Source organism: Pseudomonas serbica (assembly GCF_028823535.1).
Lineage (GTDB): Bacteria > Pseudomonadota > Gammaproteobacteria > Pseudomonadales > Pseudomonadaceae > Aquipseudomonas > Aquipseudomonas serbica.
Genome location: NZ_JAQIYM010000005.1, coordinates 1 through 115,343, shown reverse-complemented (window position 1 = coordinate 115,343; position 115,343 = coordinate 1). Strand labels below are relative to the sequence as shown.

At 60.2% G+C, this 115,343-nt stretch carries 97 protein-coding genes and 3 pseudogenes (1 of these 100 running past the window's edge); 59 read left to right on the top strand and 41 right to left on the bottom strand.

Annotated features, from left to right (window positions below):
• The 10 genes from kdsB to acnA form a co-directional block, all read right to left on the bottom strand.
• Nucleotides 1-628, bottom strand: partial view of a 3-deoxy-manno-octulosonate cytidylyltransferase gene (gene kdsB, locus NQL71_RS09560; RefSeq protein ID WP_274642565.1) — the beginning only. Its footprint begins 659 nt before the window's first position; 628 of the gene's 1,287 nt are visible here — the first part of the coding sequence; its start codon is at nt 626-628; the stop codon falls past the left edge of the window.
• A gap of 31 nt (nt 629-659) precedes the next feature.
• A complete protein-coding gene (gene kdsA, locus NQL71_RS09555) occupies nt 660-1,502 on the bottom strand; it encodes a 3-deoxy-8-phosphooctulonate synthase (protein WP_248686283.1) in 843 nt (280 codons plus the stop codon).
• A gap of 65 nt (nt 1,503-1,567) precedes the next feature.
• Nucleotides 1,568-2,797: a tetratricopeptide repeat protein gene (locus NQL71_RS09550; protein WP_248686282.1), complete on the bottom strand. Its 1,230-nt coding sequence runs from the start codon at nt 2,795-2,797 to the stop codon at nt 1,568-1,570.
• Nucleotides 2,798-2,903: 106 nt separating this feature from the next.
• Nucleotides 2,904-6,665 carry an HAD-IA family hydrolase gene (locus NQL71_RS09545; RefSeq protein WP_248686281.1) on the bottom strand — a complete coding sequence of 1,254 codons (3,762 nt, stop codon included), beginning with the start codon at nt 6,663-6,665 and terminating at the stop codon, nt 2,904-2,906.
• Nucleotides 6,666-6,854: 189 nt separating this feature from the next.
• The gene (locus tag NQL71_RS09540) at nt 6,855-7,946 is read right to left on the bottom strand and encodes a polysaccharide biosynthesis/export family protein (RefSeq protein WP_248686280.1); all 1,092 of its coding nucleotides are present in this window, start codon (nt 7,944-7,946) and stop codon (nt 6,855-6,857) included.
• The gene (locus NQL71_RS09535; RefSeq protein ID WP_248686279.1) at nt 7,939-9,045 is read right to left on the bottom strand and encodes a KpsE/RkpR family capsule polysaccharide export protein; all 1,107 of its coding nucleotides are present in this window, start codon (nt 9,043-9,045) and stop codon (nt 7,939-7,941) included. Before NQL71_RS09535 ends, NQL71_RS09540 begins: the two co-directional genes overlap by 8 nt.
• Nucleotides 9,046-9,096: 51 nt before the next feature.
• A complete protein-coding gene (locus NQL71_RS09530) occupies nt 9,097-9,750 on the bottom strand; it encodes an ABC transporter ATP-binding protein (protein ID WP_248686278.1) in 654 nt (217 codons plus the stop codon).
• A 13-nt stretch (nt 9,751-9,763) separates the two neighbouring features.
• The gene (locus NQL71_RS09525) at nt 9,764-10,558 is read right to left on the bottom strand and encodes an ABC transporter permease (protein ID WP_248686277.1); all 795 of its coding nucleotides are present in this window, start codon (nt 10,556-10,558) and stop codon (nt 9,764-9,766) included.
• A 240-nt stretch (nt 10,559-10,798) separates the two neighbouring features.
• Complete coding sequence (locus tag NQL71_RS09520) at nt 10,799-11,590, bottom strand: CPBP family intramembrane glutamic endopeptidase (RefSeq protein ID WP_248686276.1); 792 nt, start codon at nt 11,588-11,590, stop codon at nt 10,799-10,801.
• 1,329 nt (nt 11,591-12,919) lie between these two features.
• Nucleotides 12,920-15,661 carry an aconitate hydratase AcnA gene (gene acnA / locus NQL71_RS09515; protein WP_274642564.1) on the bottom strand — a complete coding sequence of 914 codons (2,742 nt, stop codon included), beginning with the start codon at nt 15,659-15,661 and terminating at the stop codon, nt 12,920-12,922.
• 222 nt (nt 15,662-15,883) lie between these two features.
• Between acnA and rlmM the strand changes: the two genes are divergently transcribed.
• Together rlmM and tusA are read left to right on the top strand one after the other, a co-directional pair.
• Nucleotides 15,884-16,957, top strand: a complete 1,074-nt coding sequence (gene rlmM, locus NQL71_RS09510) for a 23S rRNA (cytidine(2498)-2'-O)-methyltransferase RlmM (protein ID WP_274642563.1) — start codon at nt 15,884-15,886, stop codon at nt 16,955-16,957.
• Nucleotides 16,958-17,166: 209 nt separating this feature from the next.
• Complete coding sequence (tusA, locus tag NQL71_RS09505; protein WP_046819502.1) at nt 17,167-17,418, top strand: sulfurtransferase TusA; 252 nt, start codon at nt 17,167-17,169, stop codon at nt 17,416-17,418.
• 173 nt (nt 17,419-17,591) lie between these two features.
• On the opposite strand, the gene NQL71_RS09500 is transcribed toward tusA, so the two are convergent.
• Nucleotides 17,592-18,995, bottom strand: a complete 1,404-nt coding sequence (locus tag NQL71_RS09500; RefSeq protein ID WP_046819569.1) for an MATE family efflux transporter — start codon at nt 18,993-18,995, stop codon at nt 17,592-17,594.
• Nucleotides 18,996-19,264: 269 nt separating this feature from the next.
• Here NQL71_RS09500 and pdxB point away from each other — a divergent pair, with 269 nt between their 5' ends.
• Nucleotides 19,265-20,407 (top strand): 4-phosphoerythronate dehydrogenase PdxB, encoded by a 1,143-nt coding sequence (gene pdxB, locus NQL71_RS09495; RefSeq protein WP_274642562.1) that lies wholly within the window; start codon nt 19,265-19,267, stop codon nt 20,405-20,407.
• Nucleotides 20,408-20,465: 58 nt separating this feature from the next.
• Here the strand turns inward: pdxB and NQL71_RS09490 are convergent, their stop codons facing one another.
• Entirely contained in the window at nt 20,466-20,645 is a 180-nt protein-coding gene (locus NQL71_RS09490; protein WP_046819504.1) for a PA1571 family protein, read from the bottom strand.
• A gap of 259 nt (nt 20,646-20,904) precedes the next feature.
• On the opposite strand from NQL71_RS09490, the gene NQL71_RS09485 reads away from it, so the two are divergent.
• Nucleotides 20,905-22,677, top strand: coding sequence for an ABC transporter transmembrane domain-containing protein (locus NQL71_RS09485; protein ID WP_077183936.1), 1,773 nt, complete (start codon nt 20,905-20,907; stop codon nt 22,675-22,677).
• Between the two features lie 168 nt (nt 22,678-22,845).
• Here NQL71_RS09485 and NQL71_RS09480 read toward each other — a convergent pair whose 3' ends face one another.
• Nucleotides 22,846-24,774, bottom strand: a complete 1,929-nt coding sequence (locus NQL71_RS09480; protein ID WP_046819506.1) for a transglycosylase SLT domain-containing protein — start codon at nt 24,772-24,774, stop codon at nt 22,846-22,848.
• Nucleotides 24,775-24,986: 212 nt separating this feature from the next.
• On the opposite strand from NQL71_RS09480, the gene NQL71_RS09475 reads away from it, so the two are divergent.
• Nucleotides 24,987-26,903 (top strand): ATP-binding cassette domain-containing protein, encoded by a 1,917-nt coding sequence (locus NQL71_RS09475; protein WP_046819507.1) that lies wholly within the window; start codon nt 24,987-24,989, stop codon nt 26,901-26,903.
• A gap of 191 nt (nt 26,904-27,094) precedes the next feature.
• Here the strand turns inward: NQL71_RS09475 and NQL71_RS09470 are convergent, their stop codons facing one another.
• Nucleotides 27,095-27,535, bottom strand: coding sequence for a universal stress protein (locus tag NQL71_RS09470; protein ID WP_046819508.1), 441 nt, complete (start codon nt 27,533-27,535; stop codon nt 27,095-27,097).
• A 104-nt stretch (nt 27,536-27,639) separates the two neighbouring features.
• Here NQL71_RS09470 and NQL71_RS09465 point away from each other — a divergent pair, with 104 nt between their 5' ends.
• The 8 genes from NQL71_RS09465 (at nt 27,640) to NQL71_RS09430 (ending at nt 36,573) form a co-directional block, all read left to right on the top strand.
• Nucleotides 27,640-28,077, top strand: a complete 438-nt coding sequence (locus NQL71_RS09465) for a hypothetical protein (RefSeq protein ID WP_046819509.1) — start codon at nt 27,640-27,642, stop codon at nt 28,075-28,077.
• 60 nt (nt 28,078-28,137) lie between these two features.
• Nucleotides 28,138-28,347: a hypothetical protein gene (locus tag NQL71_RS09460; RefSeq protein WP_274642561.1), complete on the top strand. Its 210-nt coding sequence runs from the start codon at nt 28,138-28,140 to the stop codon at nt 28,345-28,347.
• A gap of 353 nt (nt 28,348-28,700) precedes the next feature.
• Entirely contained in the window at nt 28,701-30,848 is a 2,148-nt protein-coding gene (gene fadB, locus NQL71_RS09455; protein ID WP_077183934.1) for a fatty acid oxidation complex subunit alpha FadB, read from the top strand.
• A gap of 29 nt (nt 30,849-30,877) precedes the next feature.
• On the top strand, nt 30,878-32,053 hold the full coding sequence (gene fadA, locus NQL71_RS09450; RefSeq protein WP_046819511.1) for an acetyl-CoA C-acyltransferase FadA: 1,176 nt from the start codon (nt 30,878-30,880) through the stop codon (nt 32,051-32,053).
• A gap of 97 nt (nt 32,054-32,150) precedes the next feature.
• A complete protein-coding gene (locus tag NQL71_RS09445) occupies nt 32,151-32,387 on the top strand; it encodes a DUF1653 domain-containing protein (protein ID WP_046819512.1) in 237 nt (78 codons plus the stop codon).
• A 114-nt stretch (nt 32,388-32,501) separates the two neighbouring features.
• Nucleotides 32,502-35,129, top strand: coding sequence for a type I DNA topoisomerase (gene topA, locus NQL71_RS09440; protein WP_046819513.1), 2,628 nt, complete (start codon nt 32,502-32,504; stop codon nt 35,127-35,129).
• Between the two features lie 542 nt (nt 35,130-35,671).
• Complete coding sequence (locus NQL71_RS09435) at nt 35,672-36,196, top strand: DUF6586 family protein (RefSeq protein WP_046819514.1); 525 nt, start codon at nt 35,672-35,674, stop codon at nt 36,194-36,196.
• A 143-nt stretch (nt 36,197-36,339) separates the two neighbouring features.
• Nucleotides 36,340-36,573 (top strand): hypothetical protein, encoded by a 234-nt coding sequence (locus tag NQL71_RS09430; RefSeq protein WP_046819570.1) that lies wholly within the window; start codon nt 36,340-36,342, stop codon nt 36,571-36,573.
• A gap of 82 nt (nt 36,574-36,655) precedes the next feature.
• Here the strand turns inward: NQL71_RS09430 and sulA are convergent, their stop codons facing one another.
• Nucleotides 36,656-37,132, bottom strand: coding sequence for an SOS-induced cell division inhibitor SulA (gene sulA / locus NQL71_RS09425; protein WP_077183933.1), 477 nt, complete (start codon nt 37,130-37,132; stop codon nt 36,656-36,658).
• Between the two features lie 10 nt (nt 37,133-37,142).
• Complete coding sequence (gene lexA, locus NQL71_RS09420) at nt 37,143-37,751, bottom strand: transcriptional repressor LexA (protein WP_046819516.1); 609 nt, start codon at nt 37,749-37,751, stop codon at nt 37,143-37,145.
• A gap of 229 nt (nt 37,752-37,980) precedes the next feature.
• Here lexA and NQL71_RS09415 point away from each other — a divergent pair, with 229 nt between their 5' ends.
• From NQL71_RS09415 to NQL71_RS09405, 3 genes are all read left to right on the top strand, one after another.
• A complete protein-coding gene (locus NQL71_RS09415) occupies nt 37,981-38,688 on the top strand; it encodes a TetR/AcrR family transcriptional regulator (RefSeq protein ID WP_008064449.1) in 708 nt (235 codons plus the stop codon).
• Nucleotides 38,689-38,846: 158 nt separating this feature from the next.
• Nucleotides 38,847-39,857, top strand: coding sequence for a beta-N-acetylhexosaminidase (gene nagZ, locus NQL71_RS09410; protein WP_046819517.1), 1,011 nt, complete (start codon nt 38,847-38,849; stop codon nt 39,855-39,857).
• Between the two features lie 12 nt (nt 39,858-39,869).
• Nucleotides 39,870-40,607: an S-methyl-5'-thioinosine phosphorylase gene (locus NQL71_RS09405; RefSeq protein ID WP_274642560.1), complete on the top strand. Its 738-nt coding sequence runs from the start codon at nt 39,870-39,872 to the stop codon at nt 40,605-40,607.
• A 145-nt stretch (nt 40,608-40,752) separates the two neighbouring features.
• On the opposite strand, the gene NQL71_RS09400 is transcribed toward NQL71_RS09405, so the two are convergent.
• From NQL71_RS09400 to mfd, 3 genes are read right to left on the bottom strand one after another with little or no spacing between them, the layout of a single operon-like run.
• Nucleotides 40,753-43,446 (bottom strand): DEAD/DEAH box helicase, encoded by a 2,694-nt coding sequence (locus NQL71_RS09400; protein ID WP_274642559.1) that lies wholly within the window; start codon nt 43,444-43,446, stop codon nt 40,753-40,755.
• Nucleotides 43,447-43,457: 11 nt separating this feature from the next.
• Nucleotides 43,458-44,036, bottom strand: a complete 579-nt coding sequence (locus NQL71_RS09395; RefSeq protein WP_274642558.1) for a CsiV family protein — start codon at nt 44,034-44,036, stop codon at nt 43,458-43,460.
• Nucleotides 44,037-44,046: 10 nt separating this feature from the next.
• On the bottom strand, nt 44,047-47,496 hold the full coding sequence (gene mfd / locus NQL71_RS09390; protein WP_274642557.1) for a transcription-repair coupling factor: 3,450 nt from the start codon (nt 47,494-47,496) through the stop codon (nt 44,047-44,049).
• A 363-nt stretch (nt 47,497-47,859) separates the two neighbouring features.
• Between mfd and NQL71_RS09385 the strand changes: the two genes are divergently transcribed.
• The 9 genes from NQL71_RS09385 (at nt 47,860) to sthA (ending at nt 60,089) form a co-directional block, all read left to right on the top strand.
• Nucleotides 47,860-49,323 carry a glyceraldehyde-3-phosphate dehydrogenase gene (locus NQL71_RS09385; protein ID WP_046819522.1) on the top strand — a complete coding sequence of 488 codons (1,464 nt, stop codon included), beginning with the start codon at nt 47,860-47,862 and terminating at the stop codon, nt 49,321-49,323.
• A 357-nt stretch (nt 49,324-49,680) separates the two neighbouring features.
• The gene (locus NQL71_RS09380) at nt 49,681-50,091 is read left to right on the top strand and encodes a PAAR domain-containing protein (protein WP_166618968.1); all 411 of its coding nucleotides are present in this window, start codon (nt 49,681-49,683) and stop codon (nt 50,089-50,091) included.
• A gap of 199 nt (nt 50,092-50,290) precedes the next feature.
• Nucleotides 50,291-50,728 (top strand): hypothetical protein, encoded by a 438-nt coding sequence (locus NQL71_RS09375; protein ID WP_235431882.1) that lies wholly within the window; start codon nt 50,291-50,293, stop codon nt 50,726-50,728.
• A gap of 512 nt (nt 50,729-51,240) precedes the next feature.
• The gene (locus NQL71_RS09370; RefSeq protein ID WP_166618967.1) at nt 51,241-52,446 is read left to right on the top strand and encodes an HlyD family secretion protein; all 1,206 of its coding nucleotides are present in this window, start codon (nt 51,241-51,243) and stop codon (nt 52,444-52,446) included.
• Nucleotides 52,443-53,687 (top strand): hypothetical protein, encoded by a 1,245-nt coding sequence (locus NQL71_RS09365; RefSeq protein WP_274642556.1) that lies wholly within the window; start codon nt 52,443-52,445, stop codon nt 53,685-53,687. The genes NQL71_RS09370 and NQL71_RS09365 overlap by 4 nt, the downstream gene beginning before the upstream one ends.
• A gap of 1 nt (nt 53,688) precedes the next feature.
• A complete protein-coding gene (locus NQL71_RS09360) occupies nt 53,689-55,839 on the top strand; it encodes a glycosyltransferase family 2 protein (protein ID WP_077183919.1) in 2,151 nt (716 codons plus the stop codon).
• 9 nt (nt 55,840-55,848) lie between these two features.
• Nucleotides 55,849-57,288: an efflux transporter outer membrane subunit gene (locus NQL71_RS09355; RefSeq protein WP_274642555.1), complete on the top strand. Its 1,440-nt coding sequence runs from the start codon at nt 55,849-55,851 to the stop codon at nt 57,286-57,288.
• Nucleotides 57,289-57,449: 161 nt separating this feature from the next.
• A complete protein-coding gene (locus NQL71_RS09350) occupies nt 57,450-58,487 on the top strand; it encodes an FAD:protein FMN transferase (protein WP_425520681.1) in 1,038 nt (345 codons plus the stop codon).
• Nucleotides 58,488-58,694: 207 nt separating this feature from the next.
• Complete coding sequence (sthA, locus tag NQL71_RS09345; RefSeq protein WP_008064424.1) at nt 58,695-60,089, top strand: Si-specific NAD(P)(+) transhydrogenase; 1,395 nt, start codon at nt 58,695-58,697, stop codon at nt 60,087-60,089.
• A gap of 42 nt (nt 60,090-60,131) precedes the next feature.
• Here the strand turns inward: sthA and NQL71_RS09340 are convergent, their stop codons facing one another.
• Both NQL71_RS09340 and NQL71_RS09335 read right to left on the bottom strand, forming a co-directional pair.
• Nucleotides 60,132-60,854 carry a glycerophosphodiester phosphodiesterase gene (locus tag NQL71_RS09340; protein WP_046819529.1) on the bottom strand — a complete coding sequence of 241 codons (723 nt, stop codon included), beginning with the start codon at nt 60,852-60,854 and terminating at the stop codon, nt 60,132-60,134.
• A 14-nt stretch (nt 60,855-60,868) separates the two neighbouring features.
• Complete coding sequence (locus NQL71_RS09335) at nt 60,869-61,450, bottom strand: PilZ domain-containing protein (protein ID WP_046819530.1); 582 nt, start codon at nt 61,448-61,450, stop codon at nt 60,869-60,871.
• Between the two features lie 94 nt (nt 61,451-61,544).
• Between NQL71_RS09335 and NQL71_RS09330 the strand changes: the two genes are divergently transcribed.
• The 3 genes from NQL71_RS09330 (at nt 61,545) to NQL71_RS09320 (ending at nt 64,797) form a co-directional block, all read left to right on the top strand.
• The gene (locus tag NQL71_RS09330) at nt 61,545-62,795 is read left to right on the top strand and encodes a lipoprotein-releasing ABC transporter permease subunit (protein WP_046819531.1); all 1,251 of its coding nucleotides are present in this window, start codon (nt 61,545-61,547) and stop codon (nt 62,793-62,795) included.
• Between the two features lie 7 nt (nt 62,796-62,802).
• The gene (gene lolD, locus NQL71_RS09325; RefSeq protein WP_162837844.1) at nt 62,803-63,486 is read left to right on the top strand and encodes a lipoprotein-releasing ABC transporter ATP-binding protein LolD; all 684 of its coding nucleotides are present in this window, start codon (nt 62,803-62,805) and stop codon (nt 63,484-63,486) included.
• 66 nt (nt 63,487-63,552) lie between these two features.
• On the top strand, nt 63,553-64,797 hold the full coding sequence (locus tag NQL71_RS09320; protein ID WP_274642554.1) for a lipoprotein-releasing ABC transporter permease subunit: 1,245 nt from the start codon (nt 63,553-63,555) through the stop codon (nt 64,795-64,797).
• 101 nt (nt 64,798-64,898) lie between these two features.
• On the opposite strand, the gene NQL71_RS09315 is transcribed toward NQL71_RS09320, so the two are convergent.
• Together NQL71_RS09315 and NQL71_RS09310 are read right to left on the bottom strand one after the other, a co-directional pair.
• The gene (locus tag NQL71_RS09315; RefSeq protein ID WP_274642553.1) at nt 64,899-66,248 is read right to left on the bottom strand and encodes a heavy metal sensor histidine kinase; all 1,350 of its coding nucleotides are present in this window, start codon (nt 66,246-66,248) and stop codon (nt 64,899-64,901) included.
• A complete protein-coding gene (locus NQL71_RS09310) occupies nt 66,248-66,928 on the bottom strand; it encodes a heavy metal response regulator transcription factor (RefSeq protein ID WP_166618960.1) in 681 nt (226 codons plus the stop codon). The genes NQL71_RS09315 and NQL71_RS09310 overlap by 1 nt, the downstream gene beginning before the upstream one ends.
• Nucleotides 66,929-67,084: 156 nt before the next feature.
• Here NQL71_RS09310 and copI point away from each other — a divergent pair, with 156 nt between their 5' ends.
• Nucleotides 67,085-67,606 (top strand): copper-resistant cuproprotein CopI, encoded by a 522-nt coding sequence (gene copI / locus NQL71_RS09305; protein WP_077183915.1) that lies wholly within the window; start codon nt 67,085-67,087, stop codon nt 67,604-67,606.
• Between the two features lie 61 nt (nt 67,607-67,667).
• The gene (queF, locus tag NQL71_RS09300) at nt 67,668-68,498 is read left to right on the top strand and encodes an NADPH-dependent 7-cyano-7-deazaguanine reductase QueF (RefSeq protein ID WP_274642552.1); all 831 of its coding nucleotides are present in this window, start codon (nt 67,668-67,670) and stop codon (nt 68,496-68,498) included.
• Between the two features lie 190 nt (nt 68,499-68,688).
• Here the strand turns inward: queF and NQL71_RS09290 are convergent, their stop codons facing one another.
• Together NQL71_RS09290 and pcrP are read right to left on the bottom strand one after the other, a co-directional pair.
• Entirely contained in the window at nt 68,689-68,952 is a 264-nt protein-coding gene (locus NQL71_RS09290) for a DUF4404 family protein (RefSeq protein ID WP_046819538.1), read from the bottom strand.
• Between the two features lie 109 nt (nt 68,953-69,061).
• Complete coding sequence (gene pcrP, locus NQL71_RS09285; RefSeq protein WP_274642551.1) at nt 69,062-69,700, bottom strand: HAD superfamily inactivated hydrolase PcrP; 639 nt, start codon at nt 69,698-69,700, stop codon at nt 69,062-69,064.
• 185 nt (nt 69,701-69,885) lie between these two features.
• Between pcrP and NQL71_RS09280 the strand changes: the two genes are divergently transcribed.
• From NQL71_RS09280 to rssC, 3 genes are all read left to right on the top strand, one after another.
• Nucleotides 69,886-70,575, top strand: a complete 690-nt coding sequence (locus tag NQL71_RS09280; RefSeq protein WP_046819540.1) for an MlaA family lipoprotein — start codon at nt 69,886-69,888, stop codon at nt 70,573-70,575.
• Between the two features lie 329 nt (nt 70,576-70,904).
• Nucleotides 70,905-72,086, top strand: a complete 1,182-nt coding sequence (gene rssB / locus NQL71_RS09275) for a two-component system response regulator RssB (RefSeq protein WP_046819541.1) — start codon at nt 70,905-70,907, stop codon at nt 72,084-72,086.
• The gene (rssC, locus tag NQL71_RS09270) at nt 72,086-72,568 is read left to right on the top strand and encodes an anti-sigma factor antagonist RssC (RefSeq protein WP_020798473.1); all 483 of its coding nucleotides are present in this window, start codon (nt 72,086-72,088) and stop codon (nt 72,566-72,568) included. Before rssB ends, rssC begins: the two co-directional genes overlap by 1 nt.
• A gap of 142 nt (nt 72,569-72,710) precedes the next feature.
• Here rssC and tal read toward each other — a convergent pair whose 3' ends face one another.
• From tal to NQL71_RS36760, 3 genes and pseudogenes are all read right to left on the bottom strand, one after another.
• Entirely contained in the window at nt 72,711-73,637 is a 927-nt protein-coding gene (tal, locus tag NQL71_RS09265) for a transaldolase (protein ID WP_046819542.1), read from the bottom strand.
• Between the two features lie 316 nt (nt 73,638-73,953).
• Nucleotides 73,954-74,466 (bottom strand): annotated as a pseudogene (locus tag NQL71_RS36765) (methyl-accepting chemotaxis protein); the annotation flags it as partial.
• A 345-nt stretch (nt 74,467-74,811) separates the two neighbouring features.
• A pseudogene (locus NQL71_RS36760) lies at nt 74,812-75,882 on the bottom strand (methyl-accepting chemotaxis protein); the annotation flags it as partial.
• 443 nt (nt 75,883-76,325) lie between these two features.
• Here NQL71_RS36760 and NQL71_RS09255 point away from each other — a divergent pair.
• Nucleotides 76,326-77,642, top strand: coding sequence for a Na+/H+ antiporter family protein (locus NQL71_RS09255; protein WP_046819544.1), 1,317 nt, complete (start codon nt 76,326-76,328; stop codon nt 77,640-77,642).
• Between the two features lie 61 nt (nt 77,643-77,703).
• Here NQL71_RS09255 and NQL71_RS09250 read toward each other — a convergent pair whose 3' ends face one another.
• On the bottom strand, nt 77,704-78,636 hold the full coding sequence (locus NQL71_RS09250) for a LysR family transcriptional regulator (RefSeq protein ID WP_046819545.1): 933 nt from the start codon (nt 78,634-78,636) through the stop codon (nt 77,704-77,706).
• Between the two features lie 111 nt (nt 78,637-78,747).
• Between NQL71_RS09250 and NQL71_RS09245 the strand changes: the two genes are divergently transcribed.
• The 3 genes from NQL71_RS09245 (at nt 78,748) to NQL71_RS09235 (ending at nt 79,953) form a co-directional block, all read left to right on the top strand.
• Complete coding sequence (locus NQL71_RS09245; protein WP_274642549.1) at nt 78,748-79,242, top strand: DMT family transporter; 495 nt, start codon at nt 78,748-78,750, stop codon at nt 79,240-79,242.
• Nucleotides 79,242-79,700, top strand: coding sequence for a DMT family transporter (locus NQL71_RS09240; RefSeq protein WP_178134279.1), 459 nt, complete (start codon nt 79,242-79,244; stop codon nt 79,698-79,700). Before NQL71_RS09245 ends, NQL71_RS09240 begins: the two co-directional genes overlap by 1 nt.
• Nucleotides 79,701-79,791: 91 nt before the next feature.
• Nucleotides 79,792-79,953 carry a metallothionein gene (locus tag NQL71_RS09235; protein ID WP_046819548.1) on the top strand — a complete coding sequence of 54 codons (162 nt, stop codon included), beginning with the start codon at nt 79,792-79,794 and terminating at the stop codon, nt 79,951-79,953.
• A 25-nt stretch (nt 79,954-79,978) separates the two neighbouring features.
• Here the strand turns inward: NQL71_RS09235 and NQL71_RS09230 are convergent, their stop codons facing one another.
• Nucleotides 79,979-80,251, bottom strand: a complete 273-nt coding sequence (locus tag NQL71_RS09230; RefSeq protein ID WP_046819549.1) for a hypothetical protein — start codon at nt 80,249-80,251, stop codon at nt 79,979-79,981.
• A gap of 32 nt (nt 80,252-80,283) precedes the next feature.
• Entirely contained in the window at nt 80,284-80,511 is a 228-nt protein-coding gene (locus NQL71_RS09225; RefSeq protein WP_020799440.1) for a DUF6555 family protein, read from the bottom strand.
• A 167-nt stretch (nt 80,512-80,678) separates the two neighbouring features.
• Between NQL71_RS09225 and selD the strand changes: the two genes are divergently transcribed.
• Nucleotides 80,679-81,713, top strand: coding sequence for a selenide, water dikinase SelD (gene selD / locus NQL71_RS09220; RefSeq protein WP_248687928.1), 1,035 nt, complete (start codon nt 80,679-80,681; stop codon nt 81,711-81,713).
• Complete coding sequence (mnmH, locus tag NQL71_RS09215; protein WP_274642548.1) at nt 81,713-82,816, top strand: tRNA 2-selenouridine(34) synthase MnmH; 1,104 nt, start codon at nt 81,713-81,715, stop codon at nt 82,814-82,816. Before selD ends, mnmH begins: the two co-directional genes overlap by 1 nt.
• Nucleotides 82,817-82,964: 148 nt before the next feature.
• Here mnmH and NQL71_RS09210 read toward each other — a convergent pair whose 3' ends face one another.
• A complete protein-coding gene (locus NQL71_RS09210) occupies nt 82,965-83,639 on the bottom strand; it encodes a hypothetical protein (protein ID WP_046819552.1) in 675 nt (224 codons plus the stop codon).
• Nucleotides 83,640-84,006: 367 nt separating this feature from the next.
• On the opposite strand from NQL71_RS09210, the gene NQL71_RS09205 reads away from it, so the two are divergent.
• A complete protein-coding gene (locus NQL71_RS09205) occupies nt 84,007-84,717 on the top strand; it encodes a glutathione binding-like protein (protein ID WP_248687929.1) in 711 nt (236 codons plus the stop codon).
• A gap of 22 nt (nt 84,718-84,739) precedes the next feature.
• Nucleotides 84,740-85,714: a porphobilinogen synthase gene (gene hemB, locus NQL71_RS09200; RefSeq protein WP_046819554.1), complete on the top strand. Its 975-nt coding sequence runs from the start codon at nt 84,740-84,742 to the stop codon at nt 85,712-85,714.
• A 9-nt stretch (nt 85,715-85,723) separates the two neighbouring features.
• Here the strand turns inward: hemB and NQL71_RS09195 are convergent, their stop codons facing one another.
• Entirely contained in the window at nt 85,724-87,259 is a 1,536-nt protein-coding gene (locus NQL71_RS09195) for an FAD-dependent oxidoreductase (protein ID WP_274642547.1), read from the bottom strand.
• A gap of 194 nt (nt 87,260-87,453) precedes the next feature.
• Between NQL71_RS09195 and NQL71_RS09190 the strand changes: the two genes are divergently transcribed.
• Nucleotides 87,454-88,539: a DUF1615 domain-containing protein gene (locus tag NQL71_RS09190; protein ID WP_046819556.1), complete on the top strand. Its 1,086-nt coding sequence runs from the start codon at nt 87,454-87,456 to the stop codon at nt 88,537-88,539.
• 75 nt (nt 88,540-88,614) lie between these two features.
• Here the strand turns inward: NQL71_RS09190 and NQL71_RS09185 are convergent, their stop codons facing one another.
• On the bottom strand, nt 88,615-89,055 hold the full coding sequence (locus NQL71_RS09185) for a hypothetical protein (RefSeq protein ID WP_274642546.1): 441 nt from the start codon (nt 89,053-89,055) through the stop codon (nt 88,615-88,617).
• Nucleotides 89,056-89,279: 224 nt separating this feature from the next.
• On the opposite strand from NQL71_RS09185, the gene NQL71_RS09180 reads away from it, so the two are divergent.
• Nucleotides 89,280-89,903 carry a glutathione S-transferase N-terminal domain-containing protein gene (locus NQL71_RS09180; RefSeq protein WP_046819579.1) on the top strand — a complete coding sequence of 208 codons (624 nt, stop codon included), beginning with the start codon at nt 89,280-89,282 and terminating at the stop codon, nt 89,901-89,903.
• A gap of 53 nt (nt 89,904-89,956) precedes the next feature.
• Here NQL71_RS09180 and NQL71_RS09175 read toward each other — a convergent pair whose 3' ends face one another.
• Nucleotides 89,957-90,397 carry a CBS domain-containing protein gene (locus NQL71_RS09175; RefSeq protein ID WP_008021710.1) on the bottom strand — a complete coding sequence of 147 codons (441 nt, stop codon included), beginning with the start codon at nt 90,395-90,397 and terminating at the stop codon, nt 89,957-89,959.
• Between the two features lie 205 nt (nt 90,398-90,602).
• Here NQL71_RS09175 and NQL71_RS09170 point away from each other — a divergent pair, with 205 nt between their 5' ends.
• The gene (locus NQL71_RS09170; RefSeq protein WP_274642634.1) at nt 90,603-92,963 is read left to right on the top strand and encodes a DNA polymerase II; all 2,361 of its coding nucleotides are present in this window, start codon (nt 90,603-90,605) and stop codon (nt 92,961-92,963) included.
• Here NQL71_RS09170 and NQL71_RS09165 read toward each other — a convergent pair.
• On the bottom strand, nt 92,928-93,398 hold the full coding sequence (locus NQL71_RS09165; protein ID WP_077183903.1) for a DUF1810 domain-containing protein: 471 nt from the start codon (nt 93,396-93,398) through the stop codon (nt 92,928-92,930). The genes NQL71_RS09170 and NQL71_RS09165 overlap by 36 nt on opposite strands.
• A gap of 27 nt (nt 93,399-93,425) precedes the next feature.
• Nucleotides 93,426-94,247, bottom strand: a complete 822-nt coding sequence (locus NQL71_RS09160; RefSeq protein WP_166622830.1) for an aldo/keto reductase — start codon at nt 94,245-94,247, stop codon at nt 93,426-93,428.
• 441 nt (nt 94,248-94,688) lie between these two features.
• On the opposite strand from NQL71_RS09160, the gene NQL71_RS09155 reads away from it, so the two are divergent.
• The gene (locus NQL71_RS09155) at nt 94,689-95,438 is read left to right on the top strand and encodes a hypothetical protein (RefSeq protein WP_166622829.1); all 750 of its coding nucleotides are present in this window, start codon (nt 94,689-94,691) and stop codon (nt 95,436-95,438) included.
• Nucleotides 95,439-95,560: 122 nt separating this feature from the next.
• Nucleotides 95,561-96,346, top strand: coding sequence for a sulfite exporter TauE/SafE family protein (locus NQL71_RS09150; protein ID WP_046819577.1), 786 nt, complete (start codon nt 95,561-95,563; stop codon nt 96,344-96,346).
• A 6-nt stretch (nt 96,347-96,352) separates the two neighbouring features.
• On the opposite strand, the gene NQL71_RS09145 is transcribed toward NQL71_RS09150, so the two are convergent.
• Genes NQL71_RS09145 through speF form a run of 3 tightly spaced genes read right to left on the bottom strand, consistent with a single transcriptional unit; the run spans nt 96,353 to nt 100,887 of the window.
• A complete protein-coding gene (locus tag NQL71_RS09145; RefSeq protein ID WP_274642545.1) occupies nt 96,353-97,258 on the bottom strand; it encodes an amino acid ABC transporter substrate-binding protein in 906 nt (301 codons plus the stop codon).
• A 46-nt stretch (nt 97,259-97,304) separates the two neighbouring features.
• Nucleotides 97,305-98,645: a putrescine-ornithine antiporter gene (gene potE / locus NQL71_RS09140; protein WP_077183899.1), complete on the bottom strand. Its 1,341-nt coding sequence runs from the start codon at nt 98,643-98,645 to the stop codon at nt 97,305-97,307.
• A 55-nt stretch (nt 98,646-98,700) separates the two neighbouring features.
• On the bottom strand, nt 98,701-100,887 hold the full coding sequence (speF, locus tag NQL71_RS09135) for an ornithine decarboxylase SpeF (RefSeq protein ID WP_077183898.1): 2,187 nt from the start codon (nt 100,885-100,887) through the stop codon (nt 98,701-98,703).
• Between the two features lie 315 nt (nt 100,888-101,202).
• On the opposite strand from speF, the gene NQL71_RS09130 reads away from it, so the two are divergent.
• The 3 genes from NQL71_RS09130 to map all read left to right on the top strand — a co-directional run bounded on the left by NQL71_RS09130 (nt 101,203) and on the right by map (nt 103,088).
• Nucleotides 101,203-101,928 carry a tetratricopeptide repeat protein gene (locus tag NQL71_RS09130; RefSeq protein ID WP_046817016.1) on the top strand — a complete coding sequence of 242 codons (726 nt, stop codon included), beginning with the start codon at nt 101,203-101,205 and terminating at the stop codon, nt 101,926-101,928.
• Nucleotides 101,929-102,030: 102 nt separating this feature from the next.
• On the top strand, nt 102,031-102,297 hold the full coding sequence (locus NQL71_RS09125; RefSeq protein WP_046817015.1) for a ParD-like family protein: 267 nt from the start codon (nt 102,031-102,033) through the stop codon (nt 102,295-102,297).
• Nucleotides 102,294-103,088 carry a type I methionyl aminopeptidase gene (map, locus tag NQL71_RS09120; protein WP_274642544.1) on the top strand — a complete coding sequence of 265 codons (795 nt, stop codon included), beginning with the start codon at nt 102,294-102,296 and terminating at the stop codon, nt 103,086-103,088. The genes NQL71_RS09125 and map overlap by 4 nt, the downstream gene beginning before the upstream one ends.
• Here map and NQL71_RS09115 read toward each other — a convergent pair.
• On the bottom strand, nt 103,075-103,443 hold the full coding sequence (locus NQL71_RS09115) for a VOC family protein (RefSeq protein WP_077183897.1): 369 nt from the start codon (nt 103,441-103,443) through the stop codon (nt 103,075-103,077). The two genes, map and NQL71_RS09115, sit on opposite strands and share 14 nt — an antisense overlap.
• Before the next feature lie 169 nt (nt 103,444-103,612).
• Here NQL71_RS09115 and NQL71_RS09110 point away from each other — a divergent pair, with 169 nt between their 5' ends.
• The 10 genes and pseudogenes from NQL71_RS09110 to NQL71_RS09065 form a co-directional block, all read left to right on the top strand.
• Nucleotides 103,613-104,176: a DUF4174 domain-containing protein gene (locus NQL71_RS09110; protein ID WP_046816975.1), complete on the top strand. Its 564-nt coding sequence runs from the start codon at nt 103,613-103,615 to the stop codon at nt 104,174-104,176.
• Between the two features lie 391 nt (nt 104,177-104,567).
• Entirely contained in the window at nt 104,568-104,909 is a 342-nt protein-coding gene (locus tag NQL71_RS09105) for a DUF6124 family protein (protein WP_274642543.1), read from the top strand.
• Between the two features lie 357 nt (nt 104,910-105,266).
• A pseudogene (locus NQL71_RS09100) lies at nt 105,267-107,581 on the top strand (type VI secretion system Vgr family protein); the annotation flags it as partial.
• Between the two features lie 542 nt (nt 107,582-108,123).
• Entirely contained in the window at nt 108,124-108,549 is a 426-nt protein-coding gene (locus tag NQL71_RS09095) for a hypothetical protein (RefSeq protein WP_274642542.1), read from the top strand.
• 108 nt (nt 108,550-108,657) lie between these two features.
• Nucleotides 108,658-110,694: a lipase family protein gene (locus tag NQL71_RS09090; protein WP_343228873.1), complete on the top strand. Its 2,037-nt coding sequence runs from the start codon at nt 108,658-108,660 to the stop codon at nt 110,692-110,694.
• A 27-nt stretch (nt 110,695-110,721) separates the two neighbouring features.
• Nucleotides 110,722-111,498 (top strand): hypothetical protein, encoded by a 777-nt coding sequence (locus NQL71_RS09085; protein ID WP_248688011.1) that lies wholly within the window; start codon nt 110,722-110,724, stop codon nt 111,496-111,498.
• A gap of 88 nt (nt 111,499-111,586) precedes the next feature.
• Nucleotides 111,587-112,285: a hypothetical protein gene (locus NQL71_RS09080; RefSeq protein WP_274642540.1), complete on the top strand. Its 699-nt coding sequence runs from the start codon at nt 111,587-111,589 to the stop codon at nt 112,283-112,285.
• Between the two features lie 228 nt (nt 112,286-112,513).
• On the top strand, nt 112,514-112,774 hold the full coding sequence (locus NQL71_RS09075) for a PAAR domain-containing protein (protein ID WP_274642539.1): 261 nt from the start codon (nt 112,514-112,516) through the stop codon (nt 112,772-112,774).
• A 3-nt stretch (nt 112,775-112,777) separates the two neighbouring features.
• Nucleotides 112,778-113,941, top strand: a complete 1,164-nt coding sequence (locus NQL71_RS09070) for a KPHS_23130 family T6SS system protein (protein ID WP_507189790.1) — start codon at nt 112,778-112,780, stop codon at nt 113,939-113,941.
• A partial coding sequence (locus tag NQL71_RS09065; protein WP_274642537.1) for an ImcF-related family protein occupies nt 113,938-115,343 on the top strand: 1,406 nt, incomplete at its 3' end. The genes NQL71_RS09070 and NQL71_RS09065, both read left to right, overlap by 4 nt.

The window sequence follows — 115,343 nt, the reverse complement described above, 5'->3', positions numbered from 1 at the left end:
GCCTCAGTTGCTCGAGTTTCTCCGCATGCTCCAGCATCGGCTGTGGCAGGCTGCTGTAGTCGGCCAGCACATCGCGACGATAACCATAGACACCGACATGCTTGAGGTAGTGCGCGACTTCGCCGTCTCGTGGGTACGGAATCGGCGAACGGCTGAAGTACAACGCGTTCCCGTTATTGGCCAACACCACTTTTACGGTGTTGGGGTTGCCGGCTTCGTGCGCTTCGATCGGGTGGCACAAAGTACCGACCTTCACGTTCGCATCAGCGAGCATGCCCGCAGCCAGCGCCTCGATGTCCGCTGGACGCACCAGCGGCTCATCGCCTTGCAGGTTGATGTAGATATCCGCGTCGATCAGCGCCATGACTTCGGCCAGGCGGTCGGTACCGGACGGGTGATCCGGCGAGGTCATCACGCATTCCCCACCGAACGCTCGCACCGCTTTTGCAACGCGCTCGTCGTCGGTGGCGATCACCACCACATGAGCATTGCCGACTTGCAGGGCGCGTTCGTAAACGTGTTGCACCATCGGCTTGCCGGCAATATCAGCCAGCGGCTTGCCCGGCAGGCGGGTCGAACCGTAGCGGGCCGGAATGACAATCGCGACCCGTTGTTCTGTACTTGCCATCTTCACAATCCTTGTTTCAACAGACTTGGCTTCAGGCAATGTTCAGTGGCGGGAACGATTTGACCAGGTCATCCAGTGCCTTGATCTGCGCCAGGAACGGCTCCAGTTGATCCAGCGGCAGGGCGCTTGGACCGTCGCACTTGGCTTGGTCCGGGTTCGGGTGAGCTTCCAGGAACAGCCCGGCCAGGCCAACACCCATACCGGCACGTGCCAGTTCAACGACCTGCTCACGGCGACCACCCGATGCTGCGCCCGACGGATCACGCTGTTGCAGTGCGTGGGTAACGTCGAAAATGATCGGCAGGTTCGCGCAGGTACGCTTCATCACGCCGAAACCCAGCATGTCCACAACCAGGTTGTCATAACCCAGGCAGGTGCCGCGATCGCACAGAATCAACTGGTCGTTACCGGCTTCCTTGAACTTGTGCACGATGTTCTGCACTTGCGAAGGGCTCAGGAACTGAGGTTTCTTGATGTTCACGGGCTTGCCGGTTTTGGCCAGAGCCACTACCAGATCGGTCTGACGGGCCAGGAATGCAGGCAGTTGCAGCACATCGACCACTTCAGCGACAGGTGCGCACTGTTCAATTTCGTGCACGTCGGTAATCACCGGCACACCGAACTCAGCTTTAACCGCTTCGAAAATACGCAGGCCTTCTTCCATGCCAGGGCCACGATAGGAGTGGATGGACGAACGATTGGCTTTATCGAAGCTGGCCTTGAAGACATAAGGAATGCCCAGTTTATCGGTGACACGCACGTACTCGGCGCAGGCGGTCAGGGCTAGGTCCAGGGATTCAAGGACGTTGATGCCGCCAAAAAGGACGAAGGGAGAGGTATTAGAGCATTCTATCGTTGGAGTGATTTTGATCATTTTTAAACCTAATATGCTTCCATAGCAAAAATCGAGCGGAGGTTAACGAAAAGGAGGAGTCAACCTCATGAAAACTTCAACTCGTAATCAGAGAACTTCTCTTGAGCGGCCTTAACATTTTTATCATAATTTAACTCTAGAATGTTTTTCTCGGGAACTGGACGTTTTACGATGTCCGCAATTTTCGCTAGATTGTCGAAATATTCAGGCCTGGAATAGTTTAGCTTGCATGCCCATTCAGCGTGATCAAACGCCTGCTCGTTCATACCTACTTTCGTATAAACGTGTGAAAGCTGAACATGGGCGATAGATCGATGAGGGCGTAACTTAACCGCGTTCCAGCAAGATTTTATCGCCTTGTCGAAATTCCCGAGCTTCAGGTTCACGGCGCCGAGATTCATCCACGCTTCCCAGAATCCTGGAGTATGTGATGTCATCTGCTCGAGTGTTTCAAGTGCACCATTCATATCGTTGTTTCGGAAATTAGCGATGCCCTGAAGGTACTGAATTAAAGGGCTGTCTAGTGCAATCAGAGGTTGCGATTTTATGCGCTTTCCAATTTCCTGCCAGTTTTTTTCAACAAGTAGATTGTTTAACTCCCACAGGAAATGAACGATTTTGTCATCCCCTGCGTCGCCTGCAGCATACTCGAAGTTACTGATTTTGTTACCTTGAACCAAGTCATTAAAAACGATGTTCAAGCGTTGCTTTCGACTAAGAAAGTCTGGACTATCATGTTGCGACTCTTTGATGCAGATGATATCAGCGCGCTTTCGCTTGTGGAGTAACCATGCGCCGAGAATATCGTTGATGTCCATTCCGCCATAGTAGACGGTGGTGGGGGGGAGGTGAAGACTTGTTAAGTCTGGGTAGACGTATTGCAAATGGTTCCGAGTGATATCGGTCTTTCCGCCAGGTACACCGAGGATAGGTTCAACGCCGAAGGCTAGAACTTGGTCGGCTTTAGCCATAGAACCGTATAACAAGGCCCCGTATGCGCCCATGCTGCTACCAGTCATTACGAGTCGCTTGGCACCTACTTCATTCTTGAAATCTTGGATGGATTTAACGGCGCCTCTAATTCCGCCTGAAATACCAGGTACTCCAGCTCGATACCACTGAGGTACGTCGCTATTGAGGAAAATAACATGAGAGTCGAGCGCGTTTCCGGCTTTCCAGAAAGTAAACTTTGGTGGGCGATCATTTCTGGCGGCAAAAATAACAGTTACTGTATCCGCCCCTTTGCATTCGATAAACTGAAAATGACTTGAAGATTTAATTATAGATTTATTCATTTTTTATCATGGTTGGAGGCGAGTTGCTCTCGGCTCTGACAGAAGTATTCGCGTAACTTCTATCAGCCGAGTATGCGCAACTCGTGCTGCGCATACCCGATTTTAGTTATTTACTGCCGAAGGCTGATAGATAGACTTTGTCTTTCAATGAGAGTTTTGAACTCCAAATTCCACCATTTGCCTTCAAGAATTTTATTGCAACATGGTTTTTGCCTTCTGACGTAACTAGGCTAATCAACTCTTGATCAATCGTACAGCTTCTATCGGGGAACGCGATTGAAGAAAGAGCGTGCAAGAATTGTGATCGATGCAGCGATTTTACTGATTTATAGCTTTTTTCGCCAGTGTACGCAGGAGGCGCAGCAGGTTTGGGTTGGGCCTGCGTTGGTTTCGGGTTCGATGGGGTCTGGTTCGCCGCTGGCGCTGGAGCCTTCGGAGCCGCTGATTTTGCGGGAGCTTCCGCCTTAGGGGTCGAGGTAGCGGCCTTAACAATAGGGGCGGTTGCTTTGACTATTGCAGTTGTGATGTTTTTTACGTTAGTCGCAGCGGCAGACACAGCGTTTGTCGGTTTTGCGTTTTTCTTAACGAGCGTCAAGCCTTCTTTCCAGATGTCTTTTTCATTCGCTCCGCGTGGAGAAAGGATGTACGTGTTGTCAGCTCCTGCGAATGCGTTGTCGAAAACAAGTCCTCTCAAAATCTCAAGGTCAATGTTCTCTGGGTATGAGAAGAACTGGGTCATTAAGTAAGTGGCCGAGTTACTTTCCAGTTTTATAGTGGCGTCAAGGGGTTCGATTTTCTGAATCCACAGGTCACTAAAGTTCAGTACGCCGTTATGAATGGCTCTGATTTTCGCCTTGTGCATGTCACTTTCAAATTCTTCGCGCTCAAGATATACCTGGCCGTCAATCAATTTGTACGCACTAAGACTGCCTAATGGCTCATTAATTATCGTTTCGATTATCAAGTTGTGAGAAATAAGCGGGGTGCAGGTCTTATGCCTCACATTCATGTTATTGAATAGGTAGGCTTTCGCGTCTGGATAAGGATCATTGCCCATCTCTCCATTGTAAGTCATGAAGAACAGTGGAATGAACTTGTTTGAGAAGTATTCGGACACGACGGAGTGTGCCGAACCTTTATAGCCAAAGTCGACGGCAACAACATCGTCAGCGCCATTTACGTCGTTTTCTTCGAGGTAAGCTCTGAATGCATCTTTAGAAACGCCGTTTACATCGTCCCATGCTTTCCAGTCATCTTTAAGATATTCATGAACCAACCCGTAGATTGCGCCAAGGGTGGTGTCTTTGATCAAAGTCTGTACGCCGTCAATATTCCACTTCTTAAGATGCTTTTCACCGACGCGACTGGCATCAATTCGGAATCGACTGCTGAGAAGCTCCGCCAGCGTCTGATGGCGAGAGAAATCGTCAATTCGTACCTTGAAGCAATCATCGGGCTGATGAAGGTTCAGGCATGTCAGTGCCTTTCTCGAAACCGCCAGATAGACTGGTTGCAGGTCGCGATACTTTTCGATGCTTTGTACGAGCCTTTTAGCAACTTCATATGGCAGGAAGCAGTCACGGGCAAAAAATAGTACTTTTTTACATTTTTTCTCAAGTGCGTTGTCGAGAATCCACTTCGTAAATTCATAGATAACAGGACCTATCGCCAAGAAACCAAACTCTCCAGGCGTCGAAAACAGATCACGTTTTTCCTTTGCGCTGTCTACGGGCTTGTCGCCGGCCACCAATAGCGCATCGTAGTATTCTTCTGCGTACAAGTTGGCCGCAGTGCGCAAGTAAAAGCTTTGATCGAAGACAGTAAGGTCAATTTTGCGATTTTTAAACACCTGATTGATGCGCTCTCGGGTTGAGAGTATTTTGGTTGGGAATATGGAGTTATTAATGGCGCGCAGAAAATCGCCTGTAGAGTTGTCGCCAATGTGGAGAATAGACTCAGGTTTTATGTCGAGGTCGGCGATAACATGCTTGAATAGATTCCCTGAGTGTTTCTTCAAGCCTATCTCAGAAGATACGTACAACTTCTCATGTTCGACGTATCCGGCTTGGGTGATTGCCTCGTTCACAAAAGATTCGGTATGAGTGAAGTCGGAAATGAGAAGGACGCGCTTTCCTTTCGCGATAGCGACGTCGTAAAGAGCTTTACCGAGCGAACGAGCTTCAAGAACGGAAAATTCAACCTCCTGCTCAATATTTAGCAACCGATCGGCGAGGTCTGCGTGCAGTCCGAATGCTGCCAGCATGCGTTGGTAAATTTCAAAGCTATAAAATTCTTCATTTTTTTCAGCGTAAACGTCTGTTGAGTGATGAAGCTGGTCATATTCCTTGCGTAGTTGGCGCTCGAAGCCGACACGCAATTCTGGGAACCGCTTAACAATGACTGTCGGAAGTAAGTCTTTGTGTTCGTTTTCCAGTTTTTTCTGGATGAGTACAAATACGTCTTCCGGCTTGAATACGGTTCTTCTCAGCAGGGTGTCAAAAATATCGAACGAAACAACATCGTATTTTTCGATGCGATCAATCAGGCTGCGAAGCGAATTCTTCTTGCTGCTGATGATTCCACCCATTTTTTTGATTTGGTTATCCGCTCCGCTGAACGGAGAGTAAGACAGATAATCTTTGTATAGGTTTGCAGGTCGTGGAAGTGCGGATAGTACGTCAATAGCGGAGTCACTTTTACGTTCGTCCAAGCCGACAAGGATGGCTTTAAAGTAATCCACATCGTTAAGTAATTTTTCGACGAGAATATTTTGACGGCAAAACAGTGAAGCGATAAGGCTTTCGTCCGGTTTGCGTGCGTCGTCCTCATATCCGGAGGAAATGTAAGAAAGATGAGACGTGGAAGGAGAAATTAACTTCTTTTCGTGCAAAAGTGCTTGGAAGCCAAGAGTGCTGGATACGGTGATGACGCTATCTGCCCATGGAGCAATGTATTGAGAGATATTATCCAGTTTCTCAAATTCAGTGCTGTATAGGAAATTCTGGTACAGGTTTCGGATGTATCCAAGATTTCGGTTGTTCAGGGTCTTTTCAGATACAAGACTCCCGATATATTGGGTGGCAATCACCCCAACGTTTTTTGGTGCTTTTTCTAATACGTCGGTCAAGAATTCAAACTGATCTTTGTACTTGCAATTCTCATAAAAACCAAAATAGCCTGAGATTTGCATTGGGACCAGCCAATACTTTTCAAATTTGCGGGCAGGATCAACCAGGTCCAGAATTACGTCTTTCACATCGGTGTCGTAATTAAAGTAATGGCTGTACAGATCGCGAATTTTCAGGAATTCGTTGGTGTCGCCCAATGCGTCGAAGTTTTGCGAATCATCGTAATTCTTAAGGAATGAACTGGCATACAAGCCCACCGGGTCCACGCTAATGGTTTTCGGATAAGGTGGGCGCATGTATGCCCCGGGCATGATGTCCAACACCAATGCCTTCGGAAATATTCTTCTGAATAGGGTTGTTGGGAATTCCCAGCAAAAAATTACGTCTGGCTGCCAGTCTCCAAACAACTTTTTGAAATACTGGACGTACCGCTCTTCTTTCTCGCCATATGCATCATTGTAGCTTTCAAGCAGGAAATCGTCCCCTAGGCCGAACAGGCTCGCGTACTCCTTGCCTCTTACAACAAAACTATTCTTTGCATTGATTTCAGTAATCTTGCTTTTTCGGTTGAGCAGGTCGAGCGTGTGAGAACCAAGCAAAAACTTGCATTCGCCTCCAGTGGCTTTTTCAAAAACCTTGCTGAATGGCAAAAGATAGGTCGCATACGAGCCTACCCGGAACTCGGGCAAGCCCATGTCGATACCAAAGTTTGACATGAATAAAGCTTTCTGGAAGCGCATCTTTCATCCTGAAGAGTATCGGTCCGTGAACGTAGTAGCTTATTGAGCGTTCGTGAGGTCAGCGGGCGCTCAATGGTTCGGACATGGGTTAATAAAGGTTCTACATTTCGTTAGCTTGCTTGCGAAAGCCTGTTAACAGGCGAGCGTAAGTCAAGCTAACTGGGTCGCACGTTTTTCTTGCTCAAAGCATTACTTGTAGGCGCCCGTGGCGCGTCCCAACAGCATTGTCTGTACGACTGGCGAGATAACCTTTTGCCACTCGTAGATCGCTGCGTTGGTCACATAGATGGTGTCATCCGGCTTGATCATGATCTGGCGGGCGTAGAAAACCGCTGCCGGATCACGCATGTCCAGTCGTAGTACTGTCGGTTTCGGGTTGGTACCCTCTCCCATGCGGAACACGAAAACACCTTCGGGGTTTGCGTTGGCTTCTCGCAGGCCGCCGACACTACCCAGCGCGTCCAAGAGGCTGGTGTTTTGGCTCGGTAGGTCTTTCAGTCCTGGCTCGCCAACTGCACCCATTGCGACGAAGCGCTGACGAGCACGGTCCAGCACCACTTCCGAGTTTGGGCGTAGCACCATGTTGTTGCCAGCCAGTACATCTTCATAGTTGAACTGTTGAACCTGGCTGCCAGTGCGCACGGTAACGTTGACCAAGTGCGGCTCCATCACGGGGCCGCCGGCCTGATTTACGGCGTCGAGCAGTGTCAGAGGGCCTTGCAGCGTACTGAAGCGGCCTGGAGATTTGACCGCACCTGCGACCAGAACAGAGCCCGACAAATCGCCAACCAGTTCGACATGGGTCTGCACGTCGGTGGTCACGCCTTTCAGCTGTTTGCGGATCATGTTCTCAACTTCGTTGAGCGTCATGCCGGCGACGAACTGGCGCCCGACGTAGGGCAGGGAGATCATGCCCTGGTCGTCGATACGGGTCTTGAGCTGAGTGCCGCCAGTGGACAGCGGGGCGAACAGTGCCGAGCCTTCGGGGGCGTTGTCGGTAATCAGTACGTTGAGAATGTCACCGGCCATCAGTCGCGCAGAGGGAGCGACTGGCTTAGCGATGCTCGATTGAATCGGGCGTACTGCACCACGCATGTATGGGGCGATGGTGTTGGCGTTGATTTCGACCAAGTTGTACGGCTGGTTTTTGCTTTCGATATCGCCCTTGTACGGGCCGGCGCCCGACAAGGTGCCACCGCATCCGGCCAGACCCAGGGTTGCCAGGGCTATTGCTGCCAGTGTCAGGTTGAACTTGTGGGAGACTACAAGGGATTTAATCACGGTGATCCTCGATCGAAGCCAGGATGAAGCGGGTTATGCCGTACAGCATGAGCAGGGCAAGCAAAATGGTTGCCAGGTTGTAAAGGCGCTCTGGGTACAGGGCCAGTTGGGGGCTGTTCGGGCTCACCACGGTGACCAGGGTGCGGATTTTCTTGCTGGCCTCGATGCGGGCATTGTCGAGGGCGGCGACTGCGGTCTTGTAGCTTTCTTCAGCGATGCCGGCGTCCAGGGTCAACTGCTGGAAGCGCGAGGCGACAACGTTCAGCTGGGAGCCGTCGGGCGACGAGACCAACAGGCGTTTTTCCTTGGCCAGTTGCTGGGTGATGGCGCTGACCTTCTGCTTTTGCTGTTTGACCTGCGGCGAATCAGGCAGCAACTTGTAAAGCATTTCGGTGAGCACGGCCTGTTCTTTGGTGTACTGGCCTTCGAGGTCGGCAATGATGGTGGCGCGGCTTTGAGCAGTGTTGCCGCCATCCAGGACCTTGTTGTCATTCTGGAAGTCGATCAGTTCGGTTTTGCGCTCGGCATAGTTTGTACGTGCCGTTTGCAGCTCGCCCGTGGCGAAATTCATTTGCTCGCGGGCAATGCTGTGGCTGACTTCGTTGACGAAATGTTCGCTGGCTTCAAGGATGGCGCGCAGCATCTGCTCCGACAATTCCGGAGTAAAGGCTTGTACCTCGACCCGTAGCAGGCCGGTGGTTTCGTCGTAGTGGGCGGAAACCATGCGCTGGTAGTACTCGAGCAGGTCCTCACGCTCGGCGTCCTTGTCCAACCAGAAGAAAATATCGTTGCGTTGGGCGGCGTACTGCTCGATCCAGTGCAGGCGTTCTTCCAGCAGCAACATCATGTCCATCGACACAATGTATTCGCGCAGGTAGAGGGTTTCCTCTCGGGAGGCTGGGTTGGTGCCGGTCAGCAAGGTGGCCAGCCCAGGCATCGCGGCGTTCTGGTTGCCGCCATCCTGGCGGACCACCACCTGGGCGGAGCTGACATAACGGTCGATGGCGAACATGCCGTAGTAGATGGCCGCCAAGGCCAGTGGCAGAACCACCAAGCCAATTGCCAGGCGCCAGCCCTTGAGTTTACCCATACTGCTCATATGTGATGCATCCTTGAAGTGGAACGGTGCTGCGATATAAGGGGGGATTGATTAGGTGTTGTAGGCCTTGATGCCTTCGGCGACGTCGTCGTAAATCTGGACACCGCCATCGCGCACCAGTAGCACGACGTCACAGAGCTTTTGGATTTCTGGCATGCTGTGGGAAACCAGCACTACCTTGGATTTCTTCAGGCGCTCTTCGAATACTTCAGCGCATTTGCGCTTGAACTGGGCATCACCCACCGACATCACTTCGTCGATCAGGTAGTAATCGAAATCGAAGGCCATGCTCAGGCCGAACGCCAGGCGCGAACGCATGCCGGAGGAGTAGGTCTTTACCGGTTCATCAATCCAGCTGCCGATCTCGGCAAAGTCTTCGACGTAGGCGACCTTTGCACGCATGGCTTCGCCGACCGCACCGTATACGCGGCTGACGAACTTGATGTTTTCGCGACCGGTCATGCTGCCCTGGAAACCGCCGGACAAACCGACGGGCCAAGAGATGCTCTTGTTGGTGGCAATGGTGCCGGAGTCCGGCACATCGGCACCGCCCAACAGGCGAACCAGGGTCGATTTACCCGCGCCATTACGCCCGATCAGGCCGATGTTTTTATCGGCGGGGATCTTCAGTGACAGGTCACGGAAAACATGGCGACGCCCTTTGGGGGTCAGGTACGACTTGGTGATATTTCTGAGCTCGAACACGGTAAGCCTGCGGTTAGCCGTTCTTGGTGGAGATCAAATGCAGCCGACGAACCCGGTACGTGCCGAGCGATACGAACAGCAAAACCAGGGTGACAGCGACTACGTACTCAATAGAGACGCCATCGACGGGCACGTAGTAGGGGAAGATCTCGGCGCGGATCAGTTCCAGCAAGTGCAGGAATGGGTTGAGCAATAACAGAGGCAGCATCGCGTGAGGCAGATAGGCCGCGGGTATCAGCACGCCGGAAATGAAATACAGCGGGAAGAACATCATGCGGATGAATATCTTGGCGCCCGGAATCGCATGGGCAATCAAGGCCAGCAGCATGCCCAGCCCGAAGGCAAACAGTAGGCCCAGCAGGATAGTCAGTACCCATTGGATAGGTGCCTTGACCGACATGTCGAAACCATACCAGGCAAAGCCAAATACCAGGATGGCGTAGACCAGGGCGGAAATGCTGAATTCCACCAGGACGCGGGCGATGAAGGTGTCGAGGGGTTTGATCTGCTTGTAGGCAAACAGCGAGCGGTTTTCCTTGGGGCTGTCCATCAAGCGCAATGCTGTGTTGCGAAAGAGTAGGAACGGAGCAAGTCCAACCAGTACGAAGACTGGAAATTCGAGGCCGGCTACCGTTCTGCCGCGAACCAGCGCAAACAGGACGCTCAAGACTAGAAGGTGAGCAATCGGTTCTAGCAGTGTCCACACCGCGCCCAATCGGCTCGCGCCTATACGCGCGCGCGCTTCGCGCAATACCAAGGCGAAAATGACGGACTTTTTGATTTGCAGGGAGGAGCGGGGCTTCAGCATGATTTACCGCACAGCACAACACCGCGATAAACGCGTTGCTTGAATTCATATTCAGAGGACTATCTGCCAATGTGGGGCAGATCGCTTCCATTCGTGGGGCGGGAGGTTAAACGCTCGGCCTGACAGGAGTCAAGCCGCATAGTTCCCTACCGATAATCGGCTGTATTTGCCATCGGGGAGGGCATTTTGTCGGGGTTTGACCGGTCGATCAGGACTGGGGTTTTTTCGATGAATGATGGCTCAGGTGGCCATCATTGGGTAAGTGAACAGGCTGAAGTGCAGCAGATTCAAACCGAAGTGGGTGGCGATGGCAGTGGCCAGTCCGCCGAATCGATAGGCCAGTCCGTAGCCAGCACCTGCCGAGGTCGCCAGTAATACCCATTCCCAGCCGGCACCCCAATGGGCCAGGCCGAATAATAAAGAAGCGATCAGCAGGGCGAGGTGTTCGCCGTAGGGAAGGTGTTCGAGGCGTCGGCTCAGGCCTCCTTGCAGGTAACCCCGAAACAGCGCTTCTTCAACTAATGTCACCAGCAGCAGATTATTGTTTATCCACAGCCACGCTTGCGGCGGCCATTTCGGTGACCACTCGACGATTCCCAGCAGGCATGCTCCCCCCAGCGTGAGAATTGCCGTCAGGCTCAGGGACAGTGCGCCTGCCTTTAAGGCTTGCAACAACGAGTGGCGGCCGATGATCCATGGGCATATGAGCAGCAGCCAGAAGCCTATCAACGGTTTATCCAGATTGAGGTTCATCGAGAAGGGCGCGGCGTTTTCGGTAAAGCGTTCCTGGTCGATCATCCTGGCGTTCTGGAAACCCGGCCACCAATGTAAAGCCAGGGTGAGGGCCAGGAGGATGAATAGGGCATGGCCTAGATAGCGGCCATAGCGCACGTGTTGTTGCTGGGCGGCAAGTCCGGCGAGCAGCAGCAGGATGATGGGAATGCTCGCCAGGGCGGTGATTTGCCCGTAGGTGAGCGCCAGGACATAGCCGGCAGAGAGGAGTGTCAGGTAGGGCCAGGGCATTACGAGCATGAACATTTCCTTGTTTCAGGTGAGCTCGCTTTAATGTTGGGCATTTAGGCAGATATGGCCGTGGGTCTGCAATTGTGGTGCTGTGTATTAGTGCGTAAAACAGAGTGTGTGACTATGTTTAAAGGTACCTGACCTTCGTTGGAAGGGTGCTCTGCTGAATCCTGCTGTGAAAAGGGGAAGCATATGACAAGTTGGTCCGTGATCACTGTGACATTGTTGATGTTGATGCCTCTTATGACCCTGGTTACTTCGATTAGGGGCTGGATCCTGCATTTCAAAATCGAAGGGGATACCGAGTACTAGTTGCGGTTTGACGATGCACCCGTCCTTTCAATAGCGCGAACACTGAGCACAGGGATGTGGTCCTCCCGCAAATATGGAATTGTGTGGGTAGTGCTGTTTTCTTCGAATTATTGCCTGGCAGGCGGTGTTGGCTGTCGGGCCGCCTTCGCCAGCAGGCTGGCTCCCACAGTGGATTGAGTACATCTGCGAGTAGCTGGGGGGGCAAGGCCGCTTTCGCTGGCAAGCCAGCCCCTACAGTAGATCGGGTACAGCCGCGAGAGATGGGTTGGCTGACGGGCCGCCTTCGCCAGCAGGCTGGCCCCCACAGTGGATTGAGTACATCTGCGAGTGGCTGGGGGGCAAGGCCGCTTTCGCTGGCAAGCCAGCTCCTACAGTAGATCGGGTGCAGCCGAGAGAGATGGGTTGGCTGTCGGGCCGCCTTCGCCAGCAGGCTGGCTCCCACAGTGGATTGAGTACATCTGCGAGTAGCTGGGGGGGCAAGGCCGCTTTCGCTGGCAAGCCAGCTCCTACAGTAGATCGGGTACAGCCGCGAGAGATGGGTTGGCTTTCGGTCCGCCTTCGCCAGCAGGCTGGCTCCCACAGTGGATTGAGTACATCCGTGAGCGATTGGTTGGCTATAAGGCCGCCATCGCCAGCACGCCGGCTCCTACAGGGGGTAACGCGTACGGGTCCAGATCAGGCCGGCCGGTTGGCCGCCTCGCTTTTGCTTTGGCTTTTGATTTTCTTGCCCCGTCGAGAGGCCGGAGCGAATACCAGCCGGATTTAAGGCTGCAGGGTTCCCCTGCAACATAGAATCTCCCACAGTTGATCGGGTACATTCGTAAGTGATGGGTTGGCTGTCAGGCCGCCTTCGCGAGCAAGCTCGCTCCTACAGTGGATTGGGTACATTCGTGAGTGATGGGTTGGCTGTGAGGATGCCTTCGTCAGCAAACCTGGCTCCTACAAGTTGGGCTGGTTGTAAGGAGGGCTTTAGGCGCCGTCACCGAAGCAACGGCACCTGAAGCACCAACACTTACAGCCACGCACTTACGACGCAATCAATTGCCGCAACACGTAATGCAAAATCCCTCCCGCCTTGAAGTACTCCACCTCATTAAGCGTATCGATCCGGCACAACACTTCGATTTTTTCCCGGCTGCCGTTTTCGCGGGTGATCACCAGGGTGAGGTTCATCCGTGGGGTTAGTTCCACGCCGGTCAGGCCGAGGATGTCCAGGGTTTCGCGGCCGGTCAGGTTGAGGCTCTTGCGGTTCTGGTCGAGCTTGAACTGCAGTGGCAGTACGCCCATGCCTACCAGGTTGGAGCGGTGGATGCGTTCGAAACTTTCGGCGATGACGGCCTTGATGCCCAGCAGGTTGGTGCCCTTGGCGGCCCAGTCGCGGCTGGAGCCGGTGCCGTATTCCTGGCCGGCGATGACCACCAGTGGGGTTCCGGTGGTTTGGTAGCGCATGGCGGCGTCGTAGATCGGCAGTTTTTCGCCGGTGGGGATGTAGTAGGTGTTGCCGCCTTCTTCGCCGTGGAGCATTTCGTTGCGAATGCGGATGTTGGCGAAGGTGCCGCGCATCATCACCTGGTGGTTGCCGCGGCGTGAGCCGTAGGAGTTGAAGTCGCGCGGTTCCACGCCTTTTTCCCGCAAGTACTGGCCTGCCGGGCTGTCGGCCTTGATGTTGCCGGCGGGGGAGATGTGGTCGGTGGTTACCGAGTCGCCGAGCAGGGCGAGGATGCGCGCGCCGCTGATGTCCTTGACCACCGGTGGCGGGCCGCCGATGTCGTCGAAGAACGGCGGGTGCTGGATGTAGGTCGAGTCGTCCTGCCAGATGTAGGTGGCGGCTTGCGGCACTTCGATGGCTTGCCATTGCTCGTCGCCGGCGAACACTTCGGCGTATTCCTTGTGGAACATGGCGGTGTTGACCCGTTCCACCGCTTCGGCGATTTCCTGGCTGCTGGGCCAGATGTCGCGCAGGTACACCGGCTGGCCGTTCTGGTCTTCGCCCAGGGGCTCGCGGCTGAGGTCGATGCGTACGGTGCCGGCCAGGGCATAGGCGACCACCAGCGGCGGCGAGGCCAGCCAGTTGGTTTTCACCAGCGGATGGACCCGGCCTTCGAAGTTGCGGTTGCCCGACAGCACCGAGGCCACGGTCAGGTCGGCCTTCTGGATGGCTTTTTCGATGGGCTCCGGCAGGGGGCCGGAGTTGCCGATGCAGGTGGTGCAGCCATAGCCGACCAGGGCAAAACCCAGGGTGTCGAGGTACTGCGTCAGGTCGGCCGCCTTGTAGTAGTCGGTGACCACCTTGGAGCCTGGGGCCAGCGAGCTTTTCACCCAGGGTTTGCGCCGCAGGCCTTTTTCCACGGCTTTTTTCGCCAGCAGCCCGGCCGCCATCATCACGCTCGGGTTGGAGGTGTTGGTGCAGGAAGTGATGGCGGCGATCACCACCGCGCCGTTTTTCAGGCGAACCGTCTGGCCTTCGAATTCGTAGTCCACTTCGCCGGCCATGTCTGCGTTGCCCACGGCTACGCCGCCACCGCCTTCGCTTTCCAGGCGACCTTCTTCCTTGCTGGTGGGCTTGAGTTGCAGGCCGATGAAGTCGCTGAACGCTTGCGCGACGTTCGGCAGTGAGACGCGGTCCTGCGGGCGCTTGGGCCCGGCGAGGCTGGCTTCGACGCTGGCCAGGTCCAGGGCCAGGCTGTCGGTGAATTGCGGTTCCTTGCCCGGCAGGCGCCACAGGCCCTGGGCCTTGCTGTAGGCCTCGACCAGCTTGACCGTGGCGTCGGGGCGGCCGGACAGACGCAGGTAGTTCAGGGTCACGTCGTCCACCGGGAAGAAGCCGCACGTGGCGCCGTACTCCGGCGCCATGTTGGCGATGGTCGCGCGGTCGGCCAGGGGCAGGTCGGCCAGGCCGTCGCCATAGAATTCGACGAATTTGCCGACCACGCCTTTCTTGCGCAGCATCTGGGTGACGGTCAGCACCAGGTCGGTGGCGGTGATGCCTTCCCTGAGTTTGCCGGTGAGCTTGAAGCCGATCACTTCGGGAATCAGCATCGACACCGGTTGGCCGAGCATCGCCGCTTCGGCTTCGATGCCGCCGACGCCCCAGCCGAGTACGCCAAGGCCGTTGATCATGGTGGTGTGGGAGTCGGTGCCCACCAGGGTGTCAGGGAAGGCGTAGGTGCGGCCGTCCTCGTCCTTGGTCCAGACGGTGCGGCCCAGGTATTCCAGGTTGACCTGGTGGCAGATGCCGGTGCCCGGCGGCACCACGCTGAAGTTGTCGAAGGCGCTCTGGCCCCAGCGCAGGAAGGCGTAACGCTCGCCGTTGCGCTGCATTTCGATGTCGACGTTCTGTTCGAAGGCGCTGCTGGTGGCGAACTTGTCGACCATCACCGAGTGGTCGATCACCAGGTCCACCGGCGACAGCGGGTTGATCCGCTGTGGGTCGCCGCCGGCCTTGGCCATGGCCGCGCGCATGGCGGCCAGGTCGACCACGGCGGGCACGCCGGTGAAGTCCTGCATCAGCACCCGCGCCGGGCGGTACTGGATTTCGCGGTCGGAGCGGCGCTCCTTGAGCCAGGCGGCGATGGCCTTGAGGTCGGCACCGGTAACGGTCTTGGCGTCTTCCCAGCGCAGCAGGTTTTCCAGCAGCACCTTGAGCGACATGGGCAGCGCGTCCAGGTCGCCCAGGCTCCTGGCGGCCTCCGGCAGGCTGTAATAGTGGTAGGTCTTGTCGTCGACTTGCAGGGTTTTAAGGGTCTTCAAGCTATCGAGGGACGGCATTACGGTCACTCCTTTGAGTCCGCACGGGTACGGACTGAGGGAACGGGCAGAGCACTAAACCTAGCCCTGTTTTAAGTAGCTGGCTAATAACTGGACTCTATGGGCAAGTCCGAGGTTCCGAAGTCGGCTATCATGCGCCGGTTTTCGTGACAGGCTTTGCGTTAGCGCAAGCCTGGGCATCGCGCAGTGGTTGAATGTCTCGCCATCTGCCCAGGAGTAAGAATGAACACCCTTTTCATGCATTGCCGGCCGGGCTTCGAAGGTGAAGTCTGTTCCGAGATTTCCGACCTCGCCGCACAATTGAACGTGGCCGGTTATGCCAAGGCCAAGGCGGCCACCGCCTGCGCCGAGTTTGTCTGCACCGAGGAAGACGGCGCCGAGCGTTTGATGCGCGGGCAGCGTTTTGCCAACCTGATCTTCCCGCGCCAGTGGGCCCGGGGGATTTTCATCGACCTGCCGGAAAGCGACCGCATCAGCGTGATCCTCGCGCATTTGGCGGATTTTCCGACCTGCGGCAGCCTGTGGCTGGAAGTGGTCGACACCAATGATGGCAAGGAGCTGTCGAATTTCTGCAAGAAGTTCGAAGGCCCGCTGCGCAAGGCGCTGACCGGCGCCGGCAAGCTGGTGGACGATGCGTCCAAGCCGCGCTTGTTGCTGACGTTCAAGAGTGGCCGTGAAGTGTTTGTCGGCCTGGCGGAGTCGAACAATTCGGCGATGTGGCCGATGGGCATTCCGCGCCTGAAGTTCCCCCGCGAGGCGCCGAGCCGGTCGACCCTGAAGCTGGAGGAGGCCTGGCACCACTTCATCCCGCGGGACCAGTGGGACGAGCGCCTGCACAGCGACATGACCGGTGTCGACCTGGGCGCGGCGCCCGGCGGCTGGACCTGGCAGTTAGTCAACCGCGGCATGCTGGTGACCGCCATCGACAACGGGCCGATGGCTGAAAGCCTGATGGACACCGGCTTGGTGCAGCACCTGATGGCCGACGGTTTCACCTTCAAGCCCAAGCAGCCGGTGGACTGGATGGTCTGCGACATCGTCGAGAAACCCGCCCGCAACGCGGCGATGCTCGAGGAGTGGATCGGTGAGGGGCATTGCCGCGAGGCGGTGGTCAACCTCAAGTTGCCGATGAAGCAGCGTTATGTCGAGGTGAAGCGCCTGCTGGAGCGTATTGCCGACGGTTTCAAGGCACGGGGCATCAAGGTCGAGATCGGTTGCAAGCAGCTGTACCACGACCGTGAGGAAGTGACCTGCCACCTGCGCCGGCTGGACGTGAAGAAACCGAAATCCCGCTAACAACCCCGGCCCTCTGCCGATCGTTCCCACGCTCCGCGTGTGAATGCCTCAACGGACGCTCCGCGTTCGGCTTTGGAAGGGACGCGGAGCGTCCCGGGCTGCATTCCCACGCAGAGCGTGGGAACGATCGGCGGGGGGGCGGTAAAAGGCCACAGATGACCGAACACCCGGCAATGGGCGACAATGCCAGCAAGTTTCAGGAGTGAATCATGAGTGAATTGCTTGATACGCCGGTAGACGGCACCCTCGACGCCACGGGCCTCAATTGCCCGGAGCCGGTGATGATGCTGCACCAGCACATCCGTGACCTGGTGCCCGGCGGCCTGCTCAAGGTGATCGCCACCGACCCGTCGACCCGCCGCGACATCCCCAAGTTCTGCGTGTTTCTCGACCACGAGCTGGTGGGGCAGCATGAAGACGCCGGCACTTATCTGTATTGGATTCGCAAAAAATCCGGCTGACCCATAAACCTTGTAGGAGCTGGCTTGCCAGCGAAGACGGCCTATCAGCCACCATCAATGTGGACTGACCCACAATACCCTGTAGGAGCGAGCTTGCTCGCGAAGGCGGCGTGTCAGTCACCATCAATGTTGACTGACATGCCGCCTTCGCTGGCAAGCCAGCTCCTACAAGGTCATTTCAGGGCGTTGCGAATCCGCTTGCGCGCACTGCGCGTCAAACGGATCGACAGCATCAGCGCCGCGCAGCTCAAGCCCACGATCAAACCCTGCCACAGCCCGCTCGGGCCGCTTGGCGTGCCGAACCAGTCGGTCAGGCCGAGGGCGTAGCCCACCGGCAGGCCGATGCCCCAGTAGGCGAACAGCGTCAGGATCATCGTCACCCGGGTGTCCTGGTAGCCGCGCAACGCACCGGCTGCGGTGACCTGGATCGCATCGGAAAACTGGAACAGCGCCGAATACACGATCAACATCGCCGCCACCCTGATCACCGTCGGGTCTGCCGTGTAGATGGTCGCGATGTGCTCGCGCAGCAACAGCATCATGCTCGCCGAGAGGCAGGCGTACGCCAGCGCCGTGCCCATGCCGACGCCCGCGGCGAAACGCGCTTCCCGGGGTTGCTCGCGCCCCAGCGCCTGGCCGACCCGCACGGTCACGGCCATGCCCAGGGAGTAGGGGATCATGAACACCAGCGAGCTGAAGTTCAGGGCGATCTGGTGGCCGGCGACCACGGTGGCGCCGAGGCTGCCGATCAACAGGGCGATCACCGCGAAGATGCTCGACTCGGCGAACACGGCAATGCCGATGGGCAGGCCGATGCCCAGCAGGCGCTTGATCACCGACCATTGCGGCCAGTCGAAACGGCTGAACAGCTGGCTCGACTGATACGCTGGCGCCCAGCGCTCCCAGCCGGCCATGCCCAGGGCCATCACCCACATCACGATGGCCGTGGCCCAGCCGCAACCGACGCCGCCCATGGCCGGCACGCCGAAGTGCCCGTAGATGAACACGTAGTTCAGCGGGATGTTCAGCGCCAGGCCGCACAGGCCGAGCACCATCGCCGGGCGAGTGCGCCCCAGGCCATCGCTGAAGCAGCGCAGCACATGGTAGAGCGCAACCGCCGGCAAGCCGCTGGCGATGCCGTGCAGGTACTGCATGCAGGGGCCGATCAGTTCGGGATCAACTTTCATCACGCGCAAGACCGGTTCGGCGCACAGCAGCAGGCCGGTCGCGATCAGGCCCACCACCAGGGCCAGCCACAGCGCCTGGCGCACGATCGGACCGATCTCGCTGTGGGTGCCGGCGCCGAAGCGCTGGGCGACTTTCGGCGTGGTGGCCAGCAAGGTGCCGGTCATCAGCAGGAACACCGGCACCCAGATCGAGTTGCCCAGCGCCACCGCCGCCAGGTCGCGCGGCCCGACCCGGCCGGCCATCACCGCATCGACGAAGCCCATCGCCGTGGTGGCCAGCTGCGCGATCATGATCGGCAAGGCCAGGCCGAGCAGGTTTTTCAGCTCCAGGCGGACCCGGGCGGGGCGGGAGAGGGAAGGGTTGGTGATGGGGGTGGTCACGGAATTCAAGGGTAAAAACGTCCAGATATGTTTGCTGCGCGGATGCATATTCTACGCGTTGACGCAGCGGTCAGGAAAACACTGTGTTGAGGATTTGTAATTCCTGCCCCCCCTTGCAGGAGCGAGCCTGCTCGCGATGGACGTCAACGATGACGAGGACTATCTGAATAAGGGCGGCGCCTTCACGTTCTTCGCGAGCAGGCTCGCTCCTGCACGATGTGTGCTAGGCGGCAGCTACCCTCTACGCCTACACTGCCGATCCGCCAAAGGAGCCTGACATGCTGATCGTTGCCGACGAAAATATCCCCCTGCTCGACGCCTTCTTCGAACATTTCGGTGAAATCCGCCGGGTGCCGGGGCGTTCCATCGACCGCGCCACGGTCGAGCAGGCCGATGTGCTGCTGGTGCGCTCGGTCACCCGCGTCGACCGTGAGTTGCTGGAAGGCAGCAAGGTGCGCTTCGTCGGTACCTGCACCATCGGCACCGATCACCTGGACCTCGACTACTTCCAACAGGCCGGCATCACCTGGTCCAGCGCGCCGGGCTGCAACGCCCGGGGCGTGGTCGACTACGTGCTCGGCAGCCTGTTGACCCTGGCTGAAATCGAAGGCGCCGACCTGACCCAGCGCACCTACGGGGTGGTGGGTGCCGGTGAGGTGGGTGGACGGCTGGTCAAGGTCCTGCAGGGCCTGGGCTGGAAGGTGCTGGTCTGCGATCCGCCACGCCAGGCCGCTGAAGGGGGCGATTACGTCAGCCTTGAGCAGATCATCGAACAGTGCGACGTGATCAGCCTGCACACCCCGCTGACCCGCCGGGGTGCCCAGCCGACCTGGCACCTGTTCGATGAAAAACGCCTGAATCAGCTCAAGCCCGGCACCTGGCTGATCAACGCCAGCCGTGGTCCGGTGGTGGACAACCGCGCCCTGCGCCAGGTGCTGCTGCAGCGCGAAGACCTGCAGGCGGTACTCGATGTCTGGGAGGCCGAGCCCGAAGTCGACGTGGCCCTGGCCGAACTCTGCGTGCTGGCTACCCCGCACATTGCCGGGTACAGCCTCGATGGCAAGCAGCGCGGCACGGCGCAGATCTATCAGGCGTACTGCGCGTTCCTCGGGCAAGTGCCCCAGGTCAGCCTGAACGACTTGTTGCCAGCCCCCTGGCTGGCGCAGGTGACCTTGAGCGGGGACACCGATCCGGCTTGGGCCCTGGCGATGTTGTGCCGTGGTGTGTACGACCCGCGCCGTGATGACGCGGATTTTCGTCGCAGCCTTGTAGGCAGTGTGAGTGAGCAGCGTGCGGCGTTCGATGGGCTGCGCAAGAACTATCCCTCGCGGCGCGAGATCGACGGGTTGCAGGTGCGCATCGACGGGCAGGCGCCGGCGTTGCAGCAGATCGTGGCGGCGCTGGGCGCGACGGTTGTCTGAATTTCAGGCAATAAAAACCCGGCCCTGATGGGCCGGGTCAATGAAGACGGTGGCTACATCACTTTTCTTCGGCAGGCTTGACCAATCGTTTCTCCAGTTCGCTGCACGCTTTCTGGATCATTTTTTCAGTGATCGGCACTTCGCGGCCTTGTTCATCGATTATCGAGCACCCCAGAGACTGGTCTGGCTGCGTGCGGATCACTTCAATCTTGTCGTCGCTGCGTTGTTGCAAGGACATGGCCTGTCTCCTCATCAGGTTGTGTGCCTAGATTAGAACCGTCAGGTGACCAGGCTGTGACAACTCCCTGCGATCGCTCCTGAACGGCATCGCCAGTCGACCAGAAATATCCCGACATGGCTACCGCAACTTTAGACCAATAGTGTCTAGGGACTAGACGGCACGGTCATAATTAACCTGACTCATTCTGATTCAACCGGTTCCACCCGCTGGTCGGTGTACGCTGCACCTATCAATTATTCCGTTATGGATGATGCAAATGCTCACAGTTCGTCACCGTCGTGCGATTCGCCTGGCCAGTCGATTCATTGCGCCTTATCGCTGGCAAGCGCTGGGTGCCCTGTTCGCGCTGGTCGTTACGGCGGGCATTACCTTGTCCATGGGGCAGGGCATTCGCCTGCTGGTGGATCAAGGGTTCATGACCCAGTCGCCGCATTTGCTCAACCAGTCCATCGGTCTGTTCATGCTGCTGGTGGTCGGCCTGGCGGTCGGTACCTTTGCCAGGTTTTACCTGGTGTCGTGGATCGGCGAGCGCTGCGTCGCCGACATCCGCCGCCGGGTGTTCAATCACTTGGTCTACCTGCACCCGGGGTTCTACGAGGACAACCGCAGCTCCGAGATCCAGTCACGGCTGACCGCCGATACCACGCTGCTGCAATCGGTGATTGGCTCCTCCCTGTCGCTGTTCCTGCGCAACTTGCTGATGGTGATCGGCGGGATCGTCCTGCTGTTCGTCACCAATCCAAAACTCACCAGCATCGTGGTGATTGCCTTGCCGTTGGTGATCGCGCCGATCCTGATTTTCGGACGGCGGGTGCGCAGCCTGTCGCGCCTGAGCCAGGACCGCATTGCCGATATCGGCAGCTATGTGTCCGAGACCCTGGGCCAGATCAAGACCGTGCAGGCCTATAACCACCAGGCCCAGGATGAACAGCGTTTCGCCGTCACTGTGGAGGAAGCGTTCGACACGGCGCGCAAGCGCATCTTCCAGCGGGCCTGGTTGATTACCCTGGTGATCGTGCTGGTGCTGGGCGCCGTGGGCGTCATGCTCTGGGTCGGCGGCATGGACGTGATTGCCGGGCGGATTTCCGCGGGTGAGCTGGCGGCGTTCGTGTTCTACAGCCTGATCGTCGGCAGTGCGTTTGGTACCTTGAGTGAGGTGATCGGCGAGTTGCAGCGTGCGGCGGGCGCGGCGGAGCGGATCGCCGAGTTGCTGCGGGCGCAGAACATCATCCAGCCGCCGACGTCCGGTCTGGTGACCTTGCCCGAGCGGGTGAAAGGCGATCTGGTGTTGCAGGACGTGCGCTTTTGCTACCCCTCGCGCCCTGAAAGCTACGCCGTCGATGGCCTCAGCCTGACCATCCAGGCCGGGGAAACCCTGGCATTGGTCGGGCCCTCCGGGGCCGGCAAATCCACGGTGTATGACCTGTTGCTGCGCTTTTACGACCCCGCCGAAGGGCGGATCCTGCTCGATGGCGTGCCCCTGACCCAGCTCGATCCGCTGGATCTGCGGCGCTGCTTCGCCCTGGTCTCGCAAACCCCGGCGCTGTTTTTCGGCAGCATCGAGGACAACCTGCGCTACGGCAACCCGACGGCGACCTCGGCCGAGGTCCGCGAAGCGGCAAAAATCGCCTACGCCCACGACTTCATCGAAGCCATGCCCAACGGCTACCAGACCCACCTGGGCGACGGCGGCCTCGGCTTGTCCGGCGGCCAGCGCCAGCGCCTGGCCATCGCTCGCGCGCTGTTGGTGGATGCGCCCATCCTGCTGCTGGACGAAGCCACCAGCGCCCTCGACGCCCAGAGCGAACACCTGATCCAGCAAGCGCTGCCGAGCCTGATGAAAAACCGCACCACCCTGGTCATCGCCCACCGCCTGGCCACGGTCAAGAACGCCGATCGTATTGCGGTGATGGATCAGGGCAAGCTGGTAGCGGTGGGAACGCACCAGTCGCTGATCGCGAACAATGCGTTATATGCGCGGCTGGCGGCGTTGCAGTTCAGTGATGGCCAGACCGTCCCCGAACTTTAGGCGCCGGGCGCCTACCGAACATTCGCCGCCCAAATAATTTGTAGGAGCTGGCTTGCCAGCGAAGAGGCCCGAAAGACCAGCGCAACGCTCAAGGACGCCTTCGCCGGCAAGCCGGGCGCCTACGAGTGAAGGCGCCCGCGAGACCAGCGCAATGCTCAGAGACGCCTGTCACTGATCGTCAAAATACCGCTCATGCCAATCCACCAGCGGCTGCGGTGAGTTGAGTTTCTGGCCGTAGATCACCGAATAAGACAGCACGTTCTGCACGTACTGGCGGGTTTCGTCGAACGGGATGCTTTCCACCCAGACGTCGAAGCTCAGGTGGTCCGCACCGCGCAGCCACTGGCGTACGCGGCCCGGGCCGGCGTTGTAGGCGGCGGAGGCGAGGACGCGGTTGCCGTTGAACTGGCTGTGGACCTGGCTCAGGTAGGCGGCGCCAAGCTGAATGTTCTTGTCCGGGTTGAACACTTGCTGCGGCGAGGCCAGCGGAATGCTGAACTTGCGTGCGGTTTCCTTGGCGGTTCCCGGCATCAATTGCATCAGGCCGCTGGCGCCGACGCTGGAACGGGCGTCGTCCATGAAGGCGCTTTCCTGGCGAGTAATCGCAAATACCCAGCTGGAATGCAGGCCACGGACCTTGGCTTCACGGACCAGGGTGTCGCGGTGGGCCATCGGGAAGCGGATGTCCAGGTCGTCCCAGTACTGCGCCTGACTGATGGTGCGAATCGCCGGGAAATACCACTTCAGGTCATAGGCCAGTTTTGCCTGGGCGACCATTTCGTCGCGATTGAAGTGGCGGCTGACGTGGTACCACTCGCGGCGACCGTCGACGATTTGCCCGCGGGCATGAAATTCCAGGGCGCGACGTATACCGGGGGTGTTGCGCACCTTGTTCATCAGCGCCTGGCTGAGCACCAGCGGTTTGTTGTTCAGCGAATAGGGCGACTGCGAACGGTCGGCGGCGAGGAAACCATAGAAATCGCGCTCGCGAGCAAGGTTCTTGTAGAGGGTTTGCGCTTCGGGGTTCTGCGGTTGCGCCAGTTCCAGGCTGCGGGCCTGCCAGTAGCGCCAGCGGTTGGTGGTGGCGAGGTCCTGGGGCAGGCGACGCGTCAACTGGTAGGCATCGTCCCAGCGCGCCAGGCGCAGCAACAAGCGCATGCGCCATTCAGACACGGTGTTGTCGCGCAGTTCCGGGTCGTACTTGGTCATCATTTCCAGTGCACGGCTGTCGAAGCGTCGTGCCAGGGTCAGCCCGATTTCCCGAGCGATGGCCACTTTTTCATCACGAGAGAAGTGCATGCTGCTGGCATAACCGTCGAGCAGGGCCATCGCCCTGTCCGGGTCCTGGCGGGCGAGACGGCGCAGGCCGAGGCTGACCACGTCAGACATCGGTTCGTCGGCCGGGGTGAAGCGCGACGGCGAATTGAGCAGCTCCGGTTTCTGCGCCACATCGATCAGCAGGCGGCCACGCGGGGCGAGCGTGGTCAAGCCATTGACCAGGCTGTTGGCCAGTGGGTAGTTGCGCGCCTGGGCGGCGAGCTTGGCGCGCTCCCAGCGTTTCTGCTCGGTCAACTGGCCTTCGGCGGCCCACATGCCAAACAAAGCGTCACAGGCCGCCGGTTGCGTCTTGCCGGTCAGCCAGAGCTTGTTGGCGTTGGCGTAGCCTTCGGTCTTTTGGTTGTGGCTGATCTGGTACTGCGCGTTCAGGCAATCCAGTTCGGTGAAATTCATCTTGGGGTCGTAATACTTGACGAACGTTGCCCAGTCGCCACGTTCGGCCAGCCAGCGCAACCAGCGCAGCTTCATCCAGTTGGCCTGGGGCAGGTCGCCGTGTTCGGCGAGGAATTTCTCGATCTCGGCATTGCTCGCGGTCTTCAGGCGCGCGGTCAGCTCGTCGTAGGCCAGGTACGGTTCCAGCGGATAGTCGGCCAGGGCCTGGCTGTAACGGAAATACGGACCGGTGTCGCCCTTGGCCAGGGCACGCTTGGCTTCGTCGTAGTATTGGCGTTGGGTGGACAGGTCCACCGCCTGTGCGGATTGAACGGCAGCGGCAGAAAGTAGAAAACAGGACAAGAGTTTGAAAAGGCGACTGCGCATGAGACGTCCGGACAGAAAAAACATGACAAGTGCTGGCGATCCCCGCACTGATTATCTGTAGCTTAGCCTTTTGCCAGCAACGGGCGAAAGCTTTGCCGAGCTGTCTGCATCAGTTCGCAACATTTGTCGTGCAGAGTGCTGCCACAGTGAAAATGCCGGCCTGCTGGAGCCCCGTTTCAGGTAGAATGCGCGCCCGGTTTTTGGAGAAGCTCATGACCCTGCTCAAATTCAGCGATGTGTCCCTTGCTTTCGGCGCTATGCCGTTGTTGGACAAGGTGTCCTGGCAGATCGCCCGTGGAGAGCGGGTGTGCATCATCGGCCGCAACGGCACTGGCAAGTCCAGCATGATGAAGCTCGTCAAGGGCGACCAGAAGCCCGATGACGGCTCGGTTTGGCGCGCACCCGGGCTCAAGATTGGCGAATTGCCGCAAGAATTGCCGGTAGCCGACGAGCGGACTGTGTTCGACGTGGTTGCCGAAGGCCTGGACGGTGTCGGTGCGTTGCTCGCCGAATATCACCACCTGAGCCAGAACATCGTCACCGACGCCGACCTGGACAAGCTGATGCACGTCCAGCACGACCTCGAAGCCCGTGACGGCTGGCGTTTGCAAACCCTGGTCGACAGCACCCTGAGCCGCCTGCAGTTGCCGGCCGACAAGACCCTCGCCGAATTGTCCGGTGGCTGGCGTCGTCGTGTGCTGCTGGCCCAGGCCCTGGTGTCCGAGCCAGACCTGCTGCTGCTCGACGAACCGACCAACCACCTGGACATCGGTGCAATCGCCTGGCTGGAAGAAGCGCTGAAGGATTTTCAGGGCGCCGTGCTGTTCATCACGCACGACCGTTCCTTCCTGCAGAACCTGGCGACCCGCATCCTCGAACTGGACCGCGGTGGCCTGATCGACTGGAACGGCGACTACGCCAGTTTCCTGGTGCACAAAGAAGCCGAGCTGGCCGCCGAGGCGACAGCCAACGCCTTGTTCGACAAGCGCCTGGCCCAGGAAGAAGTGTGGATTCGCCAGGGCATCAAGGCCCGTCGTACCCGCAACGAAGGCCGCGTACGCGCCCTGAAAGCCCTGCGCGTCGAGCGTAGCGAGCGTCGCGAGCGCACCGGCAAGGCCAACATCCAGCTGGAAACCGCCGACAAGTCCGGCAAGCAGGTGATGGTGCTCGATAACGTGAGCTTCGCTCACCCGGGTGGTCCGTTCCTGATCAAGGATTTCTCGATGGTGTTGCAGCGCGGCGACCGCATCGGTCTGCTCGGCGCCAACGGCACCGGCAAGACCACGTTGCTCAAGCTGATGCTCAGTGGCCTGCAGCCCACCAGCGGCAAGGTGGAAGAGGGCACCCGGATCGACGTTGCCTACTTCGACCAGTTGCGCCACCAGCTGGATCTGGAAAAGACCGTGATCGACAACGTCGCCGAAGGTCGCGACTTCATCGACATCGATGGCCAGAGCCGCCACGTGCTGAGCTACCTCGGCGACTTCCTGTTCAGCCCGCAGCGTGCCCGCACGCCGGTCAAGGCGCTGTCCGGTGGTGAGCGTGCCCGCCTGTTGCTGGCCAAGCTGTTCAGCAAGCCGGCCAACCTGCTGGTGCTCGACGAACCGACCAACGACCTCGATGTGGAAACCCTCGAGCTGCTCGAAGAGGTCCTGCTGACCTTCAACGGCACCGTGCTGATGGTCAGCCACGACCGGGCATTCCTCGACAACGTGGTCACCAGCACCCTGGTCTTCGAAGGCGAAGGCAAGGTTCGCGAGTACGTCGGTGGTTATCAGGACTGGCTGCGCCAGGGCGGCTCGCCGCGCTTGCTGGGCGTGACCGAGAGCAAGTCGGGCAAGGCCGACCTGAACTCCGCTGTCGTGACGGCCGCACCTGCGCCCGTCGCCGCCGCCGAAGCGCCGGTGGCGAAGAAGAAGCTCAGCTACAAGTTGCAGCGTGAGCTGGAGGCGTTGCCGGGGCAGATCGAAGCCATGGAGCAGCAGATCGCCGCCGTTGAGGCACAGATGGCCGATGCGGGTTTCTATCTGCGTCCGGCTGCGGAAACTGCGGCAGTGATCGATCAGTTGGCGCAGTTGCAGGCTGAACTCGACGTGATGGTCGAGCGTTGGGCCGAACTGGATGCCTGATTGATCCGGTAATAAAAAAGCCCGGCTTCACACAGGTGAACGCCGGGCTTTTCATATGGAGACCTGAAGGTTGTTGCAATCCCAATGTGGGAGCGGGCTTGCTCGCGAAGGCGGTTTAACATTCAACGAATGGGTCGTCTGTCACACCGCTTTCGCGAGCAAGCCCGCTCCCACAGGGGGTACCTGAAACTTCAGGATTTGTTTTGCAGGCGCACCGCCAGCACATCGCAAGGCGCGCCGTGCAGCACGTCGTTGGCCGTGGAGCCCAGCAGCAGGGCCAGGCCATGGCGGCCGTGACTGCCGACCACGATCAGGTCGCACCCTTGCTCCTTGGCCAGGTGATGAATCTCCTGGCGTGGCTGGCCGTAGGTCAGGTGGCTGAATTCCCTGGAAAGCTCAGGGTATTTGAGGATCAAGCGATCGAGACGCTCCTTGGCCTGGTCGAACTGCTGTTGTTGCAGTTGTGACAGGTCCATTGGCACGTCACCACCAAAGGCCATGGCCATTGGCTCGACGATATGCACCAGGGACAATTTCGCCTCGTTGCTCACCGACAGCTCGCGAGCACGGTGGATGACAGGGTCGCACTCTTCGGTCAGGTCTACAGCGACCAGGATGTGGGTGTAGGGCATGAGGTGCTCCTCCTGAGGATTGCAATATTGGTAAGTATGGCTGGTTTCAAGCGCATTGGTTCTAAAGTGGCTCAATGTGCTCATCAAGAATCGGGAGTACAGATATGACGGTCTGGATAGTGGTGTCAATCCTGTTGGTGGTGCTCAGCCCGCTGGCATGGCTGCGCCCCTCGCGTCATCAGAGCGGTCGCATGGCCCTGCGCATGGAGGCGCGACGCATTGGCCTGTCCATGCAACTGGCGCCTCAGGAGTGGCCGCACTGGCTCGCCCAGGAGCCGCCAAACCCTTGTGCGCAGTACCATCGGCCGCGCCGGGGCAATCAGCCGGCCTGCTGGAGTTACTGGCAAAAATCACCGGGTTTGTGGGTCAACCAATGGCAGGAACCCTGCGAAGATCCCGCGCTGCTCAATCATTTCGAAAAATTGCCGGGCAACGTCTTCAAGGTCGAGGCCGACAAGCAAATGATCACCCTGTATTGGGGTGAGAAGGGCGAGGCCGAAGTCTTGCAGCACATCGACGCCACCCTCAAAGCCCTCGCCTGAACCCCCGAGCTTCCTCGCCTGCCCGATCTCTGTAGGCGCTGGCTTGCCAGCGGAGGCGGCGTGCCAGACAGCATCCTGGCTGCTGCTGAAATGGCTTTCTCTGGCAAGCCAGCTCCTACAGGTTGTTTTGCAGGCAATAAAAAGCCCGACAACTTCATCGGGCGGGGGTTGGCCAGGCAGGCCGGTAATTCGCTGTGGGCTGATCTTACGCTGGGCATTCGCCAAAAGCGTTCACTTTTTTCCCCAGGTTCCGCCAGCGTAGCCGGTTAAACACCGGCTGCCGTGAATTAGGGCGAATTTTCTAATGATTGATCCTATGAATGATTGCGCATACCTGTGTCTGTTGCAGGTACTGGCAATACGGATATGACCGCAACGTCGCATTTCAACCCGCATTTTGGGCGATTGACAATTGTCGGAAATTCCGTGAAGGTGACGTACCCAAATCAAACGGGCGTATGAATTGAGCGTTTGTCCGACAAACCGCTCCTACAGAATCCCGACTATCGCGTTGGCGGGTGTGCCGGGTTGAGAGGCGTAGCATTGACGTTTAACGTCCCTGCCGAACCATTCACCTGCGTCCGACGTGTACTGTTCAGCTTCCATATCGTGGAGATCAGTTGATGATTTACGAAGGTAAAGCCATCACGGTTAAGGCTCTTGAAAGTGGCATCGTCGAACTGAAGTTCGACCTCAAGGGTGAGTCCGTCAACAAGTTCAACCGTCTAACCCTGAACGAACTGCGTCAGGCCGTGGACGCCATCAAGGCAGATGCTTCGATCAAGGGTGTGATCGTCAGCAGTGGCAAGGACGTGTTCATCGTCGGTGCCGACATCACCGAATTCGTCGACAACTTCAAGCTGCCGGATGCAGAGCTTGTGGCTGGCAACCTCGAAGCCAACAAGATTTTCAGCGATTTCGAAGACCTCAATGTCCCGACTGTCGTCGCAATCAATGGCATCGCATTGGGTGGCGGTCTGGAAATGTGCCTGGCGGCGGACTACCGCGTCATGTCGACCAAGGCCAAGATCGGTCTGCCGGAAGTCAAGCTGGGTATCTACCCGGGCTTCGGCGGTACCGTGCGTCTGCCGCGCCTGATCGGTACCGACAACGCCATCGAGTGGATCGCTTCCGGCAAGGAAAACCGTGCCGAAGACGCGCTGAAAGTGAGCGCCGTCGATGCCGTGGTTGCTCCTGAAAAACTGCAGGATGCCGCCCTTGAACTGATCAAGCGCGCCATTTCCGGCGAGTTCGATTACAAGGCCAAGCGCCAGCCGAAGCTTGAAAAACTCAAGCTGAACGCTATCGAGCAAATGATGGCTTTCGAAACCGCCAAGGGTTTCGTGGCCGGCCAGGCTGGCCCAAACTACCCGGCCCCGGTCGAAGCGATCAAGACCATCCAGAAAGCCGCGAACTTCGGTCGTGACAAGGCCCTGGAAGTCGAAGCCGCCGGTTTCGTCAAGCTGGCCAAGACTTCGGCAGCCCAGTGCCTGATCGGCCTGTTCCTGAACGATCAGGAACTGAAGAAAAAGGCCAAGGCCTACGACGAAATCGCCAGGGACGTGAAGCAGGCCGCCGTACTGGGCGCCGGTATCATGGGTGGCGGTATCGCCTATCAGTCGGCCTCCAAAGGCACGCCGATCCTGATGAAGGACATCAACGAGCACGGTATCGAGCAGGGCCTGGCCGAAGCCGCCAAGCTGCTGGTAGGCCGCGTTGACAAGGGGCGCATGACCGCCGCGAAAATGGCTGAAGTGCTCAACGGCATTCGTCCGACCCTGTCCTACGGTGACTTCGGTCACGTGGACCTGGTGGTTGAAGCCGTCGTCGAGAACCCCAAGGTCAAGCAAGCTGTTCTGGCCGAAGTCGAAGACAAGGTCAAGGAGGACACCATCCTGGCGTCCAACACCTCGACCATTTCCATCACCTTGCTGGCCAAGGCCCTCAAGCGTCCGGAAAACTTCGTCGGCATGCACTTCTTCAATCCGGTGCACATGATGCCGTTGGTGGAAGTGATCCGTGGCGAGAAGTCCAGCGAGCTGGCGGTTGCCACCACCGTTGCCTACGCCAAGAAAATGGGCAAGAACCCGATCGTGGTCAACGACTGCCCGGGCTTCCTGGTCAACCGCGTGCTGTTCCCGTACTTCGGCGGTTTTGCCAAGCTGGTCAGTGCTGGTGTGGACTTCGTCCGTATCGACAAGGTCATGGAGAAGTTCGGCTGGCCCATGGGCCCGGCGTACCTGATGGACGTGGTCGGCATCGACACCGGCCACCACGGTCGCGACGTGATGGCTGAAGGCTTCCCGGACCGCATGAAGGATGACCGTCGTTCGGCCGTTGACGTGCTCTACGAAGCCAAGCGCCTGGGCCAGAAGAACGGCAAGGGCTTCTACGCCTACGAGACCGACAAGCGCGGCAAGCAGAAGAAAGTCGCCGATCCGTCGGTGCTGGAAGTGCTCAAGCCAATCGTCTTTGAACAGCGCGAAGTCACCGACGAAGACATCATCAACTGGATGATGATCCCGCTGTGCCTGGAAACCGTGCGTTGCCTGGAAGACGGCATCGTCGAAACCGCCGCCGAAGCCGACATGGGTCTGGTCTACGGTATTGGTTTCCCTCCATTCCGTGGCGGTGCGCTGCGTTACATCGACTCGATCGGTGTGGCCCAGTTCGTTGCCCTGGCTGACCAGTACGCTGATTTGGGCGCGCTGTACCACCCGACCGCGAAGCTGCGCGAAATGGCCAAGAACGGCCAGAGCTTCTTCGGTTAAGCGCCCCCAACTAGAGTGAGAGTGAACTTATGAGCTTGAATCCTAGAGACGTCGTGATTGTCGACTTCGGTCGTACTCCGATGGGCCGCTCCAAGGGCGGCATGCACCGCAACACCCGCGCCGAAGACATGTCGGCGCACCTGATCAGCAAATTGCTGGAACGCAACGTCAAGGTCGACCCGAGCGAAGTCGAGGACGTGATCTGGGGCTGTGTGAACCAGACCCTGGAGCAGGGCTGGAACATCGCGCGCATGGCGTCGCTGATGACCCAGATCCCGCACACCTCGGCCGGCCAGACCGTCAGCCGCCTGTGCGGCTCGTCGATGAGTGCCCTGCACACCGCCGCGCAAGCGATCATGACCGGCAACGGTGACGTTTTCGTGGTTGGCGGCGTCGAGCATATGGGTCACGTGAGCATGATGCACGGTGTCGATCCGAACCCGCACATGTCGCTGTACGCGGCAAAGGCTTCGGGCATGATGGGCCTGACCGCGGAAATGCTGGGCAAGATGCACGGCATCACTCGCGAGCAGCAGGACGCCTTTGGCGTGCGCTCCCACCAACTCGCCCACAAGGCGACCGTGGAAGGCAAGTTCAAGGACGAAATCATCCCGATGCAGGGCTACGACGAGAACGGTTTCCTGAAAACCTTCGACTTCGACGAAACCATTCGTCCGGAAACCACCCTGGAAAGCCTGGCGGCATTGAAGCCTGCTTTCAATCCGAAGGGCGGCACCGTGACAGCGGGTACTTCGTCGCAGATCACCGATGGTGCCTCGTGCATGATCGTGATGTCGGCGCAGCGCGCACAGGACCTGGGCATCCAGCCTATGGCGGTGATTCGCTCGATGGCAGTGGCAGGTGTGGATCCGGCGATCATGGGCTATGGTCCAGTACCGGCCACACAGAAAGCACTGAAGCGTGCGGGTCTTGGCATCTCCGACATCGACTTCTTCGAGCTCAACGAAGCTTTCGCCGCACAGGCCCTGCCAGTGCTGAAAGATCTGAAAGTGCTCGACAAGATGAATGAGAAGGTTAACCTGCACGGCGGCGCAATCGCCCTGGGTCACCCGTTCGGTTGCTCCGGTGCGCGTATCTCCGGCACTTTGCTCAATGTGATGAAGCAAAATGGCGGCAGCCTTGGGGTAGCCACCATGTGCATTGGTCTCGGCCAAGGCATCTCCACCGTCTTCGAACGCGTTTAAACGTTGCGTTGACGGAAGCCGGGGCCCAGTGCCCCGGTTTTTGTTTTTGCGGATTTTTTATTTTTTATTTTGAACGGACTTGAGTGAGGGCCGAAGCATGCCGATACAACCTGGGCTCTATCAACATTACAAAGGTCCGCAGTACCGTGTGTTCAGTGTTGCGCGGCATTCGGAAACCGAGGAAGAAGTGGTCTTCTACCAAGCCCTGTATGGCGATTACGGCTTTTGGGTGCGCCCCTTGAGCATGTTCCTGGAGTCCGTCGAGGTTGACGGCGAACAGGTGCCACGCTTTGCTTTGGTGCAAGCTGAACCGAGCGTTTTTCCGAAGCCGTAAGGGGAGGGCGCGCACAACCCTGCGCTTGACCTCACCTTGTAGCCACTATATATAGCGGTGCCGCGTCAGGCGCCAACCGCCTTTCACTTCTAGAATTCAGGAATTTTCTGATCCATGGGCAAATCGCTGGTCATTGTGGAATCCCCGGCTAAGGCCAAGACCATCAACAAGTATTTGGGCAACGAATACGTGGTGAAGTCGAGTATCGGCCATATCCGAGACCTGCCCACCAGCGGTTCGGCTAGCGCCAGCAAAGAGCCAGCCGCCAAGCGCGGCAAGGCTGCTGCGGGTGAAGCGCCGGCCTTGTCGCCGAAAGAAAAGGCGCGCAAGCAGCTGGTCGCTCGCATGGGCGTCGATCCCGATCATGGCTGGAAAGCCAAGTACGAGATCCTCCCGGGCAAGGAAAAGGTCATCGAAGAGCTGCGCCGGCTCGCCAAGGATGCTGACACCATCTATCTCGCAACCGACTTGGATCGCGAGGGGGAAGCCATTGCCTGGCACCTGCGCGAAGCCATCGGGGGTGACGACAGCCGCTACAAGCGCGTGGTGTTCAACGAAATCACCAAGAAGGCGATCCAGGAAGCCTTCTCCCAGCCAGGCGAGCTGGACATCGATCGTGTCAACGCCCAACAGGCGCGTCGCTTCCTCGACCGCGTGGTGGGCTACATGGTCTCGCCGCTGCTGTGGGCCAAGATCGCCCGTGGCCTGTCCGCCGGTCGGGTGCAGTCGGTTGCCGTGAAGCTGGTGGTGGAGCGTGAGCGGGAAATCCGCGCGTTCATCCCGGAAGAGTACTGGGAAGTCCATGCCGACCTCGGTACCGCCAAGGGCGCGACCGTGCGTTTCGACGTCGCTCGTGAGAAAGGCGAAGCCTTCAAGCCGCTCAACGAAGCCCAGGCCATGGCCGCGCTGGAGAAGCTCAAGGCTTCCAGCTACAGCATCGTCAAGCGCGAAGACAAGCCGACCAGCAGCAAGCCGTCGGCACCTTTCATCACGTCTACCTTGCAGCAGGCCGCGAGCAACCGCCTGGGCTTCGGCGTGAAGAAGACCATGATGATGGCCCAGCGTCTGTACGAAGCCGGCTACATCACTTACATGCGTACCGACTCGACCAACCTCTCGGTCGATGCCGTGACGATGGCGCGTACTTATATTGAAAGCGAGTTCGGCAAGAAGTACCTGCCGGAAACCCCGAATGTCTACAGCAGCAAGGAAGGCGCACAAGAGGCTCACGAAGCGATTCGTCCTTCTGACGCCAACACCGAGCCAAGCAAGCTGTCGGGCATGGAGCGCGACGCTGAGCGCCTCTACGAGCTGATCTGGCGCCAGTTCCTCGCCTGCCAGATGCTGCCGGCGCAATACCTGTCGACCACGGTCACCGTCGGTGCCGGCGACTTCGAGCTGCGTGCCAAGGGCCGTATCCTCAAGTTCGACGGTTATACCCGGGTCATGCCGCAAATCGCCAAGCCTGGCGATGACGACGTGCTGCCGGACATGGCCCAGGGCGACGTGATGAAGCTGATCAAGCTTGATCCGACCCAGCACTTCACCAAGCCGCCAGCGCGTTACTCGGAAGCCAGCCTGGTAAAAGAAATGGAAAAGCGCGGCATCGGTCGTCCTTCGACTTATGCGGCAATCATTTCGACCATTCAGGATCGCGGCTACGTGGCGCTGCACAACCGCCGTTTCTATTCGGAAAAGATGGGCGACATCGTCACCGAGCGGCTGTCCGAGAGCTTCTCCAACCTGATGGACTACGGCTTCACCGCCGGCATGGAAGAGAACCTCGATGACGTGGCCCAGGGCGAACGCGACTGGAAAAACGTGCTCGACGAGTTCTACGGCGACTTCAAGAAGAAGCTCGAAGTGGCCGAAAGCCCGGATAGCGGGATGCGTGCCAACCAGCCGGTGATGACTGACATTCCGTGCACCACGTGCGGGCGTCCGATGCAGATCCGTACCGCATCGACCGGTGTGTTCCTTGGTTGCTCCGGCTACAGCCTGCCGCCGAAAGAACGCTGCAAGGCGACCGTCAACCTGGTGCCGGGCGATGAAATCGCCGCGGACGACGAGGGTGAATCGGAATCCCTGGTGCTGCGCGGCAAGCATCGCTGCCCGATCTGCAGCACGGCGATGGACGCCTACCTGCTGGACGAGAAGCGCAAGCTGCACATCTGCGGTAACAACCCGGATTGCGACGGCTACGAAATCGAAGAGGGCACCTATCGCATCAAGGGCTATGAAGGTCCGAGCCTGGAATGCGACAAGTGCGGCAGCGAGATGCAGCTCAAGACCGGCCGATTCGGCAAGTTCTTCGGTTGCACCAACCCGACCTGCAAGAACACCCGCAAACTGCTGAAAAGCGGTGATGCGGCGCCGCCGAAGATGGACCCGGTGAAGATGCCTGAGCTGAAATGCGAAAAGGTCAACGACACCTACATCCTGCGCGACGGTGCCTCGGGCCTGTTCCTGGCCGCCAGCCAGTTCCCGAAAAACCGCGAGACCCGTGCACCGCTGGTGATCGAGATCGTGCCGCACAAGGATGAGATCGATCCGAAGTACCACTTCCTTTGCGAAGCGCCAAAGAAAGATCCGGATGGCCTGCCTGCCGTGATCCGTTACAGCCGCAAGACCAAGGAGCAGTACGTGCAGACCGAGGTCGACGGTAAGCCGACTGGCTGGAAAGCGTTCTACGACGGTGGCAAGTGGAAGGTCGAGGACAAGCGACCGGCCGCGAAGGCGTAACAACCGCCACACTGAAAAAGCCGCATGACAACCTTCGGGTTTTCATGCGGCTTTTTTGTTTGCGCAGGGTGTGTGTTTCCGGTCTGTCGGCAAACGCGGCCTTGAGTATTGCGCTGCTCTTTCGGGCTTCTTCGCTGGCAAGCCAGCTCCTACAGGGGAAATGCGGTCGGCTCCCGATCAGGCCGGCCTGTAGGCCGCCTCGCTTTTGCTTTGCTTGGCTTTTGATCTTGATTTTCTTGCCCCCCACGGAGCAGGACCGGAGCGAGGCACCGAACGCCAGGGGCAAGAGCGTTTGGTTACTTTGCGCTCTTCAAAGTGACCCGCTGTAAGAGCGGAACCCTAAGTGGCCGTTGCCGCAGGAATGGATATATCCGCGGTCAACAAACAGCAGGTCGGCTGTCAGGCCGCCATCGCTGGCTCCTACGGGGCGATGATGAGCCGGTATCTGCTTCAGGATTAGACAACGCTTGCGGGAGAGGGAGTTGATCCACGACACTGTCTGACCTGCGTGAAGCAATTATTTCGTTGTGGAGGCTGCCGTCATGGCCCACGAACTCTATACCCGTACCAACCAGAAGATTTATTTCGCCGGCCTGTCGCTGGAAGCTCTCGCCAAGGCCGAAGAGGGGCGGGCGATGAATTCCCTGGCGCTGATTCAGGCGGGGCGAGAATCGGCCCTGTTCCACCTGTACGGTGCCTTGCTGGGACTGTGTCACGAGATCGCCGGCTTCTATCGCTTGCCTCAGGCCAACGCCTCCCGGGCTGAGTCGCTGCTGACTCGCGAAGTGCTGGACAGCATCGCTATTCCGGAAATGGCCGAGATGGTCGAGCTGGCCAACAACCCGGAAACCTGGCTGGCCAAGCTGCTGGCGGCCCATGCCGCGTTGTTCCAGCCGCCACGAGCGCCGCGCAAGCCAAAGGGTGATGTGACGCAGCCGCTGATCCTGGCGGTAAACCTCGATGAAGAAGAGGCGCCTCAAGAGCTGGGTCGCGAGGAGCTGGAGAGCTGGCGGCAAAACCTGAAAAGCCTGGCCATCCGTTTTCGCGAAGGCTTGAACGAATGCTGAGGGAGTAAACAGCGCAGCGAACGACCCACGGGGTTGTTTGCTCGACTGCTGAGCTGTTTTTTGCGATGGCATCTGGTCAAGATCCCGAGCGAACCCTCGTCGATGCCTATATAATGCCCGCCTTTCGTGGAGAACAGACCTTTATGCCAACGTCCTTTCTAGAAATTGTCGAGTTACCAGACGGCCGAATCGAGCTGCGCAGGGCTGAGGACGAGGGTTCTCTGGTTACTTTGGATTTCTCCGAGGATGCCAAAGCCTTCCTGCAAGGCCAGCACGTGGAAGTCGCCAAGGCGATGTTGAGCGTTGGCGTGCAAATGGCAGGTCGCCTGGTTGAGGGCGATTTTGAAAAGGACGAAGGGCCGCGGGTTCTTCATTGACCCCGCCCGTCGGTTTTTACCGGCACCGCCTTCCATTGGCTTCTCCGTCCTGGCGGAAGCCCGGCACGTTCAGCGTGCGCCGTTAACCCAGTCGAATATTCAGGCTTTGAGCATCCCCGGTCCGGGCGGCGCTGATCAACTGTTGCCGCGCAGATGTACTCAACGGATTGAGCCAGCTGACCACCGTGTGGCTTCGGCCGAGGCGAAGGGCTTCGCAGGTCAGTTGCTGGGCGCTCTGGGCTCCGCGTGGTTGCAGCAGCAGGATGCGTTCGCGATTGAGGCCGGCGTCCCGCAACCAGGTCTGGGTCAGGCTGGCGGGTGGGGCGATCAGGGTCAGCCAACGTGCATCCTGGTCCTGGCTGAGTTCCCGCAGGATCGGCGCCAGAAGGTTCAGGCAGTTCCCGGCTGCACCACGCAGAGACAGTTCACTGAAGACCTCGGGTTCGGCGCTCCAGGGTGACTCGACCACTTCCTTCAGGATCGGCGCCAATGGCTGTGCCATGAACGCTTCGAACTGAAGCGGCAGTTGGGCTTGCTGTGGTGTCTGTGGGAACTGCATAAAGCCTCCTTTAGCGGCGAATGACGCCGACGCTCAAGCCTTCGATCACCAGTTCCTGATCTTTAAGGTTCACTTCGATAGGGGCAAACTCTGGGTTCTCGGCCAGCAGCCAGACTTTGCTGCCGTCGCGCTTGAAGCGCTTGACGGTCACTTCGTCGCCGATCCGCGCCACCACGATCTGGCCATTGCGGGCTTCGCGGGTGGTGTGGACGGCCAGCAGGTCGCCGTCGAAGATGCCCACATCCTTCATGCTCATGCCGTGTACCCGCAGCAGATAGTCAGCGCGCGGGTGGAAGAATGCAGGATTGATGTTGCAGGACTCTTCAACGTGTTGCTGGGCGAGGATCGGCGCGCCGGCCGCGACCCGGCCAATGATCGGCAGGGTGGAGTCGTCGGCCTTGGCCTCGAAGCCCGGAATGCGAATGCCGCGCGAAGCGCCTGGGGTCATTTCGATCGCGCCCTTGCGGGCCAGCGCCTTGAGGTGTTCTTCTGCCGCGTTGGGCGATTTGAAACCCAGTTCCTGAGCGATTTCCGCGCGGGTCGGTGGGTAGCCGTTGTCTTCCAGGCAGCGTTTGATGAAGGCCAGAATCTCGGCTTGGCGTGGCGTCAGCTTTAGCATATTGATCGCTCTGTCTTTTTATACAGTGACTGGGATTATATACAGTGGAACGGTCTTGGCAATGCCCCTTTTTTTGTCCGCCGCCAGACGGTCGCTCAACCTGCTGGTGGAAGCTTTGCGGTTGTGTGGTTAAATGTCTGACCGACCATTCGCAAAACGAACTGCCAGACTTGACAACACAAGGGCTGAAACGTATGTTTCAAACAAGTGTTTGTCAGGCGGAGTAGCCATGGCCCAGTCGGAAACCGTTGAACGCATTCTCGATGCTGCCGAGCAGTTGTTCGCGGAAAAAGGTTTCGCTGAAACCTCATTGCGTTTGATCACCAGCAAGGCGGGTGTCAATCTCGCGGCGGTGAACTATCACTTCGGTTCGAAGAAGGCGCTGATCCAGGCGGTCTTCTCGCGCTTCCTGGGGCCGTTCTGCATCAGCCTCGACAAAGAGCTGGAGCGGCGCCAGGCCAGGCCTGAAAACAAGCCTTCCCTCGAGGAGCTGCTGGAAATCCTCGTCGAGCAAGCCTTGGTGGTGCAACCGCGCAGCGGCAACGACCTGTCGATCTTCATGCGTTTGCTCGGGCTGGCCTTCAGCCAGAGCCAGGGGCATTTGCGTCGTTATCTGGAAGACATGTACGGCAAGGTGTTCCGCCGCTACATGATGCTGGTCAACGAGGCTGCGCCGCGCATCCCTCCAATCGAACTGTTCTGGCGCGTGCACTTCATGCTGGGTGCGGCTGCGTTCAGCATGTCCGGTATCAAGGCGTTGCGCGCCATCGCCGAAACCGACTTCGGGGTCAACACTTCCATCGAGCAGGTCATGCGCCTGATGGTGCCGTTCCTGGCGGCCGGCATGCGCGCCGAATCCGGCGTCACCGACTCGGCCATGGCCACCGCGCAGTTGCGACCTCGTAGCAAATCGACACCGGTTGCCGCCAAGGTTTAGCCGCTGATGGGTGGGCGCGGCGGCTTACATCCGATAAGCTAGCCGCCCATGCCGACTCTCGTTGTCAACCCGCTCCCGTTACTGATCGTCGACCTCCCGGGTATAGCCCAGGGCGGTGCATCGCTGCGAGCCGGGTATATCGTTATCAAGGAATTGCTATGACTGCTGGCCTGCAAGGCTCGTTGATGGTGGACGTCGCCGGTACCTGGCTGACGGCTGAAGATCGCCAATTGTTGCGTCAGCCCGAAGTGGGCGGCCTGATCATTTTCGCCCGCAACATCGAACATCCACGCCAGGTTCGTGAGTTGAGCGCGGCGATCCGCGCCGTTCGTCCCGACCTGCTGCTGGCGGTGGACCAGGAGGGCGGGCGGGTCCAGCGCCTGCGCCAGGGGTTCGTGCGACTGCCGGCGATGCGCGCCATTGCCGACAACCCTAACGCTGAATACCTGGCCGAGCAGTGCGGCTGGATCATGGCCACCGAAGTGCTGGCCGTTGGCCTGGACCTGAGCTTCGCCCCGGTGCTGGATCTCGATCACCAGCGCAGCGCGGTGGTCGGAACTCGTTCGTTCGAAGCTGATCCGCAGCGTGCCGCGCTGCTGGCCGGTGCGTTCATTCGCGGCATGAACGCCGCGGGCATGGCCGCCACCGGCAAGCACTTTCCCGGCCATGGCTGGGCCGAGGCGGATTCCCATGTCGCGATCCCCAATGACGAGCGCAGCCTCGAGCAGATCCGCGCCCACGACCTGGTGCCTTTCGCTAAATTGAGCAAGCAACTGGCTGCGGTCATGCCTGCCCACGTTATTTATCCACAGGTCGACGCGCAGCCCGCGGGCTTCTCCCGGATTTGGCTGCAGGACATCCTGCGTGGCGAGCTGCAATTCGACGGGGTGATTTTCAGCGACGACCTGTCCATGGCCGGTGCCCATGTGGTGGGCGATGCCGCCAGCCGTATCGAAGCAGCATTGACCGCCGGCTGCGACATGGGCCTGGTGTGCAACGACCGTGCGGCCGCCGAACTGGCCCTGAGCGCCGCTCAGCGACTGAAGGTCAAGCCGTCGGCGCGCATTGCGCGGATGCGTGGCCAGGCGTACGCGAGCACCGAATATCGCCAGGATCCGCGCTGGCTGGCTGCCGTGGGCGCGCTCAGGGATGCTCAGCTTATCGATTAACGGAGGGGCGCCATGACGGTCTACGCGATTATCGGCGGTACCGGCCTGACCCGACTGGAAGGCCTGGACATTCGTCAGTCATTGGCGCTGGACACTCCCTACGGCGCGCCGTCTGCCGAGGTGCAGATCGGCGAGTACGCCGGGCACGAAGTGCTGTTTCTCGCCCGGCATGGCCAGCCGCACCGCTTTGCCCCGCACCGGGTGAATTACCGCGCCAATCTCTGGGCGCTGAAGCACGCCGGTGCCGAGGCGATTCTTGCGGTCAACGCGGTGGGCGGCATTAACGCGGCGATGGGCACCGGGCATTTTTGCGTGCCGCATCAATTGATCGACTACACCAGCGGGCGCGAGCACACCTGCTTTGCCGACGACCTGGAGCCGGTCACCCATATCGACTTCAGCTACCCCTACAGTGAATCGCTGCGTCAGCGCTTGATTGCAGCGCTGGCGGCCGAAGGCGTTGGTTTCAGTGATCAGGGCGTGTATGCCTGCATGCAGGGACCGCGGCTGGAAACCGCTGCCGAGATCCTGCGCCTGGAGCGCGATGGCTGCGACATCGTCGGCATGACCGGGATGCCGGAAGCAGCCCTGGCCCGCGAGCTGGAACTGGATTACGCCTGCCTGGCGCTGGTAGTGAATCCGGCGGCGGGCAAGTCGGCATCGGTGATCAGCATGGCGGGGATCGAACAGGCGTTAATTGAGGGGATGGGCAAGGTCAGGTCGACGTTGGCGCGGGTGCTCAAAGGCTGAGCCAGGCGTGGGTCCGAGCCGCTCCCTTCGCGAGCAAGCCCGCTCCCACGTTTCGATTTTTGTGAATCCTCAATGGTTGGGGCAACACAAAGTCCAGGTGGGAGCGGGCTTGCTCGCGAAGGCTATCGGTCAGTCGCCGCAAGTCTCAGCGCTTCTCCAGTTTGTCCGGCAGCGGCGCAAACAACGCTTCAATATCATCGCTCTGCAGCTTCCAGTCCCCCGCCTGGCGCCCATCCAGCACGCCCGCCGCCAGGTCCGATTTTTCCTTCTGCAGGTGCTGGATCTTCTCCTCCACCGTGCCGCGCGCGATCAGCTTGTAGACGAACACCGGCTTCTCCTGGCCGATACGATAGGCGCGGTCGGTGGCCTGGTTTTCCGTGGCCGGGTTCCACCAGGGGTCGTAGTGAATCACGGTGTCCGCTTCGGTCAGGTTCAGGCCAACGCCGCCGGCTTTCAGGCTGATGAGAAAGATCTGACGCTTGCCGCTCTGGAATTCCTTCACGGGCGTGCGACGGTCGCGGGTCTGTCCTGTCAGCAGCGCGTAGGCCACGCCGCGTTTTTTCAGCTCGTCTTCGATCAGCGACAGCATTGAGGTGAACTGCGAGAACAGCAGGATGCGCCGGCCTTCCTCGAACAGTTCTTCGAGCATTTCCATCAGGCTGTCGAGCTTGCCCGAGGTGCTGCCCCGTGCCGGAAGGGTCGCGTCATTGACCAGGCGCAGATCGCAACACACCTGGCGCAGCTTGAGCAGTGCCTCGAGGATGATGATCTGGCTGCGGGCCACGCCTTTGCGGGTGATTTCGTCGCGGACTTTCTTGTCCATGGCCAGGCGCATGGTTTCATACAGGTCGCGCTGGGCTTCGTTGAGTTCGACCCAATGGATGATCTCGGTTTTCGGTGGCAGCTCGGTGGCCACCTGTTCCTTGGTCCGGCGCAGCAGGAACGGTTTTATCCGACCGTTGAGGTGCTGCAGTCGTACTTCGCTGGTGCGCTTTTCAATCGGGACGCGGTAATCGCGGTTGAAGCTTTTCACGTCGCCGAGCCAGCCAGGCAGGAGGAAATGAAACAACGACCAGAGTTCACCCAGGTGGTTTTCCAAAGGCGTACCGCTCAGGCACAAGCGCTGGCGGGCGTTCAGCTCGCGGGCAGCCTGGGCGGCCTTGCTGTTGGGGTTCTTGATGTACTGCGCTTCATCCAGCACCAGGACGTGCAGCGGCTGCGCCGCCAGGCGCTCGACGTCCTTGGGCAGCAACGCGTAGGTGGTCAGGATCAGGTCGTAGTCGGCCAGGTTGTCGAAATGCTTTTTGCGGCTGGCGCCGTACAACGCCAGCACCTTGAGTTGCGGGGTGAAGTGCGCGGCTTCGTCGAGCCAGTTGGGAATCAGGCTGGTGGGCATCACCACCATGCAGGGGCGATCGAGGCGCCCGGCGTTCTTCTCGCTGAGCATATGCGCCAGGGTCTGCAGGGTTTTGCCCAAGCCCATGTCGTCCGCGAGAATCCCGCCGACCTCCAGTTGCCGCAATGACTGCATCCAGCTCAGGCCTTCGAGTTGATACGGGCGCAGGGTTGCGTTCAAGCCGTCCGGTGCCGTGGCGGCGTAGTCCTTGATGTCACGCAGGCGCTGGGCAAAGGTGCGGATCTGCTCGCCACCTTCCCAGAGCAATGGCAGGTCTTCCAGCGCATTGAGGCGCGTGGCGTCGGCCTTGCTCAGGCGCAGTGTGGTTTCACCAGGCTCTTGCAGGTAAAACTCGCCGAGGGTCGCCAGTACCGGTTTCAGGCGGCCGAAGGGCAGGGCGACTTGCAAGGGGCCGTGCTCGGCGTTGGGCCGGTTGGGAATGTTGACCAGGATCAGCTCGTCGTCGCGCCGCCGGGTCAGGCGCTCCGGGTTGAGCAGTTCGGTGTGGGAGCGCATCAGGTTCAACAGGATCGGCAACAGGCTCAGCCGCTCGCCATTGACGATGATCCCCAGTTCCAGGTCGAACCAGTCCCGTTCCGGCGCCTGTTCGACCGTGGCGTACCAGTCGTCAACGGCGGTCAGGTCGAAGCCGAAGTCCTCGTTGATCTGCAACTCCCAGCCCTGGGTGCGCAACTTCGGCAGTTCATTGAGGGTGAAGGTCAACCAGGCGCTGTCATTGACCATCTCATACAGTTCCCCGGCGCTTTCGGGCAGGGCCTTGCTTTGCCGGGTGGCGATTTTGAAGCCGAGGATTCGCAGCTGTTCGCGGTAGGACTGTTCCACGTCCGGGTGGCGCTTTATCCGCAGGGTCTGGGTCTCCTGGCGAATCAGGATGTCGGAATTCTTCTGGCCTGAAACGTACTCGTCCAGATAACTGAAGGACAGCGCCGCGCGATGCTGGATGTAACGCTGCATTCGCCCGTTGCGCGGTTCGAAGGCGCTGAACTCGATGCTCGCCAGCCACAGGCGCGGTACCGGTTGCACATTGTCCACCAGCACTTGCGGTGGCGCCTTGGGGCTGCGGTTTTCCAGTACCGCCTGGAGTTTTTCCAGGAGTTCGGCGTCCTTGGCGGCGGCGGGGTAGTCGAGGGTTTCCTGCACTTGCAGGAGCACCGCCGCGCAATGTTTGCAGTTGCTGTGCACCGGGCAGGAGCAGGTGGCGTCAACCATCAGCAAGGTGCCTTTGGCCGACTCGCGCAGGCGAATGGTCTGACGGTAGACGTTGCCGCCAGAGCCTTCGCAGGCCGCGAGGATGGTCGAGTCGCCGACTTCGACGATCCTGACGCGATTTTCCAGTGCGTAGCGGCGACCACGTTCCAGGCTCTGTTCCTTGAATCGGCTGACCCAGGAAGGTGCCAGGGGTTTGCTCAGGGTCGCGGACATGGGGGCTTCAATCAGTCCGGAACGACTTCAGGGGCTTCCCGGGGAGCGGGCGCCGTCAATGACGTGATCTTGATCAGCAGGCCCAGGTGGCCGTTGTCGAGGAAGTTGAGCTGGCCGTTCTTGGTGTGGCTTTCCTGTTTCAGGCGTTCGCTGGCGGTGACCAGGCCGTCGTCGTTGAACTGGTTGACCCAGAAATCGGCGTCTACGTCAGTGAAGCGCCCAAGCGTCATGTTCAGGGTGCCTTCAATCGGGTACTGACCGAACTGCTCCTTGCCGTCGCTGACCGCGACCTTGACCGGTGTTTCGCCGAGGGTCTGTTGCCAGGCCTTGTGCAGCAACACGGTGTATTCATTGCTGGCGGTCAGTTTTTCCACTTCGCCATTGAGGCTCGGCGTGCGCAGGCTGTCAGGGCTGACGGCTTGCGCGCCGGCAGCCCAGTCTTCGGGCGCGGCACGGCTGACAATCGCCGGCACGGCATTCTGCCGCACCAGAATCATTTCAATTTGATACAGGTCATCGGCAAAGACCGACGGGGTGACCAGTGCTGTTATTAACATTGTCAACAAGGTCAGTGAGCGAAACAGGCGCATGCGGCGTCCTTCAAGCAGTTTTCGGGATGAGGCGCTCGAACAGCGCCTCTACAGTATTAAAGCGCTCTTCCGGGCGCTCCATCGGGACCTGGAACTTGAACATCGTGGCCCCTTCGAATTTGTAGCGTTTGGGCTGGCTCTGGATCAGCTTGATCAGGGTCAGCGGGTCGACCGGGGTCTGTGTCGCAAACTCGATTCGACCACCCTGCGGGCCGCCGTCGACTTTCTTGATGCCCAGCAACTCGGCCTGCAGTTTCAGCGCGGTGATGCGCATCAGGTTCTTGGTCGGCTCCGGCAACAGGCCGAAACGGTCGATCATCTCCACCTGCAAGTCCTTGAGGCCTTCCTCGTCTGTGGCCGAGGCGATGCGCTTGTAGAGAATCAGGCGGGCGTGAACGTCCGGCAGGTAGTCCTCGGGAATCAACGCCGGTACGCGCAAGTTGACTTCAGGACCGCCGCCCAGAGGCTGGTCGAGGTTGGGTTGTTCGCCCTTGCGGATCGACTTCACCGCGCGTTCGAGCATTTCCATGTACAGGGTGAAGCCGACCGCCTGGATCTGCCCGCTCTGACCATCGCCCAGCAATTCGCCGGCGCCGCGGATTTCCAGGTCGTTGGTGGCGAGCACGAAGCCCGCGCCGAGGTCCTGGGTGTTGGCGATCGCTTCGAGGCGCTTTTCCGCGTCTGCGGTGATCTGCTGGCGCGGTGGCGTCAGCAGGTAGGCGTAGGCCTGGTGGTGACTGCGCCCGACGCGGCCGCGCAACTGGTGCAATTGCGCCAGGCCGAACTTGTCGGCGCGCTCGATGATGATGGTGTTGGCGCTCGGCACGTCGATGCCGGTCTCGATGATGGTCGAGGCGATCAGCACGTTGAAGCGCTTGTGATAGAAGTCGCTCATCACCTGTTCGAGCTCGCGCTCGCGCATCTGCCCGTGGCCAATGCCGATCCGCGCTTCCGGTACCAGTTCGGCGAGGTCGGCGGCGCATTTCTCGATGGTCTTGACGTCGTTGTGCAGGTAGTAGACCTGGCCGCCACGCAGCAGCTCACGGAGCAGGGCCTCCTTGACCGTGCTCTTGTTCTGCTCCATGACGAAGGTGCGTACCGACAGGCGCCGGGCCGGCGGCGTGGCGATGATCGACAGGTCGCGCATGCCCGACACGGCCATGTTCAGCGTGCGCGGAATCGGCGTGGCGGTCAGGGTGAGGATGTCGACTTCGCTGCGCAGGGCCTTGAGCTGTTCTTTCTGACGGACACCGAAGCGGTGTTCTTCGTCGATGATCACCAGCCCCAGGTTCTTGATCTTGACATCGTCGGACAGCAACTTGTGCGTGCCGATGACGATGTCGATCTTGCCTTCGGCCAGGTCCGCGATCGCTGCATTCACTTCCTTGGCCGACTTGAAGCGGCTCATCACTTCCACGCTCACCGGCCAGTCGGCGAAGCGGTCGCGGAAGCTGTTGTAGTGCTGTTGGGCGAGCAGGGTGGTCGGTACCAGGATGGCCACCTGGCGACCGCCGTGCACGGCAATGAACGCGGCGCGCATGGCCACTTCGGTCTTGCCGAAGCCGACGTCGCCGCACACCAGGCGATCCATCGGCTTGGGCGCGAGCATGTCTTCGCGCACCGCTTCGATGGTGGTCTGCTGGTCCGGCGTTTCTTCGAACGGGAAACCGGCGCTGAAGGTGGCGTAATCGGCCTTCGGGTCGGCGAAGGCATAACCCTCACGGGCGGCGCGGCGCGCATAGATGTCGAGCAATTCAGCGGCGACGTCGCGCACCTGTTCGGCGGCCTTGCGCTTGGCTTTTTGCCAGGTCTCGGAGCCCAGGCGATGCAGCGGGGCGAGGGCGTCGTCGCTGCCGGTGTAGCGGGCGATCAGGTGCAGGTTGGCCACCGGCACGTAGAGCTTGGCGCCTTCGGCGTATTCCAGGGCGAGGAATTCGGCGGTCTGGTTGTCGATTTCCAGGGTGGCCAGGCCCAGGTAGCGCCCGACACCGTGATCGATATGCACCACCGGCGCGCCTTCGCGCAGTTCGGTGAGGTTCTTGATGACCGCATCGTTGTTGGCGTCGGCGCGTTTTTCGCGGCGCCGGCGCTGCATCACGCGCTGGCCGAACAGCGGACTTTCGGCGACCAGCGCCAGGGCCGGGTCGTCCAGTAGCAAGCCTTCGTCCAGCGGCGCGATGGTGATCGCCAGGCGGTCCTTGCCGGCGACGAAGTCTGGCCAGCTGTCGACGGTCTTGGGTCGCAGCTTCAGGCGTTCGAGCAGTTCCAGCAGCACCTCGCGACGGCCCGCGGACTCGGCGGTGAACAGTACGCGACCGGGGAACTCGTCGAGGAAACCGGCCAGCGCCGCCAAGGGTTGCGTGGCCTTGGCTTCGATGGCCAGGTTCGGCAGTTCCCGGGCCGGGAAGCGTTCGCGGCCGGCGCCGTTTTCCACGTCCTGTTGACTCGCCACCACCCGCGGCCAGTTTTTCAGGCGCGCGAAGCAGTCTTCCACCGGCAGGAACAGCTCGGCGGGTGGCAATAATGGACGGGATGGATCGACGCGTCGCTCTTCGTAGCGATTGCGCACGTCGTTCCAGAAGTTTTCCGCCGCCTGTTCGATGCCTGGCAGGGAGAACACCTGGGTGTCCTGGGGCAGGTAATCGAACAGGGTCGAAGTTTCTTCGAAGAACAGCGGCAGGTAGTACTCGATACCGGCCGGGGTAATCCCGCTGCTCAGGTCCTGGAAGATCGGGCAGCGCCGGAAGTCGACATCGAAGCGCTCGCGAAAGCGCGCCTTGAAGCGGGTGACCGCCTCTTTCTGCAGCGGGAATTCCTTGGCCGGCAGCAGCTTGACCGAATCGACCTTGTCGATGGAGCGCTGGTTTTCCGGGTCGAAGGTGCGCAGGGTCTCGATTTCGTCATCGAACAGGTCGATGCGATACGGCAACTTGCTGCCCATCGGGAACAGGTCGATCAGCGAGCCGCGCACGGTGAATTCGCCATGCTCGTACACGGTATCGACGTAGCGATAGCCGGTGGCCTCCAGGCGGGTGCGCATTTGCTCGACGTCGAGCTTCTGGCCGACATCCAGCACCAGGCTGCTGCCGAGCAGGAACTTGGTCGGCGCCAGGCGGTGCAAAGCGGTGGTGATCGGCACCACCAGCACGCCGTGCGACAGCTCGGGCAGCCGGTACAGGCTGGCGATGCGCTGGGAAATGATGTCCTGGTGCGGCGAGAACAGGTCGTAGGGCAGGGTTTCCCAGTCGGGGAAATGCAGCACGGGCAAATCCGGGGCGAAGAAACTCAGCTCCTGTTCCAGCCGTTCGGCACTTTGGCTGTCGGCGGTGAGCAGCAGGGTGAAGCGCTTGGCAGCGCTGGCGGCCTCGGCAATAGCCAGGCTCAGGGCGGCACCGGGCAGGTTGCCCCAGTGCTGTTTACCTGCCGCGGCAGGGAGAAGCGGTAGACGCAGAACGGGCACGGAAGGTTGAGCTCCAAGCGTTGCGACAAAGTCGGTAATTGTAGCGGTCCCGGGTGCCGCCTGTCAGTTGCAGACTGTGTCTATTACGCAGGTTTGGCGAAATGTAGTGGTAAAGACAAAAAACCACGGTTTTTTACCGGAAAAACCGGAATATGTAGTGGTAAAACCAGCAGGTGTTACGGAGGGTTACGGATAAGGTAGCGTTGTCTCCAAAAAATTGACTGCGCTGAAAGCCCCGGTTTCATTGGGCTTCAGCGATGCGTGATTTTTTTGAAGGGAAAATTGTTACGGATCGCACGACAGGCGCGCATTGCTACACGAGGCGTACGGCGGCATAATGTAGCCCCTTTTTTCTGCCCCTACATGTGGAAGGTTCCCGTGACTCAGAAGCCCGACCAGTGTCTTGGTGAATGGATCGACCGTGAAGCACTCGCAGAAGCGATGATTCCGCTTATCGGTCAGCTCTACCGCAATAACAATGTGGTGAGCTCGATCTATGGCCGCAGCCTGATCAATCGTTCAGTCATTGCGATTCTCAAAGCTCACCGCTTTGCCCGTCACCGTCAATCCGACGATGCCGAGCTGTCCGTCCACGAAACATTCCCGCTGCTCAAGGCGATGAGCGAGCTCAAGCTCGGCGCCGCTTCGGTAGACCTGGGCAAGCTGGCAGCCAAATTCAAGGCTGAAGGCAATGGCCGTACTGCCGAGCAGTTCGTCCGTGAAGAACTGGCCGACGTGGTTGGCCAGCAGAACGCCTCCGCCCGCAAAGGCACCGACGTTGTCCTGTACGGCTTCGGTCGTATCGGCCGTCTGCTGGCGCGCATCCTGATCGAGAAGACCGGTGGTGGCGACGGCCTGCGCCTGCGCGCCATCGTCGTGCGCAAGGGCGCCGAGAACGACCTGGTCAAACGCGCCAGCCTGCTGCGTCGCGACTCGGTCCATGGTCCGTTCGATGGCACCATCACCATCGATGAAGCCAACAACACCATCACCGCCAACGGCAACCTGATCCAGGTTATCTACGCCAAGAGCCCGGCCGAAGTCGACTACACCCAGTACGGCATCGAAAACGCGCTGATCGTCGACAACACCGGTGTATGGCGTGACGCCGACGGCCTGGGCCAGCACCTGGCCTGCCCGGGCGCTGCCCGCGTGATCCTCACCGCGCCTGGCAAGGGCGCGCTGAAGAACATCGTTCACGGCATCAACCATGGCGACATCACCCCGGACGACAAGATCATCTCCGCGGCTTCCTGCACCACCAACGCCATCGTGCCGGTGCTCAAAGCGGTGAATGACAAGTTCGGCATCGTCAACGGCCACGTCGAAACCGTTCACTCGTTCACCAACGACCAGAACCTGATCGACAACTTCCACAAGGGCAGCCGTCGTGGCCGCGCCGCGCCGCTGAACATGGTCATCACCGAGACCGGTGCCGCCACTGCAGCCGCCAAGGCGCTGCCAGTGCTCAAGGGCAAGCTGACCGGCAACGCGATTCGCGTTCCTACGCCGAACGTGTCGATGGCCATCCTGAACCTGAACCTGGAAAAGGCCACCACCCGCGAAGAGATCAACGAGTACCTGCGCCAGATGGCCATGCACTCGGATCTGCACAAGCAGATCGACTACGTCAACTCGCAGGAAGTGGTTTCCACCGACTTCGTTGGCTCGCGCCACGCAGGCGTTGTGGACGCTGAAGCGACCATCACCCAGGATAACCGCGTTGTACTGTACGTCTGGTACGACAACGAATTCGGTTACAGCTGCCAGGTGGTTCGCGTAATGGAAGACATGGCCGGTGTAAACCCGCCAGCATTCCCGCGCTAAGCCTTAGCTGCAAATAAAAACGCCCCGACCTTGGTCGGGGCGTTTTTGTTTGTGTGCCTTTCAGATTGTTCTTTCCGAATAAAAACATTCCTGTAGGAAAAAGACAGTTTCGTTTGACGAATCTTCTGAATCGTCTTTTTCACTTCGCCTCGGCAGTCGCAACGCTGTCAGCGTCCATCGCATCATTTCTGAACACCTTTCCAGGAATAAGGCGTTTGAAATGAATGCACGCTTGCAGCCCTCGTATTCTCCAGAGTCTCTGTGCAGTCTGGACAACTCTTGCTTCGCTGAGCGGCGGTTACAACCTCACTTCGTTAACTTTCCGGGCTCGGCCGCAAGTAGCGGAGTGGGAATTCAATGAAAAAAGGACATTTCATCGGTTTGAATGACCGAACCACCTGTGGTGGCCAGGTTCTCGATGGTGACACCCGGATCATGATGTTCGGCATTGCCCACGCCCGCGATGGTGATCGCGTCACCTGTGGAGAAGACGGGAAGACCTATCGGATCGTCGGCGGCATTTCGCACATGATCAGTCATGGAAAGGCCATGGCGGGCACGCTGGACAGTTACAGCAATTGCCCCTGCAAGGCTCGGCTGATCGCCACGGTGCTCACGGCAACTTATCAAAGTGCCTCAAGCCCTTCGCTGCAAGCTACGAGGGTCGCGGAAGTTGAGTTTTGTTCTAAATACTCAGCACGATATATTTCGAGGGAAAATATCCCCTGGCCACTCAACAGGAGGTCCTGGCCACCTTTTCAAAGATGATAATTTCTTTATGCAGTTTGACTGGACTGTATCAGGGAAAAGTCATTGCATAAGGATTAATCCTGAGTGGCCAACGACCAGCATATACATTGGAGCAGATGGGGTTTTCGATACTGGTCGCACTAGTGCAGCCGATTCAAATCGGTTAACGGACTGCCCTCGACAATGAGTACCACATAAAGGGGTGGAGTCCTTGCCCGTGTTTGTAAATAAATCCCGATCTCGGTACTTGTGGAGGTTTTGGATTCCGTTTTTACCCTTGCTGCTGCCATTGTTGCTATTGCAACTGATGGCTCTCTGGAATGCCTATGTTCTACCCAGTGCAACCGTCCATTATTCTAAAAATGGCGCAAGCGAACTGCGGATCTTCTGGAATGTGCAACATCGGATATACAAAGGTGGGATGCCTCCCGGAAACAGTACAACGGATCATGGGTTCTTGTTTCCAGATGAGAAGTTTTTCATGGAAATATCCTGGTGGAGCAAAACCGTTCGCCCCCACTGCATCAACATAACCCCGAAGTGGCCAAATACGCACATCTACCTCGATGCGAACGGCGATATTGATCTCAGTGTAGGCAGCGGCACTGATTTAGATCGCTTGAAACAATGCACCACTGACTACGCGCGCCCCTGAAAGGTGCCGAAGCATGAGCGAACGCCGTCTCCTGGTCCGATCGGGACTGGCTTATATCATTTTAATCTGTCCACTCATCATTTAAGAATTATCTAAAATCCAATGCAAAGTTCAATTCGCCATAAAAAATAAAAACCACCAATAAAAATAACAGGTTGCCGCCAAGTTTGGCTCTAACACATGCCGTGGATCCAATCATCAATCCGCTACATATTTGACGTCATTTAATTGCTCCATTCATTTACTTGACACCCCCAAGCACTGAATCTAGTGTCGCCCATGACACCGCCCGCTCTGCCTCGGGCATTACGAACGTCATGCTTTACAGCAACTCTCCAAAAAGACGGGAATCCCATTTCCGCTCACATCACAATAAAAATCACATCAATCAGCGTCGGCTTAATTGCCGTGCACAGACCCATTACGTTTTGCTCACCCTGCCAAAAGTGTTTTCGCAGTCAGGCCCGCTATTGCCTGGCTGATATGCGGTTGGTCTATCGGGAGAGTCGAACATGGCGGAAGAACGATCGAAGTTGTTGTCGCTGTTACCGCGCCTGGTGGGGTTGGGTGTGTTGGGGTTTGTTGTCTGGCTGTTGATGTCGACTTTGCTCATGCCACTGGTGTCAGCCTCTGCCACCCGGGCGATTCTGAATGCGCCGGTGATTCTGTTGACCACGCCGATTGATGGCGTGGTGAGTTCCCTGGCGGTCAAGCCGGGGGTGACGTTTACCCAGGGCCAGAAGATTGCCGTGGTGGAAAACCCGCGGGCGAATCAGGAAACCTTGTTGACCCTGCAAACCCGGCGCCTGACGTTGGAGCAGCAGTTGTCGTCTTCGGCCAGTCAGGCCGAGCACGATCAGCGTTATTACGAGGAGCTGGAGAAGACCAGCCAGCAGTACCAGGCCGCCTTTCATACCCGCCAGCTCTACACGCAAAAAGCCCTGAAAGCCGAGAACAGTGCCGCCAGTGCGCGGTTGATCGATGCCCAGGAAACGGTCGAGCGCAATCTCGAGTTGTTCGTCCAGGGTGCGGTCAGTGGGGCGGTGGTGGCGTCGTCGAAAGCCCAATTGGCGTCGTTGCAGGGCGCGGCCGAGTCGGTGCGTTCGCAGTTGCGGATCACTGATGGTGACGTCAGTGCGGCCAACAAGCGGGTCTACCTCGATCCCGATCAACTGCGCATGTTCGATCTCAGTGCGCAGATGACCACGCTCAAGCTCAGCCTGGAGAATCAGGCGCGCAACCGGGCGACCTATCAGCAGGAACTCGCCAACCTCAACCAGCTGATCGATACCGAGCAGAACCGGATCAAGTTGATGGCCGGCTACGACGTCGTGGCGTATTCACCGGGGACCGTCCAGGAGCTGCTGGCGCCCCAGGGCACCCTGGTGCAGGCTGGCTCGACCCTGCTGCGGGCCACCGATTGTGCGCAGAGCTACGTGATTGCGGTGTTCCCCGAGCGCATGGCCAGCAAGATCGACCGCGACAGCGTGCTCACCGTGAAAATCCGCGGCCTCGACCAGCCGCTCAAGGCCAGTGTGGTGCAGTTGCTGTCCAGTGCGTCGGACATCCGCGCCAATACCTACAGCGTGCCGTTTCCCTATGCCGAGCAGAATTCGGTGTACGTGGTCGGCACCTTTGCCACTGACCTCACGGACAGCCAGCGTGCCATGACCTGCAACCCGGGGTTGTGGGCCAGTGCCGAGGTGTCGCGGCCATGAATATTCTATTGCGAGCGATGGTGGGGCTGACGTTGATGATCGGCGCGGCAAGCGGATGGGCCGCGCAAGCCCGGCCGCAACTGGCGGCAATGACCTGCGCCGCCCTGGATCAGGCCGTGACATCGCAGCCAGCGGGCCCGGTACTGCTGGCCAGTTATCCGCCGCTGGATGGCCAGCCCGCGCCGATCCTGGCGTTGCGCGGCGTGGCGTTCACCTACGACAACGCACTGGCCAGCATCGCCCTGTTTGCCTGCGGCAAGGCCGAATCGGCGCGGCGGATTGCCGATGCGTTGGCTTTCGCCACGCGGCACGATCCGGAGTACCAGGACGGACGCCTGCGCAACGCCTACGCCGCCGGCCCGGTGGCCGCGCCGTCGATGAAGTTGCCGGGCTATTGGAGTGTCGAGCGCAACGCCTGGAACCAGGACGCCTATCAAGTCAGCAGCGCCACCGGCAATCAGGCCTGGGCGGCACTGGCCCTGTTGGAGGCCTATCGACAGAGCGGCGAGGCGTCCTATCTTGAGGCCGCGCGCAAAGCCCTGCACTGGTCGCAGCAAAACACCTACGACGGGCAGTCGCCCGCCGGATTCAGTGGCGGCTATTACGGGTACTTTGACAAGCAGGTCCAGCAGAACTGGAAATCCACCGAGCACAACGTCGACCTCGCGGCGGCGTGGTCGGCACTCGACGCAGTCGCGCCGAATCAGGACGCAGCGAAACAGGCGCGGATCGCCCGGCAGTTTGTCGCGAGCCAATGGGATGCCGGGGAAGGGCGCTTCCTGATCGGTACCGGCGCGGATGGTCAGACCTCGGATCGCGTGCGCTCAGGGCTCGACGCACAGATCTGGCCCTTGATCGCCCTGCATGAGCCGCCCAAGGACTGGCGGCGGGTCTTCGCCTTCATCGACCAGGCGCACCGTGCCGGCGAAGGTTACGGTTTCAACCGCGACCCCGATGGCCTGTGGACCGAAGGCACCGCCCAGGCCGCTGCGGTGGCGCGCTTGAGCGGCCTGGGTGACAAAGCCCAGCCGCTGTGGCGCGTGCTGCTGGCCCAGCAGGCCGGCAACGGTTGGCTGTTCGCCACGCCGCAAGCACGTATCAGTACCGGGCTGGCGATAGGCCCGGACTCGGTCAGCAACGATTTTTTCTATTACCACCTGCCTCACTTGGGCGCCACAGCGTGGGCGGCGATTGCCGCCACCGGCGTCAATCCCTTTACCGGTTCGCAAGAGGCTGACTGACATGCAGGCACTGGACTCGCTGCAACTGCTGCAAATCAATGTCTGGACCCTGGCGGCGGTGATTCTGTTCACCTGCCTGACCCACCGTGATCAATGGGCCGCGCGGGTCGGTTTCGGTGCCATCACCGCCTTCCTGCTGATCAATTATGCGGCCTGGCGGATTCGCGACACTTTGCCCGACGGTCATTCCGGATTCGCCACGGTCTGGGCCTACACCTTCCTGTTCTTCGAGATGCTGGCGATTGGGTACACGCTGTTTTCCATCGTCGTGATGCTCTGTCGCACCGATCACCACAAAGCCGCCGATGCCGGCGAACGCCGCCTGCGCCAGCAAGGCAACGCGGTGCCGGCGGTGGATATCTTCATCGCCACCTACAACGAGGGCCTGGAAATCCTCGAAAAAACCATTATTGCCGCCCAGGCCATCGACTACCCGAACTTCACCATTTGGGTACTCGACGACACCCGGCGCGACTGGTTGCGTGACTACTGCGCCGAGATGGGGGTGCAGTACGCGCGGCGCCCCGACAACTCCCACGCCAAGGCGGGCAACCTGAACAACGGTCTGCGCCAGTCGGCGGCCCTCAGCAATGCGCCGTACATCCTGGTGCTCGACGCCGACTTTGCACCGCAGCAGCCAATCCTCTTGCGCACCCTGGGGCTGTTCGACGACCCCAGGGTCGGCCTGGTGCAGACGCCACAGTTCTACTACAACCCCGATCCGATCCAGCACAACCTCGGCACTTCAGCCTGCTGGGTGGATGAGCAGCGGGTGTTCTTCGATGTGTTCCAGCCAGCCAAGGATGGTTGGGATGCGGCGTTTTGTGTCGGTACGTCCTTCGTGGTGCGACGCGATTTGATTACCGACATCGGCGGTTTTCCTACAGGTTCGGTCTGCGAAGACATCTACACAACCTACCGGTTGCTGCAGAAAGGCTACGTCACCCGCTGGTTGAACGAGCGCCTGTCCATTGGCTTGTCTGCCGAAGGCTTGACCGAGTACATCAATCAGCGCGGGCGCTGGTGCCTGGGCACGATCCAGGTGGCGCTGCTCAAGGAAGGCCCGTTGCGCGGCAGCGGCTACACGCTCAATGACCGGCTGCACTATATCCATGGGCTGATGCACTGGTTTTCCAAGCCGTTCATTTTGATGATGCTGGTGTCGCCGGTGCTGTACTGGTACTTCGGCATCGCCGGGTTCTACGCCAATCCGGTGGATTTCCTGGCGTTCGGCATGCCGGCGCTGATTGCCTTCTGGGGCTACGGGACCTGGGTGACGGACCGGCGAACCTTGCCAATCTTCACCGAGGTCACGCAGATCGTGGCCTCGCTGGCGGTCACGGCGACCATCGCCAGCGCCATGCTTCGTCCGTTCGGCAGGCCGTTCAAGGTCACCGCCAAGGGCCTGGACCGGACGAAAACCATGGTCCACTGGAAGCTGTTCGGCTTCTTCCTGGCCCTGACCCTGCTGTCCCAGTTCGGCGCCTACGTCGCCATCAGCACCGCCGCCGCGTTCGACGGCAACATGCTGTTCAACCTGTGTTGGACGGTGGTCGCGCTGGTGTACAACCTGGCGACCCTGGTGGCCTGTGTCGACCGGCCGCGCTTGCATGGCGAAGAGCGTTTTCCGTTCGACAAGCCCACCGGTTTTCGTTTTGGCGGCAAGGTCCTGGCGGGCCGCCTGGTGGATATCTCCCTCAGCGGCGCGTCGCTGAACTGCGCCTTCGCGTCCTCGATCAAGCCAGGCCTGTGCGGCCAGATATGGGTCGACAAGCTGGGCTGGCTCGACGTTGAAGTCATGCGCAATCACGGCGCGGACCAATTGGGCCTGAGGTTTGCCGACCTCGACGAAGGGTTGCGGCGGCAACTGATCGCCCGGCTGTTCAGTGACGCCACGATCAACGTGGTCAGCAAGGCGCAACCGGCACAGGCCTTCGGCACCTTGCTGCAGCGCTCGTTGATCGGCGAAAAACGCCTGGCGCCGCGCGTCGCCAAGCCGGCCAGGGCACCGACCTATGTCCCTGCACCGCGCTGGCGGCCCATCAGTGTGCGTTCGCGTAAGCAGGCGCTGCCGCACATCAGTGTCGGCCGGACGGGCCTGTGGTCGTTGCTTCTTTCCCCCTTGCGAGCTTTGCTCGGCCAACGTTTCTAGGTGCGCGCCATGAACAGTTGCTTGCCCACTTCATGTTTCATGACCTTGTTTTTGCTCGGCGGTTGTTCGCTGGAACCGACCTACGAGAAACCCGAAGCACCCATCGACCAGCAATGGCCAGCCAATGCCGCCGGTGAATGTTGCAACGGCAAGCAGGCGTTCGATAAGGACTGGCGCGGTTTTGTAGTCGACGAGCGCCTGCGCCAGTTGATCGACATGGCCCTGGCCAACAATCGCAGCCTGCGCCAGTTCGCGGCCAGTGTCGAAGAGGCGCGGGCCGGGTATGACAGTGCGCGCTCGGGGCTTTTTCCTACCATTGGCATCGACACTTACGCCGGTCGCAGCAAGTTACCGCCATTGGTGCGCACGCCTGGGGGCGGCGATACCGCTGGCAGCATCGCCAATACGTATCAGGCAACGGCGGGTTTTACCTCCTACGAGCTGGACCTGTTCGGGCGTATCCGCAGCCAGCGCAATGCCGCCGGGGCGCGGTTCGAAGCGTCCGAGGCGGATTACCAGGCGGCGCGGCTGGCGCTGATCGGTGAAGTCGCCAGCACCTGGCTGAGCCTCAAGGCCAACCAGCATTTGCTCGACCTGGCGCAGACCACCTGGCAATCCCAGGACCGTTACGGGCAGCTGTTGCGCAAGAGTTATAACCTCGGTTCCAGTGCGCGGATCGATGTCCACCAGGCGGATGCGCAAACCAATACGGCGGCGGTGCAGGTCAATACCTATCGCATGCAAGTGGCGCAGAACACCAATGCGTTGCGGGTGTTGGTGGGGCAGCCGGTGCCGGTGGGGTTGCTGCCGACCGGCGCGCTGGGTGAGCAGATGGCGACGCTGGACGTGCCGGCGGGTTTGCCTTCGGCGCTGGTCGAGCGGCGGCCCGACATCATGTCTGCCGAGGCGCAGCTGCGTGCCGCCAACGCGGATATCGGCGCGGCACGCACGGCGTACTTCCCGACCTTTTCCCTGACCTCGGCCCTGGGCAGCCTGACCGGGGAATTCTCCCAATTGCTCACGGGCCCGGCGCAATTCTGGTCGCTGGCGCTGGCCGGTTCGTTGCCCTTGATCGACGGTGGCGCGCGGCGGGCGCAGGTGGATGCCAGTCACGCCCGTTTCGACGGCCAGGCGGCGGCCTATGAAGCCACGGTGCAGAACGCTTTTCGCGAAGCGGCCGATGCCCTGAATGCGCGGCAGGAAATGCTCAGCCAGGTCGAGTACCAGAAAAAACTGGTGGGGGACTATCAGGAAGCCTACCGGCAGTCGCGCCTGCGCTTCGAGTCGGGGCTCGACAGCTATTTTTCCACCATGGATGCGCAGCGCTCGTTGTTCGATGCGCAGCAGAAATGGGCACAGCTGGAGTTGGCGCGGGAGATCAATCAGGTGACGTTGTACAAGGCGTTGGGAGGAGGGTGGAGCCAGTCGTTGAAGATGGCGGATCGTTGAACCACACAAGTTCACTCACACCACAATCCACTGTGGGAGCGGGCTTGCTCGCGAAGGCGTAGTGTCAGGCAACATCATCGGTGACTGACACTACGCCTTCGCGAGCAAGCCCGCTCCCACAGTTCTATCGCATAATGACCACCTTGGCGTTGGGTCAGGAAATGCCGTGGGGAGTGGGGGACTTGTTGAACAGATGGCAGGCCGTTGTCTTTGGGTTGATGGGCACCTTGTCCGCCTGCGGCACTGGCGAATCCATGGAAAGCTTCGGTGGGCCAACCATGGGCAGCACCTATTCGATCCAGTACGTGCGCCGCGCGGGAGTTCCCGCCCCGGCCGAGGTCCGGATTCAGGTCGAAAAAATCCTCGCTGAAGTCGACCGGCAACTGTCGACCTACCGCAGCGACTCGGACATCGAGCGCTTCAATGCTTTGCCCGCCAATAACTGTCTGGCCATGCCCGCTCCGATCCTCGAATTGGTCCGCATCGGCGAGCAGCTGTCCGTGCAAAGCGACGGCGCCTTCGATCTGACGGTCGAACCGCTGCTCAACCTCTGGGGTTTCGGCCCCCAAGCCCGCGAAGAAAAAATCCCTACGACCCAAGCGTTGGCCGAGGCGCGCCGAAGTGTCGGTCACGATCATCTGCGCATCGATGGCGACCGGCTGTGCAAGGACGCCGCCGTCGAGGTCGACTTCAACAGCCTCGCGGCCGGCTATGCGGTGGACACCATTGCCGCGAAGCTCGAGGCCCTGGGCATCCACGACTACCTCGCCGAAGCCACCGGCGAACTCAAGGCGGCAGGCAGGAAACTCGACGGCTCGCCGTGGCGCATCGCCCTGGAAGAACCCCGCGACGATCAACAAGTGAGCGAGCGCATCATTGCCGTCGACGGCTATGGCTTGTCGACGTCCGGCGACTATAGAAATTATTTCGTACAGGGCGGCCGGCGTTTTTCCCACACCCTTGATGCCCGCACCGGTACACCGGTCTCACACAACCTGGCGTCAGTCACAGTGATTCATCCTTCAGCGCTGATGGCCGATGGCTTATCGACGCTGTTGCTGATTCTCGGCCCGGAGCGGGGTTGGGACTACGCAGAAAAACACGACATCGGCGCATTTTTTGTGATGCGGGTCGATTCAGGTTTCGTCACACGAAGCAGTCACGCTTTTGCCCGCTTGAGTGGCGAAAAAACCGAATGATTGCGGTGATCCGGGCATTGAAACCTGGCGTTGTAGTGCAGGCAAAACTAGCCTACGACGCGACCAAGGGTTAATGTGCGCGGCGTTGACGCTTCTATAGACTGTGTCCGGGTTCTGCATGGGCCCCAAATTGTTCCTTCATGCCACAGATTGGCGTGATTTAGCCGCAGGTGCCGTTGGCGCCACGGCCTGTTCTGAGGAGTACGCATGGCTGTCTACAACTACGACGTGGTGGTGTTGGGTTCCGGCCCGGCGGGGGAAGGCGCGGCAATGAACGCCGCCAAGGCAGGGCGCAAGGTGGCGATGGTCGATAGCCGTCGCCAGGTCGGCGGCAACTGCACTCACTTGGGCACCATCCCGTCCAAGGCACTGCGTCACTCGGTCCGGCAGATCATGCAGTTCAACACCAACCCGATGTTCCGGGCCATTGGTGAGCCGCGCTGGTTTTCCTTCCCGGACGTGTTGAAAAGCGCGGAAAAAGTGATCTCCAAGCAAGTGGCCTCGCGCACCGGCTACTACGCCCGTAACCGCGTCGACGTGTTCTTCGGCACCGGCAGTTTCGCCGACGAGCAAACCATCGAAGTGGTCTGCGCCAATGGCGTGGTGGAAAAGCTGGTGGCCAAGCACATCATCATCGCCACCGGTTCGCGCCCTTATCGCCCGGCGGACATCGATTTCCACCACCCGCGTATCTACGATAGCGACACCATCCTCAGCCTCGGCCACACCCCGCGTAAACTCATCGTTTATGGCGCCGGCGTGATCGGTTGCGAATACGCCTCGATCTTCAGCGGCCTGGGTGTTCTGGTCGAACTGGTGGACAACCGCGGTCAGTTGCTGAGCTTCCTCGACTCGGAAATTTCCCAGGCCCTGAGCTACCACTTCAGCAACAACAACATCACGGTTCGCCACAACGAAGAGTACGACCGCGTCGAAGGCGTGGACAACGGCGTGATCCTGCACCTCAAGTCCGGCAAGAAGATCAAGGCCGACGCCTTGCTCTGGTGTAACGGCCGTACCGGCAACACCGATCAGCTGGGCCTGGAAAACATCGGCGTTAAGGTCAATAGCCGTGGCCAGATCGAAGTCGACGAGGCGTACCGCACTGCCATCCAGAACATCTACGGCGCCGGCGACGTGATCGGCTGGCCGAGCCTGGCCAGTGCCGCCCACGACCAGGGCCGTTCGGCCGCTGGCAGCATTGTCGACAACGGCAGCTGGCGTTTCGTCAACGACGTACCGACCGGGATCTACACCATCCCCGAGATCAGTTCGATCGGCAAGAACGAGCAGGAGCTGACCCAGGCCAAGGTGCCGTATGAAGTGGGCAAGGCGTTCTTCAAGAGCATGGCCCGGGCGCAGATCGCCGGCGAGCCACAAGGCATGCTGAAGATCCTGTTCCACCGTGAAACCCTGGAAGTGCTGGGCGTTCACTGCTTCGGCTACCAGGCATCGGAGATCGTGCACATCGGCCAGGCGATCATGAACCAGCCGGGTGAGCTGAACACCTTGAAGTACTTCGTCAACACCACGTTCAACTACCCGACCATGGCCGAAGCCTATCGGGTCGCCGCGTACGACGGCCTCAACCGGCTTTTTTGAGCGGCTCCGGCCGGTGGCCTGAGCCGGCCGGGGAGACCGATTTCAGCAATTCTCGAGCGTGGCGGTGGCCAAACCGGGAAAGTCTGTAATCAGGCTGTCAACGCCGAAATCAGCGAGCCTGCGCATCAGCGCGGGTTCGTTGACTGTCCACACCGACACATGCAGCCCCTGGCGCTGCGCCTTCTGCAGGCGTTCCGGCGTACACAGGGTCCAGTTCAGCGCCAGGATCTCGCAGCCGTAGCCTTGCGCGACCTTCAATGGGTCGAGCCAGGCGTATTCGGCCACCAGGCCGCGGGACACGTCCGGCACCAGGTCCAGGGCCGCTTTCAGTACTTCCCGCGAACTCGAGGTGATCGTGATCCTGTCCAGCAGGCCATGACGCTGGGCCATTTCACGAATCGCCAGCACCGTCGTGGCGGCGCGGGTGCGTGAAGCGCTCTTGACCTCCAGCTGCCAGTGCTCGAAGTCGCATTTCTCGAACAGCTCTTCCAGGGTCGGAATCGGGCACGGCTTGATCCAGCCCGGGCCACCCTTGCGTGCGTCGTAGGTCACCAGCTCCGCGGCGGTGTGCTCGACCACCTTGCCGCGCCGGTCGGTGGTGCGCTTGAGCGTCGGATCGTGGATGACCATCAGCTCGCCGTCCATGGACAGGTGCAGGTCCAGTTCACAACGGCGCACGCCGTGCTTGAGACATTCCTGAAAGCTGGTCAGGGTATTTTCCGGTGCTTCGCCCTTGGCGCCGCGGTGGCCGTAGATGAGGGTCACGATTATTCCTTGATTTAAATGCCTGATTCGTTCAGTTCGCGGGCCAGGCGTCGTTCCTGGGCCTGCCTTTGCAAGATATGGCGCGCCAACAGTTGTCGCTGGGCGTCGGTCAGGTGTTCGAACTCGGTGCCGACGTCATAGCCCTCGCCCTTGCGGTCGCAATGGGTGACACGCGCGCGCAGCAACAGGCCCAGGGCCTGGGGCATCAGCACCAGCTTGACCGACAGGCGCGAACCGGCGGCGATGGGGGAAGGGTGCTGGAAGTCGATGCCGCCTTCGGAGATGATCACCGGCTGCGGTTCACCGATCTGCCCGAGCACGGTGATGGCGATCACCTGGCTGAGCAGGTCGATGCGCTTGTTCTGGGATTTGAGGAACGCCGCGAGGTTGCGGTCGCGCTCGCTGATCTGGCGCAGCAGGTGCTGCGACTCGAATTCGCTCAGGTGCAGTTCGCTGAGCAGATTGAAGAGTGGGGAAGCATCCTGCAACACTTCCTGCCCGGCGGCTTCGAGGGCAGACAGGGGCCGAATTTCCAGTGCGATCATGTCCTCGATACGGTAGTATTCGCGGCGATCTTCTTCATCTAATGTCGACATGGCGAACCCATGGTAGCGGCGGTGGTCTGAGTGTAAAGCTGGTTATCGACCCCCGCCACAAGGACGTTCCTTTTCCCTCCGAACAAGCCCCGACATGTTCAGACCTCTCTTCGTATTTATAGGCACGCGTTATACCCGTGCAAAGCGTCGCAATCATTTTGTGTCATTCATTTCCCTGACCTCGATGATCGGACTCGCCCTCGGCGTGGTCGTGATGATCGTGGTGCTGTCGGTCATGAACGGCTTCGATCATGAGATGCGCACCCGTGTGCTGGGCATGGTGCCCCACGCGACCATCGAGTCCGGCGAGCCGATCAGCGATTGGCAAGGCCTGGCCGCCAAGGTCAAGCAGAACCCGCAGGTGACGGCTGTAGCACCGTTCACGCAGATGCAGGGTTTGCTGACCAACAACGGCAAGGTCAACAAGATCCTGCTCAATGCCATTGACCCGGCGCAGGAACGCCAGGTGTCGATCATCGACAACTTCATGACCCAGGGCAAACTCGACGACCTGGTGCCGGGCGAGTTCGGTATCGTCATCGGCGACAAGGCGGCGGCCAAGCTCGGTGCGGCCGTGGGCGACAAGCTGACGTTCGTGGCGCCGGAAGTCACCGTGACCCCCGCCGGGATGTTCCCGCGCATGAAGCGCTTTACCGTGGTCGGCATTTTCCATGTCGGCGCCGGCGAGCTCGATGGTTACCTGGGCGTCACCAACCTGCAGGATCTGGCGCGGTTGCATCGCTGGAAGCCGGATCAGGTGCAGGGCCTGCGGCTGAAGTTCGACGACCTGTTCCAGGCTCCGCGCACGGCGTGGAGCATCGCCCGCGAGCTGGGCGAAGACCATTTCTACGCCCGCGACTGGACCCGCACCCACGGCAACCTGTATCAGGCGATCCGCATGGAAAAAGCCATGATCGGCCTGTTGTTGCTGCTGATCGTCGCGGTCGCTGCGTTCAACATCATTTCCACACTGGTAATGGTGGTGAACGACAAGAAGAGCGACATCGCGATCCTGCGTACCCTCGGTGCCACGCCGGGCACGATCATGCGCACCTTCATGGTCCAGGGTACGGTGATCGGCGTGGTCGGCACGGCCATCGGCGCGGTGGTCGGGATTTTCGCCGCGCTCAATGTCAGCGCGGCCATCTCGGCGCTTGAAGGCCTGATCGGCCACAAGTTTCTCAACGCCGACGTGTATTTCATCGATTACCTGCCGTCGCAGGTGCAGAGCCAGGATGTCCTGATGGTCTGCTGCGCGGCGTTGGTCCTGAGTTTCCTCGCCACCCTGTATCCCGCCTGGCGTGCCGCGCGCACCCAGCCGGCGGAGGCGTTACGTTATGAGTGAGTCGGGCATGAGTGATAAAGCAATCTTGAGCTGCCGCAGCCTGGGCAAGTCCTACGAGGAAGGCCCGGAGTCGGTTGAAGTGTTGGCGGGCCTGCAACTGGAGTTGCACCCGGGCGAGCGTGTGGCGATTGTCGGCAAGTCGGGCTCGGGCAAGAGTACCTTGCTCAACCTGCTGGGCGGCCTCGATACGCCGACCAAGGGCAGCGTCTGGCTCGACGGCGAAGAGCTGTCGGCATTGAGCGAAAAGAAGCGCGGGCTGCTGCGTAACCGCGCCCTGGGCTTCGTGTACCAGTTTCACCACCTGCTGCCGGAATTCACCGCCCTGGAAAACGTCTGCATGCCGTTGCTGATCGGCAAGACCGCGATCCCCGAGGCGCGTAAACGTGCCACGGCGTTGCTGACGCGGGTAGGGCTGGGCCATCGCCTGGAGCACAAGCCGGCGGAATTGTCCGGTGGCGAGCGCCAGCGTGTGGCCATCGCCCGCGCCCTGGTGAACAATCCAGGCCTTGTGATGCTCGACGAGCCGACCGGCAACCTCGACTCCCACACCGCCCAGGGCATCCAGGACTTGATGCTGGAACTCAGCACCTCGATGCGCACCGCGTTCCTGGTGGTGACCCACGACATGAACCTGGCTCGCCAGATGGACCGCGTCCTGCACTTGCAGGAAGGTTGCCTGACGCCTATCTGACCGCTTGCCACCCGACGGCGCTGAAAAGCCCGTCGGGTCTTTTATTTTCATACGGTGCCCCAGCGAATGTTCAGACCGTTATCGATCTTTATCGGCACGCGCTATACCCGCGCCAAGCGCCGCAATCGCTTCGTTTCCTTCATCTCGATGACCTCGATGATCGGCCTCGCCCTGGGCGTGCTGGCGATGATCGTGGTGCTGTCGGTGATGAACGGCTTCCAGCGCGAAATGAGCTCACGCATTCTCGGCATGGTCCCGCACGCGACCATCGTCGGGGTCAATCCCATCGATGACTGGCAGCCCGTGGCGGCCGCCGCGATGAAAAACCCGCAAGTGACGGCCGCCGTGCCGTTCACCGAGATGGAAGGCATGCTGTCCTACAAGGGCACGATGCAGCCGATCCAGGTCAGCGGCGTCGATCCGGCGCTGGAAGGGAAGGTGTCGATCGTTGCCCAGCATATCGTCCAGGGGCGCCTGGATGCCTTGAAACCGGGTGAGTTTGGCGTGGTGATCGGCGAGATCACGGCGCGGCGGTTTCGCCTGAATGTCGGTGACAAGATCACCCTGATCGTGCCGGAAGTCAGCAATGCGCCGGGGGGTATCACCCCGCGCATGCAGCGGCTGAACGTGGTCGGGGTGTTCAAGGTCGGTGCCGAGCTGGACGGTTCGATGGCGCTGATCCACATGGCCGATGCCGCGGCGATGCAGCATTGGGCGCCGAACCAGGTGCAAAGCGTGCGCCTGGCGGTGAAGGACCTGTACGCCGCGCCGCAAGTGTCGAGCGACATCGCCAGTGGCTTGGGCGGTGCCTACAAGGCTGACGACTGGACCCACACCCAGGGCAGCCTGTTCAGTGCGATGAAGATGGAAAAAACCATGATCGGCCTGTTGTTGCTGATGATTGTCGCGGTGGCGGCGTTCAACATCATCGCGACCTTGATCATGGTCGTGAACGACAAGGGCGCGGACATCGCGATTTTGCGCACCATCGGCGCCACGCCTCGGCAGATCATGGCGATCTTCATCGTGCAGGGCACCGTGATCGGGATCGTCGGCACCTTGATCGGTGGCGTGCTGGGGGTGATTGCGGCGTTGAACGTCAGCGCGATGGTGGGTTGGGTAGAGCGGGTCAGCGGGCAGCACATCTTCAGTTCCGATGTGTATTTCGTCAGCAACCTGCCGTCCGAATTGCAGGGCGCAGACGTCGCGCTGATCTGCACGGCAGGGTTTGTCATGAGCTTCCTGGCCACGGTTTACCCGGCGTGGCGCGCGGCGAAGATCGAGCCGGCTCACGCGTTGCGGTATTCGTAACACCGCTTTCGCGAGCAAGCCCGCTCCCACATTGGATCTGCTGTGCTCACAAATCCAATGTGGGAGCGAGCCTGCTCGCGAAGGGGCCGGACCTGCCGGCCTCAATCTCCCTTGGGCAGCTCAATCACAAACCGCGTCCACCCATCAGCCGACTCACACCGAATCTGCCCGCCATGGGCACGGACAATCGACTGGGTAATCGCCAACCCCAACCCCGCATGCTCACTGCTGCCCTCATGGCGCGCCGGATCGGCCCGGTAAAAACGGTCAAACAGCCGCGGCAGCAAATCCGCTGAAATCCCGTCACCGCTATTTTCCACTGTCAGCCTCAAGCCATCGACCCGATCGATAATCCGCACCCGCACCTCCCCCCCGGCCGGGGTAAACCGCAACGCATTGTCCAGCAAATTAGACAGCGCCCGACGCAGCATGCTGCGGTCGCCTTGCAGGCGAGCGTGCCCGTCGCGCTTGAGCGTCACCCGCGCGTCCTCGGCCAGCGGCGCAAAAAACTCCAGCAACACATCCACTTCCTCCGCCAGTGCCAGCGGTTCGCGCTTGGGCATCAGCAGGCCGTGGTCGGCTTTGGCCAGGTACAGCATGTCGTTGACCAGTTGCGCCATCCATTGCAGCTCTTCGAGGTTGCTGTGCAGCGCCTCGCGGTAATCCTCAAGGGGCCGTTCTCGAGTGAGGGTGACCTGGGTGTGGGTCAGCAGGTTCGACAGCGGCGTGCGTAGCTCATGGGCGATGTCGGCGGAGAAGGCCGAGAGCCGCTGGAAAGAGTCGTCGAGGCGCCCGAGCATGGCGTTGAAGTGGTGGGCCATTTCGGCAAGTTCCGGCGGCATGTTTTCTTCCGGCAGGCGTGCGTTCAGCGATTGCGCCGAGACCCCGCGCGCGACCGCGCTCATGCGGCGCAATGGTCGCAGGCCGCTGCGGGCCGCCCAGGCACCGAGCAGGGCAGTCGCCAGGGCGGACAGGCTGACCGTCAGCCAGATCAGGTGTTGCATGCGCTGCAGAAAATGCTGGTGATGGGTGATGTCCAGCAGCAGGGTCAGTTGCGGCGAATCGGGCTTGTCGAGGTACAGCGGCGCGTTCAGCACGCGGTAATCGGTGCCGTCGTGACTCACCGTGGACAAGCCGGGCTGGCGCGGCAATGTCTGCGGCAGGCGCGGGGAGCTGTCATACCAGCGGCGACCGTCGCTGCCACTGATGCGCAGAGACAGATCGGACTGTTGGCTCAGTTCGTCGGCCAGCCGGGTTTCACGGTCGCTTGACTGAATGTCCGGCAACGCCCGTCGCAGCCCGATCAGCCTGGCGTCCAGCAACTGTTGATCGAGCTCGATGAAGTGCGCCTCGCTGGCGCGGCTGAACAGCACGCCGGCGAACATCGAGACCACGGCGGTGCAAGCGGCGAACAGCAGGGCCAGGCGAGCGCTCAAGGACAGCCGGCGCATCAGGGCTGGCGCTCTTCAAGTACGTAGCCCATGCCGCGCACGGTGTGGATCAGTTTGTTCGGGAACTCGTCGTCGATTTTCAGGCGCAAGCGGCGGATCGCGACTTCGATGACGTTGGTTTCGCTGTCGAAATTCATGTCCCAGACCTGGGACGCGATCAGTGATTTGGGCAGGACTTCGCCCTGGCGGCGCAGGAGCATTTCCAGCAGGGCGAACTCCTTGGCGGTCAGGTCGATGCGTTGGCCGCTGCGTTCGACCCGGCGGCGGATCAGGTCCAGGCGCAGGTCGGCCAGTTGCAGGCTGGTTTCCTGGGGCGGGGTACTGCCACGGCGCAACAGGCTGCGGACCCGGGCGAGTAGCTCGGAGAAGGCGAACGGCTTGACCAGGTAATCGTCGGCGCCGAGTTCCAGGCCGTGTACCCGGTCTTCCACGGCGTCCCGGGCAGTCAGGAACAGTACCGGCGTGTCGAGGCCGGCATTGCGCACCGCTTGCAGGATCTGCCAGCCATCGCGCCCGGGCAGCATCACGTCGAGAATCAACAGGGCATAGCCGCCACTCAGCGCCAGTTGCTGGCCGGTGCTGCCGTCGGCCACCAGTTCCGTGGTGAATCCCGCCTCGGTCAGGCCCTGGCGCAGGTATTGGCCGGTTTTCGGTTGGTCTTCGACGATCAGCAGTTTCATGGGCGACTCGGGCTAAAGGGAACGACAGCGTTATACCGTGGGCGACGACGCTGCGGGCCTTGCTGACAAAGTTGTAATCTGGTTGTCAGGTAACGGGCAGCGGTAGCAGTTTAGAGTTTTCCACAGGCTGAACCTTAATCTTGTTGGAGTACGTCGATGTTTTTGCGCAAATCCCTGTTGTTGGCCAGCTGTCTGTTGGCGCTGAGTTCGCCGGTGTCGGCGTCCCCGGCGCAAACCTGGGATTTCGGTCAGCCGGCACCGGCTGCCAAGGCGACCCGCAGCATCGAGGTGGACATGGCTGACATGACGTTCACTCCCAAGTCGATCGAGATCAAGGCCGGGGAAACGGTGCGCTTCGTGCTGGTCAATAAAGGCCAGTTGCTGCACGAATTCAACCTCGGCGATGCGGCGATGCATGCCCGGCACCAGCAGGAAATGCTGCAGATGCAGGAACACGGCATGCTCACGCCTACCGGCATGCAGGCAATGGACCACAGCGCCATGGCCGGAATGGGGCATGCCATGCAACACGACGACCCCAACAGCGTGCTGGTGGCGCCGGGCAAGACCGCCGAGCTGACCTGGACTTTCAGCGAGGCCACCCGCCTTGAATTTGCCTGCAACATTCCTGGTCATTACCAGGCTGGCATGGTGGGCAAGTTGACTGTCAGTCAGTAAGCACTCAAAGGCTGCGGCAAAGGCTGGTAGAATCCGCTGATTCTTCAGTCAGGTTTCCGCCATGCATCCCGCAGCCGAACACTCGCCGCTGGGCAAATCCAGCGAATACATCGCCACTTACACACCGTCCCTGCTATTCCCGATCCCGCGCACCGCGAAATGGGCCGAGCTGGGCCTGACGGCGCAAACCCTGCCGTATAGCGGCGTGGATTTCTGGAACTGCTTCGAACTGTCGTGGTTGTTGCCGTCGGGCAAGCCGGTGGTGGCGATCGGCGAGTTCAGCATTCCGGCGGATTCGCCGAACATCATCGAATCCAAGTCGTTCAAGCTCTACCTCAACTCCTTGAACCAGACGCCGTTTGCCGACACCGCCAGCCTTGAAGCCACCCTGGCCAAAGACCTGTCGGCCGCCGCCGGCAAGACCGTGGGCGTGCGCATCCGCAGCCTGAAAGAGGTCGAGGCCGAAGGTGTAGTGGCGTTGCCGGGTGTGTGCATTGACGACCTGGACATCAGCGTCAGCAACTACGAGCACCCGCGTCCGGAACTGCTGCGTTGCGATGACTCGCGTATTGTCGAGGAGAGCGTGCACAGCCATTTGCTCAAGTCCAATTGCCCGGTCACCAGCCAGCCGGACTGGGGCAGTGTGGCGGTGGAGTACCGTGGCGCGGCGCTGGATCACGCAAGCCTGCTCGAATACATCGTCAGCTTCCGCCAGCACTCGGACTTCCATGAGCAGTGCGTGGAGCGGATTTTCCTTGATTTGCAGCGGTTGCTGAAGCCGGAAAAACTGACGGTGTATGCACGGTATGTGCGGCGGGGCGGGTTGGATATCAACCCGTATCGCAGTACTGAAGAAGTGCAGTTGCCGAACCACCGCCTGGTTCGTCAATAAAAATCCAGAATGTGCGATATCCAATGTGGGAGCGAGCCTGCTCGCGAATGCGGTGTGTCATTCAGCGGTGATGTCGACTGACACGGCGCCTTCGCGAGCAGGCTCGCTCCCACAGGGGACGGTGTTTCAACGTGTAGAAATGAAAAAGCCCTGCCAGTGCTGGCAGGGCTTTTTTTGTATGGCGGGGCAATCAGATCCCCATGCTGTACAGGGCCGTGCCAATCCGGCGCAGGGCGTCGGAGAGGGTCGGATGTTCGAGTTCGAAGCGTTCGACGGCCAGGTTGACGTTATCGACGAGGTTGACGTCCTGGGTCTTGGTTTCCAGTTCCAGCTCAAATTCGATCTGTTGCATCAGGTTGTGCAGGTCCTCACGCTCGACGTCGGTCAGCGGAGGATTCTTGTCCAATTGCTCGCGCAGGGCATTGAGCTGGTCTTGCAGTTCGCGGGCAGACATGGCGTTCTTCCTTTTATCGATAGGCACTGGCATAGACCGCGACGGCGCGCCAAAGGTCTATGGCTTACCTTAAGATTAATCCACTCGCGCGAACACTGCATGATCTCTGTCAGGGCTTTTCGCCCTTCAGCCGACGCAAGCTGATGTCTGCCAGGCAGGTGTCGAGCTCACCGAGGTGATCGATCACCGAATGCACGCCCAGGCTGAACAGCTGCACCGTGGCCTTGCTACGCTTGATGTCGCGCTCCTGTGCGGACAATGCCTGCCATTGCGCTGGGGACAGCCCGCAGAGGGAGCCGCAGGACGCCAGGCCGATGGTCCACAACCCGGCATTGAGGCCCGATTGCAGCAGTCGCGGCTCGCCGCTGACCAGCACGCAACCATCCAGGCGTTCGATGTCCAGGGCCATCAAGGCTTGCCAGCAGGCATCCGGTGCCGGCCAGGGTTTGATTGTTGCAAACTGTTGCAGCGGCTGCAGGGGCGGCGAAGGCTTGATCCATTGCGGCAGCCCGATCGCCAAGGCATGGCTGGTCGAGGGAGGCAGCTCATCGAGCCAGGCACAGGGGATCTGCTGGCGCTGCAAGCTGTGCAGGCTGTCCAGGGCGCCGGGGGTGGCCTCGGCGTGGGCGGCGCCAGGGTCGCCCTGCAGGCGCGTACAGGCGCCGAAATCCACCAGGCAACCACTCAGGCCGAACAGCACGGCAGTCAGGTTGGGCGCGGTTTGCGGGGTGATTTCGGCGTGCGGCATGTCAACGTCCCTGAAATAGCCTCAAGGCTAAGGGGCGACGGTGACAGTTGAGTGACACTGGGGTGAATCGCTCGCGCAGCACGGGGAGCGGGCCCTATGCTGCCTAAAGTGGCCGATCCGTCTTATACTGCGGTCTTTGCGCCGGGCCAAGCGCCCGGTGACGGTACAGTCCAAGGAGTTTTTCTATGCGCTGGAGCAATCCTCTCGCTCGGCTTTGTGTGTGCGCCAGTGCGCTGCTGGTTCCGTTTGCCGCCCAGGCCGCCTCGGAAGATGATCCTTGGGAAGGCATCAATCGTCCGATCTTCCAGTTCAACGATTTCGTCGATACCTATGCCTTGAAACCCCTGGCCCAGGGCTATCAGTTCGTGACGCCACAGTTTTTTGAAGATGGCATCCACAACATGTTTCGCAACGTCGGCGATGTGACCAACCTCGCCAACAACATCCTGCAGGTCAAACCCCATGCGGCGGGTGTCGACACCGCGCGCCTGCTCTTCAACACCACTTTCGGGCTGCTGGGCTTCTTCGATGTGGGTACAAAGATGGGCCTGCAGCGCAACGATGAAGACTTCGGCCAGACCCTGGGTTACTGGGGCGTTGGTAGCGGTCCCTATGTGATGCTGCCGCTGCTTGGCCCGAGCACGCTGCGGGATGCGCCTTCGAAGTACGTTGACGGCTACACCGGCCCGTACCGCTACATCAACGATGTGCCGGTGCGTAACTCGATCTTCGGCCTGAACATTGTCGATACCCGGGCGAGCCTGCTGTCCTCCGAGAAGCTGATCACCGGCGACAAGTACACCTTCATCCGTAATGCCTACCTGCAGAACCGCGAATTCAAGGTGAAAGACGGCCAGGTCGAAGACGATTTCTGATTTCGAGCGGTAAAGACAAGGCGGCCATCGAGCCGCCTTGTTCGTTTTTATCGCTGTGCGCGACCTAACATTGGGTTTCGGTTTTGCAGGTTCTTATAACTCCCGGTGATTTGAAAACTGTCGGCGTCAAGCGACCATCGGTGTGAGCTTGAAACGCCTCGCGGATGGGAGTACCGTCTGCGCCTTAGAAGGGCACCTCTGGTGTACGTGTGGATCGGGCAATTGCTCGAAAACAGTGCAGCAGAGAGGCTAGAAAGCGAATCCAGTAGTCAGAGCCGGGCCAAAATCCGAGCCGCTACGCCAACCTAATTCTGGCGCCGTTTGCCCACATGCCAAAAACCAGTGCCACGCTGCTGATAATCGATGATGACGAAGTAGTGCGCGCGAGCCTCGCGGCCTATTTGGAAGACAGTGGTTTCAGCGTCTTGCAGGCCAGCAATGGCCAGCAGGGTCTTCAGGTATTCGAGCAAGACAAGCCCGACTTGGTCATCTGCGATCTGCGCATGCCACAGATGGGCGGGCTCGAACTCATCCGCCAGGTCACCGAACTGTCGCCGCAAACGCCGGTGATCGTGGTGTCGGGTGCCGGCGTCATGAACGACGCGGTCGAGGCCTTGCGCCTGGGTGCGGCGGACTACCTGATCAAGCCTCTCGAAGATCTGGCCGTGCTCGAGCACTCGGTGCGTCGGGCCCTGGATCGCGCGCGCCTGCTGATGGAAAACCAGCGCTACCGCGAGAAGCTGGAGAAGGCCAACCGCGAGCTCGCCGCCAGCCTGAACCTGCTCCAGGAAGACCAGAACGCCGGTCGCCAGGTGCAGATGAACATGCTGCCGGTCAGTCCCTGGGCTATCGACGACTTCAAGTTTGCCCACCAGATCATTCCGTCGCTGTATCTGTCGGGTGATTTTGTCGACTATTTCCGGGTCGACGAGCGTCGGGTGGCGTTCTACCTGGCGGATGTTTCCGGTCATGGCGCCTCTTCAGCCTTCGTCACCGTGCTGTTGAAATTCATGACCACGCGCCTGTTGTTCGAGTCCAAGCGCAACGGCACCTTGCCGGAATTCAAGCCGTCAGAAGTCCTTGGGCATATCAACCGGGGCCTGATCAGTTGTAAGCTGGGTAAACACGTCACAATGGTCGGTGGAGTCATCGACGAGGAGACAGGTTTGTTGACCTATAGCATCGGTGGTCATCTGCCGTTGCCAGTGTTGTACACACCCGACAGTGTTCGTTACCTGGAAGGGCGTGGTCTGCCGGTAGGCCTCTTCAATGAAGCCACCTATGAAGATCACGTGCTGGAATTGCCGCCGACGTTCAGCCTGACGCTGATGTCTGATGGCATTCTGGATCTTTTGCCAGAACCCACACTCAAAGAAAAAGAAGCTGCGTTGCCCGAACGGGTCAAGGCGGCGGGCGGCAGCCTGGATGGCCTGCGGCAGGTTTTTGGATTGGCCACGCTAGGGGAGATGCCGGATGATATCGCCCTGTTGGTGTTGAGCAGGAATCTTTGATGAGTACCGGTAGAATCCAGTTCGCCGAGCAGGACGGCACCTTTGTCCTGAAATTCGTCGGTGAAGTTCGCCTGACCCTGTGTTCGGCGTTGGATGCGACTATTGATCGGATCTTCACCGCGTTGAATTTCAACGCGATCGTGATCGACCTGACCGAAACCCGCAGCATCGACAGCACGACCCTGGGCCTGCTGGCCAAACTGTCGATCCTGTCGCGGCAGAAGGTCGGGCTGCTGCCCACCGTTGTCACCACCCACGAAGACATCACCCGTCTGTTGCAGTCGATGGGGTTCGAGCAGGTGTTCAACATCGTCGACCAGCCGGTGCCATGCCCGGAATGCCTGGACGACCTGCCTGATCAGGATCAGTCGGAAGAGGTGGTGCGGATCAAGGTGCTGGAAGCGCACAAGATCCTCATGGGCTTGAACGACTCCAATCGTGAAGCCTTTCATGACCTGGTGAATGCGCTGGAGCGGCATTGATTTCTCAGGCGCAGCGGCGACCCTGCTGACGCCTTCGCTGGCAAGCCAGCTCCTACAATGGGTTATGCGAGACTGAGCACAGACTGCATAAAAAAGGGCGAACCCAACAAGGTTCGCCCTTTTTGCATTTCACCGATCCGGATTACAGCTTGGCCTGCAACAGCGCCTCCAGCTTCTCCTGGTCCCGGGCGAACTGGCGGATGCCCTCGGCCAGTTTCTCGGTGGCCATGGCGTCCTCGTTGGACAGCCAGCGGAACTGCGCTTCATTGAGGTTCAGGCGCGCTTCACCGGCGCTGCCCGGGGCCAGTTTACGTTCCAGCTTGCCGGTGTCCGCCGCCAGCTTGTCGATCAGGTCCGGGCTGATGGTCAGGCGGTCGCAACCCGCCAATTGCTCGATCTGGCCGAGGTTGCGGAAGCTTGCGCCCATGACCACGGTCTTGTAGTCATTGGCCTTGTAGTAGTTGTAGATGCGGGTCACCGACTGCACGCCCGGATCGTCCGCGCCGACGTAGTCGTTACCGTTGGCTTTCTTGTACCAGTCGTAGATGCGGCCCACGAACGGCGAAATCAGGAACACCCCGGCGTCGGCGCAGGCAGCTGCCTGGGCGAACGAGAACAGCAGGGTCAGGTTGGTCTGGATGCCTTCCTTTTCCAGGATCTCGGCAGCGCGGATGCCTTCCCAGGTGGAGGCGATCTTGATCAGCACCCGGTCGCGGCCGATGCCGGCCTTTTCGTACAGCTCGATCAGACGGTGCGCGCGCTTCAATACGGCGTCAGTGTCGAACGACAGGCGTGCATCCACTTCGGTGGAAATGCGGCCTGGAATCACCTTGAGGATTTCCTGTCCGACCGCGACGCCAAAGCGGTCGCTGGCCAGGCCCACATCGCCCTTGCAGTCGGCGACGCAAGCGTTGAGCAGTTCGGCATAAGCAGGAATGGCCGCTGCCTTGAGCAGTAGGGAAGGGTTGGTGGTGGCGTCCACGGGCTTGACGCGAGCGATTGCTTCGAAGTCGCCGGTGTCGGCAACCACGGTGGTCATCTGTTTGAGTTGTTCCAGCTTGGAAGTCATGGGCGTGCTCTGTCCTATGGGTCTGATGACATTACCCGAGCGCTGACAGCCACTCAAGGGCATGTAGGTGTATCGATGGCCCCAGTGGCAACAACCGCAAAACGGCTGTTTGAATGGAGGGGCGCGGTATCGCTAGATAGGATGCCGAAACGCCGCGCAGGTTCCGGGGAACTGACCATCGCTGCAATCTCATGGACGACAAATACATTTGTGGGAGCGGGTTTGCTCGCGAAGGCGTCGTGTCAGTCAACATAGCTATCGACTGACACGACGCCTTCGCGAGCAAGCCCGCTCCCACAGTTGATCGGTGTGTTGATCAGACGCGGAACTGGTCCATCAGGCTCTGCTGTTGATTGGCCAAGCGGTTTAGTGACTGGCTCACCCGCGCCGACTCATTGGCCTGCCCCGACAGCGACTCGGTGACGTCGCGGATGGTCGCCACGTTGTGGTTGATTTCCTCGGCCACGGCGCTTTGCTCTTCGGCGGCGCTGGCGATCTGCAGGTTCATGTCGCTGATCACGGTGACCGCGTCGCCGATCTGCTGCAGCGCCGTCACGGCCTGGCCCACCTGTTCGACGCTGTCCTGGGCCTGGCGGTGGCTGTTGCCCATCGAGCCGACCACGTCCTGGGTACCGCTTTGCAGTTGCTCGATGACCACGCGGGTTTCTTCCACCGACTCCTGGGTGCGGCGCGCCAGGTTGCGCACTTCATCGGCGACCACGGCGAAGCCGCGCCCGGCTTCACCGGCACGGGCAGCTTCGATGGCGGCATTGAGGGCCAGCAGGTTGGTCTGTTCGGCAATGGCGCGGATCACTTCCAGTACCGAGCCGATTTTCTCGCTGTTGGCCGCCAGGCCTTCGACCTGGACCATCGCTGCGCTCATGTCGGCGGCGAGGTTGTCGATGCTCGTGGTGGTGCGGTCGATCACGGTCAGGCCCTGGCGGGTGGCCTGGTCGGCATCGCGCGCCGCTTGTGCCGCCTGGGCGGCGCTGCGGGCGACGTCCTGGGCGGTGGCACTCATTTCGTGGGAGGCGGTCGCGACCTGGTCCACCTGGCGGTATTGTTGCTCCATGCCAGCGCTGGTCTGGGTGGCGATGGCGGACGACTGGTCCGCCGTGCCGCGGGCGTCCTGCACCGAGCGTTTGACCTCGGCGATGATCGGTTGCAGCTTGTCGAGGAAACGGTTGAACCAGCCCGCCAGTTGGCCCAGCTCATCCTGTTTGTCATAGGCCAGGCGGCGGGTCAGGTCACCTTCGCCGCTGGCGATGTCCTGGAGCATGTGCGCCACGCCGAGGATCGGTCGGGTCACGCTGCGCGCCATCAACCACACCAGCAGCAAGCCAAGCAGCGCGGCAAGGATGCCCAGGCCGAGTTCGGTCAGGGTGCCGGTGGTGTTGCTGTCATCCAGTTGTTTCTTCAGGGCCTCGGCCGGGCCGACCAGGACTTGTTCCGGCACGTCGAGTAACACGCCCCAGGCTTTGCCGCCGGGGATCGGCTGGAACGGCGCCAGCACTTTCAATTGCTGATGGCTGTGCAGGCTGGAAGTCTTGCTGCTGGCGGCGAGCATGCGCATCAGCTCGGCGCCGGTATCGGTGTCCACGGCTTCCAGGCGCTGGCTGAGTTTGCTGGCGTCCAGGCTGTAACCGGCGAGCAGGCCGGCCGGGCTGACGATACTGACGTTGGTCTGGCCGTCATACAGTTTTTTGCTCGCGCCCTGGCTGATCGCCTGCAGGCTGTTGAGATTGATGTCCACCGACAGCGAAGCGATGACCTTGCCGTTGACCATCAACGGGAAAACGATGCTGGTCATCAGCACGTTCTGGCCGTCGATCACATAGAAGTAGGGTTCGATCACGCAGGGCGTGAGGCGTGCGCGCGGGCAGGTGAACCAGGCGTTGGCCGGTTCGCCGCTGGGGCCGGTGCTGGTGTCGGCCATGTCACTTTCGGGCAGCGCCATGGAGGTCACCTTGCCCGGGGTCGGCTGCGACCAATAGAGGGCGAAACGGCCCTTGTCGTTGCTCCCAAGTTCGGCCTGGCCGCTGAACAGTTCGTCCTTGCCGTCCAGTGCATTGGGCTCGAACACCAGGGACAGGCCGAGCAGGTCGGGGTTGGCTTGCAGGGCCGATTTCACCTGGCGGGTCAGGTCTTCGCGCAGGTCGAAGGCATCGAGGAAGCGTTTTTCCGCCTGCTCGCGCAGAAACAACACCTGGCGCGAAAAACCGTGGCCATATTGATAGGCGTCCATGAACTGCTGGCGAATCATCAGCGCCTGGTTTTCAGCCTGCGACTCGATTCGCGCCTGGGCCGCTTCGGTCAGCATCTCCATGCTCGAGGTTTTCACCAGCGCGGAGCTGTGCTCCATGCGATACAGCGAAAGACCCACCAGCAGGGTCACGATGGCCGCCAGGCACAACCCGGCCAACAGGGTGATTTTCCATTGAATGGAAAGTTGTCTGAGCGACATGGAGGCGTCCTTATTCGATAAATATCTGCGACTTTGCTCTGTAACGGCCGTGATCGGGCTTTCTTTATGCCGCCCAAAAAATATCGAACCGGGGGTGTTGGCTTTGACAAGGCGGCAGCCGTCCGGCAAAGTGCGCGCCCTCTAATAAAACCCATTTCTTTATCCGTTGGCGGCTCCCGCAGACTGCCGGCCGGACTCTTTTCGCTTGCCCAGAGGTAACGACAATGAATGCAGTAATTGCCGCGGTCGGCATCATGCTGATACTCAGCCTGTCCCGCGTGCATGTGGTGATCGCGCTGATCGTAGGGGCGCTGGTGGGTGGCCTGACCGGTGGCCTTGGCATCGACGCGACCCTCAAGGCGTTCAACAGCGGCCTGGGCGGTGGGGCGACGGTGGCGTTGTCCTATGCGTTGCTTGGCGCGTTTGCGGTGGCGATTGCCAAGTCCGGCCTGGCCCATGCCTTGGCCGACAAGGCCCTGGCGATGGTCGATCGCCAGCATGCCAATGGCGGTGGCCAGGTCAAATGGTTGCTGATCGGCCTGTTGTGGGTCGTGGCCATCGCGTCCCAGAACATCCTGCCGATCCATATCGCGTTCATTCCGTTGCTGGTGCCGCCGCTTCTGTATGTGTTGACCAAGCTGCAGCTCGATCGCCGGCTGATCGCCTGCGTCATGACCTTCGGCCTGATCACCCCATACATGTTCCTGCCGGTGGGCTTCGGCAACATCTTCCTGAATGAAATCCTGCTGGCCAACGTCGCCCGCAGCGGCGTCGATATCAGCGGCATCAACGTGACTCACGCCATGGGTATCCCGGCACTGGGCATGGCAGTCGGCCTGTTGATCGCGTTTGTCAGTTACCGCAAGAAGCGCGTCTACGACCTGGCGAAGATTGAACAGGTCGAGCAGGTCGCGGTGCAGTACAACCCGCTGAGCCTGCTGGTTGCCGGCGTGGCCATTGCCGCGGCGTTCATCATTCAGCTGCTGCTGGATTCGATGATCATCGGCGCGTTGGTAGGTTTCCTGATTTTTTCGGTGTCGGGCATCGTCAAGTGGCGGGACACCGATGACCTGTTCACCGAAGGCATGAAGATGATGGCAATGATCGGTTTCATCATGATCGCCGCGTCCGGCTTTGGCGAAGTGATCAAGGCCACCGGCCAAGTGCAGACGCTGGTCGAAGCCTCCGCCGCGTGGATCGGCCACAGCAAAGCCGTTGGCGCCTTGTTGATGTTGCTGGTCGGGCTGTTGGTGACCATGGGTATCGGTTCGTCGTTTTCCACCGTGCCGATCCTGGCGGTGATTTTCGTACCCCTGTGCGTGCAGCTGGGTTTCAGTCCGATCGCCATCGTCAGCATCGTCGGTACCGCGGGTGCATTGGGCGACGCCGGTTCGCCGGCTTCGGATTCAACCCTGGGGCCGACCTCTGGCCTGAACATCGACGGTCAGCATCACCACATCTGGGACACCGTGGTCCCGACCTTCCTGCACTACAACCTGCCGTTGCTGGTGTTTGGCTGGATAGCGGCGATGGTGCTCTGACTTCACAGACCTTAGCGATGGCGGCGTAACGGCCACCGTCGCATCGCCAGCAAGCCGGCTCCTACAGGTCCCAATAGGGGACTTCGCCAAAACATTCGACAAAAAAGTCGATCACCGTCCTGACCTTCACCGACAGGCGCCGACTGCCCGGCCAGAGCACGGCGATCTGTTGCGGCTCGAGGCTGTTGGACACCTGATAGTCGCCCAGCACCGGGACCAGCGTGCCGTTGCGCACCGCTTCGCCGATCAACCACGACGGAAACATCACCAGTCCCAGGCCCTGCTCGGCGGCCTGGGTCAGGCTGTCGGCGTGGTTGCCGGTGATCGGCCCTTTCACCGACCAGGGTGTCCATGGCAGCTGGCCTTTGCGGAAAAACCAGCGCTGCAGGCCCGCCACCCCTTTGTAGGCCAGGCACTGATGCGCGGCGAGATCGTCGGGATGTTGTGGTGTGCCGTGGCGTTGCAGGTACGCCGGGCTCGCCGCGACCTGAAAGCGCTGGGGCGCGAGGATCCGCCCCTGCATGCTGGAGTCATGCATTGGGCCAATGCGAAACAGCAGGTCGGCGCCTTCCTGCAAGGGAGAGACGTAGCTGTCGGTCTGTTGGATGTCCAGCTGCAGTTTTGGATAGCGCGCGCACAACTGTCCCAGCCATGGGGACAGGTGCCGCTGGCCGAACACCACTGGCGCGTTGATCCGCACCAGTCCGCTGGGCTCGCTTTGCTGTTCCTGCAGCGCCTGTTCGGCTTCCTCCAGTTGCACCAGCACCAATCGCGCGTGTTCACCCAGCAGTCGTCCGGCCTCGGTGGGCGTGACGGCGCGCGTGTGGCGGTATAGCAACTGTTGGCCCAGGGCCTGTTCCATCAACTGGATCTGGCGGGAAATCGAAGAGGGCGCCAGGCCCTCGCGGCGGGCGACTTCGGAAAAGCTGCCGTGATCGAGCACCGCGACAAACAGCCGAAGTGCCTTGAATCCCAGTTCGTTGAGGCCTTGCATGTTGAATCCTGCTGTGCGATTTACGCAAAAGTGTTGTCTGGATGCTCCCATTTATCGCACAGCCATGCCAATCGATAATGCGCGCCATGTTTTCTCGAATGGAGTTTTATCGTGCGCGTTTCCTCACTCGACAATGACGGTGCTGCAGCGGCACCGGGCAGCCGGCCGGGGCTGCGGCTGTTGCTGCTGCCCCTGGTAGTCCTGGCAGGCATGGGACTGTCCGTGGAGGCCGGTTTGCTGGGGCCGTTGGGCGTTGAGGTCGGTCACCTGTGGGCGACCTTGAGCATTTTTGGCGTCGGCTCGGCGATTCTGTTTTTCCTGTTGCTGCTCAGCGGCCCGCAACAGGGCCCGGCCCTGGGCGAATTACCGCGCTGGCAGTTGATCGGTGGTTTTCTTGGGCCTGTCTACGTGGTGGTGCTGACGCTGGCAACTCCGCACATCGGTATTGCGATGACCATGATTGCCATTCTGTCCGGGCAGGTCGGAAAAAGTGTGCTGATCGACCATTTCGGCTGGTTTGGCACCACCCGCAAGAAGGTCAACGCTGAGCGCTGGCTGGCTTTGCTGCTGATTGTCGCGGCACTTGTCCTGATAGCACGGGGTTGATGATGAGTCTGATTATTTTGTTGGCGGTGGTCGTGGCGGCCGGGGCGATCCTGAGTGTGCAGGCGGCGATCAACGGGCGCCTGGGAGAAACGGTCGGTGTGTTGCGCAGCAGTTTGCTGACCTTCGTGGTGGGCACGGTGCTGACGGGGTTGCTGATCGTGTTTTTTGAACCGGCCCATGCGGTGAGCTTGGTGGACGTGCCGAAGTGGCAACTCAGCGGGGCGCTGTTTGGCGTGGTCTACATGATGGTCATGGTCGGTGCGGTACCGCGGGTGGGCACGGCGGTGGCGACCGTGGCGGTCATCGTCGGGCAACTGGGGATGGGCATGCTGATCGATAACTTTGGCTGGCTGGGCAATCCGCCAATCGAGTTGTCGGGCAGCCGGGTGTTGGCGATGGTGCTGCTGGGATTGGCCCTGGTGTTCATGTATCGCAGCAGCAGTCGGGTCACGGGTTGAACGGTCAAATGGACGCGTCCTCAACTCCTACACTGGTACAACGGGCTGCTCATCCAGCCCGCCGACGACCACTGCCAAAGGAGTCAGCGCCATGACCGATGACAAAAGCACCTGTGACTGTCCGAAATGCAACTGCAAGCTCGGTGAACATCCGATCGTGCGTCACGGCAAGCATTACTGCTGTGAAGCCTGTGCCAAGCACCACGAGCACGGCGAAGAGTGCGCCCATCAAGGCTGCAAGTGCGCCCACTGACACTTGCAGCACCGGAGCGTGGAGCCTAGTCAGGCTCCACTTCCAGTTTAAGGCTGTCGTCGTCCAGCCGTTCGCAATGGCGCACGGTGCCGGCCAGGCGTCGCCCTTCGACCCTCACCACCACTGTCTTGGCCTGCTCCAGGTCTTCCGGCAATGGCGCTGGAATGCGTATCGCGAAGCGCATCGGATCGTCTTCGACCTGTTCCAGGCCGACCCGGCATTCGGTGCTTTTGGTGATGCGCCCGAACAACGTATCCAGACCGTAGTCCAGATGTGCAGGGCTGCTGACGAGTGTCATTTGCTGCTCCCCCAATCCTGATCGATGCCGGGCTAACCGGCCGGCCGCCACTTGACGTTTTCCACGCCGAATTTTTCCGCCATCGGTTTGCTGGTCTTCTGCACTTTTTCGCGGCCGAAGCGAGGGATACGTCCGACCCCCGCGTCGCAGCTTGCCCAATGCCATGCCTCCGCGTTGTCCATTTTGTCCAGACGGATGATGAACGACTTGGGGACGCCATGAAGAGTGTATTCAATGACGAACAGTTTTGCGTTGTTCATAGAGCCTTTGTTCCTCCCTGTTGTAATAGAGGGATCGTTGGGCGTTGGGAAAATTCATTCGGATTGGCGGACGGTGAATGCCATGACGCGGTCGCGAGCAGGCTCACTCCCACAGGGTAGGTGGCGGCTCTGCTAGAATCGGCCCCATTGACCCAATGAGGTGCCCCATGAGCGAGCCGATCCGCCTGACCCAATACAGCCATGGCGCTGGTTGCGGTTGCAAGATTTCCCCCCAGGTGCTGGAAGTGATTCTGGCCGGCAGCGGTGCGCAGAATCTTGATCCGAAATTGTGGGTGGGCAATGCCTCGCGCGACGATGCGGCGGTGTATGCCATCGATGCCGAGCGTGGCGTGGTGTCGACCACCGACTTTTTCATGCCGATCGTCGACGACCCTTTCGATTTCGGCCGTATTGCCGCCACCAATGCCATCAGCGACATCTACGCCATGGGCGGCGATCCCTTGATGGCGATCGCCATCCTCGGCTGGCCGGTCAACGTGCTGGCGCCTGAGATCGCCCGTGAAGTGATTCGTGGTGGGCGCGCGGTGTGTGACGAGGCGGGGATACCCCTGGCCGGCGGGCACTCGATCGACGCGCCGGAGCCGATCTTCGGCCTGGCCGTCACCGGGCTTGTAGAAAAGCGCCACATGAAGCGCAACGATACGGCCACGGCCGGCTGCCTGTTGTACCTGACCAAGCCTTTGGGTATCGGCGTCCTCACCACGGCCGAGAAGAAAGGCAAATTGCGCAACGCCGATGTAGGGCTGGCCCGGGACTGGATGTGCACCCTGAACAAACCCGGCAGCCGATTCGGCAAGCTTGCGGGCGTGACGGCGATGACCGATGTCACTGGTTTCGGCCTGCTCGGGCACCTGGTGGAAATGGCCGATGGCAGCGGCCTCACCGCGCGCATCGAGTATGACCGGGTACCGCGCCTGCCGGGCGTCGAGTATTACCTGGACCAGGGCTGCGTGCCGGGCGGCACTCTGCGCAATTACGACAGCTACGCCAGCAAGATCGGGCGTCTGCAGGAGCTGCATAAACGTGTGTTGTGCGACCCGCAAACCAGCGGTGGCCTGCTGATCGCCGTTACGCCCGAGGGTAACGCCGGGTTTCTCGCGGTCGCTGCAGAACTTGGGTTGGAGCTGGCGCCGATCGGCGAACTGGTGGAGCGACAGAGCTACGCGGTCGAGGTGTCCTGATGTCTGTCGACTGCACCGATTACCGCGACATTTTTCTCAACGATCGGCCCATGATGGATGCGCGTGCGCCGGTCGAGTTTCTCAAGGGCTCGTTCCCCGGCGTGGTCAACCTGCCGCTGATGAACGATCTGGAACGGCAACGCATTGGCACCTGTTACAAGCAACACGGCCAGCAGGCAGCGATCGAACTGGGCCATCAATTGGTGTCCGGCGCCATCAAGGCCGAGCGCATTCAGGCCTGGGCGGATTTTGCCCGGGCCCATCCTGAAGGTCTTTTGTATTGCTTTCGTGGCGGCCTGCGCTCGCAAATCGTCCAGCAATGGCTCAAGGACGAGGCAGGCATCGACTATCCGCGGGTGGGCGGCGGCTACAAGGCCATGCGTACCTTCCTGCTGGAAACGATGGACCAGGCCGTCGCCCAGTGCGATTTCGTTTTATTGGGTGGCATGACCGGCACCGGTAAAACCGACGTGCTCACACAGCTGGACAACGGGCTGGACCTTGAGGGGCATGCCAACCATCGGGGTTCCAGTTTCGGCAAGCGCGTCACCGGTCAGCCATCCAACATCGACTTTGAAAACGGCCTGGCCGTGGACGTGTTGAAAAAACGCGCCGGCGGTATCGAACAGTTCGTGCTGGAAGACGAGAGCCGCGCGGTCGGCAGTTGCGCGCTGCCACTGCCCCTGTACCAGGGCATGCAGCAGTTTCCGATGGTCTGGCTCGAAGACAGCCTGCACGGGCGGGTCGAGCGGATTCTGCGCGACTACGTGGTGGATTTGTGTGCCGAGTTCATCGGTGCCCATGGCGAGGAAGGCTTTGCGCTGTTTTCCGAGCGTTTGCTGGCGAGCCTGAACAATGTGCGCAAGCGCCTGGGCGGTGAGCGGCACCAGCGGATGCTGATCCTGATGGAAGACGCGCTGGCCGAGCAGGCGCGCAGTGGTGCGGTGGATCTGCACCGGGCCTGGATCGAAGGGCTGCTGGTTGAGTATTACGACCCGATGTACGCCTTTCAGCGGGAGAAGAAGGGCGCGCGGATCGAGTTTGCGGGGGAGTGTGGGGCGGTGTTGGAGTACCTGCGCGAGCGGGGCGGTCGGCGCCGGTGAGGGTGGTTTAGCCGGCCCCTTCGCGAGCAAGCCCGCTCCCACAGTAGATCTTCAGTGCACACAAATTTTGTGTACGAGGAGATTCACTGGGGGAGCGGGCTTGCTCGCGAAGGGGACCGGTGAGGCACAACAAGACTCAAGGCTCCACTCAAGTCGGGCAAGTCTGCTGCCCGTTGTCCAGCCCCTGTTTGTAGCTGTGGCTCTGCAGGCTGGCCTTGCCGTTGTGCCAGGTCAGGGTCAGCACATACAGCGAGTCGTAGTCACTGGATTCCCAATCTTCGCTGATCTTCTGTTTCGAGCCAACGGCTTCACCGGCGACCTTGTTGATCAGTTCCGGTAGATAGCCGTGGGACCAGGCGGTGTAGATGACCGAGTTGTGGTACTTGTCGTGGAGCAGTTCTTCGGCCAGGTCGCTGGTGTCGTTGGCCGAGAAGTTGATGTTCACCGGCAAACCGAGCTTGATCGCGCTGGGGCTGATGGTCATCAAGGGGCGGATGTAGCTGTAGGAGTTGTCCAGTTCGCCTTCCTCGACATTGCGCGTCGGGTTGGCGGCAAACACGTAGTCGGCCTTGCCGAATTTTTCCGGCAGCAGGGTGGCCAGGTCGATGGCGCGGTTCAAGCCCTGGCAATTAAGCTGGCCCAGGCCGCCCTCGGGTTTTTCCGCATGGCGCAGGAACACCAGGGTCTGGGTGCCATCCACCGGCTGGGCGCGGCTTTCGCGGGCCTCCAGCGACAAAAACACCGCGCTGGCCGCCAGCAGGGCGGGCAGGAACAGATACGCACGATGTTTGAAGTGTTGGGCGAATTTCAGCGGATTGATCATGGAATAAAGGGTTCTTCAGCGCATTGGGTTAAGGCTGACAAACCTTTGCACCGCGACTTTCCTGCGTCGGGTGTTTTCCATGTCGTTGGAGCCGGTCCGTTTCAAAGGGATGTCACTCAGAGTCCTCTGAAGCCCATTTGGTTCGATTCCGGCCGGGAGCGCAGCACTTTACCGGTAACCTTGCACGGGTTGGAGCAGAGGTTATCGACAGGATGTTGCGGATTTATGGACACCCTACACTAGCCGGCGCTTAAACGCGCTGTGATCCCGCTTGATCTCGACCATCAGCGATATTCATGGCACCAGGCGCCGCAGCCCGGGTTTTCTCCATTATGATCGGCATTCTCACTTTTCCGTGGATGCCTACATGACCGATTTGTCTGCGTTCCCCATCACCCGAAAATGGCCGGCCCAGTACCCGGAGTGGATTCAGCTGTACTCCTTGCCCACCCCCAATGGCGTCAAGGTGTCGATCATGCTGGAGGAGATCGGCCTGCCCTATGAGCCCCATCGCGTCGGCTTTGACAGCAACGATCAGATGTCCCCCGAGTTCCTGTCGCTGAACCCCAACAACAAGATCCCGGCCATCCTCGATCCCCATGGACCGCACGGCCAGCCGTTGCCGCTGTTCGAATCCGGGGCGATCCTGATCTACCTCGCCGACAAGAGCGGGCAGTTGCTGGCCCAGGACTCGGCAGCGCGCTACGAGACCATTCAGTGGCTGATGTTTCAGATGGGCGGCATCGGCCCGATGTTCGGCCAACTCGGGTTCTTCAACAGGTTTGCCGGCAAGGACTATGAAGACAAGCGTCCGCGTGACCGCTACGTGGAAGAAAGCCGACGCCTGCTCAGTGTCCTCGACCAGCGTCTCGAAGGACGCGACTGGATCATGGGCGAGCGCTATACCATCGCCGATATCGCGACCTTCCCGTGGGTGCGCAACCTGATCGGCTTCTATGAGGCGGGCGATCTGGTGGGTATACAGAACTTCCCCAACGTCACGCGGGTGCTGGAGAAATTCCTCGCGCGGCCTGCGGTGAAACGTGGGCTGGAAATTCCGAAACCAATTGCGAATTAAACCCTTACCTGCAGGAATACCCATGTCCAATCAGTTCCCCGAAACACGCCCCCGCCGTCTGCGCCGCAATGCGAGCCTGCGCAGTCTGTTCCAGGAAACCGAATTCAGCCTGAATGACCTGGTGCTGCCGATTTTCGTCGAGGAAGGCATCGACGACTTCGTACCGATCAAGAGCATGCCCGGGGTGATGCGCATTCCGGAATCGAAGCTGGCGGGGGAGATCGAGCGTTATGCCCGGGCCGGGATCAAGTCGGTGATGACCTTCGGCGTGTCCCACCACCTGGACAGCGATGGCAGCGACACCTGGAACGACAACGGCCTGGTGTCGCGCATGTCACGCATCGCCAAGGACGCGGTGCCGGACATGATCGTCATGTCCGACACCTGTTTCTGTGAGTACACCGACCACGGCCATTGCGGCGTAATGCATAACCACGAGGTGGACAACGACCAGACTCTGCTCAACCTCGGCAAACAGGCGGTGGCCGCCGCCCGTGCCGGCGCTGACGTGATTGCCCCATCGGCCGCCATGGACGGGCAGGTCCAGGCCATTCGCCGGGCGCTCGATGCCGCCGGGTTCACCCAGACGCCGATCATGGCCTATTCGACCAAGTTCGCGTCGGCACTTTATGGTCCGTTCCGCGAAGCCGGTGGCAGTGCGCTCAAGGGCGACCGCAAAAGCTATCAGATGAACCCGATGAATCGCCGTGAGGCGGTGCGTGAGTCGCTGATGGACGAACAGGAAGGCGCCGACGCGCTGATGGTCAAGCCGGCCGGTGCGTACCTGGACATCATCCGCGACATTCGCGAAGTCTCGCGCCTGCCCTTGTCGGCGTATCAGGTGAGCGGCGAGTACGCGATGATCAAGTTCGCCGCCCAGGCCGGCGCCATCGATGAGGATCGCGTGGTGCGCGAAAGCCTCGGTGCAATCAAGCGCGCAGGGGCCGACCTGATTTTCACCTACTTTGCGATGGACCTGGCATTGGCCGGGATCTGACGAACCCTGTCAGGGCGCGCCAAAATACGGGCGGATGCCGTGATCGCGAAAATACCGTTCGATGACCTTCGGGTCCGAACAGGTTTCGGCGATCGCCACATAGGTATCCGGCCGTAGCAGGTAAAACCCGTTACGACCAAGGCCGGCCGCTTCAAAGGCCGGGCGCCAGTAGAAAACCTGCAGCGGCAGATGGTGCTCGTGGCACCAGGCGATCATCTCGTCGCTGGTGTCGCCATACACATGCACCTGCCAGGTCGGGCATTTGAGCGATTCAAAATTGTCCCCTTCACCGTCATGCGCCCAGGGCAGGCGGTCACCGCCATGCACGTGCCCGGCAATGCCGGTGCTCAAGGGCATGCCGCGATAGTTCAGGGTGATCTGCGACACCGTGCGGAACAGGAACTCGCGGGTCGTTCCAAACGAAGCCATTTTCGGAATCAGCAAGGGCGCCAGTCGCGTGCGCAGCACATCGGCCATGGGCCCTTCGGCGGTGACGAAGGTGAATACCCGATCGGTGGTGGCCACCAGTTTGCGGGCGAAGGCGATGCGTTCGGTTTCGTAGGTGTCGAGCAATTTTGCCTCGGCGCCACCGCTCAGAACCGCAGCGAGTTTCCACGCCAGGTTGATGGCATCGCCAATCCCTGTGTTCATGCCCTGGCCCCCCGCGGGGCTGTGCACGTGGGCGGCGTCGCCCAACAGGAAGGCGCGGGCACTGCGAAAGTGATCGGCAACCCGATGATGCACGCGGTAGGTCGAGAACCAGTTCAGTTGTTCGACCTTGACCTGCATATGTTCGATGGCACGACTGCTCACGTCTTCGAATTGCAGGGTGTGCGCCTGCTCGGCACGTTCGTCGCGCACGGTGCCGATCAAGCGCGCTCGACCGCTGCCGGCCAGCGGGAATACCGCCAGAAAATCCGCCTCGTCCAGATCCACATGCAGTTCGCCATTGAACGCCGGGCCGCTGGCCTGGACGTCGGCGACATAGAACACCTGCTGGTACGTACCGCCGGGAAAGCCGGTGTCCAGAGTCTTGCGTACCATCGAGCGGGCCCCGTCGCAACCGGCCAGGTAGCAGGCCTGGCAGGTTTCCTGTTGACCGTCGGGCAGGCGCAGCGTGGCACTGATGCCGTCAGCGGTTTGCTCAAAACCTTGCAGTTCGGTGTTGCGTTCCACCGTAATGCCGAAGGATTGCAGGCGTTCGATCAGCAGCCGTTCGTGTTCGTCCTGCGGGAAGATTTCGAGGAAGGCGTAGGGTGTCAGGCCCTCGCCGACGCGGTCCAACGGCAAGCGGGCCACGGGCTGGCCTTTTACCCAGAAATTGGCGGCCGCGACCCGATGACCTTTGTGCACGATGGCGTCGGCCAGGCCCAGCTGGCGATACAGTTCCAGCGTGCGCGCCTGCACCGCCAGTGCCCGCGAGGTCGTCCCCGGTGCAGACGTCTTGTCGACGATCCGTACGCGGATCCCCAGTTTGCTCAGCCATAGCGCCAGGACCAGCCCGGTCGGGCCGGCGCCGATGATCAACACATCGCTACGGTGCATGAGCCAGTCCTCTTGCCATGTGCAGCAAGTATGGTCCAGCAAGGGGCAGTGGCCAGGCTGGCCGCTGAATGGAAAGCAGCGTGCGCCGATTTTCGTGGGTACCCGAGGAACAGCCGGGTTGGCGCCATGGTCATAGTCTGCGCCATGCCATTGGTCGTATGGTTAACCCGGTTCAACGAATGCCCTGGAGCACCATGCAAGTCCATCGATTGATCATGAGCATCACTGTGTTGCTGGTGCTGGCGGGTTGCAGCAGTCAGCGGACCCAGGAGCCGGTGACGCGCAAACCCGCTGAGGTCAAGGCGCAGATCGTGCGTCTGCTGCCGGCCAAAACCGTCGACCGCGAGGGGTGGGCCAGGGACATCTATGCCGCGTTTGCCGCGCAGGACATTGCACCGACCACGCAAAATATCTGTGCGGTGCTGGCGGTCACCGAGCAGGAATCGACCTTTCAGGTTGATCCCGGCGTGCCAGGCCTGGGCAAGATCGCCCGGGACGAGATCGATCGCCGAGCGGCCAAGGTACACATCCCGGAGCTGTTGGTCAGCGGTGCGCTGCGGGTGAGTTCACCCAACGGCAAAACCTACAGCGACCGGCTGAATACCGCGCGCAGCGAAAAGGAGCTGAGTGCGATTTTCGATGACTTCATTGGCATGGTGCCCATGGGCAAGACCCTGTTCGCAGGCTTCAACCCGGTGCACACCGGCGGGCCGATGCAAGTCAGCATCGACTTTGCCGAAAAGCAGGCCAAAGGCTATCCGTATCCGGTGGAAGGCTCGATACGACGCGAAGTCTTTACCCGGCGTGGTGGCATGTACTTTGGCATTGCGCATTTGCTCGGCTATCCAGTGAGCTACAAGCAGCCGTTGTATCGCTTCGCCGATTTCAACGCCGGTTGGTACGCCAGTCGCAACGCCGCCTTCCAGAACGCCGTGAGTCGGGCCTCCGGCATCCCGCTGGCGTTGGATGGCGACCTGGTGCGCTACGATTCGATCATGCCCGGCAGCACCGAACTGGCGGTGCGCACCCTTGGCAAGCAACTGGGCCTGCGCAATCCGACCATCAGGGATCAACTGGAGGAGGGCAACACCCTGGAATTCGAGAGCAGCGAGCTCTATCAACGGGTCTTCGCCCTGGCCGAACAGGCCGAAGGTCGTGCGCTGCCACGTGCGGTACTGCCGGGGATCGTGCTGCAAAGCCCGAAAATCACCCGCAAGCTCACCACCGCCTGGTTTGCCAAACGGGTCGACGAGCGTTACCAGCGCTGCATGGCGCGTTGAACGGACCGAGCAAACGGCATGAAAAAACCCGGCTGATCAGGCCGGGTTTTTTCAGGGTGCGGTGAAGCGTTGGATTCAGGCGACGGCATTGCCTTGCAGGCGGTCGGAGCCATCAGCGGCGACGGTGTTGCCTTGCAGGCGGTCGGAGCCATCAGCGGCGACGGTGTTGCCTTGCAGGCGGTCGGAGCCATCGGCGGCGACGGTGTTGCCTTGCAGGCGGTCGGAGCCATCGGCGGCGACGGCGTTGCCTTGCAGGCGGTCGGAGCCATCGGCAGCGACGGTGTTGCCTTGCAGGCGGTCGGAGCCATCGGCAGCGACGGTGTTGCCTTGCAGGCGGTCGGAGCCATCGGCGGCGACGCGATTTTCGATCAGGCGGTCCGAACCACCCTCAGCCACTCGGCTTTCAATCAGACGATCCGAGCCACCTTCAGCCACGACAGGCGCAGAAGAGGTAGCGGCAAAAGCGTTAACTGCAAAAACCGAGAAAGCGATGCTGAGGAGAGTTTGGCGTTTCATGATCGTGTACTCCGGGGTGTTGTGGGTTGGTATGAGCCAATGTTACGCCGCGGATTTTTTAAGAGAACTTCATTGACGTGATGGTGAACATCGACGGTATTGATAGAGGCGGCGAGAAACCCTTTGTGGGCTTGATGTTACAGTCGTCGGACGGCCAAGGCGTGGTCGTTGGCGCCTTCTACACTGGATAGCGGGTGCTGATCGCGGCCAACCAGGAGGCGTGCATGTATCAACTCTACGGACATCAGAACTCAGGCGCGGCGGCGATCGAGGCCGCGCTGGAGCTGTGCGAGATTGCCTATCGCTTCATCGATGTCGAGACCTCCCCGGAGGCTGCCCAGGCATTGGAGAAGCTCAATCCGCTCAAGCAGATTCCGACGCTGCAGCTGCCCGACGGCGGCGTCCTCACCGAGAGCGCGGCGATCCTGATTCATCTCGGGCTGACGTTTCCCCGGTCGAACCTGTTGCCGGCCGACCCTGCCGACCGTGACCAGGCCATTCGTGGCCTGGCGTTCATCGTCAGCAATTGTTATGCGGCCATCGGCATCATCGATTACCCCGAACGCTGGCTGGCCGAGGCGGATGAATCGTCGCGGCAAAACCTCATGGCCGGCGCCCGGCAGCGACTGCATTGGAGTTGGGAAGTGTTTGCCGACCAGTTTTCCGCCGAGTTGTACCTGGGGGACGAGACGCCAGGGGCGCTGGATGTGCTGGCGGCGGTGGTCTCGCGGTGGTCGGGCAGTCGCGAGCACTTGCGCCGGACCCGCCCGGGTTTTTCCACCTGGCTGGAACGGATTGACCGGCATCCGACATTGGCGCCGGTGTTTGCCAGGCATTGGCCTGCGTAACCCTATCAACTCCCCCTGTAGGAGCGAGCAGGCTCGCTCCTGCAGAGAGCTCATTATTCGCCGCGAATATACTGTTCCAGCTGGCGAATCAGCTCGGCCTGTTCGGCGATGGCTTCCTTGACCAGGTCGCCGATCGACAGCAGGCCTATCAATTTGCCGTTTTCCACCACTGGCAGGTGGCGCAGGCGTTTGTCGGACATGATGCCCAGACAGGTGTCGACGGTTTGATGGGTGTCGACGGTAATGACCGGCGATACCATGATGTCGCGTACCGGTGTACCCACGGAGGAGCGGCCATGCAGCACCAGTTTGCGCGCGTAGTCGCGTTCGCTGATGATGCCCAGCACCTCGTCATTGTCCACCACCAGCAAGGCACCGACGTTTTTTTCAGCCATCTTCATCAGCGCTTCGAGCACCATGTGATCGGGTTTGATCTGGTGCACTTCCTGGTTCTTCTGATCTTTCAACTTGAGCAGTTGCGCGACGGTTTTCATGGCGGTTTCCCGGGGTGTTGTCGTTGTCCTTGAAGGATCGTAGACACGAGCGTTCAGGGCAAGGGCGAATGCGGCAGATAGCATGCAAAAAACGTCATTTGCCGGTTTTTCTTCCGAACCCGAAGAGATCGCAGCCTTCGACAGCTCCTACAGCCGTGGATGGCGCGTAGAATCACCTTCTGAATCAACGTTGAGGTTTGCAGTGGTGGATTTACCCCAGGGCTTCGTCCTGACCCGGCATTGGCGTGACACACCGGCGGGCACCGAAGTCGAGTTCTGGCTGGCGACCGACAACGGTCCCCGGCGCATCCGCCTGCCTCATCAGCCGTCGGTGGCGTTCATCCCGGCCGACCAGCGCGAGCAGGCCGAAGCGTTGTTGCGCGATGAACACCACGTCGAACTCAAGGCCCTGGCCCTGCTGGACTTCGAACATCGCCCGGTGCTTGGCCTGTATTGCCGCCAGCACGGGCAACTGATGCGCCTGGAAACCGCGCTGCGCCGGGCGGGCGTCGAGGTGTACGAGGCCGATGTGCGCCCGCCGGAGCGCTACATGATGGAGCGGTTCATCACCGCGCCGGTACGCTTTGGCGGCACACCGGGGGCCGATGGCCTGCTGGTCGATGCGCAGATGAAACCCGACCCCGACTACCGACCCAGCCTGAAACTGGTGTCCCTGGATATTGAAACCACCGCCCAGGCCGAGTTGTATTCCATCGCCCTGGAAGGCTGCGGTGAGCGTCAGGTGTATATGCTCGGCCCGCCCAATGGCGACGACAGCGCGGTGGATTTCCAGCTCGAATACTGCGAGTCGCGCACCCAGCTGCTGAAAAAGCTCAATGAATGGTTCGCCCGCCACGACCCCGACGCGATCATCGGCTGGAACGTCGTGCAGTTCGACCTGCGGGTGCTGCATGAACACGCCCGGCGCCTGGCCGTGCCGCTGAAACTGGGACGCGGCGGCGAGGAAATGCAGTGGCGCGAACACGGCAGCGGCAACCACTATTTTGCATCCGCCGCCGGCCGGCTGATCATCGACGGCATCGAATCCCTGCGTTCGGCGACCTGGAGCTTCCCCTCGTTCAGCCTGGAAAACGTCGCGCAAACCCTGCTGGGCGAAGGCAAGTCTATCGATAACCCCTACCAGCGCATGGATGAAATCAACCGCATGTTCGCCGAGGACAAACCGGCGCTGGCCAAGTACAACCTCAAGGACTGCGAGCTGGTCACGCGGATCTTCGCCAAGACCGAATTGCTCAAGTTCCTGCTCGAGCGGGCCAGTGTCACCGGGCTGCCGGCCGATCGCATGGGCGGCTCGGTAGCGGCGTTCACCCACCTCTACATGCCGCTGATGCACCGCCAGGGCTTCGTCGCGCCCAACCTTGGCAGCAAGCCGGCGCAAGCCAGTCCCGGCGGTTTTGTCATGGACTCGCAGCCGGGGCTGTACGAGTCGGTGCTGGTGTTCGATTACAAAAGCCTCTACCCGTCGATCATCCGCACCTTCCTCATTGACCCGGTGGGCCTGATCGAAGGACTCAAGCACCCGGATGACCAGGACTCGGTACCGGGTTTTCGCGGGGCGCGGTTCTCCCGCACCCGGCATTGCCTGCCCGCCATCGTCGCCCGCGTCGCCGAAGGCCGGGAAACCGCCAAGCGCGAGCACAACGCCCCGCTGTCCCAGGCGCTGAAGATCATCATGAACGCGTTCTACGGCGTGTTGGGTTCCAGTGGCTGCCGCTTCTTCGACACGCGCCTGGCGTCATCCATTACCTTGCGCGGCCACGAGATCATGTTGCGCACCCGTGAGCTGATCGAAGCCCAGGGCCACACGGTGATCTACGGCGACACCGACTCGACCTTCGTCTGGCTGCGGCGCGCCCACGGCCAGCAGGAAGCTGCACAGATCGGTCGCGCGCTGGTCGATCACGTCAACCAGTGGTGGCGTGAGCACGTGCGTGAAGCGTATGGCCTGCAAAGCGTGCTGGAACTGCAATACGAAACCCACTACAAACGTTTCCTCATGCCGACCATCCGCGGCGCGGAGGAGGGCAGCAAGAAGCGATATGCGGGGTTGGTCACGCGCGCCGATGGCAGCGACGAGATGATCTACAAGGGCCTGGAAACCGTGCGCACCGACTGGTCGCTGCTGGCCCGGCAATTCCAGCAGGAGCTGTATTCGCTGATCTTCCAGCGCAAGCCCTACCAGGACTATGTGCGCGAGTACGTACGCAAGACCCTGGCCGGGGAGTTCGACGAGCGCCTGATCTATCGCAAGCGCCTGCGCCGCACGCTGGACGACTACCAGCGCAACGTCCCGCCCCATGTGCGGGCGGCGCGGATTGCCGACGATTACAACGATCGCCAGGGCCGCCCGCGGCAGTATCAGAATGGCGGCTGGATCAGCTATGTGATCACGGTCGCCGGCCCAGAGCCACTGGAAATCCGCAGTGCGCCGATCGATTACGACCACTACATCAGCCGGCAACTGCAACCGGTGGCGGACGCGATCCTGCCGTTCGTCGACGACGATTTCTCAACCCTGGTGGGGGGGCAACTGGGCTTGTTTTGAGTCCATCAGCGACAAGGTCCAGTCATCCACGATGCCGTGAAAGTACTGGTTCAAGGCTTGATGAAAGAGGCTGTCGTCGTCGGCGACCTGGGCGAACAACGTCATCGAGGAGCGAAACTTCAGGTCGTCGGGATGGCCGAAAATCGCCGCCACCGAGCGTTGCTCGATGTCCAGCACTTGCTGGGTACAAGTCTTCAGCCGTGCACCCAGCAGCGGATGGTCGAGGTAGGCCTGTGCTTCCTGTCGGGAGCGGATCGCGAAGCGGCGTGACATGTCGCTGTCACCCAGCCCGGCAAATTGCGGAAAAATGAACCACATCCAGTGACTGCGCTTGTGGCCAGCGTCCAGTTCGGCTTGAACCCGGCCGAACACCGGGTTTTGCGCCTGGATAAAGCGTTGCAGGTTAAAGACGTCCGGATGATCGGTGCTTCTCATATCGAAGCCCTCTGTCACCGCGATGGCTTAGACCATGGCCAACCGCTGCTTGCGTTTGGGCGCCTGAAACGCTTGGTCCAGCGCCTCCAGATCCCCAGCCTCCAGCTTCAACTGCGCCGCCTGTGCATTGAGTCGTACGTGTTCGGGGCGGACAGCCTTGGGGATGGCGATCACGCCGTCCTGGCGCAGCAGCCATGCCAGCGAGACCTGGGCAGGCGTGGCGTCGTGGCGGGCAGCTACTTGTTTGAGCGTAGCATTGCCCAGCATTTTTCCTGCCTGGCCGATTGGACAATAGGCCATGACCGGCATCCCGTGTTCCTTGCACCAGGGCAAGAGATCGAATTCTATGCCGCGTTGCTCCAGGTTATAGAGCACCTGATTGGTGGCGCAGTCCTTGTTTGAGAGCGCTTGCAGGTCGTCGAGATCAAGGTTGGACACCCCCCAACGGCCTATCTTGCCGGCTTCACGCAGGCGTTCGAAGGCCTCTACCGTTTCTTCCAGGGGAAACTGGCCACGCCAGTGCAGCAAGTACAGATCGATGCTCTCGGTCTTCATCCGGCGCAGGCTGCGCTCGCACGCCTGGGGAATGCCCTGGCGGCTGGCATTGTGCGGGTAGACCTTGCTGACAAGAAACACCCGATCGCGCTGGCCGGCGATGGCCTCACCCACCACGAGCTCGGCGCCGCCTTCGGCATACATTTCAGCGGTATCGATCAGGGTCATGCCCAGGTCGATACCCAGGCGCAGGGCGGCGACTTCCTCGTGATGGCGGGCGCGGTCTTCGCCCATTTGCCAGGTGCCCTGGCCGATCACGGGTACCTGGGTGCCGGCCAATTGCTGGGTGCGCATGCTTGACTCCTTCTGGTCATTATTGCAGTTGGCATCAGGATAGGCCCTCAGGTTCCATCGCGATCCCCTGTAGGAGCTGGCTCGCCAGCGAAGGCGTCCTCAAGTTCGACCAATCATTCGCGGCTGTACCCGATCTACCGTGGGAGCGAGCCTGCTCGCGATGGAGGTCAACGATGACGCGGTGGGCCTGAAACCCCGTGGTGTTCTCAGGTTTTTCGCGAGCAAGCTTGCTCCTACAGGGCCCGCCGCGCTGGGCAGAACCTCCACCCGGCCTTAGCCAGAGCGAGGCGGCCGGCTTGATGGGATGCGTACGTGTGCCCCTGTTGGGAACCGGTGATCGATTATCAACCCTCGCCACCGCACTTTTCCCCATCTACCGGCTCTATCCATTGCCAGCCGACGGCGATCCCCACCGCCGGCCCATGCCCAAGTTCAACGCCCATGGCTCGAGTTTCACCCCACATTGTCCGCTCCATCCGTCGCCATCGCCTGCTGCTGGCTGGTCTGTCGCTGTTGCTGGTCAGCGGTTGCAGCCACCAGCCAGGCAACGACCTGTTCAGCCAGATACGCGAAGGCAAACCCCAGGAGTTCCTGCAGACCAGCGTCGACCGCATGGCCACGCTGGCCATGCGCGACAACCTCGACAGCCTTTACCTGCTGATGGGCAAGCTGTACCTGCGCAACCCCGACGAGTTGAAAAAATCCGGCTTCCTCGACGCCCGAACCGCGGGCAAGCAGGTGCGCATGGCCATTGAACAGCAGCAGCCGTTGCCCACGCTGGGGGGCAAGAAGGATCTGGCGGCGTTGCGGTTTGCCATGAGCCCGGAGTTTCTCGGCGATCGGGTCGGGGCGTTCATCTATGCCATCGGCAGCATGCTGGTGACCGCCCACGGCAGTCGACTGGAGTTCTACATGACGGACGCGATCAACCCGACGTTCGTCAACAATGCCGCGCGCAACATCGAAATCGCCACCTGGATTCTCAGTCAGCGGCAGAACAAGGACGGCCAGCCCATGTTGTTCTCCAACGAGATCTCGGAGGAGGGCAGCAACCTGAGTTTCGCCGTGGAGTTCGGCAAGATCGTCGCGCGCCTGGATCTGCTGACCCAGATGCTCGACGAACGCTACCGGCGGATCGGCTTGAATTATGCACAGAGCCTGCTGTTGATGAATTTCCTCCCGGTGCAATGATCTGCCGAAGCGACCCGCTCGCGATTCAGGGCATAAAGATAGATCGCATCGATATAACTGGTTATAAGAAATGTCGCTATGCTGCGGGCCAGATTTCCCCCTGCGGTCTTGTGGATGTATCAATGGATCTGTTGAATATCGGGTTGGTCGTGGCCGGGCTTGTGGTCGGCTTTATCGTCGGCATGACGGGCGTCGGTGGCGGGTCGTTGATGACGCCTATCCTGCTATGGTTCGGCATCAACCCGGCAACTGCGGTCGGCACCGATCTGCTGTACGCGGCCATCACCAAATCCAGTGGCGTCCTGGTCCACAGGAAGAACAACAATATCGACTGGCCGATCACCGGTTGGCTGACCCTCGGCAGCGTGCCGGCGGTGGCATTGACCTTGTGGTTCCTCAGCAGTCTGCATTCGGCCCCCGACGCGATGAACGCGATCATCAAGCAGGCGTTGGGCTTTGTCCTGTTCGCCACGGCGTTGGCGATCCTGTTCAAGAAACGCCTGCTCGATTTCGCACACAAGCGCGCCGGCGGCAACTACAACCCCAGCGGTGTGCGTCTCAACGTCCTGACCGTGATCACCGGCCTGGTCCTGGGCACGATGGTCGCCTTGACCTCCATCGGCGCGGGTGCCCTGGGCACCGTGGCATTGTTCATCCTCTATCCGCTGCTGCCGACCCGCCGCCTGGTCGGCACCGAAATCGCCCACGCCGTGCCGCTGACCCTGGTCGCCGGCCTTGGCCATGCGAGCATGGGCAACATGGACTGGCACGTGCTCGGCTACCTGCTGGTCGGTTCGCTGCCGGGGATTTACCTGGGCAGCCACCTGACCGGACGCATTTCCGATGAACTGCTGCGCCCTTGCTTGGCAACGATGCTGGTAGTGATCGGCTACAAACTGGCGTTCTGACCCTCCTCAAGGCAGTGCATACACCCGGAACAGCTTTTTCATCGTCTCGTTGATCCCGCCCAGGTACTGGTCGTATGCCTTCTCGATGGCGCCGGAACGGTAGGCCTCGCTCAAGGCCATGTCGACCAGGAGGCGGAAGTCTTCGTCACCGCGCTCGACGATCATCGCCACCGGGGCGAACTCGAAGATGCGGTCCAGGACCATCAGGTCATTGTTGGCGTTCCCTTTGGCCACCAGGTTTTTCAAGAGTATGCGTTCGGCGAAGAAGGCATCGGCCTTGCGCGCGGCCACCAGTTTGGCACCTTCTTCGGTGTTGGCCACGGTCACCAGCGAAGCGATCACGCCAAGCATGCGCATCCGTTCACGAATCCAGTCTTCGGTTACACCGCCCTCGATGGTGGCGTAGGTCTGGTTGGCCAGGCCGCGGTTGATGGTCGCCCGCCAGGTCGGGCCGGGGTTGGCCTCCTTGCCGTTGAGTGCGTTGAGCAGCGGTTCGGCGGCATCCTTGCGCACCAGTACCGAGAGGCCGGCGGTATACACCGGTATCGAGTAGCTGATCGTCTTGCGCCCTTCGAGGGTAGGCGGAGTCGGCGTGCAGAGGATGTCGACCTTGCCCAGCTTCACCGCGCTGGTCTCTTCGGCGACCGAGACGGGCTGGTAGCGGACCTGCAGGTTGGGCAGGTTGAGCTCGGTCTTGAGCTTGTCGGCGATCTTCAGGCACAGGTCGATGGCATAGCCGCTGGCTTTGTCACCTTCCTGAACGCTGAAGGGCGACAGGTCTGGCACGTAACCCAGGGTGAAGGCATTACTGGTGCGTATGCGCTCCAGGGTGTTGGCACTCGCCACGATCGGCAGCGCGGTGAACACCAGGGCAAGCAGCAGGCGAGTGGTTTTTGCAAATGATACGTTCATGTCCGGATTCCCCGTGTACAAGTCTGAGCAGTCCTGATTGCCATGCCTAAACATTGCCGGTCCTGACCTGGGCAACGCTTGGCGCGTCGACGAAACGCTTGGCGAGGAAGCCATAGAGCAGGTAACCAAAGGCGAGTACCAGCGTGCCGCCCAGTACCGCATCCTTGCCGCAGGCGTAGAGCGCATACAACGAGTAGGCCACCGCGATCAGCAGCACCACCACGTTGCGCGAGTACACCGCGGGCCCCACCTGGGCCTTGTGCATGATCACCAGCAAGCCTGTCAGCGCCGTGATGTAGGGGATCAGGTTGGTCACTGCCGCCAGGCTCACCAGTTTGCTGAACTGTGCAGCGGCGTCGGGAGAGATGGTCGACACGGCCATGAGCGTTTGCAGCACGCCGCAGACGATCATGCCGATCACGGGCGCATCGCTGGCGTTGACTTTGCTGAACAGCTTGAGGAACAGGTTCTGGTCGGCGGTCATCTTCGCGGTCTGGGCCAGGGTGAATTGCCAGCCCAGCAGCGAGCCGATGCAAGCCATGACCGCCAATGCCATCACGATGTTACCCACCAGAGGGCTGAACATCTTCGCGTAGACCAGCGCGAAAGGCGCCGAGGAGTTGGCCAGTTCGGCGTTGGGAATGATGCCCTGGATCACCGTGGTCGACAGCACATAGACCGTGGCGGCACCGAGGGTGCCGAACAGGCAGGCCAGCGGCACGTTGCGCTTGGGGTTCTCCACTGCATCGGTGGCCTGGGCGGCCGATTCCATGCCGAGGAAGGCCCACAGGGTCAGGGGGATGGCTTTGCCGATGGCTTCGGAGATCGCCAGGTTGTTGGGGTTCCAGGCGGCTTCCAGCACCTTGGCGTCGAACCAGAACCAGCCGATGATGCACAGGCCCGCCACCGGAATGATCACGCCCCATACGGTGATCGCGCCGATCTTGCCGGTGATGCTCGGGCCACCGAAGTTGGCGATGATGGTGATCCAGATCAGCCCGACCGTGCCGACGAACAGCGGGATGGCCCCCGTGCTCAGCCAGGGCAGGAAGGCGCTCATGTAGCCGACCGCCGAGATGGCGACGGCGACGTTGGCGATGGCCAGGGACAGGAAGTACAGGTACGAGCAGAGGAAGAACCCCGACTTCGCATGGGCTTCTTCGGTGTAGGCGGACAAGCCGCCGGAGCGTGAGCAGAACACCCCGCACTGGGCGAAGCAGTAGGCGATGGCCATCGAGCCGATCGCCGTGAAAATCCACGACAACAACGAGACGGCACCGAGTTGGGCCATGTTGGTGGGGAGCATGATGATGCCTGACCCCATCATGTTGACCGTGACCAGGGTGGTGAGCCCCATCAGGCCCATTTTCTTGCTTGAATCTGCCATCGCACACTCCTCGCTGTAAGTCGCAGGAAACGCTGATCTTTGAATGGGGCGCGGATCAGGCCTTGAGCACGTATCCATAAGCGCGAATACGCCCGCCTTCTTCTTTCAGGTACACGCCTTGCAGTTCCGGCGTGAAGCCGGGTAAGGCGTTGATGCCATCCTCGAGCGCGAGGAAATATTTGAGCACCGCGCCACCCCAGATTTCCCCCGGTACCACGCACAACACACCGGGTGGATAGGGCAGCGCGCCTTCGGCAGCGATACGGCCATCGGCATCGGCCAGCGCGACCAGCTCGACATTGCCGCGGATGTATTCGATCTGCGCCTGTTGCGGGTTCATGGCTTTTTTCGGGAAGTGCGCCTTGCGGAACATGTCCTTCTGCAACTGCTGCACGTTGTGGCTGCGATAGAGGTCGTGCATTTCCTGGCAGAGCTGGCGGATCGTGTAGTGGCGGTAGCGCTCTTCATAGCGCGCGTAGATGGCCGGCAGCACCCGGCTCATGGGCGCATCATCGCTGAGGAACTGCTCGAAGCGCGCCAGTTGCGCGGCCAGATGGCTCATCTTCGCCCAGTCTTCGGCGGGCGTGAGCAGGAACAAAATCGAGTTGAGGTCGCACTTCTCCGGCACGATGCCGTTCTGGCGCAGGAAGTTGGCCAGGATGCCGGCGTGAATGCCGAAGTCGGTGTAACTGCCGTCAATCGGGTCGATGCCGGGGGTGGTAAACAGCAGCTTGCAGGGGTCGATGAAATATTGCTTGTCGGCATAGCCGGGGAAGGCGTGCCAACGATCCTTGGGATGGAACTCGAAGAAGCGCAGGTCGCTGGCGATGGCGTCGGTGGGGTGGTCCTGCCAGGGGCGGCCGTCGATGGTTTCCGGCACGAAGGGGCGCACCAGGGTGCAGGCTTCCAGGATCAGCTTGCGCGCGTTGATGCCGAACTTCACGCAGTCTTCCCACAGGCGCAAGCCACTGCGGCCGGCATGGATGCGCGCATTCACATCCAGCGAGGCGAACAGCGGGTAGAACGGGCTGGTGGAGGCCTGGGCCATGAACGCGTTGTTTAACCGCGCGTGATTGCAGTAACGCGCCTGGCCCTTGATGTGGCGGTCTTTCTTGTGGATCTGCGAGGCCTGGGAGAAACCGGCCTGCTGTTTGTGCACCGATTGAGTGACGAAAATCCCCGGATCCTCTTCGCCCAGGTCCAACAGCATGGGCGAGCAATCCTTCATCATCGGGATGAACTGTTCGTAGCCCACCCACGCCGAGTCGAACAGGATGTAGTCGCACAGCTTGCCGATGCGGTCGACCACCTGGCGGGCGTTGTAGATGGTGCCGTCATAAGTGCCCAGCTGGATGATTGCCAGGCGAAATGGGCGTGGTAACTCAGCCTTGTCCGGGGCAACTTCCTTGATCAACTCACGCAGGTAGTCTTCTTCAAAGCAATGGGCATCGATGCCGCCGATGAAGCCGTAGGGGTTGCGCGCGGTTTCCAGGTACACCGGCGTGGCACCAGCCTGGAGCAAAGCCCCCTGATGGTTGGATTTATGGTTGTTGCGGTCGAACAGCACCAGGTCGCCGGGCGTCAGCAGCGCGTTGGTGACCACCTTGTTCGAGGCTGATGTGCCGTTGAGCACGAAGTAGGTCTTGTCGGCGTTGAACACGCTGGCGGCATGCTTTTGCGCCAGCAGGGCCGGGCCTTCGTGGATCAGCAGGTCGCCGAGCTTGACGTCGGCGTTGCACAGGTCGGCGCGGAACAGGGTTTCGCCGAAGAAATCGAAGAACTGGCGGCCGGCGGGGTGCTTGCGAAAAAATTGGCCGCCCTGGTGGCCGGGGCAGGCGAAGGTCGCATTGCCGGCCTCGGTGTAGTGCTTGAGGGCGTCGAAGAAGGGGGGCAACAGGTTTTCTTCATAGGCCTTGGCGGCTGTTTCAAGTTGGTTGCCGTAGTACTCGGCATTGTAGCTGGAGAGGTCAAACACCCCGTTGACCAGCAGGATCACCTCGTGCAGGCGCTTGTAGATATCCAGCGCCCGATTGCCGGCGCCTGCGCGCGGAATCACGAGGAACAGCGGGATGTCGAAACCCGTTCGGTGAATGGCATCCAGCGCGCCGCCCATGACATCGTCGACGGTCAGTACCGCGGCGGCAACATCGGTAAAGTCGGTGTGATCAAGGGCAACGATCGGGCGGGAGGTATGGAAGCAATCTAGAACGGCATCGCTTGCTGCGATTTTCAAACCATTCATAACCAGAGTCTCGTGGTCTTACTTGACGTTGAGTTACCGGGGCCATGCCTGCACAGCTGCCTGGGGCCGGGGTCAGTACTGATTGCCCAGTTGGGTATAGTTCATTTTCTTGAAGTTGAACATTTAATGACGTGTTTGGAAGCAGGTCCCGGCTGCTCGATTGGCAGAGGTCGAACCTGGCCTGAAGTGGCCGTGGCACGGGAACTTCAGGGGGGCAGGAGAGGTCAGTAAGGGTCCTGTATCGGAGATTCCGAGCAGTGCTGGTGGCCTGCTTTCATGGCGGTGCCGTCCGAGATCAGCCGAGTCTGCCCCCTGATGCCAATCAAGCCTTTCCTGCCGAGCCTCATCCTGGCGTTCTGCGCCGTCGCGTCGTTTTGCCCGGTGGCTGCCGAGCGAAAAACGCCCGCGCAAAGCAACAGCGCATCAACCACCCTGATCGAAACCGCCTCGCGCCAGTATGAAAGTGGCCAACTGGACCAGGCCGCCGCCACGTTGGAGCGTGCCCTGCATATCCAGCCGAACAACCCCGCGACCCTGCATTACCTCGGCGTGCTGCGCCTGCAGCAAGGGCAATACCAGCAGGCGCAGACCCTGGCATTGCGCTCGAACATGCGGATTGTTGGCAACGAGGCGTTACGCAACCGCAATCTCCAGTTGATCCAGGCGGCGCAGCAGGCCCAGGCTTCGGGTATCCCGCCCAAGGTGCAGGAGAACCCGGTTGCCGTACAGAAGGCCCGCGAAGCGCAAGTGGCTGCTGCAGAACCATCCGCTGCGGACACCGCCACGCTCGCGGGCAACTTCGCTCACGTAGCGGATTCCGCGGCGACTGCGGGGCCACAGAGCGCAGGACAATTCAAGGTGGCTGCGCTAGAACCAGAGCCCGCGTCCGATGAGATAACGATTCCCCGCGGCCATTGGCCACCCCCCGGCCAATGCCGCATCTGGTTCGCCGATCGCCCGCCGGGGCAACAGCCCCCACCCGGCAGCTGCAAGAAGCTGCGCAAACGGGTTCCGCCAGGTGCTTTGCTGATGCACGGTTGAACATCTGATTGTTCTTCTGGCAGGACCCTGTGACCGAAATTGCGCTGCAGCGCCCGAAACGTTTAGTATATGTTTCATATATATTTCGTATTGGGCAAACAGATGGGTATCGTCAAGATTTCAGAAGACATGCATGAGAACCTGCGCGTCGCCAGCGATGCGCTGAGTCGCTCGATCAATGCGCAAGCCGAACACTGGATGCGCATCGGGATGCTGGCCGAGCTCCATCCAGAATTGAATCACAGCGACATCTGCCGCCTGCTGATTCGTGCCGAACTGGCCGGTGGCCTTGATGTAAAACAGCTGTGCGCAGTCGGCGATGTTGGCCAAGGCGCGGTGGTTCATGCAACGTCCGGGGGCAAGCAATGAAGACTAATGTCAAACTCAATACCCCGGCAGAAATAGCCCAGTCGCGCGTGGCGGCCACGCTGGCGGCCGAGGTACTGGCCATGATCACGCCCCATGTGCAGGCAGGGGTGACCACCGACGAACTCGATCGGCTTTGTCACGACTATATCGTCAACGTGCAGAAAGCCATTCCAGGCAATGTCGGCTACCACGGCTTTCCCAAGACCGTGTGCGCCTCCGTCAACGAAGTGGTCTGCCATGGCATCCCTTCGAACAAGATGTTGAAGGATGGCGACATCCTGAACATCGACATTGCCGTGATCAAGGACGGTTGGTACGGCGACACCAGCCGCATGTACTTCGTGGGCGAACCTGCGCCTGAGGCGCGACGCCTGGTCAAGACGACCTATGACGCCATGTGCGCCGGCATCCGCATGGTCCGCCCCGGCGCTACGCTGGGCGACATTGGCCATGCCATCCAGAAGGTGGCCGAAGATGACGGGTTCAGCGTCGTACGTGAATACTGCGGGCATGGCATCGGCAAGATCTATCACGATGAGCCGCAGATCCTTCACTACGGCTACCCAGGCCAGGGAATGAAGTTGAAAGCCGGCATGATTTTCACCATCGAGCCGATGTTGAACCTGGGCAAGCGCCACGTGAAAACCTTGGCCGACGGCTGGACCGTGGTCACCAAGGATCACTCCCTTTCAGCCCAGTGGGAGCATATGGTGGCGGTCACTGAAGATGGCTTCCAAGTGTTGACGGCCTGGCCTGACAGCAGCGATGAATATCCCGCTATTCGCGGGTGAAGATCTCCAGCAGATGCCCGTCCGGGTCATCGAAATACACCCGCCGTCCGCCGCCATGGTCATTGATCTCACCCGGCCGCTGCTTGCCCGGATCGGCCCACCATGGCTGCCCGGTTGCTTGCAGGCGGGCGAAGGCCTGGTCGAATTCGTCGTCGCCGAGCAGGAACGCGTAATGCTGTGAGGCGATCGGCGGGTCGTTGTCATAGAAGTCCAGCGACACCTGGTTGTCGAGCCTGACGACCAGCATCGGCCCGAAGGGCTCCGGTGCCACCAGGCCGAGCAGTTCAACGAGGAAATGGGCCGACCGTTGTTTGTCGCGGCACCAGACGATGGTGTGGTTCAGTCGAACGCTCATGCACGGCTCCTCATGAGGTTGATTTCATGCTTTCAGATTAGCCCAGCCTGTTGCGCAATGACCGCCCTGACCTAAGCTTGGAGCAAGGTGAAACACATTTGCCAAGCGTCACCGGAACGAACGCCGCGATGCGCAATCATTAGAGCGTGGATTACAAAAGGAGATGCGCATGCTCATCAGGTCACTGACCCTGGCTACCTTGCTGGCGATTGCCGGCCCCTTGTTCGCCGCCGATGGCGATTCACCTCTGGATATCGACAAGGGCAGGGCCCGGCCGCTGATCGTGATTGCCCCGAGCACCGTCGACCCCGTGTGGGTCAACCTGAAAAAGTCGCTGGAAGATCCCGCCAACAAGAAGGGGGTCGCCGACCGCAATATCAGGGTCTACAGCGTGCTGAACATGTCTGGCCAACTGGACGGCAAGGATCTCGGCCAACAAGACACCATGGCCTTGATCCGTGCGCTGAAACTGGGTGCCGGCGCACTGCCCAAAGTGATCCTGGTGGGCAAGGACGGCGAGAAGAAACTCGAAAGCTCGGGGGACGAATCCCGATCGGTCGACCTGAAGAAAATCTTCGACACCGTCGATGCCTTGCCGGCGGCAGAGAAGGAAGCTGCGGCTCCAACGCCACCTCCGGTTGCCGAAACACCTCCACCCAAAGGGACTGCCAAGGCTGCAAAAAACGGCAAACCGGCAAAACCGGCCAAGCCGCCGGAAATGCCGGATGATTGAGGCTTTACCGATTTACCACTGGTAGCGATATCCCGCCGTCAATGCCCAGGGCTGCGTAGGCAAGGGCCCTCATCTGCTTCGGAAATTTCCTGCGAAACGTAGCGGCATTGGTGAACTGGTGCGCAGGGGAGTGCGCCGATAACCTTCTCCGGCCGCTGCGAAATCAGTGGTCGGACGTGGAAGTCTGTTCCTTTGCTACTGGCGCGCAATCGCTCGTAAACACCTGTTGGCGTTTTTTATGTCAACATTGTCGTGTTATGGCGGCTGTGCGCGGGGCACTCGCGAGTGCGCCGGGTTCCAGTAGCCCCGGTCTTCCACACCGCGCATAGCTGCCACCCTCATGTGGAAATGAGTGTGGATAGCTCCCATAACTTGCTACTGGAGCTTCACCATGAAAAAGGTCACCCCCAGTCCTCCCGACCCCTTCGATCCCGCTCCACTCTCCGACATCGCCGAACCCGCCGTCAGCGCCCGTCTGCGTAACCCCAGACAATCCGATCCGGTCAGCCATATCTTCACCATCGTCCCTGGCGTTGACACCGCCACCTTGCTCTGCCACGCCTGCGAAACCCTGGCCTCCCTGAACGTCCTCATCACCGATCTGGCCTGCGATCTGGAAAGCTCCAAGCGCAATGTGGCACTGTCGGTTCAGCAATTGGCAGTGGTGGGGGAGTTACTGGTCAATCGGGCGCTGGACAACATCGATCCACCCGAAGGCCTATCGAATGTTTAGCCAGCCGCGCAACAGCTATTGAACGATGTAGCAGGGCGGCGAAGCGGGTGCAGGCGCACGCGCTAAGAGAACATGGGCGACCTCAAGGGGTCGCCCGTTTTTGATGCAGGTAAAAGGTCGTAGCCAGCGATCTTCTGGTCCTCTAATCAGGCCCGTCCCGCACGGCTGGACGCCATCAAACGCCAGGTAGTGAATCGTCCTACAGTTCTGGCGCACCAGTATCGAGACGCGTCCTACGTCATCATCAGAAGCTTCCTATATCAGCTGTCCTTGGCTTCCTGAAAGCTGTCGGGTGCTTGAACGAGGGTGGAAATCCAAGCCTCCCCGTATGCCCAGCCAGCCCAGGGAGGACTGATTTTGTCCAACACACCGCGCATCTTCTTCAACCACAGCCGCCACATATTCACCATCCACCGATTCAACGCCGTCTTCGACGTCCTGGCCTTCGAAGGCCAGGAACACCTCAGCCAGCCCTTCAGCTACCGCATCGAATTCACCTGCGCCGAACAGGACCTCAGCGCCGAACAAATACTCAACAAGGACGCCCGCTTCAGTCTGTATCCGTTGCCGCCAAAGCCGCCTTACCCCGGCCTGCCAGTGCCCGAGTACAAGCCGTTGCGCAGCCTGTATGGCGTGGTCAACACCTTCCAGCGCCTGTCCAGCTCCCGCGACGAAGCCCGCTACGAAATCACCCTGCAACCGCGCCTGGCCCTGCTCGATCGCGGCCGTCAGTACCGCCTGTACCAGCAACAGTCGGTGCCGGAGATCGTCGAGCACATCCTGCGCAGCCGCCACGATTTCCTCGGCCAGCATTTCCTGTTCCAGCTGGTGCGCGAATACCCCCGTCGCGAGCAGGTCATGCAATACGGCGAAAGCGACCTCAAGTTCATCGAGCGCCTGCTGGCCGAGGTCGGCATCTGGTACCGCTTCAGCCACGACGACCGCCTGCACATCGACGTCGTCGAATTCCACGACGACCAGCGTCACTACCAGTTCGGCGTGCAGCTGCCATTTCGTCCACCGTCCGGCTTCGCCAGTGGCGAAGACGGTGTGTGGGACCTGCAGACCCGCCACCAGGTGGTGGAAAAATCCATCAACTTCCGCGCCTATCACCACCGCGATACGCGGGCCTGGCTCGATGGCGAGGTCGACCAGACCCGCGGCACCACGACCACCACCTACGGCGAGGCCTACCACTACGCCGAACCCTACCGCGTGCTCGGCGATCGCCTCGACCAGGACGAAGACCTGCAAAGCGAAAGCGGTTTTTTCTACGCCCGCCTGCGTCACGAACGTTACCTCAACAGCCAGACCCACCTCAGCGGCGCCAGCAGCAGCGCCACCCTGGCACCGGGCCAGGTGCTGAAAATCGCCGACGCGCCCCAGGCCTTTACCCCCGGCGCAGTGATCACCGGCCTGCACACCTGCGCGGCCCGCGACCGCAGCATCGAAGTAAATTTCGAGGCCATCCCCTACGCGGAAATGGTCTGCTTCCGCCCGCAAGTCCCGCCCAAACCGATCATCGCCGGCACCCTGCCGGCCCGCGTCACCAGCGGCAAAGCCAACGATCCCTACGCCGAAATCGACCTCGAAGGCCGCTACAAGGTCAACTTCCTGTTCGATCGCGACCCCTGGAAGCTCGGCCAGGAAAGCATGTGGCTGCGCCAGGCACGCCCCTACGCCGGCGACACCCACGGCCTGCACCTGCCGCTGATCTGCGGCACCGAAGTCGCCATCGCCTTCGAACAGGGCGACCCCGACCGCCCCTACATCGCCCACGCCCTGCACGACAGCGACCACCCGGACCACGTGACCCTGCGCAACTACAAACGCAACGTGCTGCGCACTCCGGCGAACAACAAGCTGCGCATGGAGGACAACCGCGGCGAGGAGCACGTCAAGCTCAGTACCGAGCACAGTGGCAAGAGCCAGTTGAACCTGGGGCATTTGGTGGATGCGCAGAAGCAGAACGGGGGGAGGGGTTTGAGTTGAGGACGGACGGTCATGGCGCCATTCGTGGCGGCAAGGGGTTATTCATCAGTGCCGAGGAGCAGCCCAAGGCGCAGGGCCATCAACTCGATATGGACGCGGCCATTGCCCAACTGGAAAGCGCCCTGTCACTGGCCCGCTCCCTGGCCGAGGCGGCGCGCAGCGCACAGGCCACGCCAGGCGATACCGACAGCCAGCAACGTTTGACCGAGGCCCTCAAAGGCCTGGCGCAACCGGGCGTGCTGCTGCATGCCCCGGCGGGCATCGGCCTGGTAAGCCCCGAGGCTGTCTGCGTGTCTTCGGGCGCTGAAAGCGTGGCGATCGTCGCCGCACACAACACCGATATCAGCGCCGGACAGGACATCACCGCCACCGCCGACGGCGGGGTCAGCTTGCTGGCCCAGCGCGCGGCCCTGCAACTCAAGGCCGCCCACGGCAAGGTCGAGCTGCATGCCCTCGACAACGAACTGCATGCCCTGGCCATGACCGACATCAGGATCGAAAGCCTGACCGGTCGCTTGCACTTCAGCGCACCGAAGGAAGTGCTGATCGACTGTGGCGGTGCCTACATCCGCATGAAAGACGGCGAGATCGAGCTGGGTGCCCCCGGCAACATCTATCTGAAGGGCGCGCATGTGCAAAAACTCGGCGCCACGAGCGTGAGCACGCCGATCACGCCGCTCCGGCCGGGTTACTCCGGGCGTTACACCCTGAAGGATGAGGCGCAGACACCCCAACCGTTCATCAACTACCGAATCACCACGCGGCAGGGTGCGGTGTTGACCGGGGTGACCGATCGGCAGGGGCAGACCCGGAATGTTCATAGCCTGTTGCCGGGAGGATTGAAGATTGAATTTCCTGACAAGACATCAGTGTCTGGTCCAGGGCACTGGGTGACCGTTGATCATGATTATCACGGTCTGAAGAACACCGCGCTCATGGTGCTCAATCGCCTGACGTCAATGGGTGAAGAGGGAAGGGTCTTCGGATCGGAGGGCAAGGATTATGAAAATACCAAGCGCGACAAAATTCAGGAATGGAAACCTCTACCTGACGATAGCGAAGACTCTCTGAAGTCAGAATCTGCCATTCATGTATACGGGATTAAAAGAACAATCACTCAAGCCTTTCTGGAGGGGGAGGATGCCTGGGCAAAAGGTGGGCGCTCCTGGTATTGGCAACCTGCTGCCGGTGATGATGTATATGAAAAGAAGGTGGAGAAAAAATGACCAGGAATAAGGTGTGTTTATTTTGGGGTGGGATGGATCTGATATATGTCGGTCGGTTCTGTTATCTGAATTTCTCTCAAGGGAAAGTGCCGCTATATAGTGATGTGCAGTCTTTTGTCAGGTTGAGCTCTGATCATGGTTATATTTCGTATTTGATGTTCTTAATGTCGTTGGTCTTGAATATTTCAATAATTTTTTCAATGTTTTTGTTGTTGCGAGGGTCGCGTTTTGCATCGCGTCTAGCCTATGCGCAGGTACCTTTCAGGTTGTTGTTTGGAGTGCCGTCCCTTTCAGTTTTAGTTTGGGGTGCGACAGCTGTTGGAGCGACGTCCGCAGCATTTTTGATGGGGTTGTTGTTATTTTCAGAAATCCTGAAGGTTGTTTCAATAAGGCTCAAGTTGACGCGTGGCTTGAGTGAATAGGTCATTAACTCGCCAGGTTTGCTCATTTTGTTAATGAGTAAAGACGCCACTCAATGGCATATAACCATCAAATAATAGAGATACCAAAGGGCTGATATGGACGACACCTTGCACTATACGGATACACTGGGCTCGAACAAGGATGTTATTCGCAGCACAATCAATGCACAAACGCTCTGGATCGAATTCCAGTTGCTTGACGAGCAAGGCGAGCCTTTATCCAACCTGCCCTGGCGGGCGCAGAACGAGGCCACACGCACGGCCTATGTGCCTGAGTATGGCGGTCAGACCGATGCCCAGGGGATGATTCGTATCGAGGGTCTGCACCGGTTGCCTCTCACCTTGCTGATGGCAGTCGAACCCTTGGCTGAATTGCTGCAGGGCCGTCGCCTGCGCGCCGAGCGCCCCGAACCGCCGCGCCCCGGCGTGGCTGATCGCACGCCGCTGTATGGTCCGCAGCGTCCGGACTTCTCACCGATCGAGCAACAGGCAGTCGCGGCTGGTCATGGTTATCAGTACCTGCGGGTTGGCCAACTCTGCGATCAACGGCCGACGTTTGATCCACCCCTGGCCGATCCCGATGAGCTACCGGCCTTTCACTTTCCGGATCGGACCTTCGGCGGATTTACCCTCGACGCCGAGCAGTTGAACCGTCGTCATGTGCTGGAAGTTTGCCCGCTGCGTGCCTGGTCGCTGGTGTTGCATCACCAGCCGCAGTACAGCCTGGCCAATGCTTATAACCTGGGGCTGATGAGTATTTTGGCGTACAGCAGAAAAGAACCGGCGGATCTTGGCTCGGCCGAGCAGTTTTTCCTGCAGCAATGTCAGGACTTGTCACGTACGCCGCGGGTATGGGACGACGGCGAGGCTTGGCCCTGCCTGGTCACCGATGTGCCCTTTGGTCAGCGTTATACCCAGGCATTGACGCTCGACACAGGCAAGGCTGATCCGCCGGAAGGCAATACGCAGTTTTTCTTTGCCATCAATGCTTCCCAGGTGCTGGTGGGGTGGCGTGGCACCGAGATGGGTGGGCTTACCGATCTAGGCACCGATGCGACCTTTCGCCCTGTAAAGCCGGAGGTTCAGGCACAGTGTGATTCCAAGGCACCCTGCGCCGGCCTGGCGCCGGAGGGCAGTGTGCACCTGGGCTTTCGCGATGCGTTCGAGTTGGCCAGGAGGATTTATACCAAGGACTTGTGCAAGACGATTCTCGATGACGCTTTCGACAAAGAGTTGTTCATCTGCGGGCATAGTCTCGGCGGTGCGCTGGGACTGGTACATGCCGCATCCCTCAAGGCACAAAAACCACTGATATACACCTACGGCATGCCGCGCACCTTCACTCTCAAGGCGGTGCAGGGCCTGAGCGAAATCCCACATTTCCGCCACGTCAATGACATCGACCTGATCCCCAGCGTTCCGCCCGAAGCCGCATTGGACAATTACCTGTATGACCTCTATGGCCCATTGGGTACCACGCTGGGGTTTACCTGGTCGTTGCTGCAATTGACTGCCAGCCAGGTGTTCCGTCATGGCGATCCTTTTTGTCATCACGGCGAAATCGCCATGTTCTTCAAAGCCGAACAGCACATGGAGCTGCGGGGCTCACAGTATCCCGCTTATCGCAACAAGGAAGGGCTTGGCGCGCCTTACCGCACCACCATCACTCGACGCCTGCAGGAAAAGGCCAAGCTGTACCTGGTTCCGAGCCTGAGCCCTGAGGATGACCCGCGGGCCGAGCAAGCGCAGCAGCGATTGACCACCTCGCTGACTGCCGGGAGCCGGGACCGGTATTTCCCGCCCTTCAGCAATCCCAAGACAGGCCGGGTCGTGGGCATCTTCAAACACTTCATGTCGGAGTACCAGCCGTATATCCACAACCAGTTGCTGGAATGCCTTGACCCTGAACGCGATCCATTGCTGGAGCGACAGGTACAGCGACAAAAATTCGCACAGCAAATGCTCGAGCACTCCGAGCGAGCGCCCACGTATGAACTGTTACGCAATCGAGTGTTCCTGGATTTGCAGAGTCTGCTTGGCCAGGCCTTGCACATTACCCGGACATCGGAAGGTGGGGCCGAGGCGCTGCAACGTTTTGATGTCGCAGCCAGCCTTCGGCCCCGTTACGAGAAAACCTACGGTTGAGCCCGTTAGCACCGTCAAGGACAGACCATGATCAAGAAGACGGCCGTCGCATTACTCGCCCTGTTGGTGAGCCTCAGTGGTTGCGCCAAGGATTACAGTCTGGCACCGCCAGCGGAAAGCGATCAGATGACCATCACCGTGAAAGTGCCCAAGGAGCTCGTAGCGGAAACCCTTGAGGTGATGTACCGCTCGGCCATCTGTAAGCGCATCACCCACGGAGCCAGTGGGCAACGCATTGAGATGGAGGGCTATCACGGCATCGATTTGCAATTACAACAGCAGGGGCAGAGCGATCTTTACCAGGCCAGGTTGTCAATGGATGGTGGCGGTGCATGTCAATGGTATTTAAGCAATGTGATATTTGGTGTCGCTTACAAGAACCCCAAGCGTTTCGGCGAGAACGTGACCTACGGTGCCGGAGGCGGTGTGGTTGTAATGTTTGATGAAAATCGCCCTTTGAGGAGTTCCGGGCTGCCAATAAAAGTTGAAGGAGATTTGACGGTAAAAAAAGATTATTTCCCTTGGTTAAGTGAAGCCTTTCTTGGAGGTCACAGAAAGCAAATCAGCCTGACGGGTGAGGGTGGGATTTATTTGATGTACCAAGCATTACAGGCTCGACAAGTGTATTTCGAGCCCGTCTTGCATTCCGATTTCTTGGTCACTTCGGTGCAACCGAAAGTGAAGAAGAAGGGTAACCACACCGCTTTCACCTATCCAGACGGCATTGTCGTCACGGATGGTCGGTCCAAGCCGAACATTCTAAAACTGCAGGCCATCCGGCTGGCGGCGGAGAGCAAAAAATGACTTTCCTGCATCACGCCAAGCGAGCCCTCCTGCCCGTCGTGTTACTCGCCATCGCCGTCAGTCTCAGCGGTTGTGCCAGGATTACGACTTGGCACCGCCAGCAGACAGCGAACAGATGACCATCACCGTGAAAGTGCCCAAGGAGCTCGTAGCGGAAACCCTTGGGGTGATGTACCGCTCGGCCATCTGTAAGCGCATCTCTCAAGGGGCCAGTGGGCAACGCATCGAGTTGGAGGGCTATCAAGGCATCGAAGTGCAATTGCAACAGCAAGGGCAAAATGATCTTTATACCGCCAAGTTGCCAATGGACGGCGGCGGTGCCTGCCAATGGCATTTGAGCAACGTGATGTTTGGTGTCGCCTACAAGGATCCCACGCATTTTGGCGAGAATGTGACATACGGCGCAGGAGGTGGGGTGACTGTAATGTTTGACCACAATCGCCCTTTGAGAAGTTCAGGGCTGCCAATAAAAGTTGAAGGGGATTTGACGATAAAAAAAGATTACTACCCTTGGTTAAGTGAGGCCTTTCTTGGAGGATACAAAAAGCAGATAAGCCTAGCGGGAGAGGGCGATATTTACCTGATGTATCAAGCACTGCAAGCGCGCAAAGTATATTTCGAGCCCATCCTGCATTCCGGTTTCATAGTGTATTCGGCTGGACCAAAAATAAAAAAAGAAGGCAATTACACCAGCATCATTTATCCCGATGGAAGTTTTGAGGCGGATGGCCGTTATGGGCCGAATTTCCGAAAGCTGCAGGCAATCCGTCTGGCAGCGGAGGAATAAATAGTGAAAGTTACGACTCTCTTGAGTTAAGCAATACCGTGGTTAAATTTCAGCATATTTGACAGGGCTTAGGTCAGGCAGCTATTCATGAACGAATGGGGAGGGAGTGTATAAGGGTTTTTGAAGTGGCTTTCCATTGACTCGTTTTTCGGTGGATAAGTTAATTAAGTTATTTGACTGGCCATGTATCAGATTTTTATCTTTGGGCGATCTTTGGGAGTAATAAATATGTGCAAAGGATTTGTGTTGTTGGGTGACAAAACCACCCACGACGGAGAGGTTATTTCCGCTTCCTCCACGACTTTGGTTCATGGCAAGCCGGTGGCTTTGGTGGGTGACGAGGTCAGTTGTCCGCGGCATGGGGACAACCCGATTGTCGAAGGTTGCCCTGATTGGTCTGAAAATGGCCGGGAGTTGGTGGTCGATGGCTGCCGCAGTGAATGCGGTTGCCGGTTGATTTCCAGCGCTCCCGATTGCGTGGTGGGGTGAGCCATGGGTTGGGATCGTCAGCCACCTGAAGAGGTAGTAACACCAGTGCCTCCGGTAATGGTGCGGTGGGTTGTGGCGGCCGGCATGGCAATGCTGGCCTGTGTGCTGCTGTTCCTGCTGTACGCCTCCGAGCGGTTTCCACAGTTGCAGGCATTGAATGTATGGGCAGTGTCCGGTTCGCCGTTGCTGATCTGGGGGCTGGCTTTCGCCGCCCGCGCCCATGCTCATGGACGTGCTCTGAGCCAGCAGCAGTTCCTGGAAGAGGAAACGCAAGCGGCGCAGCAAGCCTGGAATTCGTGGGCGCAACGTTATCTGGCGGTGCATGGCAGCTGTGTGCTGCTGCCGGATCAGGTGACGGCCGCGATGCTGGTTCAAGGCTCACCCGGTGTGCCGCCTCGTACAGGTTTGGCCCGGCGTATCGCACACTTGCCAGCGCAGGGCGGTGATCGCCTGCAGGCTGGGTTGCAGCAACTATTTGAGGCGTTACAGCCGACCTTGCTGGCCTTGCCGCGGGAGCAGGAACTGCGGGTCACCCTGTTGAATGATGGCGAACCCGGGCAGCAGGAAGCATTGCGCAACGCCTGGCAGCGGAGTTGGTCCGCGACGATGGATCGAGCGCAGCCACCGGAGGACACCTTGACCAGTGAATTGTCGTATCAGTGGATTGACCAAAAGCTCAAAACAGCCAGCTCGGCCTTCGAATTGATCCTGGTACTGCAGCTATACGGCGATGCGGTGTATTCCGACGGACTCGCGGCATTGCTACTGTCTCCCGATGGTTTGGCGGGCACAGGAGAACTGCCAGTGGTGGGAGGCTTGTTGCGTCCGATGCCGCTGGACGTCAGTGAACTGCAGAACGAGGTGGCGTTGTTTCTTCAGACCCAGACCAGTGCCCGTCAGGCCACAGGCTTGCTGGCAGACAGCATTGCCTGTCAGCCACTGGCCGGCAAGATTTTGGCTGCCGGAGATGTTCACGGCGCTTCGTCGAGAGTACAGCAGCAATGGATTCAGGAGCCGCTGTGCGGGCTGCCAGGCCCCTTTAGCAGTTGGCTGATTGCGGCGCTTGGCGTGGAAATGGTTCGACATCAGCGCCGACCTCTCCTGATGCTGTCTCAGGGCCAATCGCAACATTGGATCAGCACCGTCACCATGGGAGCGTTGCCATGAAAATCAGGAATAGCGCTTGGCGCCGAGGGGGGGCATTGGTGTGGGTCAGCACGCTGATGGTGGCATTGGCATGGACGATCTGGAGTTATGGAGATCGGCTGGGACTGGTGGAAAACCACCACAAGGTATTCACTTTTTTACTGACCGTTGCCATCGCAATACTGGCTAACGCGGCACCCCGCTTGTTGATGCATTTCAGCCGCCTTAGTCACCGTCAGCAAGGGTTGGCGGATAAGGTCTACCCCGAAACGGACGCGAGTCTGGTACCACCTAGCAAGCCAGCGATTCGGTTCACCGAGGTACGCGACTATCTTCGCGCGTCCTACGGCCCCCTCTGGCGCCTCAAAGTCCGCCTGCTTTTGGTCGTCGGCGAACCCGAACAGATCGAAGCCATCGCCCCCGGTCTGACCACCCAGTTCTTCCTCCACGGACAAGACACCGTGCTGCTCTACGGCGGTAGCGTGCAGTCGCCAACGCTGTTCAGCCAATGGAAGGGTTTGAGTCGCTGGCGTACCCTCGATGGCGTCGTCTGGGCCTTGAACGCGGAACAGACCACCGACGCCGCAGCGCTCGGCGAAAACGTGCGGCGTCTGTGCGATCTGGCGCGAGCGCTGCATTGGCAGTTGCCGCTGCACCTGTGGCAGGTCTGCGACAGTGGCTGGCTTCAGCACGGGCGCCCGATGCAGCCGGTGGGTTGCGCGTTGCCCGCCGGATTCACTGTCGTCGAGTTGGAGAAACGACTGGAGCAATTGCTCGAGCCCCTGCGCCAGGAGGGCCTGGAGCAGATGCGTGGGCAGATGCAGCATGACTTTTTGCTGCGCCTGTCCCGCGATCTGCAGAGCGAGGGCATTGCCCGCTGGCGTCAGGCGCTGGCACCGTTGCTCGACGAGTTGGCCGGGAGCGTGCCGTTGCGCGGGTTGTGGTTCAGCCTGCCGTTACCGGAGGTGTCGCCGGTTCCCAATAACCGCAGTCACTTCTGGTCGATAGCGCCGGTATGGCAAGGCGTGCTCGGCGATAAAAAATCACACGCCCGTCGACTCGGCTGGCCCGCGATCCGCATTGCGCAGGCCCTGATGCTCGCCTTGGCACTGGCCTGGAGCGCCGGCATGCTACTGTCCTTCGCCACCAACCGCGTGCACATCGCCCAGGTGCAAACTTCGCTGGCGACCTTGCAACACTCATCAACCCCTGACGAACAATTCCTCGCCCTGAATGACCTGACCCGCGAACTGGGCCGCCTGGAATACCGCGCCACCCACGGCACCCCTTGGTATCAGCGCTTCGGCCTGAACAAAAACCCACAACTGCTGCAAATGCTATGGCCCACCTACGTCGAGGCCAACCAGCGCCTGCTGCGCGACCCGGCCGTGACCAGCCTGCAACAGCGACTCACCACCCTGAT

Excerpts from the sequence above, each read along its gene's own strand:
- NQL71_RS09355 (WP_274642555.1), top strand. The coding sequence starts at position 55,849 with ATGAACAGTTGCTTGCCCACTTCATGTTTCATGACCTTGTTTTTGCTC.
- kdsA (WP_248686283.1), bottom strand. The coding sequence starts at position 1,502 with ATGATCAAAATCACTCCAACGATAGAATGCTCTAATACCTCTCCCTTC.
- mnmH (WP_274642548.1), top strand. The coding sequence starts at position 81,713 with ATGTCTGTCGACTGCACCGATTACCGCGACATTTTTCTCAACGATCGG.
- rssC (WP_020798473.1), top strand. The coding sequence starts at position 72,086 with ATGAGTACCGGTAGAATCCAGTTCGCCGAGCAGGACGGCACCTTTGTC.
- NQL71_RS09315 (WP_274642553.1), bottom strand. The coding sequence starts at position 66,248 with ATGCGCCGGCTGTCCTTGAGCGCTCGCCTGGCCCTGCTGTTCGCCGCT.
- NQL71_RS09195 (WP_274642547.1), bottom strand. The coding sequence starts at position 87,259 with ATGCACCGTAGCGATGTGTTGATCATCGGCGCCGGCCCGACCGGGCTG.
- NQL71_RS09445 (WP_046819512.1), top strand. The coding sequence starts at position 32,151 with ATGCCGATACAACCTGGGCTCTATCAACATTACAAAGGTCCGCAGTAC.
- NQL71_RS09085 (WP_248688011.1), top strand. The coding sequence starts at position 110,722 with ATGATCAAGAAGACGGCCGTCGCATTACTCGCCCTGTTGGTGAGCCTC.
- NQL71_RS09430 (WP_046819570.1), top strand. The coding sequence starts at position 36,340 with ATGCCAACGTCCTTTCTAGAAATTGTCGAGTTACCAGACGGCCGAATC.
- NQL71_RS09175 (WP_008021710.1), bottom strand. The coding sequence starts at position 90,397 with ATGAAAACCGTCGCGCAACTGCTCAAGTTGAAAGATCAGAAGAACCAG.
- NQL71_RS09160 (WP_166622830.1), bottom strand. The coding sequence starts at position 94,247 with ATGCGCACCCAGCAATTGGCCGGCACCCAGGTACCCGTGATCGGCCAG.
- topA (WP_046819513.1), top strand. The coding sequence starts at position 32,502 with ATGGGCAAATCGCTGGTCATTGTGGAATCCCCGGCTAAGGCCAAGACC.
- acnA (WP_274642564.1), bottom strand. The coding sequence starts at position 15,661 with ATGCCGTCCCTCGATAGCTTGAAGACCCTTAAAACCCTGCAAGTCGAC.
- NQL71_RS09525 (WP_248686277.1), bottom strand. The coding sequence starts at position 10,558 with ATGCTGAAGCCCCGCTCCTCCCTGCAAATCAAAAAGTCCGTCATTTTC.
- pdxB (WP_274642562.1), top strand. The coding sequence starts at position 19,265 with ATGCTGATCGTTGCCGACGAAAATATCCCCCTGCTCGACGCCTTCTTC.
- NQL71_RS09095 (WP_274642542.1), top strand. The coding sequence starts at position 108,124 with ATGACCAGGAATAAGGTGTGTTTATTTTGGGGTGGGATGGATCTGATA.
- NQL71_RS09465 (WP_046819509.1), top strand. The coding sequence starts at position 27,640 with ATGACGGTCTGGATAGTGGTGTCAATCCTGTTGGTGGTGCTCAGCCCG.
- NQL71_RS09115 (WP_077183897.1), bottom strand. The coding sequence starts at position 103,443 with ATGAGCGTTCGACTGAACCACACCATCGTCTGGTGCCGCGACAAACAA.
- nagZ (WP_046819517.1), top strand. The coding sequence starts at position 38,847 with ATGACTGCTGGCCTGCAAGGCTCGTTGATGGTGGACGTCGCCGGTACC.
- NQL71_RS09435 (WP_046819514.1), top strand. The coding sequence starts at position 35,672 with ATGGCCCACGAACTCTATACCCGTACCAACCAGAAGATTTATTTCGCC.
- NQL71_RS09110 (WP_046816975.1), top strand. The coding sequence starts at position 103,613 with ATGCTCATCAGGTCACTGACCCTGGCTACCTTGCTGGCGATTGCCGGC.
- NQL71_RS09130 (WP_046817016.1), top strand. The coding sequence starts at position 101,203 with ATGCCAATCAAGCCTTTCCTGCCGAGCCTCATCCTGGCGTTCTGCGCC.
- NQL71_RS09405 (WP_274642560.1), top strand. The coding sequence starts at position 39,870 with ATGACGGTCTACGCGATTATCGGCGGTACCGGCCTGACCCGACTGGAA.
- NQL71_RS09190 (WP_046819556.1), top strand. The coding sequence starts at position 87,454 with ATGCAAGTCCATCGATTGATCATGAGCATCACTGTGTTGCTGGTGCTG.
- speF (WP_077183898.1), bottom strand. The coding sequence starts at position 100,887 with ATGAATGGTTTGAAAATCGCAGCAAGCGATGCCGTTCTAGATTGCTTC.
- NQL71_RS09155 (WP_166622829.1), top strand. The coding sequence starts at position 94,689 with ATGGCTCGAGTTTCACCCCACATTGTCCGCTCCATCCGTCGCCATCGC.
- NQL71_RS09365 (WP_274642556.1), top strand. The coding sequence starts at position 52,443 with ATGAATATTCTATTGCGAGCGATGGTGGGGCTGACGTTGATGATCGGC.
- pcrP (WP_274642551.1), bottom strand. The coding sequence starts at position 69,700 with ATGCCGCACGCCGAAATCACCCCGCAAACCGCGCCCAACCTGACTGCC.
- NQL71_RS09320 (WP_274642554.1), top strand. The coding sequence starts at position 63,553 with ATGTTCAGACCGTTATCGATCTTTATCGGCACGCGCTATACCCGCGCC.
- sulA (WP_077183933.1), bottom strand. The coding sequence starts at position 37,132 with ATGCAGTTCCCACAGACACCACAGCAAGCCCAACTGCCGCTTCAGTTC.
- NQL71_RS09280 (WP_046819540.1), top strand. The coding sequence starts at position 69,886 with ATGCGCTGGAGCAATCCTCTCGCTCGGCTTTGTGTGTGCGCCAGTGCG.
- rlmM (WP_274642563.1), top strand. The coding sequence starts at position 15,884 with ATGAACACCCTTTTCATGCATTGCCGGCCGGGCTTCGAAGGTGAAGTC.
- NQL71_RS09360 (WP_077183919.1), top strand. The coding sequence starts at position 53,689 with ATGCAGGCACTGGACTCGCTGCAACTGCTGCAAATCAATGTCTGGACC.
- NQL71_RS09395 (WP_274642558.1), bottom strand. The coding sequence starts at position 44,036 with ATGCGCCTGTTTCGCTCACTGACCTTGTTGACAATGTTAATAACAGCA.
- NQL71_RS09150 (WP_046819577.1), top strand. The coding sequence starts at position 95,561 with ATGGATCTGTTGAATATCGGGTTGGTCGTGGCCGGGCTTGTGGTCGGC.
- NQL71_RS09205 (WP_248687929.1), top strand. The coding sequence starts at position 84,007 with ATGACCGATTTGTCTGCGTTCCCCATCACCCGAAAATGGCCGGCCCAG.
- sthA (WP_008064424.1), top strand. The coding sequence starts at position 58,695 with ATGGCTGTCTACAACTACGACGTGGTGGTGTTGGGTTCCGGCCCGGCG.
- NQL71_RS09370 (WP_166618967.1), top strand. The coding sequence starts at position 51,241 with ATGGCGGAAGAACGATCGAAGTTGTTGTCGCTGTTACCGCGCCTGGTG.
- NQL71_RS09255 (WP_046819544.1), top strand. The coding sequence starts at position 76,326 with ATGAATGCAGTAATTGCCGCGGTCGGCATCATGCTGATACTCAGCCTG.
- potE (WP_077183899.1), bottom strand. The coding sequence starts at position 98,645 with ATGGCAGATTCAAGCAAGAAAATGGGCCTGATGGGGCTCACCACCCTG.
- NQL71_RS09180 (WP_046819579.1), top strand. The coding sequence starts at position 89,280 with ATGTATCAACTCTACGGACATCAGAACTCAGGCGCGGCGGCGATCGAG.
- fadB (WP_077183934.1), top strand. The coding sequence starts at position 28,701 with ATGATTTACGAAGGTAAAGCCATCACGGTTAAGGCTCTTGAAAGTGGC.
- NQL71_RS09145 (WP_274642545.1), bottom strand. The coding sequence starts at position 97,258 with ATGAACGTATCATTTGCAAAAACCACTCGCCTGCTGCTTGCCCTGGTG.
- NQL71_RS09290 (WP_046819538.1), bottom strand. The coding sequence starts at position 68,952 with ATGTCTGCCCGCGAACTGCAAGACCAGCTCAATGCCCTGCGCGAGCAA.
- NQL71_RS09550 (WP_248686282.1), bottom strand. The coding sequence starts at position 2,797 with ATGAATAAATCTATAATTAAATCTTCAAGTCATTTTCAGTTTATCGAA.
- NQL71_RS09125 (WP_046817015.1), top strand. The coding sequence starts at position 102,031 with ATGGGTATCGTCAAGATTTCAGAAGACATGCATGAGAACCTGCGCGTC.
- selD (WP_248687928.1), top strand. The coding sequence starts at position 80,679 with ATGAGCGAGCCGATCCGCCTGACCCAATACAGCCATGGCGCTGGTTGC.
- NQL71_RS09070 (WP_507189790.1), top strand. The coding sequence starts at position 112,778 with ATGGGTTGGGATCGTCAGCCACCTGAAGAGGTAGTAACACCAGTGCCT.
- NQL71_RS09165 (WP_077183903.1), bottom strand. The coding sequence starts at position 93,398 with ATGAGAAGCACCGATCATCCGGACGTCTTTAACCTGCAACGCTTTATC.
- NQL71_RS09075 (WP_274642539.1), top strand. The coding sequence starts at position 112,514 with ATGTGCAAAGGATTTGTGTTGTTGGGTGACAAAACCACCCACGACGGA.
- NQL71_RS09520 (WP_248686276.1), bottom strand. The coding sequence starts at position 11,590 with ATGCTCGTAATGCCCTGGCCCTACCTGACACTCCTCTCTGCCGGCTAT.
- NQL71_RS09210 (WP_046819552.1), bottom strand. The coding sequence starts at position 83,639 with ATGATCAATCCGCTGAAATTCGCCCAACACTTCAAACATCGTGCGTAT.
- lexA (WP_046819516.1), bottom strand. The coding sequence starts at position 37,751 with ATGCTAAAGCTGACGCCACGCCAAGCCGAGATTCTGGCCTTCATCAAA.
- map (WP_274642544.1), top strand. The coding sequence starts at position 102,294 with ATGAAGACTAATGTCAAACTCAATACCCCGGCAGAAATAGCCCAGTCG.
- tal (WP_046819542.1), bottom strand. The coding sequence starts at position 73,637 with ATGACTTCCAAGCTGGAACAACTCAAACAGATGACCACCGTGGTTGCC.
- queF (WP_274642552.1), top strand. The coding sequence starts at position 67,668 with ATGCATCCCGCAGCCGAACACTCGCCGCTGGGCAAATCCAGCGAATAC.
- NQL71_RS09230 (WP_046819549.1), bottom strand. The coding sequence starts at position 80,251 with ATGACACTCGTCAGCAGCCCTGCACATCTGGACTACGGTCTGGATACG.
- NQL71_RS09310 (WP_166618960.1), bottom strand. The coding sequence starts at position 66,928 with ATGAAACTGCTGATCGTCGAAGACCAACCGAAAACCGGCCAATACCTG.
- NQL71_RS09480 (WP_046819506.1), bottom strand. The coding sequence starts at position 24,774 with ATGCGCAGTCGCCTTTTCAAACTCTTGTCCTGTTTTCTACTTTCTGCC.
- NQL71_RS09250 (WP_046819545.1), bottom strand. The coding sequence starts at position 78,636 with ATGCAAGGCCTCAACGAACTGGGATTCAAGGCACTTCGGCTGTTTGTC.
- NQL71_RS09335 (WP_046819530.1), bottom strand. The coding sequence starts at position 61,450 with ATGTCGACATTAGATGAAGAAGATCGCCGCGAATACTACCGTATCGAG.
- tusA (WP_046819502.1), top strand. The coding sequence starts at position 17,167 with ATGAGTGAATTGCTTGATACGCCGGTAGACGGCACCCTCGACGCCACG.
- NQL71_RS09380 (WP_166618968.1), top strand. The coding sequence starts at position 49,681 with ATGAAAAAAGGACATTTCATCGGTTTGAATGACCGAACCACCTGTGGT.
- NQL71_RS09415 (WP_008064449.1), top strand. The coding sequence starts at position 37,981 with ATGGCCCAGTCGGAAACCGTTGAACGCATTCTCGATGCTGCCGAGCAG.
- NQL71_RS09475 (WP_046819507.1), top strand. The coding sequence starts at position 24,987 with ATGACCCTGCTCAAATTCAGCGATGTGTCCCTTGCTTTCGGCGCTATG.
- NQL71_RS09385 (WP_046819522.1), top strand. The coding sequence starts at position 47,860 with ATGTGGAAGGTTCCCGTGACTCAGAAGCCCGACCAGTGTCTTGGTGAA.
- NQL71_RS09400 (WP_274642559.1), bottom strand. The coding sequence starts at position 43,446 with ATGTCCGCGACCCTGAGCAAACCCCTGGCACCTTCCTGGGTCAGCCGA.
- NQL71_RS09225 (WP_020799440.1), bottom strand. The coding sequence starts at position 80,511 with ATGAACAACGCAAAACTGTTCGTCATTGAATACACTCTTCATGGCGTC.
- NQL71_RS09240 (WP_178134279.1), top strand. The coding sequence starts at position 79,242 with ATGATGAGTCTGATTATTTTGTTGGCGGTGGTCGTGGCGGCCGGGGCG.
- fadA (WP_046819511.1), top strand. The coding sequence starts at position 30,878 with ATGAGCTTGAATCCTAGAGACGTCGTGATTGTCGACTTCGGTCGTACT.
- copI (WP_077183915.1), top strand. The coding sequence starts at position 67,085 with ATGTTTTTGCGCAAATCCCTGTTGTTGGCCAGCTGTCTGTTGGCGCTG.
- hemB (WP_046819554.1), top strand. The coding sequence starts at position 84,740 with ATGTCCAATCAGTTCCCCGAAACACGCCCCCGCCGTCTGCGCCGCAAT.
- rssB (WP_046819541.1), top strand. The coding sequence starts at position 70,905 with ATGCCAAAAACCAGTGCCACGCTGCTGATAATCGATGATGACGAAGTA.
- NQL71_RS09350 (WP_425520681.1), top strand. The coding sequence starts at position 57,450 with ATGCCGTGGGGAGTGGGGGACTTGTTGAACAGATGGCAGGCCGTTGTC.
- NQL71_RS09490 (WP_046819504.1), bottom strand. The coding sequence starts at position 20,645 with ATGTCCTTGCAACAACGCAGCGACGACAAGATTGAAGTGATCCGCACG.
- NQL71_RS09545 (WP_248686281.1), bottom strand. The coding sequence starts at position 6,665 with ATGCGCTTCCAGAAAGCTTTATTCATGTCAAACTTTGGTATCGACATG.
- NQL71_RS09470 (WP_046819508.1), bottom strand. The coding sequence starts at position 27,535 with ATGCCCTACACCCACATCCTGGTCGCTGTAGACCTGACCGAAGAGTGC.
- NQL71_RS09535 (WP_248686279.1), bottom strand. The coding sequence starts at position 9,045 with ATGAGCAGTATGGGTAAACTCAAGGGCTGGCGCCTGGCAATTGGCTTG.
- NQL71_RS09330 (WP_046819531.1), top strand. The coding sequence starts at position 61,545 with ATGTTCAGACCTCTCTTCGTATTTATAGGCACGCGTTATACCCGTGCA.
- NQL71_RS09485 (WP_077183936.1), top strand. The coding sequence starts at position 20,905 with ATGCTCACAGTTCGTCACCGTCGTGCGATTCGCCTGGCCAGTCGATTC.
- lolD (WP_162837844.1), top strand. The coding sequence starts at position 62,803 with ATGAGTGATAAAGCAATCTTGAGCTGCCGCAGCCTGGGCAAGTCCTAC.
- NQL71_RS09235 (WP_046819548.1), top strand. The coding sequence starts at position 79,792 with ATGACCGATGACAAAAGCACCTGTGACTGTCCGAAATGCAACTGCAAG.
- NQL71_RS09105 (WP_274642543.1), top strand. The coding sequence starts at position 104,568 with ATGAAAAAGGTCACCCCCAGTCCTCCCGACCCCTTCGATCCCGCTCCA.
- NQL71_RS09185 (WP_274642546.1), bottom strand. The coding sequence starts at position 89,055 with ATGAAACGCCAAACTCTCCTCAGCATCGCTTTCTCGGTTTTTGCAGTT.